General features: G+C 75.1%; 92 protein-coding genes and 1 pseudogene (2 of these 93 only partly in view). 57 read left to right on the top strand and 36 right to left on the bottom strand.

Annotated features, from left to right (window positions below; all coding sequences use genetic code 11):
* The 3 genes in view from IEX99_RS06900 to IEX99_RS06890 are tightly spaced (at most 34 nt apart) and all read left to right on the top strand, a layout consistent with a single transcriptional unit that may run on beyond the window.
* Positions 1-2,144 carry the 3' portion of a glycosyltransferase gene (locus tag IEX99_RS06900; protein ID WP_188899275.1) on the top strand. The gene continues 535 nt to the left of window position 1, outside the view, so the window shows 2,144 of its 2,679 coding nt (coding positions 536-2,679); the start codon falls outside the window, past its left edge; it ends in the stop codon at positions 2,142-2,144.
* Positions 2,137-2,781, top strand: coding sequence for a hypothetical protein (locus tag IEX99_RS06895; protein ID WP_188899274.1), 645 nt, complete (start codon positions 2,137-2,139; stop codon positions 2,779-2,781). The genes IEX99_RS06900 and IEX99_RS06895 overlap by 8 nt, the downstream gene beginning before the upstream one ends.
* Before the next feature lie 34 nt (positions 2,782-2,815).
* On the top strand, positions 2,816-5,599 hold the full coding sequence (locus tag IEX99_RS06890; protein ID WP_188899273.1) for a hypothetical protein: 2,784 nt from the start codon (positions 2,816-2,818) through the stop codon (positions 5,597-5,599).
* Positions 5,600-5,766: 167 nt separating this feature from the next.
* Here IEX99_RS06890 and IEX99_RS06885 read toward each other — a convergent pair whose 3' ends face one another.
* Positions 5,767-6,486 (bottom strand): metallophosphoesterase family protein, encoded by a 720-nt coding sequence (locus IEX99_RS06885; protein ID WP_188899272.1) that lies wholly within the window; start codon positions 6,484-6,486, stop codon positions 5,767-5,769.
* A 215-nt stretch (positions 6,487-6,701) separates the two neighbouring features.
* Between IEX99_RS06885 and IEX99_RS06880 the strand changes: the two genes are divergently transcribed.
* From IEX99_RS06880 to IEX99_RS06855, 6 genes are all read left to right on the top strand, one after another.
* On the top strand, positions 6,702-7,805 hold the full coding sequence (locus IEX99_RS06880; RefSeq protein ID WP_188899271.1) for a hypothetical protein: 1,104 nt from the start codon (positions 6,702-6,704) through the stop codon (positions 7,803-7,805).
* Positions 7,802-9,082 carry a hypothetical protein gene (locus tag IEX99_RS06875; protein WP_188899270.1) on the top strand — a complete coding sequence of 427 codons (1,281 nt, stop codon included), beginning with the start codon at positions 7,802-7,804 and terminating at the stop codon, positions 9,080-9,082. The genes IEX99_RS06880 and IEX99_RS06875 overlap by 4 nt, the downstream gene beginning before the upstream one ends.
* Before the next feature lie 67 nt (positions 9,083-9,149).
* A complete protein-coding gene (locus IEX99_RS06870; RefSeq protein WP_188899269.1) occupies positions 9,150-9,911 on the top strand; it encodes an ABC transporter ATP-binding protein in 762 nt (253 codons plus the stop codon).
* 4 nt (positions 9,912-9,915) lie between these two features.
* On the top strand, positions 9,916-10,737 hold the full coding sequence (locus IEX99_RS06865; RefSeq protein ID WP_188899268.1) for an ABC transporter permease: 822 nt from the start codon (positions 9,916-9,918) through the stop codon (positions 10,735-10,737).
* Positions 10,738-11,165: 428 nt separating this feature from the next.
* Positions 11,166-11,825 carry a histidine phosphatase family protein gene (locus tag IEX99_RS06860; protein ID WP_229677851.1) on the top strand — a complete coding sequence of 220 codons (660 nt, stop codon included), beginning with the start codon at positions 11,166-11,168 and terminating at the stop codon, positions 11,823-11,825.
* Between the two features lie 116 nt (positions 11,826-11,941).
* Positions 11,942-12,799: a lipid-binding SYLF domain-containing protein gene (locus IEX99_RS06855; protein ID WP_188899267.1), complete on the top strand. Its 858-nt coding sequence runs from the start codon at positions 11,942-11,944 to the stop codon at positions 12,797-12,799.
* An 84-nt stretch (positions 12,800-12,883) separates the two neighbouring features.
* Here the strand turns inward: IEX99_RS06855 and nth are convergent, their stop codons facing one another.
* Entirely contained in the window at positions 12,884-13,531 is a 648-nt protein-coding gene (gene nth, locus IEX99_RS06850; protein ID WP_188899266.1) for an endonuclease III, read from the bottom strand.
* A gap of 296 nt (positions 13,532-13,827) precedes the next feature.
* Here nth and IEX99_RS06845 point away from each other — a divergent pair, with 296 nt between their 5' ends.
* The 3 genes from IEX99_RS06845 to IEX99_RS06835 all read left to right on the top strand — a co-directional run bounded on the left by IEX99_RS06845 (position 13,828) and on the right by IEX99_RS06835 (position 16,539).
* Positions 13,828-14,349, top strand: a complete 522-nt coding sequence (locus tag IEX99_RS06845; RefSeq protein WP_188899265.1) for a DUF2244 domain-containing protein — start codon at positions 13,828-13,830, stop codon at positions 14,347-14,349.
* Between the two features lie 101 nt (positions 14,350-14,450).
* Entirely contained in the window at positions 14,451-15,191 is a 741-nt protein-coding gene (locus IEX99_RS06840; protein ID WP_188899264.1) for a YdcF family protein, read from the top strand.
* Positions 15,192-15,441: 250 nt separating this feature from the next.
* Positions 15,442-16,539 (top strand): LLM class flavin-dependent oxidoreductase, encoded by a 1,098-nt coding sequence (locus IEX99_RS06835; RefSeq protein WP_188899263.1) that lies wholly within the window; start codon positions 15,442-15,444, stop codon positions 16,537-16,539.
* A gap of 44 nt (positions 16,540-16,583) precedes the next feature.
* Here IEX99_RS06835 and IEX99_RS06830 read toward each other — a convergent pair whose 3' ends face one another.
* Complete coding sequence (locus IEX99_RS06830; RefSeq protein ID WP_229677850.1) at positions 16,584-17,678, bottom strand: Kelch repeat-containing protein; 1,095 nt, start codon at positions 17,676-17,678, stop codon at positions 16,584-16,586.
* 176 nt (positions 17,679-17,854) lie between these two features.
* On the opposite strand from IEX99_RS06830, the gene IEX99_RS06825 reads away from it, so the two are divergent.
* From IEX99_RS06825 to IEX99_RS06810, 4 genes are all read left to right on the top strand, one after another.
* Complete coding sequence (locus IEX99_RS06825) at positions 17,855-18,469, top strand: SRPBCC family protein (RefSeq protein ID WP_188899261.1); 615 nt, start codon at positions 17,855-17,857, stop codon at positions 18,467-18,469.
* Positions 18,470-18,471: 2 nt separating this feature from the next.
* Complete coding sequence (locus IEX99_RS06820) at positions 18,472-20,136, top strand: thiamine pyrophosphate-binding protein (protein WP_188899260.1); 1,665 nt, start codon at positions 18,472-18,474, stop codon at positions 20,134-20,136.
* A 65-nt stretch (positions 20,137-20,201) separates the two neighbouring features.
* A complete protein-coding gene (locus tag IEX99_RS06815) occupies positions 20,202-21,197 on the top strand; it encodes a DUF2891 domain-containing protein (RefSeq protein ID WP_188899259.1) in 996 nt (331 codons plus the stop codon).
* Between the two features lie 194 nt (positions 21,198-21,391).
* Positions 21,392-21,730, top strand: a complete 339-nt coding sequence (locus IEX99_RS06810; protein WP_188899258.1) for a hypothetical protein — start codon at positions 21,392-21,394, stop codon at positions 21,728-21,730.
* A gap of 301 nt (positions 21,731-22,031) precedes the next feature.
* On the opposite strand, the gene IEX99_RS06805 is transcribed toward IEX99_RS06810, so the two are convergent.
* On the bottom strand, positions 22,032-22,217 hold the full coding sequence (locus IEX99_RS06805) for a hypothetical protein (RefSeq protein ID WP_188899257.1): 186 nt from the start codon (positions 22,215-22,217) through the stop codon (positions 22,032-22,034).
* A gap of 307 nt (positions 22,218-22,524) precedes the next feature.
* Between IEX99_RS06805 and IEX99_RS06800 the strand changes: the two genes are divergently transcribed.
* The 5 genes from IEX99_RS06800 (at position 22,525) to IEX99_RS06780 (ending at position 29,207) form a co-directional block, all read left to right on the top strand.
* A complete protein-coding gene (locus IEX99_RS06800; RefSeq protein ID WP_188899256.1) occupies positions 22,525-22,767 on the top strand; it encodes a hypothetical protein in 243 nt (80 codons plus the stop codon).
* Positions 22,768-23,043: 276 nt separating this feature from the next.
* Positions 23,044-23,769 carry an ABC transporter substrate-binding protein gene (locus IEX99_RS06795; protein WP_188899255.1) on the top strand — a complete coding sequence of 242 codons (726 nt, stop codon included), beginning with the start codon at positions 23,044-23,046 and terminating at the stop codon, positions 23,767-23,769.
* A gap of 275 nt (positions 23,770-24,044) precedes the next feature.
* Positions 24,045-25,034, top strand: a complete 990-nt coding sequence (locus IEX99_RS06790) for an efflux RND transporter periplasmic adaptor subunit (protein ID WP_188899254.1) — start codon at positions 24,045-24,047, stop codon at positions 25,032-25,034.
* Positions 25,031-28,234 carry an efflux RND transporter permease subunit gene (locus tag IEX99_RS06785; RefSeq protein ID WP_188899253.1) on the top strand — a complete coding sequence of 1,068 codons (3,204 nt, stop codon included), beginning with the start codon at positions 25,031-25,033 and terminating at the stop codon, positions 28,232-28,234. Before IEX99_RS06790 ends, IEX99_RS06785 begins: the two co-directional genes overlap by 4 nt.
* 79 nt (positions 28,235-28,313) lie before the next feature.
* On the top strand, positions 28,314-29,207 hold the full coding sequence (locus IEX99_RS06780) for a YihY/virulence factor BrkB family protein (protein ID WP_188899252.1): 894 nt from the start codon (positions 28,314-28,316) through the stop codon (positions 29,205-29,207).
* Positions 29,208-29,365: 158 nt separating this feature from the next.
* Here the strand turns inward: IEX99_RS06780 and IEX99_RS06775 are convergent, their stop codons facing one another.
* A complete protein-coding gene (locus IEX99_RS06775) occupies positions 29,366-33,559 on the bottom strand; it encodes a translocation/assembly module TamB domain-containing protein (protein WP_188899251.1) in 4,194 nt (1,397 codons plus the stop codon).
* Between the two features lie 14 nt (positions 33,560-33,573).
* A complete protein-coding gene (locus IEX99_RS06770; RefSeq protein ID WP_188899250.1) occupies positions 33,574-35,352 on the bottom strand; it encodes an autotransporter assembly complex protein TamA in 1,779 nt (592 codons plus the stop codon).
* 1,177 nt (positions 35,353-36,529) lie between these two features.
* Between IEX99_RS06770 and IEX99_RS06765 the strand changes: the two genes are divergently transcribed.
* The 5 genes from IEX99_RS06765 to IEX99_RS06745 all read left to right on the top strand — a co-directional run bounded on the left by IEX99_RS06765 (position 36,530) and on the right by IEX99_RS06745 (position 42,515).
* Positions 36,530-38,089 (top strand): ATP-dependent metallopeptidase FtsH/Yme1/Tma family protein, encoded by a 1,560-nt coding sequence (locus tag IEX99_RS06765; RefSeq protein ID WP_188899249.1) that lies wholly within the window; start codon positions 36,530-36,532, stop codon positions 38,087-38,089.
* Between the two features lie 213 nt (positions 38,090-38,302).
* Positions 38,303-39,655 carry an ABC transporter substrate-binding protein gene (locus tag IEX99_RS06760; RefSeq protein ID WP_188899248.1) on the top strand — a complete coding sequence of 451 codons (1,353 nt, stop codon included), beginning with the start codon at positions 38,303-38,305 and terminating at the stop codon, positions 39,653-39,655.
* Between the two features lie 9 nt (positions 39,656-39,664).
* Positions 39,665-40,558 carry a carbohydrate ABC transporter permease gene (locus IEX99_RS06755; RefSeq protein ID WP_188899247.1) on the top strand — a complete coding sequence of 298 codons (894 nt, stop codon included), beginning with the start codon at positions 39,665-39,667 and terminating at the stop codon, positions 40,556-40,558.
* Entirely contained in the window at positions 40,555-41,421 is an 867-nt protein-coding gene (locus IEX99_RS06750) for a carbohydrate ABC transporter permease (protein WP_188899246.1), read from the top strand. Before IEX99_RS06755 ends, IEX99_RS06750 begins: the two co-directional genes overlap by 4 nt.
* The gene (locus IEX99_RS06745) at positions 41,418-42,515 is read left to right on the top strand and encodes an ABC transporter ATP-binding protein (protein ID WP_188899245.1); all 1,098 of its coding nucleotides are present in this window, start codon (positions 41,418-41,420) and stop codon (positions 42,513-42,515) included. The genes IEX99_RS06750 and IEX99_RS06745 overlap by 4 nt, the downstream gene beginning before the upstream one ends.
* A gap of 50 nt (positions 42,516-42,565) precedes the next feature.
* Here IEX99_RS06745 and IEX99_RS06740 read toward each other — a convergent pair whose 3' ends face one another.
* Both IEX99_RS06740 and IEX99_RS06735 read right to left on the bottom strand, forming a co-directional pair.
* The gene (locus tag IEX99_RS06740; protein ID WP_188899244.1) at positions 42,566-44,020 is read right to left on the bottom strand and encodes a phospholipase D family protein; all 1,455 of its coding nucleotides are present in this window, start codon (positions 44,018-44,020) and stop codon (positions 42,566-42,568) included.
* 226 nt (positions 44,021-44,246) lie between these two features.
* On the bottom strand, positions 44,247-45,167 hold the full coding sequence (locus tag IEX99_RS06735) for an endonuclease/exonuclease/phosphatase family protein (protein WP_229677849.1): 921 nt from the start codon (positions 45,165-45,167) through the stop codon (positions 44,247-44,249).
* 467 nt (positions 45,168-45,634) lie between these two features.
* On the opposite strand from IEX99_RS06735, the gene IEX99_RS06730 reads away from it, so the two are divergent.
* From IEX99_RS06730 to IEX99_RS06720, 3 genes are read left to right on the top strand one after another with little or no spacing between them, the layout of a single operon-like run.
* A complete protein-coding gene (locus tag IEX99_RS06730) occupies positions 45,635-46,789 on the top strand; it encodes an HlyD family secretion protein (RefSeq protein ID WP_188899243.1) in 1,155 nt (384 codons plus the stop codon).
* Complete coding sequence (gene rbbA, locus IEX99_RS06725; protein ID WP_188899242.1) at positions 46,786-49,563, top strand: ribosome-associated ATPase/putative transporter RbbA; 2,778 nt, start codon at positions 46,786-46,788, stop codon at positions 49,561-49,563. The genes IEX99_RS06730 and rbbA overlap by 4 nt, the downstream gene beginning before the upstream one ends.
* Positions 49,564-49,568: 5 nt before the next feature.
* Entirely contained in the window at positions 49,569-50,690 is a 1,122-nt protein-coding gene (locus tag IEX99_RS06720; protein ID WP_188899241.1) for an ABC transporter permease, read from the top strand.
* 57 nt (positions 50,691-50,747) lie between these two features.
* Here IEX99_RS06720 and IEX99_RS06715 read toward each other — a convergent pair whose 3' ends face one another.
* Positions 50,748-51,716, bottom strand: coding sequence for a Bug family tripartite tricarboxylate transporter substrate binding protein (locus IEX99_RS06715; RefSeq protein WP_188899240.1), 969 nt, complete (start codon positions 51,714-51,716; stop codon positions 50,748-50,750).
* Positions 51,717-51,857: 141 nt separating this feature from the next.
* On the opposite strand from IEX99_RS06715, the gene IEX99_RS06710 reads away from it, so the two are divergent.
* Positions 51,858-52,610: a dienelactone hydrolase family protein gene (locus tag IEX99_RS06710; protein ID WP_188899239.1), complete on the top strand. Its 753-nt coding sequence runs from the start codon at positions 51,858-51,860 to the stop codon at positions 52,608-52,610.
* Positions 52,611-52,782: 172 nt separating this feature from the next.
* Here the strand turns inward: IEX99_RS06710 and IEX99_RS06705 are convergent, their stop codons facing one another.
* The 8 genes from IEX99_RS06705 to IEX99_RS06670 all read right to left on the bottom strand — a co-directional run bounded on the left by IEX99_RS06705 (position 52,783) and on the right by IEX99_RS06670 (position 60,609).
* Positions 52,783-53,157, bottom strand: a complete 375-nt coding sequence (locus IEX99_RS06705; RefSeq protein ID WP_188899238.1) for an SPW repeat domain-containing protein — start codon at positions 53,155-53,157, stop codon at positions 52,783-52,785.
* Between the two features lie 502 nt (positions 53,158-53,659).
* On the bottom strand, positions 53,660-54,880 hold the full coding sequence (locus IEX99_RS06700) for an ABC transporter substrate-binding protein (RefSeq protein ID WP_188899237.1): 1,221 nt from the start codon (positions 54,878-54,880) through the stop codon (positions 53,660-53,662).
* A gap of 88 nt (positions 54,881-54,968) precedes the next feature.
* Positions 54,969-56,003 (bottom strand): branched-chain amino acid ABC transporter permease, encoded by a 1,035-nt coding sequence (locus IEX99_RS06695; RefSeq protein WP_188899236.1) that lies wholly within the window; start codon positions 56,001-56,003, stop codon positions 54,969-54,971.
* Positions 56,000-56,872, bottom strand: coding sequence for a branched-chain amino acid ABC transporter permease (locus IEX99_RS06690; protein ID WP_188899235.1), 873 nt, complete (start codon positions 56,870-56,872; stop codon positions 56,000-56,002). Before IEX99_RS06690 ends, IEX99_RS06695 begins: the two co-directional genes overlap by 4 nt.
* Positions 56,873-56,886: 14 nt before the next feature.
* Positions 56,887-57,600, bottom strand: a complete 714-nt coding sequence (locus IEX99_RS06685) for an ABC transporter ATP-binding protein (RefSeq protein WP_188899234.1) — start codon at positions 57,598-57,600, stop codon at positions 56,887-56,889.
* Entirely contained in the window at positions 57,584-58,396 is an 813-nt protein-coding gene (locus tag IEX99_RS06680) for an ABC transporter ATP-binding protein (RefSeq protein ID WP_188899233.1), read from the bottom strand. The genes IEX99_RS06685 and IEX99_RS06680 overlap by 17 nt, the downstream gene beginning before the upstream one ends.
* A gap of 11 nt (positions 58,397-58,407) precedes the next feature.
* Positions 58,408-59,274, bottom strand: coding sequence for an alpha/beta fold hydrolase (locus IEX99_RS06675; RefSeq protein WP_188899232.1), 867 nt, complete (start codon positions 59,272-59,274; stop codon positions 58,408-58,410).
* An 84-nt stretch (positions 59,275-59,358) separates the two neighbouring features.
* Positions 59,359-60,609 carry an amidohydrolase gene (locus tag IEX99_RS06670; RefSeq protein ID WP_188899231.1) on the bottom strand — a complete coding sequence of 417 codons (1,251 nt, stop codon included), beginning with the start codon at positions 60,607-60,609 and terminating at the stop codon, positions 59,359-59,361.
* 236 nt (positions 60,610-60,845) lie between these two features.
* Between IEX99_RS06670 and IEX99_RS06665 the strand changes: the two genes are divergently transcribed.
* Positions 60,846-62,252: an FAD-binding oxidoreductase gene (locus tag IEX99_RS06665; RefSeq protein WP_188899230.1), complete on the top strand. Its 1,407-nt coding sequence runs from the start codon at positions 60,846-60,848 to the stop codon at positions 62,250-62,252.
* 20 nt (positions 62,253-62,272) lie between these two features.
* Positions 62,273-62,842 (top strand): cupin domain-containing protein, encoded by a 570-nt coding sequence (locus IEX99_RS06660; RefSeq protein ID WP_188899229.1) that lies wholly within the window; start codon positions 62,273-62,275, stop codon positions 62,840-62,842.
* Here the strand turns inward: IEX99_RS06660 and IEX99_RS06655 are convergent, their stop codons facing one another.
* Complete coding sequence (locus tag IEX99_RS06655; protein ID WP_188899228.1) at positions 62,843-64,468, bottom strand: hydantoinase B/oxoprolinase family protein; 1,626 nt, start codon at positions 64,466-64,468, stop codon at positions 62,843-62,845. It abuts the gene before it with no gap.
* Positions 64,465-66,537 (bottom strand): hydantoinase/oxoprolinase family protein, encoded by a 2,073-nt coding sequence (locus IEX99_RS06650; RefSeq protein WP_229677848.1) that lies wholly within the window; start codon positions 66,535-66,537, stop codon positions 64,465-64,467. Before IEX99_RS06650 ends, IEX99_RS06655 begins: the two co-directional genes overlap by 4 nt.
* A gap of 367 nt (positions 66,538-66,904) precedes the next feature.
* Here IEX99_RS06650 and IEX99_RS06645 point away from each other — a divergent pair, with 367 nt between their 5' ends.
* Entirely contained in the window at positions 66,905-67,885 is a 981-nt protein-coding gene (locus IEX99_RS06645; protein WP_188899226.1) for a tripartite tricarboxylate transporter substrate binding protein, read from the top strand.
* Between the two features lie 24 nt (positions 67,886-67,909).
* Here the strand turns inward: IEX99_RS06645 and IEX99_RS06640 are convergent, their stop codons facing one another.
* From IEX99_RS06640 to IEX99_RS06630, 3 genes are read right to left on the bottom strand one after another with little or no spacing between them, the layout of a single operon-like run.
* Positions 67,910-69,406 carry a tripartite tricarboxylate transporter permease gene (locus IEX99_RS06640; protein ID WP_188899225.1) on the bottom strand — a complete coding sequence of 499 codons (1,497 nt, stop codon included), beginning with the start codon at positions 69,404-69,406 and terminating at the stop codon, positions 67,910-67,912.
* A 10-nt stretch (positions 69,407-69,416) separates the two neighbouring features.
* Positions 69,417-69,911 carry a tripartite tricarboxylate transporter TctB family protein gene (locus IEX99_RS06635; RefSeq protein ID WP_188899224.1) on the bottom strand — a complete coding sequence of 165 codons (495 nt, stop codon included), beginning with the start codon at positions 69,909-69,911 and terminating at the stop codon, positions 69,417-69,419.
* Positions 69,912-69,963: 52 nt separating this feature from the next.
* Complete coding sequence (locus IEX99_RS06630; RefSeq protein WP_188899223.1) at positions 69,964-70,914, bottom strand: S1 family peptidase; 951 nt, start codon at positions 70,912-70,914, stop codon at positions 69,964-69,966.
* 177 nt (positions 70,915-71,091) lie between these two features.
* Here IEX99_RS06630 and dnaE point away from each other — a divergent pair, with 177 nt between their 5' ends.
* From dnaE to IEX99_RS06595, 7 genes are all read left to right on the top strand, one after another.
* A complete protein-coding gene (gene dnaE, locus IEX99_RS06625) occupies positions 71,092-74,529 on the top strand; it encodes a DNA polymerase III subunit alpha (RefSeq protein ID WP_188899222.1) in 3,438 nt (1,145 codons plus the stop codon).
* 336 nt (positions 74,530-74,865) lie between these two features.
* A complete protein-coding gene (mazG, locus tag IEX99_RS06620; protein WP_188899221.1) occupies positions 74,866-75,705 on the top strand; it encodes a nucleoside triphosphate pyrophosphohydrolase in 840 nt (279 codons plus the stop codon).
* Positions 75,706-76,092: 387 nt separating this feature from the next.
* Positions 76,093-77,364, top strand: coding sequence for an ABC transporter substrate-binding protein (locus tag IEX99_RS06615; protein WP_188899220.1), 1,272 nt, complete (start codon positions 76,093-76,095; stop codon positions 77,362-77,364).
* 121 nt (positions 77,365-77,485) lie between these two features.
* Entirely contained in the window at positions 77,486-79,360 is a 1,875-nt protein-coding gene (locus tag IEX99_RS06610; RefSeq protein WP_188899219.1) for an ABC transporter permease, read from the top strand.
* Complete coding sequence (locus IEX99_RS06605; protein ID WP_188899218.1) at positions 79,357-80,124, top strand: ABC transporter ATP-binding protein; 768 nt, start codon at positions 79,357-79,359, stop codon at positions 80,122-80,124. Before IEX99_RS06610 ends, IEX99_RS06605 begins: the two co-directional genes overlap by 4 nt.
* The gene (locus IEX99_RS06600; RefSeq protein ID WP_456304521.1) at positions 80,121-80,849 is read left to right on the top strand and encodes an ABC transporter ATP-binding protein; all 729 of its coding nucleotides are present in this window, start codon (positions 80,121-80,123) and stop codon (positions 80,847-80,849) included. Before IEX99_RS06605 ends, IEX99_RS06600 begins: the two co-directional genes overlap by 4 nt.
* 142 nt (positions 80,850-80,991) lie before the next feature.
* A complete protein-coding gene (locus tag IEX99_RS06595; protein WP_188899217.1) occupies positions 80,992-81,783 on the top strand; it encodes a DsbA family oxidoreductase in 792 nt (263 codons plus the stop codon).
* A gap of 26 nt (positions 81,784-81,809) precedes the next feature.
* On the opposite strand, the gene IEX99_RS06590 is transcribed toward IEX99_RS06595, so the two are convergent.
* Positions 81,810-82,184 (bottom strand): hypothetical protein, encoded by a 375-nt coding sequence (locus tag IEX99_RS06590; protein ID WP_188899216.1) that lies wholly within the window; start codon positions 82,182-82,184, stop codon positions 81,810-81,812.
* 932 nt (positions 82,185-83,116) lie between these two features.
* Here IEX99_RS06590 and IEX99_RS06585 point away from each other — a divergent pair.
* On the top strand, positions 83,117-83,665 hold the full coding sequence (locus IEX99_RS06585) for a YcbK family protein (protein ID WP_188899215.1): 549 nt from the start codon (positions 83,117-83,119) through the stop codon (positions 83,663-83,665).
* 52 nt (positions 83,666-83,717) lie between these two features.
* Here IEX99_RS06585 and IEX99_RS06580 read toward each other — a convergent pair whose 3' ends face one another.
* On the bottom strand, positions 83,718-84,203 hold the full coding sequence (locus IEX99_RS06580; protein ID WP_188899214.1) for an STY0301 family protein: 486 nt from the start codon (positions 84,201-84,203) through the stop codon (positions 83,718-83,720).
* Between the two features lie 59 nt (positions 84,204-84,262).
* Positions 84,263-85,234 (bottom strand): mitochondrial fission ELM1 family protein, encoded by a 972-nt coding sequence (locus IEX99_RS06575; RefSeq protein WP_188899213.1) that lies wholly within the window; start codon positions 85,232-85,234, stop codon positions 84,263-84,265.
* A 51-nt stretch (positions 85,235-85,285) separates the two neighbouring features.
* Between IEX99_RS06575 and IEX99_RS06570 the strand changes: the two genes are divergently transcribed.
* Positions 85,286-86,002 carry an orotate phosphoribosyltransferase gene (locus IEX99_RS06570; protein WP_188899212.1) on the top strand — a complete coding sequence of 239 codons (717 nt, stop codon included), beginning with the start codon at positions 85,286-85,288 and terminating at the stop codon, positions 86,000-86,002.
* A gap of 149 nt (positions 86,003-86,151) precedes the next feature.
* On the top strand, positions 86,152-87,843 hold the full coding sequence (locus IEX99_RS06565) for a peptide ABC transporter substrate-binding protein (RefSeq protein ID WP_188899211.1): 1,692 nt from the start codon (positions 86,152-86,154) through the stop codon (positions 87,841-87,843).
* Positions 87,844-88,113: 270 nt separating this feature from the next.
* Here the strand turns inward: IEX99_RS06565 and mscL are convergent, their stop codons facing one another.
* Positions 88,114-88,605, bottom strand: coding sequence for a large conductance mechanosensitive channel protein MscL (gene mscL / locus IEX99_RS06560; protein WP_188899210.1), 492 nt, complete (start codon positions 88,603-88,605; stop codon positions 88,114-88,116).
* Positions 88,606-88,855: 250 nt separating this feature from the next.
* On the opposite strand from mscL, the gene IEX99_RS06555 reads away from it, so the two are divergent.
* Complete coding sequence (locus IEX99_RS06555; RefSeq protein ID WP_188899209.1) at positions 88,856-89,521, top strand: peptidoglycan-binding domain-containing protein; 666 nt, start codon at positions 88,856-88,858, stop codon at positions 89,519-89,521.
* A 111-nt stretch (positions 89,522-89,632) separates the two neighbouring features.
* Here IEX99_RS06555 and IEX99_RS06550 read toward each other — a convergent pair whose 3' ends face one another.
* The 5 genes from IEX99_RS06550 to IEX99_RS06530 form a co-directional block, all read right to left on the bottom strand.
* Positions 89,633-90,964 carry a TRAP transporter large permease gene (locus IEX99_RS06550; protein WP_188899208.1) on the bottom strand — a complete coding sequence of 444 codons (1,332 nt, stop codon included), beginning with the start codon at positions 90,962-90,964 and terminating at the stop codon, positions 89,633-89,635.
* Positions 90,964-91,512, bottom strand: coding sequence for a TRAP transporter small permease (locus tag IEX99_RS06545; protein ID WP_188899207.1), 549 nt, complete (start codon positions 91,510-91,512; stop codon positions 90,964-90,966). Before IEX99_RS06545 ends, IEX99_RS06550 begins: the two co-directional genes overlap by 1 nt.
* 133 nt (positions 91,513-91,645) lie before the next feature.
* Entirely contained in the window at positions 91,646-92,644 is a 999-nt protein-coding gene (locus IEX99_RS06540) for a TRAP transporter substrate-binding protein (RefSeq protein ID WP_188899206.1), read from the bottom strand.
* Positions 92,645-92,768: 124 nt separating this feature from the next.
* Entirely contained in the window at positions 92,769-93,206 is a 438-nt protein-coding gene (locus IEX99_RS06535) for a CBS domain-containing protein (RefSeq protein ID WP_188899205.1), read from the bottom strand.
* 164 nt (positions 93,207-93,370) lie between these two features.
* Positions 93,371-95,149, bottom strand: a complete 1,779-nt coding sequence (locus IEX99_RS06530; protein ID WP_188899204.1) for a glucan ABC transporter ATP-binding protein/ permease — start codon at positions 95,147-95,149, stop codon at positions 93,371-93,373.
* Between the two features lie 344 nt (positions 95,150-95,493).
* Here IEX99_RS06530 and IEX99_RS06525 point away from each other — a divergent pair, with 344 nt between their 5' ends.
* The 4 genes from IEX99_RS06525 (at position 95,494) to pcaG (ending at position 99,100) form a co-directional block, all read left to right on the top strand.
* Positions 95,494-96,510 (top strand): Bug family tripartite tricarboxylate transporter substrate binding protein, encoded by a 1,017-nt coding sequence (locus IEX99_RS06525; protein ID WP_188899203.1) that lies wholly within the window; start codon positions 95,494-95,496, stop codon positions 96,508-96,510.
* Between the two features lie 120 nt (positions 96,511-96,630).
* Complete coding sequence (locus IEX99_RS06520) at positions 96,631-97,644, top strand: Bug family tripartite tricarboxylate transporter substrate binding protein (RefSeq protein WP_188899202.1); 1,014 nt, start codon at positions 96,631-96,633, stop codon at positions 97,642-97,644.
* A 104-nt stretch (positions 97,645-97,748) separates the two neighbouring features.
* A complete protein-coding gene (locus tag IEX99_RS06515; protein ID WP_229677847.1) occupies positions 97,749-98,471 on the top strand; it encodes a dioxygenase family protein in 723 nt (240 codons plus the stop codon).
* Entirely contained in the window at positions 98,468-99,100 is a 633-nt protein-coding gene (pcaG, locus tag IEX99_RS06510; protein WP_188899201.1) for a protocatechuate 3,4-dioxygenase subunit alpha, read from the top strand. Before IEX99_RS06515 ends, pcaG begins: the two co-directional genes overlap by 4 nt.
* A 6-nt stretch (positions 99,101-99,106) precedes the next feature.
* On the opposite strand, the gene IEX99_RS06505 is transcribed toward pcaG, so the two are convergent.
* From IEX99_RS06505 to IEX99_RS06495, 3 genes are read right to left on the bottom strand one after another with little or no spacing between them, the layout of a single operon-like run.
* Positions 99,107-99,916, bottom strand: coding sequence for an alpha/beta hydrolase (locus IEX99_RS06505; protein ID WP_188899200.1), 810 nt, complete (start codon positions 99,914-99,916; stop codon positions 99,107-99,109).
* A gap of 48 nt (positions 99,917-99,964) precedes the next feature.
* Positions 99,965-101,602, bottom strand: coding sequence for a thiamine pyrophosphate-dependent enzyme (locus IEX99_RS06500; RefSeq protein ID WP_188899199.1), 1,638 nt, complete (start codon positions 101,600-101,602; stop codon positions 99,965-99,967).
* 56 nt (positions 101,603-101,658) lie between these two features.
* Complete coding sequence (locus IEX99_RS06495) at positions 101,659-102,468, bottom strand: SDR family NAD(P)-dependent oxidoreductase (RefSeq protein ID WP_188899198.1); 810 nt, start codon at positions 102,466-102,468, stop codon at positions 101,659-101,661.
* Positions 102,469-102,652: 184 nt separating this feature from the next.
* On the opposite strand from IEX99_RS06495, the gene IEX99_RS06490 reads away from it, so the two are divergent.
* The 9 genes and pseudogenes from IEX99_RS06490 to IEX99_RS06450 all read left to right on the top strand — a co-directional run.
* The gene (locus IEX99_RS06490; RefSeq protein ID WP_188899197.1) at positions 102,653-103,618 is read left to right on the top strand and encodes an AAA family ATPase; all 966 of its coding nucleotides are present in this window, start codon (positions 102,653-102,655) and stop codon (positions 103,616-103,618) included.
* Complete coding sequence (locus IEX99_RS06485) at positions 103,615-105,009, top strand: VWA domain-containing protein (RefSeq protein ID WP_229677846.1); 1,395 nt, start codon at positions 103,615-103,617, stop codon at positions 105,007-105,009. The genes IEX99_RS06490 and IEX99_RS06485 overlap by 4 nt, the downstream gene beginning before the upstream one ends.
* 367 nt (positions 105,010-105,376) lie before the next feature.
* Entirely contained in the window at positions 105,377-106,501 is a 1,125-nt protein-coding gene (locus IEX99_RS06480; RefSeq protein WP_188899196.1) for an ABC transporter substrate-binding protein, read from the top strand.
* A complete protein-coding gene (locus tag IEX99_RS06475) occupies positions 106,498-108,231 on the top strand; it encodes an ABC transporter permease (RefSeq protein ID WP_188899195.1) in 1,734 nt (577 codons plus the stop codon). The genes IEX99_RS06480 and IEX99_RS06475 overlap by 4 nt, the downstream gene beginning before the upstream one ends.
* On the top strand, positions 108,224-109,324 hold the full coding sequence (locus IEX99_RS06470) for an ABC transporter ATP-binding protein (RefSeq protein WP_188899194.1): 1,101 nt from the start codon (positions 108,224-108,226) through the stop codon (positions 109,322-109,324). Before IEX99_RS06475 ends, IEX99_RS06470 begins: the two co-directional genes overlap by 8 nt.
* Positions 109,308-110,549 (top strand): CaiB/BaiF CoA transferase family protein, encoded by a 1,242-nt coding sequence (locus IEX99_RS06465; RefSeq protein WP_188899193.1) that lies wholly within the window; start codon positions 109,308-109,310, stop codon positions 110,547-110,549. Before IEX99_RS06470 ends, IEX99_RS06465 begins: the two co-directional genes overlap by 17 nt.
* On the top strand, positions 110,546-111,445 hold the full coding sequence (locus tag IEX99_RS06460) for an HpcH/HpaI aldolase/citrate lyase family protein (protein ID WP_188899192.1): 900 nt from the start codon (positions 110,546-110,548) through the stop codon (positions 111,443-111,445). Before IEX99_RS06465 ends, IEX99_RS06460 begins: the two co-directional genes overlap by 4 nt.
* Positions 111,446-111,640: 195 nt before the next feature.
* The gene (locus IEX99_RS06455; protein ID WP_188899191.1) at positions 111,641-112,216 is read left to right on the top strand and encodes a transposase; all 576 of its coding nucleotides are present in this window, start codon (positions 111,641-111,643) and stop codon (positions 112,214-112,216) included.
* Between the two features lie 47 nt (positions 112,217-112,263).
* Positions 112,264-113,212 (top strand): annotated as a pseudogene (locus IEX99_RS06450) (IS3 family transposase); the annotation flags it as partial.
* Between the two features lie 606 nt (positions 113,213-113,818).
* On the opposite strand, the gene IEX99_RS06445 reads toward IEX99_RS06450, so the two are convergent.
* Together IEX99_RS06445 and IEX99_RS06440 are read right to left on the bottom strand one after the other, a co-directional pair.
* Positions 113,819-114,802, bottom strand: coding sequence for a S1C family serine protease (locus tag IEX99_RS06445; RefSeq protein ID WP_188899190.1), 984 nt, complete (start codon positions 114,800-114,802; stop codon positions 113,819-113,821).
* A gap of 53 nt (positions 114,803-114,855) precedes the next feature.
* Positions 114,856-115,343: the final stretch of a glycosyltransferase gene (locus IEX99_RS06440; protein ID WP_188899189.1), read on the bottom strand. Its footprint extends 2,053 nt past the window's final position; 488 of the gene's 2,541 nt are visible here — the last part of the coding sequence; its start codon lies beyond the right edge, outside the window; the stop codon is at positions 114,856-114,858.

Raw genomic sequence — 115,343 nt, 5'->3', positions numbered from 1 at the left:
TCGCCGAGAAGCGCGCCGGCTGGGGCGGCGCGCAGGGGCGGCTCACCGTCGTCGCGCCCTCGCGCTGGCTCGCAGGGCTGGCGGCGGAGAGCGCCATCCTCGGCGGCGCCGGCGCCCGGATCGCCGCCATCCCCAACGCCGTCGAGACCGACCGCTTCGCGCCGCGCCCCGACCGCGAGGCGCTGCGCGCCGCCTTCGGCATCGGCGCGCACGACCTCGTCCTGCTCTTCGGCAGCATGGACAGCGCCGAACGGCGCAAGGGCGCGGCGGTGCTGGAGGAGGCACTCGGGCGCGCCCTCGCGGGGGGGCGCATGGCCGCCGCGCTGCCGCCGGGCGGGCGCGTGGTGGTGCTGCTGTTCGGCCGCTCCCCTCCGCCGATCGCCCCGGTCGAGGGCCTGCTGCTGCCGCTCTCGCTCGGCCCGGTGGCGGAGGACGAGGTGCTGGCCGACGTGCTCGGCATCGCCGATCTCGCCTGCGTCGCCTCGCTCGAGGAGAACTATCCGAACGTGCTCGTCGAGGCGCTCGCCTGCGGCACGCCGGCCATCGGCTTCGCCGCCGGCGGCATCCCGGAGCTGATCGCCGACGGCCGCACCGGCGTGCTGGTGCCGGAGGTGGGCGACGCCGCGGCGCTGGCCGAGGGGCTGTTGCGCTTCGCGCGCACGCACTTCCGCGACGAGGCCATGCGCGCGGCCGCCCGCGCCCAGGTCCTGGCCGAGAACAGCCCCGCCGTCGTCGGCCGCCGGCATCGGGCGCTCTACGAGGAGGCCCTGGAGGCGGGGCGCGACGGCCGGTCGGCGCCGCGTCGCGGGGCCGCCATCGCGGCCGAGCTCCACGCGCGGGCGACGCGCGCCTTCGCCCGGGCCGCGGTGGCGCCCGACCTGCTGCCGGGGCCCGATTTCCTGCGCTACCCGACGAACCTGCTGCTGCGCGAGCGCGCCGCCGCCGGCGCGCCCGCGACGCTCGCCGCGCTCGCCGGGTGCGTCGCGGCGCCGCTGCCCGCGCCGGCGGTGCTCGGGGAAGGTGCCGCGCCGGTCCGGCGGCTGCTCGCCCTGCGCACCCATCACGCGCATCATTCGGCGCATTCCGGCCCCTACCAGTTCCTGCGCCACCTGCCCGGCTGCGCGCGGATCGCCGTCGAGGCCATGACGGTGCCGCTCGGCCATGCCCAGGCGGGGCGCTGGGCCGAGCCGCTGCGCGCCGCGGGGCGCCTGCTCGGGCTTCCCGCCTTCGGCCAGCAGGGCAACGCCTGGCTGGCCGAGGCCGAGGTGCTGGCCCGCTGCGTCTCCCCCGACGCCCCCTCCCTGGTGCACTTCATCGACGGCGAACTGGGCGGCTGGCTCGCGCCGAGCCTCGCCGCGGCGCTCGCGGCGGCGGGCGCGCGCCGGCCGCGCATGGTCGCCACCTTCCACCAGCCGCCCGCCCTGCTCGAAGGCATGATCCATCGCGGTCTGCTCGGCGCGCTCGATCGCGCCGTCGCGCTGTGCCGGCCGATGCGCGCCCTGCTCGCCCGCCACCTGCCGGATGAGCGCATCGTGGTGATCCCGCACGGCGTGGACGCCGACTTCTTCACCCCGGGACCCGGCGCCCCGGCCGGAGCGAGCGGCGCGTTCCGCCTGCTCCTGGTCGGCCACTGGCTGCGCGATTTCGACGCCGCCCTCGCCGCGCTGGCGCTGCTGCGCGCGGGCGGCCTCGACGCGCGGCTGACCGTGGTCTCGCACAACCCCCCGCGGCAGCTCGCCGGCACGGCCCTGCCCGAGGGCGTGACCCTTCGCGGGAACCTCTCCGACGCCGAGCTACGCCAGGCCTATCGCGACGCCGACTGCCTGTTCCTCCCCCTCGTCGACGCCACCGCGAACAACGCCGTGCTGGAGGCGATGGCCTGCGGGCGGCCGGTGGTCTCCACCGATGTCGGCGGCGTGGCCGAGATGACCGGCCCCGATGCCGCGCTGCTCCGCCCCGCCGGCGATGCCGCGGCGCTTGCCGAGGCGGTGCGTGCGCTCGCCGCCGATCCGGGGCGGGCGGCGGCGATGGGCCGCGCCGGCCGCGCCCGGGCCGAGGCCCTGGACTGGCCCCGGATCGCCGAGCGCCACGCCGCCCTCTACGACTCCCTGCTCGCGCCCGCGGCGGGGGCCGACCATGCCTGACGCGATCGAGCGCCACGCCTGGCAGGGCCTCGCCGATGGCAGCGGCTTCACGCTGGCGCTCGCGGCGCCCGGCGATCCGTCCCGGACCCGCTGCCTCCTCCTGGCCGAGGGCTGGGATGCGGCGACGGCGAGCGGAGCCTCCGCGCGCTGGGGCGAGGGGCCGGCGGTCCCGGAGCGGCCCTTCCTCGCCCTCGTCGAGGACCGCGCCGCCTGCATCCTGGACCGGCCGCCGCCGGGGCCCGAGGGGCCGGCGACCTCGATCGTGCTGCGCGCGCCGCTGCCGCCCGGCTCCCTCCGCCTCCTGCCGCTGCGGCGAGCCGCCGGGGAGGGGCCGTGCCCGGCCAGCGCGGCGGTGCTGCCGCGCTGCCTGCCCCCGCCGGCGCCGGCCGAACCGGGCGGCCAGGCGCCCGATCCGCCCCTGGCCGAACGCGTCGCCGCCGAGCTCGCGGCGGGCCGGCTCGCCGAGGCGCTGGCCGAATGCGCCGCCGTGCTCCTCGCCTCCGGCGAGGATCCCGCGGTCGCCGCGCCGGTCGCGGAGGCCGCCCGCGACGTCCTCGCCCATCTGGCGCGGCATCCGCTGTCGCGCGATCCGGCGCTCGGTCCGTTCCTCGGCGCGCTCCTCGCCGTCGCCGAATGAGCCGCATCCGCCAACCTCCCGAAGGCCGAACGCCTTGGCGCTCCTCCTCCTCGACCCGAACCTGACCTCCGAGCAGGGCCACCATCTCGCCTACGACCTGCGCATCGCGCGCGAGGCGGTGCGCCGCGGACAGGCCGCGACGATCATGGCCAACCGCGCCTTCGCCGGCGGGGTCGTGGACGGCGTGCGCATCCTCCCCTTCTTCACCGAGACCTGCTACGGCGCCGGCGCCGCCCAGCTCGACCCGATCGCCGGCCGCTTCGACGAGTTCCGCCATCTGAACGACGTCCTCGCCGAGGACCTCGCGCGCCTGCCCCGCACCGACCTGACCGCCGCCGACTGCGTGCTCGTGCCGACGGTGAGCGAGAACCACCTGCTCGGCTACGTCACCTGGATGCGGAGCTTCGGCGCGCTCGACGCGCCGCTCTTCGTCGTGCACCTGATGCTGCCCTCCGGCCTCGCCGTCGCCGATGCGGCCGATCCCGGCGACGTGGTGGACGCGCAGCGGGCGCTCTACTACCGCCTCGCCTTCCGCGCCGCGCGCGAGCCGGGCGGGCCGGCGATCCGCTTCTTCGCCAGCGGCCGGCAGCATGCGGCGGAGTTCACGCGCCTCGCGGGCTACGAGGTCCCGCCGCATCCGGTGCCGATCGCGCCCGCGCCCGGACCGGCGGCGGCCGAGGGGCCGCACCGCCGCCTGCTGCTCTTCGCCGGCGACGCCAAGATCGAGAAGGGGCTCGCGCTGGTGCCGGAACTCGCCCGGCGGCTCTGCGCCGCGCACCCCGACTGGACCTTCGTCGTCCACGCCAACCCGGAGATCGCCTGGGGCCCGGCGCGCGAGGCGCTGGAGGAGGTCGCCCGCATCGCCGCGCGCCTCGGCAACCTCGAGCTCGGCCTCGGCCGGCTCGAGGAGGCGCAATACCAGGCGCTGCTCGAGGGGGTGGACGCCGTGCTGTTCACCTACGATCCCGCGCACTACGGGCGGAAGTCCTCGGGCGTGCTGTGGGAGGCGATCAGCCTCGGCCGGCCGGTGATCGTGCCGGCCGACACCTGGCTCGAGGCGGAGGCGCGCGCCTGGGGGGCGGGCTACGTGCCCTACGCGCCCTACGGCGCCGCGGGCGCGGCGGCCGCCTTCGCCGCCGCGCTCCCGCGCCTCTCCGGCCTCGCCCGGGCCTCCGCCGAGGCGGGGGCGCGATGGCGGGCGGAGAACGGTGCCGGCGCGCTGTTCGACCAGTTGGGCCGGCTCTGGGCGGCGCGGCTGCTCGCCGCGGGCCTCGCCGCCCGGCCGCGCGAGGTGGCGCTCGATCTCGCCGGCATCCGCACGCCGGGCTGGCATGCCGTGGAGCGGGCCGGCGGCGCCGCGGTGCGCTGGACCGGCCAGGAGGCGGTGCTGCGCTTCGACTGGCCGCACCGCGCCGCCTGGGAGCTGGAGATCGCGGTCCGCGGCCATTTCGGCGTCGAGCAGCTGGAAGGCCTCACCGCGCGCATCGGCGGCCCCGGCACGCCGGCGGCGGAGCACCCCTCGCCGCTCGCCGTCTCGGTCCGGCACGGCGACGGCGACGGCACGGCGATCGTGACCGTCGCCGGACCGGCGGCCGCCGGCGCCGGCGGCACCGCGAGCGCCGCCGTCGGGCCGGTCGAGATCACGCTCGGTCTGCCCTTCACCCGCCGCCCGCCGGGCGAGCGGCGGGACCTCGGCATCCTGGTCGGGGGCCTCCGGCTGCGGCCGTCGCGCGGCGCCCGCGGCGCGCCCGCGATGGCGACGCGCCGGACCGGCGTCGCCGGGCATCCCCCGGCCGCCGCGGCCTGGGCGCGCGGCACGCCACTCGGCGACGGCAGCTTCGTGGTCGGCCCGGTGCTGTCGGGCGACCTGTCGGCCACCCCCGACCATCCGGTCTGGCTGAGCCTGCGCCTGCACTGTCCGGACGGCCCGGCGGCGGCGCGCCGGCTCGCACTCTGGGTCAACGGCATCCCGGTCCGGCTCGAGCTGGACCCGGGACCGCCGGGCGGCGACGCCACGACCTGGGAGGGGCTTGCGCGGATCCCCGCCGCGGTGCTGCGACGCGGCGGGGCGGTGTCCGCCTGGGACCTCTGCGATACGCGCCCGGAGGCGGAGAGCCTGGCCGGCCGCGAGGTCCGTCTGCTTGCGGTCGAGGCCCGGGCCGCCGGCGACGCGGCATTGCCGGCCTGGCCGCCGGCGGATGCCGTGGAAGGCGCCCCGGGCGACACCCCGCCGGCCGCGGCAACCCGGGACCGCGATGGGGCGGCCGAGACGCCTGCGGGGGCGGACGCGGCGGCCTCGCCCGAGGCGGTCCCCGGCGCGGCGGCGCAGGGCCGCGGCTCGCCCGCGACGGACGCCTTCGACGGCGCGGCGCCGGGCGCCACAGACCCCGGCGGCGGGCCGCCCGATCCGGCGGCGGCGCCGCCGCCTCCGCTTCGCCTGCGCTGGGACCTCAGCCGCGGCTTCGGCCCGCTCGAGGGTCCGTTCCCGGAGATCGGCCTCTCCGACCAGGTCCGCTGGATCACCGCCCGTGCCGCCGGCCTCGTCATCGAGGCGCGCGAGCCGGGCGCGGCGACGCTGCGCCTGCGCTACCGCAGCCCCATCCCTGGTCAGAGCGCCGAGGTCCTGGTCAACGCGACTCCCGGCGCGCCGCTCCGCTTCGACGGCAGCGGCCGCCTCGACCAGGCAGGCGAGGCGGCGCTGCCGCTCGACCTGCGCGCCGGACCGAACGTCGTCGCGCTCGCCTTCGCGGAGACGGTGCGCGAGCCGGGCAGCGAGCGCGAGCTGGTGCTGCTGCTGGAACGCGTCGAGCTCGACTGACCGCCGCGGCGTCGGTCGCCGGCCGACGCCGCGGCCGCGAGCGCGGCCGGCCGCCCAGGCGGCCAAGCCGGGGGCGAGCGAGAGGTGCGCGCCCGGCGCCCGCGGGGCCGGCCGATGTCTCGGACCCGACCGCTGCCGGCGCCAGGTGCGCCGGGGGCGTCCCGCGGTCAGACCGAGAGGAATCCCATCCGCCGCCCCTCCAGCATCAGGCCGGTGAGCGCGCCGCCGTAGATCGCGCCGGTGTCGATGCCGATGCGGTGCGGCAGCACCTCCGGCACCGCGCAGGGCGTGTGGCCGTGCACCACCACCAGTTCCAGTTCGCCGTCGAAGCTCAGGAACGGCTCGCGGATCCAGACCAGGTCGAACGGGTCCTGGCGGTCGAGCGGCACGCCCGGGCGCACCCCGGCGTGGACGAACAGGTAGCCGCCCGCCCGCCAGGACAGCGCGCAGCCGCGGAGGAAGTCGAGGTGCTCCCGCGGCACCCGCTCCCAGCTCCCGGCGTCCTCGATCTCGACGCCGTAGCTCGCCAGCGTCGCGGCGCCGCCGTTGTCGAGCCAGAAGCCGATCGCGCCGGGCGCCGAGCGCGGGTCGAAGGCGTCCAGCATCATGATCTCGTGGTTGCCCACGAGGTTGACCGTCTCCGCCCCGGGCAGCGGCGGCGGGCCGCGCAGCAGGCGCTCGACCACGGCGGCGCTGTCGGGGCCGCGGTCCACGTAGTCGCCGAGATGCACCAGCACGGTGCGCGCCACGGGTGGGCGGCGCGCGGCATCCCGCCGGATCGCCTCATGCAGGGCGGCGAGGCGGTCGTCGCAGCCATGCACGTCGCCCACCGCGTAGATGCGCAGCCCCGGCGGCAGCGCGGCGGGCGCTAGGGTTTCGTTCAGCATGCGCTGGCACCCTAGCCGAAGCCGCCCCGTCCCGTCCCCGATCGCGACCCCGGCCCCAACCAGGACCAATGGCATTCCCCGCTGCGGCAGCAAGATCGTCCCGGGAAGCGTCGCGCATGCCGGCGGCGGGAGGGAGATGCGGGCGGGAGACGACGGGGGTCGCGCTGAACCTGTCCGCGGCACCGGCGGGAGCGGTGCGGGCGGCGCATCGCCGCGTGGCGCGCGCGCTCCTGGCCGCGGAGGCGCGCCGCCTCGGCGGGGCGGCACGGCTGGCGGAGGAGGACGCCGCGGGCGGCGATCCGGCACTGCTCGGCGTGCCCGAGGGCGAGGCCCGGCGCGTCGCCGCGCTGCTCGAGCGCCTGTTCGGCCCCGCGGTGGCGCCGGGACTGACCGAGATCCGGCGGGAGCCCGATGGTCCGGACCTCGTGTTCCGCGCGCCCCGGCCGGACCCGGAGCCGCAGCGGCGCGCGCTCGCCGGACTCGACGGCCGGATCGCCGCGCTGCCCCTCTCCCGCGTTCTGCGGCGGGAGACGTTGCTGCGGCTGCGGCCGGGGGAGCCGCCGGCGCTCGCCGGGCTCCGCCTTGGCGTCGAGACGGAGGCGCTGGCGGCTGCGCTCGGCCCCGACGCCGCCGAGGATGCCGATCTCCTCGGCCATGCGGAGGAGAGGCTGGCGCTGCGGCTCGTCTCCGCAGTCGCCGACCCGGCGGAACGGCGGGCCCTGCTCGGCGGCGCCGAGTCGGCGGCGCCGCTGTTCCTCGCGCTGCCTCCGGACGCCGCCAGGGAGGCGGCGGCGCGTCCCGGCGGCAGCGGGCTCGGCGGCGGTCCGCCCGGCGGCATCGTGCTGATGCTGCCGCTGGCGGCCATCGCGGAGCGGGCGGGACTGCCCGCGGCCGGCCCGCTGGCGATCGCGCTCGATGGCCTCGACGCCGAGACGCTCGGCCTGATCGCGCCGGACGCCGGGGTCCTCGCCGCTGCGGACCGGCTCGCCCTGCGCTGGTCGCCGCGCCTGGCCGAGGACCGCGCCGCGGCGGCCGCGCTGCGCCGCCTCGACCCCGCACGGCTGCTGCTGCTCGGCTGCGACGGAACCGAGGCGCTGGATTGGGGCGCCGCCCAGGGCATCGAGCGCTTCGGCGGGCCGTGGGTCGGGCGGATGCTCGCCGCCGCGCGCCGCCTGGCCTGCCGCCACGCCGCCGCCTGCGTCCTGGCCGACTGCGCCGCACGGGCCTCCGCTACCGACGCGGCAGGCCGCGCGGGCTGCGCCGATCTCCGGCTGCTCGCCGCGACGCCGCTGCCGCCCGGGGGAGATCCCCCGGCGTGACGCTCGCCGCCGGCGCCGATCCGGAGAGCCCCGCGCAGCCGTTCGACGACGGCCCCCGGGTCGTCTCCGCCGTCCTCCCACCGCCTCGGCTGGAAGCGGTCGAGCTGGTCGCGCTGGTGCGCGGGGCCGTCGCCGCGGGGGTCGCGCGTCAGGCGCTTCTGCTCCGCCTCTCCGCGCTGCGCCGCGGCCGCCACGCGCCTCGCGACCGGCTGCTGCGCGAGGCGCTGGCGCCGCTGCGCCGGCATCCGCGCATCCGTGTCTGCGACCTTCCGAACGGCGATGTGGTGGCGCTCGGCGCGCTCCATGCGCCGCAACTCGAGACCGCCCATCACGTGCTGCGCACCATGCTCGACGAGGCACCGGGGCCGGACGAACCGGCGCCGGGGGCGCCACTGCTCCGCCTGCACCGGCTGCCGGAGGAGGCGGCGGCGGTCCTCGCCGCCGTCGAGGAGGGGCTCGGCCTCTCCGCGGCCGCGCCGGGCGCGGCGGACGCCGCTCTCCGCGCGGCCGCCACGGTGCCGGCGGCGCGGCGGCCGCTCGATAGCGCCACCCTGGCCGCGGCGGAGCGCGCCCTGGCCATGGTGGACCTCGCCCCCTTCCTCCGCCGCCAGACGATCTGCCGGCTCGCTCCGGACCCCGGCGCCGCGCCGGAGCCGCTCTGGGAGGAACGCCGGGTCTCGCTGCCCGAGGTCGGTGCGGCGCTCCTGCCGCGGACCGATCTCGCCGCCGCGCCGCGCCTCGCGCACCGGCTGCGCCGGGCGCTCGACCGGCGGCTCCTGACGGAGCTGGCGCGGCCGGAGGAGCTGCGCGACCTGCGGCGACCGCTGCTGCTGCCGCTCGCCCTCGAGAGCGTCACCGCGGAGGCGTTCCTCCGCTTCGACGCGCTGTTCCCCTCGGACCTGCGGGCGGGGGGCGGCCTGGCCGTCGCGCTCCCCGCCGAGGACGCGCTGCGCGACCCCCCCGGCTATGCCTTCGCGCGGGATTTCCTGCGCCTGCGCGGGCACCGGGTGGTCCTCGACCTGCCCGACCTCGCCCTCGCCGCGCTGCTGCCGCCGCCGCGCGCCCGGTTCGACCTGCTGCGCCTCGCCGCCGGGTCGGCACCGCCGGCGGCCGGGCGCGCCGCGGCGGTGCTGCGGCCGGGCGCGGCCCCGCCCATCGAGCCCGGACGGGCGGTGCTGGCCGGGGTCGAGCGTCCCTCGACCGTCGCCTGGGGATGGGAAATGGGCATCACGCTGTTCCAGGGCCGGCTGATCGAGCGCCGCCGGATCGGGCGGTAGCGCCGCAGCGTGCCGGCATCGCCGCGCGCGGCTTGGCGGGCCGGCGGGCGGGGCCTATCCCTCCGCCATGGACGGGCCCGCCCTGCTGGTCGAACACCTCACCAAGCGTTACGAGGGCGCGACCGCGCCGGCCGTGGACGGCCTCTCCTTCGCCATGCCGCGTGGCGCGACCTGGGGCCTGCTCGGGGGCAACGGCGCCGGCAAGACGACGACCATCGCCATGCTGCTCGGCATCCTGGTGCCGAGCGCGGGGCGCGTGCGCGCGCTCGGCCACGACATGGCGGGCGAGGAGCGCTTCGCGGCGCTGGCGCGGATGAACTTCTCCTCCCCCTACGTGGCGCTGCCGCAGCGCCTGAGCGTGATCGAGAACCTGCGCGTCTATGCCCACCTCTACACCGTGCCGCGCGCGGAGCGGCGCATCGCCGAGCTCGCCGATCAGCTCCAGCTCGGCGACCTCCTGCACCGGCCGGCGGGCGCGCTCTCGGCCGGGCAGAAGACGCGCGTCGCGCTGGCCAAGGCGCTGATCAACCGTCCCGAGCTGCTGCTGCTCGACGAGCCGACCGCGAGCCTCGACCCGGACACCGGCGACTGGGTGCGCGGCTGGCTCGAGCGCTACCGGGCGGAAAGCGGCGCCGCCATCCTCCTCGCCAGCCACAACATGGGCGAGGTGGAGCGGCTGTGCGGGCACGTGCTGATGCTCAAGCAGGGCCGCATCGTGGACCAGGGCAGCCCGGCGGCGCTGCTCTCGCGATACGGCCGCGACGACCTGGAAGAGGTGTTCCTCGACATCGCCCGCGACCGGCGGCGGGCGCGGGCGGCGGCGGAGTGAGCTCGTGACGGGCGGCGCGGCGCGGCGGATCTGGGGCCTCGCCTACCGGCACCTGGCGCTGTTCCGGCGCTCCTGGCCGCGGCTGCTCGAGCTGATGTACTGGCCGACGCTGGAGATGCTGGTCTGGGGCTTCGTCTCGTCCTACCTCGCCGGCGTGCATGCGGCCGGCGACGCGGGGGGCGCCGGGGCGGTCGTGGCCGGGCTGCTGCTCGGCGGCGCGCTGCTGTGGGAAGTGACGCTGCGCAGCCAGATGGGCTTCACCCTCTCCTTCATGGAGGAGATCTGGAGCCGCAACCTCGGTCACATCTTCGTCTCGCCGCTGCGGCCGCGCGAGCTTCTGGCCGGGCTGATGGCGCTCTCGGTCGCGCGCACGCTGGTCGGCGTGCTGCCGGCGGTCGGGCTCGCCTGGTGGCTCTACGGCTACGGGCTGTTCGCGGCGGGGCCGGTGGTGGTGGCGTTCTGGGCGGCGCTGATGGTGATGGGCTGGGCGGTGGCGCTCGGCGTCACGGCGCTGATCCTGCGCCACGGCGCGGGGGCGGAGGCGCTGGCCTGGTCGGTGGTGTTCGGCCTGACGCCGTTCTGCGCCGTGTTCTATCCGGTGGCCACGCTGCCCGAGTGGCTGCGGCCGGTCGCCTGGGCGCTTCCCGCGGCCCACGTCTTCGAGGGCCTGCGCGCGGCGAGCGGGGAGGGGGCGCGGATCGCCTGGGAGCACCTCGCCGCCGCCTTCGCGCTCGACCTGGCCTGGCTCGCGGCGATGGCGTGGGTGTTCCTGTGGCAGTTCCGGCGGGCGCGGGTGCGCGGCGCCCTGCTCACCATGGGGGAGTAGGGCCGGGTCCGGCGCCCACCTCCGCGCCGGGCGGGGGCGGATCCCCCGGCCCGCGCGCCGCGCCGCTTCCGGAACCCGGATTTCCCCTTCTTCGCGCGCTGCGCCGGCGCCTTCCGCGGCTGCGGCTCCCTGCGAAGGTCAGGCGGAGTTTGCGCCGGCCTCCGCCCGCCAGGGGTACCGGGCCGAACGGCTCCGTTCCGGCCGCGGCTTGGAGCCGTTTTCGCTCGGCCGTGCCCGCTGCACGGCTCCAGCTCGTGGTCCGCCAGCAGGTCCACGCTTCCGGCTGTTTCCAGCCGTCTGCGGTCTGTTCTCGGTCTGCGCGCTCGAGCCGGTCGCGCTCGCCAATGGCGCCCGGCGCGGCGGCACGCCGGCCGCGACCGAGCGGGCCGGCCCTCCCACGCCGCCCCGGAACCGAATAGAAGGCGGACGTGCCCCCCGCCATCACCCGCTTCTTCCTCGTCCGCCACGCGCTCGTGGAGCCCTCCGCGCGCGCGGTGCTGTACGGGGCGATGGACGTCGCGCTCTGCGACCTCGCGCTGCGGCAGGAGGCGGCGCTCTACCGCTGGCTCGCGGCGCGGCTGCCGCAGCCGGCGCGCTGGTTCGTCACCCACCTCTCGCGCACCCGCGCCACCGCGGCCGCGATCTTCGCCGCCGGCTACCCGGAGCAGCCGCTCGAGGAGGAACCGGACTTCGCCGAGCAGCATCTCGGCGAGTGGCAGGGAATCCCGCACGACGCGCTGCCGGCGCTGCTCACCCTGCCGCCCCACCCGTTCTGGCCCCATGCGGGCGAGGAACGGCCGCCCGGGGGGGAGAGCTTCCGCGACGTGCTCGCCCGGGTCGGCGGGGCGCTCGAGCGCATCTCGCATCTGCTCGAGGGCGAGGACGTGGTGGTGATCGCGCATGGCGGCTCGATCCGCGCCGCGCTCGCGCACGCGATCGGGCTGACGCCGCACCAGGCGCTGCACTTCTCGATCCGCAACCTGTCGCTGACGCGGCTGGAGAAGCACGGCACCGACTGGCGCGTCGCCGCGGTGAACGAGGAGCCCTGGACCATGCCGGCGGAGGGGCGCGACGGGGGCACGACCTGATGTGCCGCCGCCGCCCCCCTGCGCGCGTCGCCGGCCGATGGCCGAACCCGGTCTTGCATTCGTCGCGATCGGATTCGTATAATGATAGTTGATCAAGGGCTTGGGGGGAAAGCTTCATGCGCCGTCTGGTGATCCTGGCGGGCCTGCGCGTCGCCGCGCTCGCGACCCTCCTGCTCGCCATCCCGGCCGCCGCGCGCGCCCAGGCCGAGCAGCAGGCGCTGGTGGACCGCGCCACCCTCGCGGTGCAGGAGATCATGCAGGCGGACCGGCCGACCGAGGCGGCGAATTTCCTCCGCCGCGCCCGCGCGGTGATGGTCTGCCCGCGCGTGTTCCGCGCCGGATTCATCTTCGGCGGGGAGGGCGGGGATTGCGTGCTGCTCGCGCGCGACGGCGCCGGCTCCTGGTCCTCGCCGGCCTTCTACGGGATCGCCTCGGGCAGCTTCGGGCTGCAGATCGGCGTGCAGGACGCGCAGGTGATGATGATCATCCTCACCGAGCGGGGCCTGAATGCGCTGCTCGACAGCCAGTTCAAGATCAGCGCCGACGCCTCGGTCGCGATCGCCCACATCGGCGCAGGCATCGAAGGCGGGACGACGGCGGCGGTCGGCGCGGACATCGTGACCTTCGCGCGGGCGCGCGGCCTGTATGCGGGGCTGACGCTGGAAGGCTCGATCCTGACCCAGCGCAGCGCATGGAACCGCGCCTATTACGGGCGGGACGTCTCGCCGCGCCAGATCGTGGTCGAGATGGCCGTGCACAACCCGGGCTCGGACCCGCTGCGCGGCGTGCTGCTGCGCTTCGGCGGGGCGCAGGCGCCGATGGGCATGGCGCCGCCGTCCGGCGCGATGGGCGGCGGCCAGTTCCCCGGGGCCCCGCCACCCCATGGCGGCATGGTGGGCAGCGGCGGCCCTGCGATGCCCGGCACCGTGGAGCGCGAAAGCCTCCCGCCGCCGCCCGGCGGCGCGGTGCGCTGAGGGCGGGAACGCGGCGCGGTGTCCGCCGGCCCGGGCCGACCCCGGGCCGACGCTGCCGCGGAGGCCGGGCGCCCGACCGCCCGGTCAGCGGCCCGGCGGCAGCGGCGCCTTGTCGGGATGGTTGCAGTGCGCCCGCGCCACGCAGCGCCAGCACTCGGGCATCCGCGCCTTGCAGACGTGCCGCCCATGGAGGATCAGCCAGTGGTGCGCGTCGCGCAACAGCTCTGGGGGGCAGCGTCGGACCAACATGTCCTCGACCTCGCGCGGGGTCCGGCCGGGGGCGAGGCCGGTGCGGTTGCCGAGTCGGAAGATGTGCGTGTCCACCGCCATGGTGCTCTCGCCGAAGGCGACGTTGAGCACGACGTTGGCGGTCTTGCGCCCGACGCCCGGCAGCGCTTCCAGCGCCTCGCGGTCGCGCGGGACCTCGCCGCCGTGGCGCTCCACCAGCAGGCGCGAGAGTGCGGCGACGTTCCGCGCCTTGGCCTGCCAGAGCCCGATGCTGCGGATGTAGGGGGCGATCCCGTCCTCGCCGAGCGCCGCCATCGCCGCCGGCGTGGGGGCGGCGGCGAACAGCGCGGGGGTCGCGCGGTTGACCGCCGCGTCGGTGGTCTGCGCGGAGAGGACCACGGCGACCAGCAGCGTGAAGGGGTCGCGGTACTCGAGCTCGGTTCGCGGCGACGGGTTGGCGGCGGCGAGGGCGCGGATGAAGGCCGTCGCCTGGGCCTGGGACATTGGCGGGGCAGGGCGGAGCGCGGCTAGGCGGCGGCGCGCGACCGCTCCCGCCGCGGCGCGGGCATGGGCCCCGCCGGGCGAGGCCGCGCGTGGCGCCTCCCCGGCCGTGGCGGGCATGGCCGGTAGGGCGCCGTCCGCGGGCGGCGGGGCGGCGGCCGTCGCCGCTCCGGCGCGCCGCCGGCGGGTGGCGGGCCGGGGGCGTCGGCCTGCGGCAGGGCGGGGAGGGGACATCGGCCGTGCTGGGTGGCAGGATGGCGGGTGGCGAGACGCCAAGCCCTAACCCATCTCCGCTGGCGATGTCAGTCCCCCCGCCCCCTCGGGCCGAGCCCGTCCTGTTCGAGGCGGTCATCACGCCGGCGCGCAGCCTGGACCGCGCGTCGGCGCGGATGGTCGCGCTGCTGCTCGCCCTGCCGGTCGCGGCGACGGCGGCGATGTTCGCCTGGCTCGGCGCGTGGCCGGTGATGGGCTTCATGGGGGCGGAGCTCGGCCTGGTGCTCGGGCTCCTCGCGCGCCATCATCGCCGCAGCGCGCGGCAGATCGAGATCGTTCAGCTCGCCGCGGGACGCCTGACGGTGACGCGCCATGACGGGCGTGGCCGGCGCGAGGAGGCCGCGCTCGATCCCTACTGGTCGCGCGTGTCGCTGCGCGAGCGGGCCGGCACCGCCTGCGAGCTGCGGCTGACCGCGCCGCGCGGGCCCTCGGTCGAGATCGGGCGCTGCCTCGGCGACGCCGAGCGGCGCGAGCTGGCCGCCGCCCTCGCGGCGGCGCTGCGACGCTACCGGGAACCGCGCTTCGACAATCCCCAGCTCCGCGACTGACCGGCCGACCGCCGCTCCGCCGGGCGCCCCGCGCGTCCGCTTGCGGCGCCGCGGCCCGCGCCCCAGGATCGGCCCGCGAGGCGCGGAGGCGGGGAGAACGCATGGAGGGCGGGAATGCGGCGGCGCCGGCGGGCCGAGCGGCGCCCCGTCCCGGCGGCGGCGCGGGCGAGCCGCCCTTCCTCGGCGGCGACGGGCTGGCCACGCTACTGATCGCCTGCCTCGTGGCGCTGCTCGCGGCGGGGACCAGCCTGTTCGCCGCCTACTGGCACGTGCTGCGGGTCGCCCGTTCCGCCACGGCTGAGACGCCGCGCGCGGCGGCGCCGCGGCGCGCCATCGTGCTCGGCCTGCGGCTGCCGCGCGACGGCATGCCCTGCGCCGCCTTCCGCGCGCGGCTGGACCGCGCCGCGGCGCTGGCCCGGCGCGAGCCCGCGCTGACCGTCGTGCTGCTCGGCGGCGCCACGCGGGCGGGCGCGCCGACGGAGGCGGAGGCGGGGCGGCGCTACCTGCTGGCCGCCGGCCTCGACGCGGCGCGCATCGGCGTCGAGGCGCGCTCGCGCCATACGCTCGAGAACCTGCGCAACTTCCGCGCCGACTGGGGTGCGGGCCGGGCCGCCGCCCCCGACCTGCTGGTCACCAGCCGATACCACCTCGCGCGCGCGGCGATGATGGCGCGCGGCCTCGGCCTCGCCGTCGCGCCCTGCGCGGCGGAGGAGAGGTTCCGCGCCGCGCCCGGGGTTCTCGCGCGGATCGCGGCCGAGGCGTTCCTCGTGCACTGGTACCTGGTCGGGCGCGGCTTCGCGCGGCTGGTCAACCATCGGGGCATGCTGGCGCGGATCGGGTAGTGCCGCGGCGCCGCCGCGCCGCGAATGCGGACCGCGCGGCCGAGGCGAGGGTCCCACCCCTGCCGGGCCGGCCGCCGGCGGGCCGCGCGGAGTCCGCGGTTGAAGCCCGGGACGGCGGGCGATAGCGTGCCGGACCCGGATGGCGAGGATCGCCGTAGGCGCGCCGCCCGGCGATCCGGTCCTGCTGCGTGCCCGGTCCCGCGCCGGCCGCGCGCGGCCGGCCGAACGCAAGCGGACAGGGAGAGACGCCGTGGATGTCGGCATGATGATGTTGTTCACCAGCTACGGCTGGGAGGACTGCCCCGACGGCCGCGTCTGGGAGGAGGAGATCCGGCTGGCCCGCATCGCCGCCGACTCCGGCTTCGACTGCCTCTGGTCGGCGGAGCACCACTTCAACGACTACTCCTTCGTGCCCGACAACATGCACCTCATGGCCCACATGACGGCGCTCTGCCCCGGCATCGACGTGGGCACCGCGGCCGTCATCCTGCCCTGGCACGATCCGCTCCGCGTCGCCGAGAACGCCGCGGTGCTCGACCTGCTGAGCAAGGGCCGCTTCCGCTTCGGCATCGGGCGGGGGCTCGCGCGGCGCGAGTTCGCGGCCTTCCGGGTCAGCATGGACGAATCGCGCGAGCGCTTCGACGAGGCGGCGCCGATGATCCTCGACGCGCTGCGCACCGGCTTCATCGAGGGCAACGGCAAGTTCTACAAGCAGCCGCGCACCGAGATCCGCCCCCGGCCCCAGCACTCCTTCGAGGGACGCATCTACGCCGTGGCGTCGAGCGAGGATTCGGTCAACTCCGCCGCCAGGCTCGGCGCCCACATGGTGATGTTCGCCGACCGCCCGTGGGAGATGCGGCTGCCGGCGATCGAGCGGGGGCGGGAGCTGCACCGCATGTACCACGGCACCGAGCCGCCGCACATCATGCTGACCGAGTTCTGCGTGTGCGGCACCGACCTCGCCGAGACCGAGGAGGAGGCGCGCAGGTACCAGGGCAAGTTCGTCGAGAGCAACTTCCACCACTACGAGTTCCTCGGCGAGCACTTCAGGACGGTGAAGGGCTACGACGCCTACCAGCAGAAGGCCGAGATCGCCCGGAAGGGCGGCCTGGAGGGCGCGATCGCCGGCTTCATGCAGGCCGCGAGCTGGGGCACGCCCGACAGGATCCTGCGCGGCCTCGAGGAGCGACGGAAGATCCTCGGCGACTTCGAGCTCAACGTCGCCTTCCGCTTCGGCGGCACGCCCTACGAGGTCGCGGAGCGCGGCCTCAGGCTCTTCGCCAGGGAGGTGCTGCCGGTCCTCAAGTCTTGGGGCCCGGCCAGGGCGGGGCAGGCGGCGGCGGCGTAGCGTCCCGTCGCGGGCGGCACGGCGGCGCCCGTCGCGCGGCGGCGTCAGCCCAGGCTGAAGGCCTCGTGCACCGAGGTCTTGATGGCGCCGCCGACCACCGGCCCGCCGCCGGCGACGTGGATCCAGTCGCCGAGCACGACGGCGCCCATGCCGTGGCGCGGCGTCGGCATCGGCGCGTGATGCAGCCAGCTGTCGGAGGCGGGATCGTAGGACTCCATCTGGCCGTGCACCTGGCCCGTCAGCGTCCGGTTCTCGAACCGGCCGGTCTCGCCGCCCATGGCGAAGAGCCGGCCGCGGTAGAGGACGAGGCCGTGGCCGGAACGGGGCGTCGGCATCGGGGCGCGCGCCTCCCAGGTGTCGCGGTCCGGCAGGTACACGTGGTGCAGCGGCGTGTTGTACTCGAAGGTGTTGAAGCGGCCGCCGACGATGTGGATGCGGCCCTCGTGCACCGCGACGCCCGCGTGGTCGCGCGCGCCGGGCAGGGCCTTGCGCGTCTCGTAGCTGTCCGTCCGCGGGTCGTACACCTCGTGCCAGCCGACCGAGGCGCGCTCGGCCTCCGGGTTCGAGGCGCCGCCGATGTGGTGGATCCTGCCGTCCACCACCGCCAGCGCCCCGGCGCCGCGCGGCCGCGGCATGGGCCGCAGGCGCTCCCAGCGGTCGGCCGCCACGTCGTAGGCGAAGGCCTGGTCGTGGGCGGCGCGGTTCTGGTTCGTGAAGCCGCCGAAGGCGTAGATGCGGCCCTCGTGCGCGACCACGGCGACGTGGTTGGCGCCGAGCGGCAGGCGCGCCGCCTCGGACCAACGGTCGGTCTCCGGGTCGTAGACGTGGTGGTAGGAGTTGTCGACGCGCCCCTCCGCGTAGCCGCCGATGACGTGCAGGCGGTTGTTCCACGCCGCCGCCCAGGCCATCTCGGTGCGGGGGATCGGCAGCGGCGCGCGCGAGACCCAGCGTCCCGGCGGCCCGGCCGGCGCCGGGCTGTCCACCGCCCGCTGCGCGTACTGCGCGGGCGTCAGCGTCACCGGGCCCTGCCCGCGGAGCGGCGCCATCTGCTCCTGCGGGATCGGCAGCCCGTGGTGGGGCTGCTGGCCGCGCGCCGCACCGGCCCCGCCGAACGCGGCCAGGGTGGCCCCGAGAAACATCCTGCGTCGCATCCTTCCCTCCGCCGCTCCGGCGACCGCTCGCCGGATAGTACGGCGCGGCGTGGCGGCGATGGAAGCCGCCGTCGCCCGCAACCTTCCCGCCATGCCGGGCTTCGCCTATGCTCGCGCTCCGACCCCTTCCGCCCACGGCATCCCGGCACGAAACTCCGCACAGAATGGTCTCCATCAGTGAACGGACCGAGATTCCGGCGCCGCTGGACGAGGTCTGGCCCCTACTGAGCGATCCCGCAACCGTCGCCTCCTGCATCCCCGGCGCCCAGCTCGCGCCGGATCAAGGCGACGGCCTGTGGCGCGGCTCGATCCGCGTCAAGTTCGGGCCCACCGTCGCGGTGTTCCGCGGCGAGGCGACGCTGGACTTCGACCACGGCGCGAGGCGCTGCACCATCGAGGGGCGCGGCATCGACCAGCGCGGCGCCTCGCGCGCCCTCGCCTCGGGCGTGATCACCGCGAGCGGCGGGCCGACGACGGTGCTCGACATCGACGGCAGCTTCACCGTCACGGGCCCGCTCGAGACCTTCGCCAACGCCGGCGGCGTCCACGTGGCGCGCGCGCTGCTCGCCGAGTTCTCGGGCAACATGGCCAAGGTCGTGGCGGAGCGCCGCGGCGCGGGGCCCGCGCCCGCCGCGGCCGAGGGCGCCGGGAGGGAACCGGCCGCGCCGCCGCAGGCCCCGCCGCGCGCGCCTGCGGCCGCGGAACTCAGCGCGGCGCGCCTGCTGTGGCGGGCATTCCTGTCTTGGCTGCGCAGCCTGTTCGGCAAGGGAAGGACGTGACGATGGCGAAGTTCCAGGTCTCCGACATGCTGGCCCACGCCTTCGCCGCCGAGGGCGTGGAGAAGCTGTTCACCCTGATGGGTGACGCCAACATGTACTGGTCGGCGACGATGGCGACCCTGCCCGGCGTGCAGGTCATCCACGCGCGGCACGAGCACTGCGCCGTCGCCATGGCGGACGGCTACGCGCGCGCGACCGGCAAGGTCGGCGTCGCCTCCACCACCTGCGGCCCCGGCTTCACCCAGATCATGACCGGGCTGGCCGCGGCCGCGCGCGCGAACACGCCCATGGTGGTGTTCGCCGGCGACTCGCCGATCGCCGCCGCCTGGTACCTGCAGCAGATAGACATGGCGCCGCTCGCGCTCGGCACCGGCGCCGCCTACGTGCCGGTGCGCCACATCGACCGCCTGCTCGACAACGTGCGCGAGGCGTTCCAGATCGCGCAGGTCGAGCGCCGCCCCGTGGTCCTCAGCGTGCCGATGGACCTGCAGAAGCAGCCGTGGCCGCACCTGCGCGACTACACGCCGTCGTCCGACCTGGTGCCGGTCGCGCAGCGCCCGCTCCCCGACCCGGCGCTGGTCGAGCGGGTGGCCGACATGATCGCCGCGGCCGAGCGGCCGATCATCATCGGCGGCCGCGGCGCCGTGCGCTCCGGCGCGCGCGAGGCGCTCGAGGCGCTGGCCGAGCGCTGCGGCGCGCTGCTCGCCACCACGCTGCTCGGCAAGGGGCTGTTCGAGGGCAATCCCTACGCGCTCGACATCGCCGGCGCCTTCGCCAGCGACTTCGCGCGCGAGCGCTTCGCCGAGGCGGACTTGGTGATCGGGGTCGGCGCGGGCCTCGGCCACTACACCACCGAGAGCGGCTACCTCTACCCCGGCGCGCAGGTGGTGCAGATCGACATGAACCCGCGCGGGCTGTGGCAGGGGCTGCGCACCGCCGACCTGCACGTGCGCGCCGATGCCCGCGCCGCGGCGGAGGCGATCGTCGAGCGCCTCGACAAGCGCGGCATCACGCGCCAGGGCTTCCGCACCCCCGGCATGGCGGAGCAGATCGCGGCCGACGTCCCGGACCGCAAGGAGTACACGCCGCAGCCCGGCACCGTGGACCCGCGCAAGGCGATCCTCGAGCTCGACCGGGTGATCCCGAAGGACTGGGACATCGTGGTGGGCGGCGGCCACTACTTCAGCATCGCCATGACCCACATGCGCGGCCGCCCGGCGGACAAATACAACGTGTTCGTGGATTTCGGCGCGATCGGTTCCGGCCTCGCCGGCGCGATCGGCGTCGCCGTGGCGCGCGGCGACGGCAAGGTGCTGCTGATCGAGGGCGACGGCAGCCTGCTGATGCACTGCCAGGAACTCGAGACGATCCGCCGCCACGGCATCCGCATGGCGATCGCGATCATGAACGACGGCGGCTACGGCGCGGAATTCCACAAGTTCCGCGCGAACGGCGTGGACGAGAAGGAGGCGATTCACGGCCGCGGCGACCTCGCCGCCGTCGCTACCGGCTTCGGGCTGCGCGGCGCGACCGTCACCCAGCCTGGCCGCTTCGAGGCGCTGTTCCGCGAACACCAGTCGGCGAACACCGCGAGCCTCTGGGACGTGCACACCGACGACCGCATCGTCTCGCGCGCCTACCGCCGCATCCATTACGGCGAGGCGTGACCGGGGCGCGGCACGATGGCGGCGCCGCCGGTCGCCGCCGCGCGCCATCCCGAGGGCCGCGCGGCGTGCGGCTGACCGAGGACCTCGCCGACCGGTTCGCCCGCATCGCGCTCCGGCACGTGGATCGCGAGTATCCGAACAAGCCCGACCATGTGCTCGCGGGCCCGGAGGACCTCCGCGGCCCGCGCGCGCTGCACCCGGTCTTCTTCGGCAGCTTCGACTGGCATTCCAGCGTGCACGCCCACTGGATGCTCGCCCGCCTGCTGCGCCGCTTCCCCGGGATGCCGGCGGCCGCGGCGACGCGCGCGTGGTTCGGCGCGCAGTTCACCGACGAGAAGGTGGCGGCCGAGTGCGCCTACCTCGAACGCCCGACCGCGCGCGCCTTCGAGCGGCCCTATGGCTGGGCCTGGCTGCTGATGCTGGCGGCCGAGCTGGCCCGCCAGGAGGACCGATCCTGGGCGGCGTCGCTCGCGCCGCTGGCGCGGGCGATCGCCCGGCGCTTTCGCGAGTTCCTCCCCGCCGCGACCTATCCGGTCCGCACCGGCACGCATTCCAGCACCGCCTTCGCCCTGGCGCTCGTTGCGGAATACGCGGCTGCGGCGCGGGATGAAGGGCTGTCGTCGCTGCTCCGCGACAAGGCGGTGGCCTGGTACGGCAACGACTCCGACTGCCAGGCCTGGGAGCCCGGCGGCGAGGACTTCCTTTCCCCCGCCCTCGTCGAGGCGGAGTGCATGCGGCGCCTGCTCCCGGCCGAGGAGTTCGTGCCCTGGCTCGACCGCTTCCTCCCTCGTCTCGGTCAGGGGGAGCCGGCGGCGCTGTTCCGGCCGGCGACGGTGAGCGACCGGACCGACGGGCGGATCGTCCATCTCGACGGCCTGAACCTGAGCCGCGCCTGGTGCTGGCGTGCCCTGGCCGGGAGCTGGGCCGAGGGCGATCCGCGCCGGACGCGGGCGGAAGCGGCCGCAGCGCTCCATCTCGCCGCCGGCCTGCCGCACCTCGCCGGCGACTACGTGGGGGAGCACTGGCTGGCCACCTACGCCGTCCTGGCGCTCGAGGCATAGGGGGCGCCTGGCGGGAAGGGTCGGCTTGCATGCCGGGGGCCGCCGGGGAGGAACGCGTGGGGCCGTCATGATCGTGATGGCGCCGTCTCCTGTCCGCTGCCGCGGCGCCTCGGTAGGCTGCGGCCGGCGATCGCCCCTCGCGGCCGCGCCGTCGCGGCGGGTCGCGGGGCACTGCCGGAGAGGGGAGGCTTGTGATGGCGGCAGCCTATCTGATGGTCCGGGCGGTGCTCTCCGAGGCGGCCGACCGGCCGCGCTTCGACCGCTGGTACGAGACCGAGCACCTGCCCGAAGCGGCGGCCGCCTTCGAGGCGCGGCACGCCTGGCGGTGCTGGAGCCGGACCGACCCGACGGTCCACTTCGCCTTCTACGAGTTCGCCGACGCCGCCGAGGCCGAGGCGGCCGCCGCGTCGCCGGCGCTGCAGACGCTGGTCGCCGAGTTCGATTGCGTCTGGGGCGACCGCGTCACGCGGACGCGGGAGATCCTCGAACGGGCGGAGGAGGGCGGTCCGCCCCCCGGCGCGGGCGCGCGATGATCGCGCCCCCGCCCCGTCCGCGGCATCATCGCAGCGGCCGCCCCCCGAGATCGGCGGCAGCCCGGCACCGCCGCTGGTGCCTCGTCGCGGAACGATCCGCTGCCGTGGCGGATCGCGCGCCTTGCCGGGCCGGACAAGCCGCCACGGATCGACAGGCACCGCCTGCTGCGGCCGCACCGCGGAGGCCTGCTCCTCTTCGCCGCCTTATCCCGTGGTCCCGTAACCGCGGCTCGGCATCAGGGTCTACGCAATCCGCGGCGGGCCTGGCGTGACGCCCGGCAGGCCGGCGCCGCGGTTCCGCTCAGACCCTGAGCGCCACGGCGCAGAGCACGACGGCGAGCGTGACCAGGGCGGCGCCCACCGCCCAGGGGAGGATCCGCTCGCCGAACAACATCAGGCGCAGCACCGGATCAGTCCCCTCGAGTTCGCTCTGGCGGGGATCGACCCAGGCTTCGAGGCTGCTCAGGGTTCGCTTCCTGAGATCCATCGGCCACCTCCGCGCGGCCGGGGAGGGCTGCCGCGTGGCGAAATGAGATCTCGGAATGACGAAGGAATGAATACACAATCCTGGGAGTGAATCCTCGCCCGCAGCGGATCGGCCCGCCGGCGGCGCTCCGCGCGCGCCCTTGCCGCGGCCTGCCCCGGCATCTCCGCAGCGGGCCGCAGTTCGAGGCTCAGGCGGGAACGACCCATTCCGATCCGTTGCTGCATCGCCGGCCGTCCCTTGCCATCATGCGCGTTTTGTGGCGCGAGTGCGGCGTGCCGACCACGGTGGACGGGGGAGCGGGAAGGGCGTGTCGAGGGCGCAGAGCCGGTGGTGGATCGCGAGCTTCGCGTATGGCCGGGACGAGACGATGGGCGGGATCGGCACGCTCGATCTCTCCTATCCGCTCGCCCGGCCGTTCCCCGTCACCCACGACCATTGGCTCGACGCGGCAACGGCGGTGCGCGCCCATGCCGAGCGCGCGCACGGGGCGACGAGCGCGGTGTTGCTCGCGCTGACCCCGCTCGCCGGGCCGCGGTTGCTCGACCGGTGATGCGCTGTCGGGCGCAAGGCGCGACCCTTGACCTCGTCGCCGCCGGGGGCGCGTGGATCGCCATGCCGCGCGGAGCGGCGGGACGCTCCGCGCCGCCATCGCGGCTTGCCGGCGCCAGGCGGCCGGGATCTAATGCCCCGCTCCGGACCGTGCGCGGTGCGGCAGCCGCGGCGTGACCTCAGGACGCCCAGGCGTTGCCGGCCGGACGGCCATCGGCCGGCGGTGGTCCGGCCGCGCCCCGCGCCGCCCGGCCACGACGCGACGGAACCCGACGCCATGTCCCCTGACGTCCTTGCCCAGCTCGCCCCGACCGGGGTCCTGCGCGCCGGCATCAACCTGGGCAACTTCCTGCTGGTGACCGGCCGCAGCGCCGCCGGCGACCCCGAGGGCGTGGCGCCGGACATGGCGCGCGCGGTCGCCGAGCGGCTCGGCGTGCCGGTGCGCTACGTGCCCTATCCGCGGCCCGGCGAGCTCGCCGATGCCGTCGGCACGGGCGCCTGGGACATCGGCCTGATCGGCGCCGAGCCGCAGCGCGCGGAGAGGATCGCCTTCACCGCCGCCTATTGCGAGATCGAGGCGACCTATCTCGTGCCCGCCGGCTCGCCGATCGGCTCGATCGCCGAGGTGGACCGCCTCGGGGTGCGGATCGCCGTCACCGCCCGCTCGGCCTATGACCTCTGGCTCGAGCGCAACATCCGCCACGCGACGCTGGTGCGGACCGAGAGCCTCGATGCCGCCTTCGAGCGGTTCGTCGGCGAGGGGCTCGAGGTCCTCGCCGGGCTGCGCCCGCGTCTGCTTTCCGACGCCGGAAAGCTGCCCGGTTCGCGCCTCCTCGACGGGAAGTTCACCGCCGTCCAGCAGGCGATCGGCACGGCCCGCGCCAACGAGGCCGGCGCGGCGTTCCTGCGCGGCTTCGTCGAGGAGGCGAAGGCTTCGGGCCTGGTCGCGCGCCTGATCGAGCGCCACGGGGTGCGCGGCCTGTCCGTGGCGCCGGCGGCATAGGGCGGGACGGTCGCCGACGGCCGGAAGCATGGATCCGCCGGCGCAAGCGAGGCGCCCGGCGCCGCGCCGCCCGCTCGCCATGCGATGCCACGGCCGGTCCTGCCGGCGCCGGTCCCGGCGGATCGTGTTGCGCTGGGTCAAGGCCGCGCCCGGCTCGCGTGGATAGGAGCGGCCGCGAGGCGGGCGCGCGGCCCGCCATTCCCCACGGCAGCGCGGCCCGGCCAGGGCCGGCGGACCCTCCATGCCGACTCCCGCTGCCGCGACGGAGGCTTCGGATGCGCCATCTCCTCCACGCCGTGCTCGCGGTCTTTCTCCTCGCGCCAGCGGCGGTCCCCGCGCAGGACCGCCTCGTCGTGCGGCCCCGCCTCGTCGAGGACCGCAAGGCCGTCTTCGCCACGGTCGAGAGCGTGCGCGAGGCCGAGGCCCGTGCCCGCATCGGCGGCACGCTGCGCCGCGTCGCCGTGCGCGAGGGCGATGCCGTCGAGGCCGGCCAGGTCATCGCCGAGGTCGAGGACCCGAAGCTTGCGCTGCAGGTCGCGGCGATCGACGCGCGGCTCGACGCGCTCGCCGCCCAGCGCCGCCAGGCGGTGCTGGAGCTGGAGCGCACCCGCCAGCTCCGCGCCACTGGCGCCGCCACCCAGGCCCGGCTCGACGAGGCGCAGACCGCCCTCGACGTCGTCGAGGCCCAGGCCGCCGCCACGCGGGCGGAACGCGCCGTGATCGAGGCGCAGCGGCGCGAGGGCGAGGTGCTCGCCCCCCAGGCCGGGCGCGTGCTGCGCGTGCGCGGCGTCGCCGGCGCCGTGATCCTGCCCGGCGAGACGGTCGCCGCCATCGCCACCGACCGCTACGTGCTGCGCCTGCGCCTGCCCGAGCGCCACGCCCGCTTCCTCCGACCCGGCGACCCGGTGGAGGTCGGCGCGCGGGGCCTCGCCGAGCGGCCGGAGGCCGCGCTCGGCCGCGGCGAGATCCGCCTCGTCTACCCCGAATTGCAGGACGGCCAGGTGGTGGCCGACGCCGAGGTCGAGGGCCTCGGCGACTTCTTCGTCGGCGAGCGGGTGCGCGTGACCATCGCCGCCGACCGGCGCCCCGCCATCGTGGTGCCGGAGGAATTCGTGGTCCGCGGCGCCGGCGTGGACCTGGTGCGCCTCGCCTCCGGCGCGCTCGTGCCGGTCCAGCGAGGCCCCGCGCGGGAGTTCGAGGAAGGCGTGCCCGGCGTCGAGATCCTGTCCGGCCTGCGCGCCGGCGACGTGCTGGTGCGGCCGTGACCGCGCCGCGGCTCGGCCTCTCCGGCGCGCTGGCGCGCGCCTTCATCCGCTCGCCGCTGACGCCGCTGCTGCTGTTCGCGGCGATCGCGCTCGGGCTGCTCGCCCTCGTCGGCCTGCCGCGGGAGGAGGAGCCGCAGATCAGCGTGCCGATGGTGGACATCCACGTGCGCGCCGACGGCCTCTCCGCCGCCGACGCGGTGGAGCTGGTGACCCGGCCGCTGGAGGCGATCGTCATCGGCATCCCCGGCGTCGAGCACGTCTACAGCAACACCTACGACGACCGCGCCGTCGTCACCGCGCGCTTCCTGGTCGGCACCTCCGCGGACGAGGCGATCCTGCGCGTGCACGAGAAGGTGCGCGCCAACATGGACCGCATCCCGCTCGGCATCCCCGAGCCGCTGATCGTCGGGCGCGGCATCAACGACGTCGCCGTGGCGGTGGTGACGCTGCGGCCGGAGGATCCGGCCGACATCCGCTGGACCGACGCCGCGCTGCACGAGGTGGCGGACCGGCTGCTGTCGGAGCTGGTGAAGATCCCCGAGGTCGGGCTGACCTACATCGTCGGCGGCCGCCCGCCGCAGATCCGCGTCGAGCCGGATCCGGAGCGGCTGGCGCTGCACGGCATCACGCTGAACCAGCTCGTGGACAAGCTCGCCGGCGCCAACCGCTCCTTCCATCTCGGCGCGCTGCGCGACCGGGGCGAGACGCTTCCCGCGCATGCCGGCCAGACCCTCCGCGGCGTGCCGGACGCGGGCCTGCTGCTGCTCAGGGCGCGGGACGGCCGCCCGGTCTACCTCTCCGACGTCGCCGAGGTGGTGCCGGACGCGCGCCCGGTGGAGGCGCGGTCCTGGCGGCTGACCCGCGGCATGGAGGGCGAATGGGTGCGCGCCCCCGCCGTCTCGGTCGCCGTCGCCAAGCGCGCCGGCGCCAACGCGGTCGAGGTCACGCACGCGGTGCGCGGCGCGGTGGCGCGCCTGCACGGCGGCGTGATCCCGGCCGGCATCGCCGCCGACATCACCCGCGACTACGGCGAGACCGCGCAGGAGAAGTCCGACGAGCTGCTGTTCCATCTCGGTCTCGCCACCGTCTCGATCGTGGCGCTGGTCCTGCTCGCCATCGGCTGGCGGGAGGCGGTGGTGGTCGCGGTGGTGATCCCGGTGACCATCCTGCTCACCCTCTTCGGCGCCTGGCTGCTCGGCTACACGCTGAACCGCGTCTCGCTCTTCGCGCTGATCTTCGCCATCGGGATCCTCGTGGACGACGCCATCGTCGTGGTCGAGAACATCGACCGCCACTGGCGGATGAACGACGGGCGCGGCCGCGTCCAGGCGGCGGTGGACGCGGTGGCGGAGGTGGGCAACCCGACCATCGTCGCGACCCTCACCGTCATCGTCGCGCTGCTGCCGATGATGTTCGTCAGCGGCATGATGGGCCCCTACATGGCGCCGATCCCGGCGGTGGCCTCGGCGGCCATGCTGTTCTCCTACTTCGCGGCGATGGTGCTGACGCCGTGGCTGATGGCGGGGCTGCGCGCCATCGGCCCGGCCGCGGGGGAGGGGGCGGGCGGGGAGGGCGGCCACCACGCGCCCGGGCGGCCGGGCGCCCTCTACCTCCGCATCGCGCGGCCGCTGATCGAGCGGCGCTGGCGCGCCTGGGCCTTCCTGCTGGCGACCGGCCTCGCGACCCTCGGCTCGCTCGCGCTGTTCGCGACGCGCGACGTGACGGTGAAGCTGCTGCCCTTCGACAACAAGTCGGAGTTGGCCGTGGTGCTCGACCTGCCGGCCGGCGCCAGCCTGGAGGACACGGAGCGCGCGCTGCTCGCCGCCGCGGATCGCCTGCGCGCCCTGCCGGAGCTGCGCGCCGTCACGGTGAACGCCGGCACCGCCGCGCCCTTCAACTTCAACGGCCTGGTGCGCCACTACTTCCTGCGGCAGGAGCCGCGGCTCGGCGACCTCGAGCTCGCCCTCGCCCCGCGCGGGGAGCGCGCGCGGGCGAGCCACGACATCGCGCTCGCGGTGCGGACCCTGCTCTCCGACCTGCCGCTGCCCGAGGGCGCGCGCCTGCGGGTGGTGGAGGTGCCGCCCGGCCCGCCGGTCCTCGCCACCCTGCTCGCCGAGATCTACGGCCCGGACGCCGAGGCGCGCCGCGCCGGAGCCGCGACGGTGCGCGACGCCTTCCGCGCCGTGCCCTTCATCGTGGACGTCGACGACACGATCGGCGATCCGGGGCGGCGCCTGCGCTTCCGCCTGCTCGCCGACGAGCTCGAGTTCCACGGCGTCGAGGAGGCTGCGGTGTACGACACGCTGCGCGCCCTGGTGGGCGGCGTTCCGGTCGGCTACTCGCACCGCGGCCCCGGGCGGAACCCGGTCGAGATCGTCGTGCGCCTGCCGAAGCCGGAACTCCGCCTGTCGGAGCGGCTGCTCGCGACGCCGGTGCCGGGCCGGCGCGGCGCGGTGGAGCTCGGCGACCTCGTCCAGGTCGTCGAGGAGCGCGCCTCCCCGCCCGTGTTCCGCCGCAACGGCCGGGCCGCCGAGATGGTGATGGCCGAGCTCGCCGGCGCCTACGAGGCGCCGATCTACGGCATGTTCGCCGTGCGCGACGCCCTCGCCGAGCGTGCCGCCCGCGGTGCCCCGGTGCCGGAGATCCGCCTCGCCGGCCAGCCGGAGGACGAGAGCCGGCTCTCCCTGCTGTGGGAGGGCGAGTGGGAGGTCACGCGCATCACCTTCCGCGACATGGGCGCGGCCTTCGCCGTCGCGCTGCTCGGCATCTACGTGCTGGTGGTGGCGCAGTTCCGCAGCTTTCTCGCGCCGCTGGTGGTGCTGGTGCCGGTGCCGCTCACGCTGATCGGGGTGGTGCTCGGGCACGCGCTGACCGGCGCGCCCTTCACCGCGCCCTCGATGATCGGCTTCATCGCGCTCGCCGGCATCATCGTGCGCAATTCGATCCTGCTGGTGGACTTCGTCCGCCACGCCGACCGCGCCGGCCGCAGCGTGCGCGAGGTGGCGCTGGAGGCCGGGGCGGTGCGGTTCAAGCCGATCGTGCTGACCGCGGCGGCGGCGATGATCGGCGCCGCCTTCATCTTCGCCGACCCGATCTTCCAGGGCCTCGCGGTGTCGCTGATCTTCGGCCTCCTGTCCTCGACGGCGCTGACCGTGCTGGTGATCCCGGCGCTCTACCGGCTGTTCCGCGACCCGGCGTGACCGCGCCGCGCGGGCGCGCAACCGCACCGGCTCCTCCCCGGTTCTCCCTGCGGGCCAACCGAGGGAAACGGACGGGCGCATGCCGCTGCGCACGGCATGGCGGCTGATCGGGGACACCGTCAGCGGCTACATCGAGCACGAGGCGATGACCCGCGGCGCGGCGATCGCCTGCTACACCATGTTCTCGCTCGCCCCCCTTCTGGTCGTCGCCATCGCGATCGCCGGCCTCGGCTTCGGCGAGGAGGCGGTCCGCGCCGCCGTCGGGGCGCAGCTTCGCGCCCTGGTCGGCCGCGAGGGGGCGCTGGCGGTCGAGGCGGTCGTCCGCGGCGTCGGCGCGGGCGCGGGTGAGCAGGCCATGGCGGGCGGCGGGGGGATCCCCGCGATCGTCAGCGTCGGCGTGCTGCTGCTCACCGCCAGCGGCGTGTTCGCGGAGATCCAGTCCGCCCTCAACGTCATCTGGCAGGCGGCGCCGCGGGCGGTCACCGTCGCCCACCTGGTCCGGGTCCGGCTGCTCAGCGTCGGCCTGGTGGCGGCGACCGGATTCCTGCTGCTCGTCTCGCTCCTCGTCAGCGCCGCGCTGGCCGCGCTCGAGGCCTGGGCGGGCGGACGTCACCCGGAGATGGGGGCGCTGCTCGGGACGCTGAGCTTCCTGTTCGGCTTCGCCCTGACCGCGGTGCTGTTCGCCGCGATCTACAAGGTCCTCCCGGACCGTCGGCTGCGCTGGCGCGACGTCGCCGTCGGCGCGGTCGGCACCGCGCTCCTCTTCACCGTCGGCAAGTCGCTGATCGGCTGGTACATCGGCGGCAGCGGCCTTGCCGCGAGCTATGGCGCGGCAGGCGCGCTCCTTGTGGTGCTGCTCTGGGTCTACTACTCGGCCCAGATCTTCCTGCTCGGCGCGGAGTTCACCCGCGCCTGGGTCGGGCTCGGGGCGGTCGCGCCCGAGGCGTCGTCCGGCGAGGGCCGGCACGGGTAGGGCCGGCGGCTTCGGGGAGCGGCAAGGCCCCCCCTCGCCGCCGCGCCGAATGCCGGTTCCCTCGCCCTGGAGCGGCCACGCCGGCGGCGAGGGCCGGCAGCCCGCCGCCGGGGATCGGTGCCGGCGCGCCGCGCGGCCCGTCAGTACCCGAACTCGTATCAGTACTCGAACTCGTAGGAGAGACCCACGCGGCTGCCGCTGTCCGGACCGCTGCCGCCCGCGCCGCCACCGGTCTCGGCCTCCAGCTTCAGACGGGGACGGAGCTCGATCTCCACGGCCACGCGCGGCGCGGCGCTCGCGTCGGTGCCCTGGCGGAGGCCGAGATACACGCCTTCGGCCACGTAGCGCCCGGCCTCCAGGGTCGGTGCCGCCGGTCCGGTCTCCCGCCGCCCGATCTCGGGCTCCGCGCCGACCGCCAGGCGGTCGAGGCCGAGGCCGCGCCGCAGCCGTTCCAGGACGCCGCCCGCCGCGCCCTCGGCGGGACCGATCCCCGTCGCGCCCGCCAGCGCGTCGGCGAGCCGCACCAGCTCGAAGGGCGAGAGGCCGCCCGCGGGGCGGCCGAACAGCAGCCGTGCCGCCACCTCCTCCTCGGGCAGCTCGGGAGTGGAGGAGAAGGTCACCTGCGGCGCCTCCGCCGTTCCCTCGATCGCCACCCGGAGCGTGTCGCCCCTGACGCGGGCGCTGGCGAGGAAGTCGAGCTCCGGCGCCAGCACGCCCGGGACGAAGCGCAGGGCGCCGCGCTCGAAGGCGAGGCTCCGGGTGAGCATCAGGAAGGTCCCGCGCTGGAGCCGCAATTCGCCCTCCACCTGCGGGTCGGCGAGCGTGCCGCCGATCCCGAGCCGGCCGCCCAGCTCGGCGTCGAGGCCGCGCCCGCGCACGAAGACGGCGCGTGGCGCCTCGAGGACGAGCGCAAGCGCGATCGGTGGCGGGGCGGTCGCGGCCGCCTCCGGCACGGCGGCGCGCGCCGCCTGTTGCGCCCGCACCGTCCCGGGCGGCGGGCCGCCGCGCTCCTGCACGTCAAGCGTGCGGATGCGGGCCGGCAGCGCTTCGGGCAGGCGGATCTCCGCCCGCTCGATCCGCACCGTGCCGGCGAGCCGCGCCGCCTCGGCGAGGGCGCCGGCGAGGCCGAGCTCGGCGTCGAGCAGCACGTCGTAGCGGTCCGAGGCGAGCGGACGGGCGTTGCGCGCGCTGACCCGCGCCTCCACGGGCAGGCCGGGCTCGCCCAGGTCGAGCGTGCCGGACGCGGCGATGCGGCCGCCGCCGGGCGTCGTGCCCTGCAGGCGCTCCAGCACCAGCCGCGTGCCGTCCGCGCGCAGCGAACCGTCGAGGTTCGAGACCCGCACGCCGTAGAGCAGATTGCGGTACTCGCCGCCCGCCAGCGTCGCCCGCCCCGAGAGCCGGGGCACGCCGAGCGTCCCCTCGGCCCTCAGCTCGGCGGCGAGCCGCCCCGTCGCCCGGTCGGCGCCGGGCGCGAGCAGCGGCGCCAGCAGCTCGCCCAGTTCCGCGTTCCCCTGCAGCGTCGCGGCGAGTGGCGCATCGGCCCCGAAGCCCTGCGGCAGGCCTGCCGTCGCCGAGAGGCGCGCCGCGCCGGCGCGTGCCTCGGCGGCGAGGCGCGCCGCGCCGTCGGGGCCGAGCGTGGCCCGGGCGCGGATCTCCGCGGCGGGCAGGGTCCGCCCCCAGGGCGTGTCCGCGCGCAGCCCGGCGACGCGCAGGCTGGCGGCGACCTCCGGCTGCGCGACCGCCCCGCTCGCCCGCAGCTCGCCCGAGAGCGTGCCGACCACCGGCTGCTCCTCGCCGGTGGCCAATGCAGCGGCGAGGCCGGCCGGCACCGCGGTGAGGGTGGCGCGCAGGTCGGCCCGGTCGGGCCCCCAGGCCCCCGACGCGCGGATGCGGGCGCCGCGCGGCCCCACGAGCGCCAGGGGCGTCGCCAGCACGACCCCGCCGTCGCCGCGCAGCACCACCCGCGCCGGCCGCGCCGCTAGGCGCAGCGTCTGGCCGGCGTGACGGATCTCGAGCGAGGCGAGGTCGAGGCGACGCGCATCCTGATCGGGCAGGGCATCCAGCCGGCCCTGCGCGGCAAGCCCGATCCCCGCGGCAAGCCCCTGCAGCGCGAGCCCCATCGATTCGGGCGTGCCCTCCGCCACCAGCCGGCCCCCGGCGGCGACACCGGCGACGCGCAGCGCCTGCGCCTCCAGCCGCGTATCGAAGCCCTGCAGCGGCCGTTCCCTGCGCTCCACGCGCCGGGGCGCGAGGCGCGCCTCCAGCCGCAGGCGCCCGGCGAGCGAGGGATCGCCGATCAATTCCGCGAAGGGCGTGAGGTCCGTCGCCTCCGCCCGCACCGTGCCGTCGAACAGGCCGGAGGCGGGATCGAAGGCGCCGGCCGCCCGCGCCTGGCCGGGGCCGAGCCGCGCCTCCGCCTCGTCCAGCCGGAACCGGGCATCGGGCGCTGCCCCGCCGCGCAGGGCGATGCGCAGCGGCAGGCCGGCGAGCCGGCCGTCGAGCGCGGCGCGGAGGCGCAGGGCGGTGGCCGGGTTCTCGACCACCGCCTCCAGCCGCGGCGCCTCCAGCCGCTGCCCGGAGATCAGGAGCGGATCCTCGGCACGCGCCTCGAAACCCAGGCGCGGATCGGCCAGCGGGCCGGTTGCGGTGCCGGCGACGCGGAGCGCGCCGGCGACCTCCGGCTGCAGGGCGGCGAGGTCCGGCAGCGCCAGCGCGAAGCGCAGGTCGAGCCTGTCGCCGACCCGGCCGTCCGCCTCGAAAGCGGCCTGCGCGCCGTCCAGCCGCAGTTCCCGCACCGTCTCGGGCAGCGCGGCGGCCAGGCGCAGGCGCGGCGCCGGCCCCAGCAGGGCCGCGAGCGGGGCTGCCGCGCTGTCGAACCCCTCCGCCGCGGCCTCCAGCATCACCTCCGGCTGCCCGATCCCGCCCGTGACCCGGGCCTCGGCCCGGACCGCGCGCCAGGAGAGCGCGATCGGCAGCAGCGCGTCGAAGGGCTCCGACCCTGCCAGGGCGAACACGACGCGCAGGTCGAGCGGTGCGGCGATGCGGCCCGATCCCTCGATCCGCGCATGGTCGCCGAGGACCTCGAGCCGGTGCAGCACCTCCGGCAGCGTCGCCGCGAGACGCAGGCGCGGCGCCGGCCCGAGCGCCTCGCCCAGGCCGGGGATGCCGGGCGCGGCGAAGCCCTCCAGGGCGAGATCGAGCTCGATCTGTGGGGCGGCGAGCGGGCCCTCCAGCCGGGCCTCGCCCCGTGCGCCGCGCCAGGCGAGGTCGAGCGGCGCCAGCAGAGCGGCGAAGGGCGCCGCGCCAGCCACGGTGACGCCGAGGCGCAAGGTGGCTGTCCCGGCGACGAGGTCCACCGTCCCGGCCGCCTCTGCCTGGCCGGCGGCGGCGTCCAGGGCGAGCCGCCGCAAGGCCAGCTCCCGCGCGGCGGACAGATCGCCGTCGAGCGCGAAGCGGGTGGGGGAGGGGCCGGCGAGCAGCGGCGCCAGCGCGGGCGGCAGCAGGGGCGCGGCCGCGACCTCCCCCTCGATGGTCGCGCCCAGCGCGCCGTCGGCCTGCAGGCGCACCGTGCCCGTCGCGGCGAGCGAGACCTCGGCACCCAGCGCGGCGCGGAGGTCGAGCCGCGCCCCGGCACCGGCCGGGCCATCGAGCGAGAGCGCGATCTCCGCCGGCTGATCCGGCAGGCCGAGCGCGCGCGGCGCCAGGCCTCCCGGCGGCTCGTGCAGCCGGAGCGCCGCCTCCAGCCGGTCCGCGCGCAGGTCGAGGGCGAGGCGCAGCGCGAACTCGCCGGCCTGGTCGAGCCGGTGCGCCGCGAACGCCGCGTCGAGCGCGCCGCCGACCAGCGCGACCCGGCCTTCGAGCGCCAGGACGGCCGGGGCGCCGAGCACCGCCTCGCCCAGCTCCAGCCGCGCCGCGGCGAGGCCATCCACCCGCACGCCGATGGGGAGGTCCGGGATGCGGAGGAGCGGCCCGGCGTTCGGGGCGGGCGGCGCCGTCGGGTCGGGCGGCGGCGTCGCCGGCAGGCGCGCCAGGATGCCGCGCTCCGCCGTCAGGGCCTCGAGGTGGAGGTGGCCGCGCAGCACCGCGGCGCGGTCCAGGACGAGGCGGACCCGCTCCAGCGTCAGCCAGACGCCGTGGGCGTCGGACAGCGTCACCCGGGCGGCCTCCGGCCGCGTGAGGCTGCCGCCCAGCCCCTCGATTCCAAGCCCCGGCACCTGACGCGCGGCGAGGCGCAGCGCTCCCGCCCAGAACGGCTCGCGCGTCTGCTCCGTCTGCGCCAAGGCGGAGGCGGCAGCCAGCGCGACCAGCACGAGCAGGCCGGCCCGCCGCAGGTTCCTGCCGATCCGGCGCATCGCTCCTCCGCGCATCAGAAGGCCTGCCCGATGCCGAGATAGAAGCCGTAGCCGCGCGATTCCCCCGCTCCGCGATTGAGCGGCACCGCGACATCGGCGCGGATCGGCCCGATCACGGTCCGGTAGCGCAGCCCGACGCCGGCCCCGAAACGGAGATCGCCGAGGTCGGGCAGCAGCGGATCGCGGCCCACCGTGCCGGCATCGAGGAACAGCACGCCGCCGAGTTCGCCCCAGAGGCGCTGGCGGAGCTCGATGCTGCCCTCGACCAGGCTTGCCCCGCCGACGGGCCGGCCCGTCGCGTCGCGCGGGCCGATCGCCTGGTAGGTATAGCCTCGGACCGAGCCGCCGCCGCCGGCGTAGAAGCGCTGGTCGAGCGGCAGCCGGTCGCGCTCCGCGCCCGCGACCGAGCCGAGCGCGCCGCGCAGCGCGACCACGCTGCCGCCGTCGCCCGTCACGTCCCAGTAGGCGCTCGCCGTCAGGCGCAGCCGCGCGAAGACGATCGTCTCGTGCATCTCGTAGGCGGGCGTGGCGGTGAAGGCGACGCGCCACCCGCGCCGCGGGTCGAGCAGGCTGTCGGTACCGTCCCAGCGCACGCCGAGGGTCGCGCCGAGGAGCTGCACCGGCCGCATGTCGTCCTCGCGACCGACGCGGCCGAACTCCGCGAGCGGCCCGCCCAGGACCGCGAGCCGGTCGGTGAGCTGGCGCTCCAGCAGCAGCGAGGCGATCGCCACGTCGCGGTCATAGGCGCGCAGGCGGTCGCGCAGGGCGAAGCCGTCGGCGGTGAGGGTCAGGTCCCGGCCGTAGAGAAAGGGGCTGCGCAGACTGCCCCCGATGCGGAACCCGAAGTCGTCGGCGCCGCCCCGCCCGGTTTCGAGGCGATAGACATCGGCCTCCAGCCGCAGCCGCTCGGCGCCGCCGAGGAGGTTGCGGTGCTCCCAGTAGATTCGGCCGGTCGGGCCGAAATCGGTCTCGTAGGCGAGGGAGAAGCCGACCGCGCGCGGCGGCCGCTCCTCGACCTCGAAGGTGACCGGGAGCGTGCCCGCGGCGTCCAGGCGTTCGGCGGGGCGCGCCCGCACCGCGGCGAACACGCCGAGGGTGCGCAGGTCGCGCCGCACGCGCTCGATCCGTTCCGGGCTGTAGGGTTGCCCGGCGATGCGTCCGGCGAGGCGCTGCAGGAAGACGGCATCGGTCCGCACCTGGCCGACCACGCGCGGCGGGGCGAAGCGGGAGCGCGGTCCGGGGGCGAGGACGAATTCCACCTCCATGCCGCGGTCCCGATGGTCCACGACCACGGTCCGCTCCACGTCGGCGGGGAGGGGGTGGCCGGCGCGGCGCAGCCTGTCGAGCAGCGTCTCCCCGGCGTCGAGGACCGCGGCGGCGGTCGCGGGATCGCCCGGTGCAAGGCCGAAGGGCTCGGCGACGACCGCGGCGACGGCGGCGGCATCGGCCGGCGTGGCGGGTCGGACCGCGACCGAGGTGATCCGGTAGCGCGGACCCGGCTCGACCAGGATGCGGACGGGGACCGGGGCCTCGACCCGCGCGAGGCGTTCCGCGAGGTCGGGGGTGACGGGGAGCGGCAGCCCCGCGATCTCGATCCGCGCCCGGCCCGCATAGTAGCCCTCGGACCGCAAGGCGGCATCGAGCCGCTCGAGATCGCCCAGGGCGCGGCCGACGAGCCCGAAGGCATCGGTCGGCGCCAGCTCGCGCAGCCGCCCGAGCTGCGAGACGCCCGCGATCGCCTCGTCCAGGGCCTCGTCTCCCGTGGGGACGATCTCCAGGGAATAGGGCAGCACCCGTTCCTCGGCGGTCGGCGCCGCCCCGAGCGCCGGCGGGGGAGCCGACGGCTGGGCGGAGACGGCGAAGGGCGAGCAGAGCAGGGCGGCACCGGTGCCCGCCAGCGCGGCGCCCGACAGGAGGAAAGGCGCGCGGCGGGTCCCGCAGGACGTGAGGACGCCGGGCGCCGGACGGGATCTGGGCGTCACCGGGCGCCGGCCGGGCCGTGGTTCCTGCCGGCCTCCGGCGGTCCGCCGGCAGCGGGAGGGAGACGGTCCGGCGGCGTGGCGCGAGGCTCCGGTCCATCGCCCGGCAGCGGCTCGGTCGGCGTCTTCGCGTCCGGCTCCATGATGCCCAATCGCCCCCGGGACCGTGGCTTCCAACTCGGGACAGGCTACCTACGCGACCCTTCGGGCCCGGTTCCGGACCCGGACCAAGATCGGTCCCGGCCCGTGGTTCGGGCAGGTGGCGCGCGACCGGTCCCGCACCCTTGCCGGCCCGGTCCGGCCATCCGGGGCCGTCGTCCGCGAGGACCGCCCGGGTTGCGGCCGGCCTACGGCCGGATGGTCCACTGCCCCGATCGCGCCGTCGGCGCAAGGGTTGGTCGCATCGCGGCGCGATGGGCACCGGACGGAGGTGGCGGGGTGGTGATGGGGCTGCGATGCCCGGGCCGGTCTGGACGCACGCGGCCCGAGGGCGCCTTGCGGCGTTGCGCGAGGCCTGGGCGGGGTGATCCCACCGGGTTACAGGAATGAATATATTTTAAACATTTATTTAAAATATTTTGTGATCGCCTGACGAACAGCCGCGCAGCCCCAGCCGCTTCCCCTCCTGCCCCGGGACCCAGCCGCCCATGCCGACGCCATCCTGGCACATCGCGAAGTTCCGCCGCCTGGACCGCAGGCCGCCGGCCCCACGGCGGCTGATGCGCTTCTAGCGCCAGGCCCGTCCGTCCGGCTCCTCGCCGCAGCCGGCGTGGCGGCCGCTGCCGCCGCGCGGGGGTGGCCCTCTTCGCCCTGATGACCTTCCTCGTCGCTCCGAGGCCGCTGCCGATGAGCTTCGGCGAGTACCGCGAGGCCATCGCGGCCGGCCGCGTCGCCACGGTCCTGGTGCGCCCCGAAGGGGCGGAGGTCACGCTCAGGGGGCGACCATGGCCGCACGCCTCGTCACGTCAGCGCGCCCCTGGCCTGGCACCCGGTGGAGGCGCTGGCCGCCTCGGGCGCCGAGCTCCGCTTCGCGCCCGAGGCACCCGACCGCCTGCCTGCCGTCGCATCGCTGCTCGGCCTCGCCGCCATCCTCGCACTCGCCGCCACCTGGGCGCTGAAGTTGCGCGACCTGACCCGCACCGGCCGGCGCTTCGACGGCGCGAGCGGCGACGGGGCCCGCCGCACCACCTTCGCCGACGTCGCGGGGCAGGAGGAGGCGAAGCAGGAGCTCGGCGACATCGTCGCCTATCTGCGCGATCCGGCGCGCTTCGCGGCCGTCGGCGCCGCGCCCTGCCGCGGCGTGCTGCTCCACGGGCCGCCGGGCAACGGCAAGACGCGCCTCGCCGCGGCGCTCGCCGGCGAGGCCGGCGTGCCGTTCCTGCACGCCTCGGGCGCCGAGTTCGCCGAGATGTTCGTCGGGCTCGGCGCGCTCCGCGTGCGGCGCCTGTTCGCCGAGGCGCGCAAGGCCGCCCCCTGCATCCTCTTCCTCGACGAGATAGACGCCCTCGCGCAGACCCGGGTGGCCGGCGGCACGGGCGGGGACCGGGAGCACGCGCAGACCGTCGCCCAGCTCCTCACCTGCCTCGACGGCCTGGACGGGCGGGAGGGCGTGGTGGTGATCGCCGCGACCAACCTCGTCGAGAACCTCGACCCCGCCCTGCTGCGGCCGGGCCGCTGCGACCGCCGCGTCCTGGTCGGCCGGCCGACCCTGCTGGAGCGGGAGGCGATCCTCGCCCTCCACGCCCGCGGCAAGTCCCTCGCGCCGGAGGTGGACCTGGCGGAGCTCGCGGCGCGCACCCAGGGCATGTCCGGGGCGGACCTCGCGCACCTCGTCAACGACGCCGCCGTGCTGGCGGCGCGGGAGGGGCGCGCGCGGATCGAGCCCGCCGACCTCGACCGCGCCGTGGACCGGGCGCTGCTCGGCCCGGAGCGGCGCGGCCTGGCGCTGGTCGAGGAGGAGCGCCGCGTCGTCGCCGTGCACGAGGCCGGCCACGCCCTGGTCGCGCTGCGCACGCCGGGCGCGGAGCCGCTGCACAAGGTGACGGTGCTGGCGCGCGGCGCGGCGCTCGGCATGGCGGTGCAGCGGCCGGCCGAGGAGCGCTTCCTGCGCACCCGCCGCCAGCTCCTCGCCGAGCTCGCCGTGGCGGCGGGCGGTCGCGCGGCCGAGGAGCTGGTCTTCGGCCCGGAGGCGGTGACCACGGGCGCGGCCGGCGATCTGCGCCACGTCGCCGAGGCGGCGCGGCGGATGGTCTACGAGCTCGGCATGGGGGCGGACGGAGACGGGCCCGCGGCCTTCCTCGCCTGGCCGCAGGACCCGCGCCTCGCCGCCACGGTCTCGCCGGAGGGCCGCGCCCGGCTCGAGGCGGCGGTCGAGCGGCTCGCCCGGGGGGCGCACGAGCAGGCGCGCCGGGTGCTGGAGGCGCACCGGCCGGCGCTGCTCGCCCTGGCCGAGGCGCTGATGCGGCAGGAGACGCTGGACGGGGCGGAGGCGGAGGCCGTGGTGCGCGCCGCCGAGGCGGCGGCGGTGGCGGAGGTCGCCGCCGGGCCCTGATCCGTCCGCCCGCCCCGCAGGGACGGACGGCCTTGCCGCATCCCGGCCGGGCGCAAGGGGGCGGGCGGACCGCCGCGCCTGGCGGCAATCCGCGCCCGCGGCCGTGCCGGCGCGCCGAGCCGGTCCGGCCTTCGCACCGGATGCGCCGCTCGGTAAAAGCCTGACGAAGGGCGGGCCCACCCATCCAGCGCCTGCCCCGGGAGGGACATCCACATGGCGGAGCAGATCAGCCGGCGCGCGGCGCTCGGCTCGGCGCTGGCAGCGGCCGGTGCGCTCGCGGCGCCGGCCATAGCGCAGACGCGCGAGCGCGTCGCGCGCGTCTGGGGCGAGCCGGGCCCCTATGTCGGCGTCTTCACCAACGGGCTGAACGAGTGGGCGCAGCGCTACGCGCCGGGCCTGCGCTTCGAGGCGGAGCAGATCGCCTGGGACCAGGTCTATGTGAAGCTCACCACCGACCTCGCCGCCCGCCGCCCGCCGGCGCTGATCAGCGTGGAGAGCCCGATCGCCTACCAGCTCGCCGCCGAGGGGCTGCTCGAGCCGGTCGAGGACGTGAACCGCGCCATCCGCGCTGCCGAGCGGCTGGTGGACGGCTTCCGCATCGACGATTTCGGCACCTGGAAGGGCACGCAGTACGCGGTGCCGCTGCACCACCAGGGCTGCCTGTTCATCGCGCAGTCCGACGTGCTGGAGGAGGCCGGCCTCTCCGACCCGGCCAACTGGACCTGGCAGGACCTGCTGAACGCCGCCCGCGCGATCCAGCAGAAGCGCCCGGGCATGGCCGGCTTCACCATGGCGCTCGGGCGCAACCTCTGCGGCGACTACCACATCGGCCAGTTCATCTGGCAGGCGGGCGGCCTCACCTGGGACCCGGCACGCAATTTCGAGACTGTGTTCAACAGCCCCGCCACCATCGAGGCCTACGAGTTCATCAAGGAGCTCTACGCCTACATGCCGCGCTCGGCGGTGGAGTTCAGCTTCCTGCAGGTGGTGGACCAGCACGTCACCGGCCGCACCGCGATGAGCCTCTACTGGGGCCGCACCATGGGCCGCGCGGCGGACGAGGCGAGGCCGATCTACGAGAAGATGGAGTACTACCTGAACCCGGCCCATCCGCGCACCGGCGCACGCTGGTCCTGGACCGACATCAACGGCTGGGTCCTGCCGCGGCGCGACAACCCCTTCCTGCGCGAGGCGAAGGAGGCGCTCGCGCATGTGATGAACAGCACGGAGTGGATGGCGCGCTACTCGGCGAGCCTGTTCCCGAACGTCGGCCCGGTGTTCAAGGACCAGGCGGCGGCACCGGCGCTGCAGCAGCACCCCATCTACCAGGCGAAGAAGCGCAGCGTGGACGTGATCTTTACCGGCTTCGTGCCGCACGCCTGCAACAGCGGCTTCGAGCTGCGCAAGGGCATCAGCCCGCTCGCCGGCATCGCGCACGGCCGCAACGTCTGGTCGCAGGTCGCGCAGCGCATGCTGCTCAACAACGAGAGCGCGCGCGCCGCGGTCGAGTGGGGCCACCGGCAGTTCGAGGACATCCGGCGCGAGAACCGCCGCCTGCTGGGCTGACCGACGCCCGTGAGGTTCCGCCTCTCCGACCGGCAGGTGGGGGTGCTGTTCATGCTCCCCCTCCTCCTCGCCGTCGCGCTGTTCCTGGTCTGGCCGATCGTCGAGGCGGTCCGGCTCTCCTTCGTCCGCTACAACCCGCTCCGGCCGGACGACCAGCCCTTCGTCGGGCTCGACAACTACCTCTTCGTCCTCGAGGACCCGCTGTTCTGGGAGAGCTTCCGCCAGGCGCTGGTCTGGACCGGCGTCTCCACCGTGGCGCAGGCGGCGATCGGCGTCGGGCTGGCGCTGCTGCTGCACCAGCCGCTGCGGGGGATCAACGCCTTCCGCGGCCTCTTGCTGTTCCCCTACATCGTGCCGACCGTGGTGATCGCGCTGAACTGGCGCTGGCTGTTCAACGCCGAGATCGGCATCGTCAACCACCTGCTGCTCTCGGCCGGGATCATCTCCGAGCGCGTGGCCTGGCTCTCCACCCCTGACATGGCGATGGCGAGCGCGATCCTGCTCAACGTGTGGAAGTACACGCCCTTCGTCGTGATCGTCGTGCTGGCGCGGCTGCAGACCATCCCGACCGAGCTCTACGACGCGGCCAGGGTGGACGGCGCCGGCGCCCTCCGCCGCTTCCGCGACATCACCCTGCCGCAGCTCGCCGAGGTGCTGGCGGTGGTGGTCGTGTTCCGCACCATCTGGACCTTCAACAAGTTCGAGGAGATCTACCTGCTGACGCGCGGCGGTCCCGGCACCTCCACCTACAACCTCGCCCTCTACGCCTTCGACCAGGCGATGGCGAACCTGCGCATGGGGGTGGGGGCGGCCTCGGGGGTGATCATGCTCGCGCTGCTGCTCGCGGGCAGCCTGCTCTACATCCGCCTCACCGGCTTCGGGCGGGAGGACAGGGCGGCATGAGCCGCCTCGCCGCCGCGCTGGTCTACGCCGTGCTCGGGGCGGTGACCTTCGTGGTCTGCTTCCCGCTGCTCTGGGCGATCTCGACCAGCCTCAAGCCGAAGGAGGAGATCTTCCGCTGGCCGCCGACGCTGATCCCGGAGCGCGTCACCCTCGAGAGCTACCGCGAGCTGCTCTTCGGCGGGGCGGTGGCGAGCGCGCCCGGCGCCGGCGTGCCGCCCTCCGCCTTCTTCGTGGACTGGTTCGTCAACTCGGTGATCGTCTCGGTGGGCTCCACGGCGATCTCGATCACGGTGGCGACGCTCGCCGCCTACTCGCTGACGCGGTTCCGCTTCCGCGGCCAGCGCGCCGTGCCCTACGTGGCGATCCTCGGCTACATGATCCCGAGCGTGATCTTCGTCTTCCCGATGTTCCTCACCATGGTCGCGCTCGACCTGCCGGACACGCTGCTCTCGCTCATCCTCGGCTATGTCTGCATCACGCTGCCCTTCTGCCTCTGGCTGATGTGGGCCTTCTTCCGCGGCGTGCCGATCGAGATCGAGGAGGCGGCGCTGGTGGACGGCGCGACGCGGCTGCAGGTGTTCCGCCAGATCGTGCTGCCGATGGCGCTGCCCGGCATCATCGCGGCGAGCATCTTCTCGCTCATCGTCTCCTGGAACGACTACCTGTTCGGGCGGGTGTTCATGAACTCGATGGACAAGCTGCCGCTCACCGTCGGCGTCATGCACTTCTTCGACGGCACGCATGTGGACTGGGGGCTGATGATGGCCTCGAGCGTGCTGATGACCGTACCGATGGCGGTCCTGTTCGGCTTCATGCAGCGCCACCTGGTGGCGGGCTTCGGCGCGGGGGCGGTGAAGGGGTGACGGACGTCGCCATCCGCCGCCTGTCCAAGAGCTTCGGCGCCAACCGGGTGCTGAAGGCGCTCGACCTCACCGTGCCGAGCCGGCAGTTCGTGACCCTGCTCGGCCCCTCCGGCTGCGGCAAGACGACGCTGCTGCGGCTGATCGCAGGGCTGGAGCAGCCGAGCGAGGGCGAGATCCGCTTCGGCGAGCGCCGCGTGGACGGCCTGCCGCCGGGCGAGCGCAACATCGCCATGGTGTTCCAGTCCTACGCCCTCTACCCGACGATGGACGTGGCGCGGAACATCGGCTACGGCCTCGAGGTCCGCGGCACGCCGAAGGCGGAGCGGCGCGAGCGCGTCGGCGCCGTGGCGAGGGTGCTGGAGATCCTCCACCTCCTCGCGCGCAAGCCGCGCCAGCTCTCCGGCGGCCAGCGCCAGCGCGTCGCGCTCGGGCGCGCGATGGTGCGCAAGCCGGACATCTTCCTGATGGACGAGCCGCTCTCCAACCTCGACGCCAAGCTGCGCGCGGCGATGCGCGGCGAGCTGCGGCGCTTCCACCTCGACCTCGGCACCACCACGATCTACGTCACCCACGACCAGCTCGAGGCGATGACGATGTCCGACCTGGTCGTGGTGATGAACGAGGGCGTGGTGCTGCAGATCGGCACGCCGGAGGAGGTCTATGCGCGCCCCGCCAACCTCTTCGTCGCCGGCTTCATCGGCACGCCGCCGATGAACCTGGTCCCGGCGCGCAACGAGGGCGGGCGGGTGACGGTGGAGGGCCATCCGCTGCCCGTCGCGGCGCCGGCGGGCGCGCCGGCGGAGCTGATCCTCGGCATCCGCCCGCAGGACGTGTCCATGGCCGCGCCGGGCGAGCCCGGCACCATCCCCGGCAAGGTCTGGATGGTCGAGCTGATCGGCAGCGAGCGGCTGATCGAGGTCGAGATCGCGCCGAAGCTCCGCGTCACCGCGCAGGTGCGCGCCTCGCATCGCGCCGCGCTCGACGACGCGGTGGCGGTGCGGCTGGACCCGGCGCAGATCCACCTGTTCGATCCGGCGAGCGGCCGGGCGCTCGCGCGGGACGCGGGGCGGGAGACCGGCGCCCCGCCGGCTTGACGCTCCCGGGCCCGAGCCGCCGGGGGGCCGCGCGGTTGCCGCAGGCCCGCTCAGAGCTGCGACTCGATCGGCAGCCAGCGCACCAGCCCCGCCACCAGGCGCCGCCGCAGCGAGGCGCCGGGCTCGTGGCGCAGCACCTGGAGACGCCCGCCGGCGCCCGTCCCGGTCCATGTGAGCCGCCCGCCCTCGAGGCTGACGCGCCAGCTCCGCGAGGGATCGGCGAGGCGGTCGTGCTCCGCGCGCAGCTCGGCCGCCAGCGCGGGGTGGCTGACGAACGCGCCCATCTCCGTGTTGAGCGCGGCCGAGCGCGGGTCGAGGTTGAAGGAGCCGACGAAGACCGGCCCGTCGTCCACCACGAAGGCCTTGGTGTGCAGGCTCGCCCCGCGCGAGCCGAAGACGCTCGCCTCGTCCTCCTGGCCGCTCGGCTTCAGCTCGAACAGGGCGACGCCGGCGCGCAGCAGCCGGCGGCGGTAGCGCGCATAGCCGCCGTGCACCGCGACGACGTCGGTCGCGGCGAGCGAGTTCGTCACCACGGAGACGCGCACGCCGCGGCCGGTCAGCGCCTGCAGCAGGGCCAGGCCGGCCTCGCCGGGGACGAAGTAGGGCGAGATCAGCAGCGCCTCGCGCCGCGCCGCGCGCAGCGCGTCGGCGATCTCGGGCGCGATGCCGCCGGCGGCGCGCGCTCGGCGCCGCGCCCCGAGCCCGCGCCGCGCCTTCTCCGGCGGGTCCGCCACCACCCGCACCGCGTCGCGGCCGACGGCGACGAGGCCGTCCGCAACCTGCCCCACGGCGTCGCCGATCTCGCCGAGGTGCGCGAGGTAGCGCCGCGCCTCGGGCGCCGCGGCCGCGTCCTCGAACGCCCGCCGCAGGCGCGGCAGGCCGTCCGCGGCCTGGGCGGAGGCGCTGAGCAGGGCGGCCGGGCGGGCGAGCGGGCTGCGCCAGTAGCGCTCGAACGCCGCGACGGCACCCTCCGCCGCGGCGCCGACCAGGGCGATGTCGAGGTCGCGGAAATTGAACTCGCCGGCCCCGGCGCCGAAGTACTCGTCGCCGAGGTTCCGCCCGCCGACGATCGCCACGCGCCCATCGGCGATCCACGCCTTGTTGTGCATGCGCCGGTTCAGGTGCCAGCCGCCGAAGGCGAGTTCCAGCGCGAAGCCGAGCCGGCCGAAGGCGCGCCAGCGCGTGCCGTTGAACAGGCGCACCTCGATCGCGGGATGGGCGTCGAGCGCGGCGAGGATGCGCTCGCGCCCGAGCGCGTAGACGTCGTCGAGCAGCAGGCGCACGCGCACGCCGCGGTCGGCGGCATGGAGCACCTCGCGCGCGAGCAGGCGTCCGGTCACGTCGCCGTGCCAGATGTAGTACTGGAGGTCGAGACGGCGGGTCGCGGCGCGCGCAGTCGCCGCGCGGGCGGCGAAGGCGTCGAGCCCGTCCCGGACGAGGGACGCTCCGCCGGGCGCGCCGCCGAGCTTGCCGAGGACCGCGCCCGCCGCGTCGTCAACGGCCATGGCGGCCGTCCCGGCGGCGGAAGGGGCGCTGGCGTCGCTCATGCCGCCGGCTGCCGCGGCCTGGGTCCGCTGGTCGGCCATCCCGCTCCTCCGACGGTCGGCCCTGGCGGCCCCTCGCCGGCGCAGGCCGAACGGCCGGCAGACGCGACGGTTCTCGCCAGCCATGACGGCGGCGCCGCGGCGGGCGCGGCAGGGCGGGGGAGGGGCGCCCGGCGCTCCTCCCTCCTCAGGCCGCCGCGGCAAGGGGCGGTTCGGCCTCCGCCGCGGCATCCAACCGGACGCGGGCGATCAGGGGCAGGTGGTCGGAGGCGACGCGGGCGAGCGGGCTGTCGTGCACCGCAACCTCGCTCACCAGCCCCTGCGGCCACCCCAGGATGCGGTCGAGCGCGAGGATCGGCAGGCGCGAGGGGAAGCTCGCCGGTCCGGGGCCGATGGGCCCGAAGAGCGGCTCCAGCGCGCGCAGCGAGGAGCGCGCCCCCGGCCGCCACTCGTTGAGGTCGCCGAGCAGGAGCGTGGGCATCGGCTCGCCCTCGGCGAGCACCTGCAGGATGGCGGCCACCTGGCGCGCGCGGCAGCGGCGGAGGAGCCCGAGATGCGCGGCGACCACGCGCAGCCGCCCGGCCGGGAGGTCGAGCTCGGCGACGAGGGCGCCGCGCGGCTCCGCCCCCGGCAGCGCCAACCGGCGGAGCCGCGCCGGGGTGCCGGGCCGGACCAGCAGCGCGTTGCCGTGCCAGCCATGGCCGCCGGGAAGGTCGGAGACGGGCAGCGGGGCGAGGCCCGTCTCGCGCTCCAGCGCCGCGGCGTCGAGCAGGCCGATGCGGCGGCCGAACCGGCGGTCCGCCTCCTGCACCGCGACCAGCTCGGCGCCGAGTTCCGCGATCACGGCCGCGGAACGCACCGGGTCGAAGCGCCCGTCCGTGCCGACGCACTTGTGCAGGTTGTAGGACGCGACCCGCAGCCCCTGGCCGGGCCCCTGCGCCGGCCCCCGCCGCGCCGGCGGCTGCGGCGCGGCGCGACGGCGGAACTCGACGAGAAGGTCGCGCACCGCGCCGCCGGCGGGGCGGCGACGGAGGCGTTCGGACGGCAGGTCGTGGCGATCGGGCGCGCCCGGCTGGCGCGGCGGGGAGGACGGTCGTTGCGGGATCATGCGTCTCGTCGGAAGCCGGGGTCCGTGCGTGAGGCGCCCCGGCGGCCGGGTGCGGCGGGTGGGGAGGTGGATCCTCGGGTGGCGCGTTCCAAGGGGCGCGCCCCGGCCAAGAAAGAACGGCGTCGGGCGCCGGGCGTCAAGCGCGACCTGCGGGTCCGCCCCCTGCACGGCGTCGGCAGCGGCTTCCGTGTCGCCGCCATCTCGTGTCGCGCGCGGAATCTCGAGCGTGGCGCGCTTGACCTGGGTCAAGATGCGCCGCCCGGCCGGGGGCATAGACTTTCGACCGGACTGCGACCACCGGCGGTGCCTCGCGGAGTGGCGAGGCGAAGAGCGGGCCGCCAAGGGCCGCCGCGGCATCACCCCGGCGGTTCGCGGCCGCCTGACCGGCAGCCGGCCACGGCGGCCTTCGCGCTGCGGCGCGACCGGCCCGACCCCCTCGCCGCCCCCTCCGCGCGGAGACCCGATGCATGGCTTCCCCTCCCGATCCTGCCGCGAAGTCCGCGCCGCACCACCGGCCGGGGGACGACGCGGCCGGACGGCCGGCAGGCCGTGACCCGGGCCGGGTTCGGAGATTCCTCGTCGCCGCGCTGGTCGCCGCGGCCGCCCTCGGCGCCTACCTGGCGTGGCGGTCGCTGCAGCCGGAGGGGCTGCCGCCGGGCTTCGCGAGCGGCAACGGCCGCATCGAGGCGGTGGAGATCGACATCGCCACCAAGGCGCCGGGCCGGGTCAGGGAGATCCTGGTGAACGAGGGCGAGTTCGTCCACGCGGACCAGGTCCTCGCCCGGATGGACACCGCCGTGCTCGAGGCGCAGCTCCGCGAGGCCGAGGCCCAGTTGCGGCGCGCCCTCATCGGCATCGAGATCGCCCGCAGCCAGGTGGCGCAGCGCGAGGCGGAGCGGTCGGCGGCGCAGGCCCTGGTGGCGCAGCGCGAAGCCGAGCTGGAGGCCGCGCAGAGGCGCCTTGCGCGCACCGAGGAGCTGGCGGCGCGCGGCGCGGCCCCGCTGCAGACCCTCGACGACGACCGCGCCGGCTTCCAGCGCGCCCGGGCTGCGCTGAGCGCCGCCCGGGCCCAGGAGGCGGCGGCGGAGGCCGCCATCGGCCTCGCGCGGTCGCAGGTGATCGGGGCCGAGTCGGAGGCGGAGGCGGTGCGCGCGACCATCCAGCGCATCCGGGCCGACATCGACGACAGCGCGCTGCGCTCGCCGCGCGACGGGCGCGTCCAGTTCCGCATCGCGCAGCCGGGGGAGGTGCTGCCGGCCGGCGGCCGGGTGCTGAACCTGGTGGATCTCACCGACGTCTACATGACCTTCTTCCTGCCGACGCCGCAGGCGGGCCGCCTGGCGCTCGGGGCCGAGGTGCGGCTGGTGCTCGACGCCGCCCCCCAGTACGTCATCCCCGCGCACGTGTCGTTCGTCGCCGACGTCGCCCAGTTCACGCCTCGCACGGTGGAGACGGCGGGGGAGCGGGTGAAGCTGATGTTCCGCATCCGGGCGAGGATCCCGCCCGAGCTGCTCCGGGCGCACATCGCCCAGGTCAAGACGGGCCTGCCGGGGGTGGCCTATGTGCGCCTCGATCCGCGCCTCGAATGGCCGGACGATCTGCGGGTGCGGCTCCCGCGATGAGCGGCGGCCCGCCGGACGCCGCGGCGACGCCGCCGGTCGCGCGGCTGCGCGAGGTCGGCCTGCGCTACGGCCGGGTCCGCGCCCTCGATGCGGTGAGCCTCGACCTTCCCGCCGGCTGCATGGCTGGGCTGATCGGACCCGACGGCGTCGGCAAGTCGAGCCTGCTTGCGCTGATCGCGGGGGCGCGCGCGGTGCAGTCCGGTCGGGTCGAGGTGTTCGGTGCCGACATGGCCGATGCGCGCGACCGCCGGACGGTCGGCCCGCGCATCGCCTACATGCCGCAGGGCCTCGGCCGGAACCTCTATCCGACGCTCTCGGTGTTCGAGAACATTGACTTCTTCGGCCGGCTGTTCGGCCACGACCGCGCCGAGCGCGAGCGCCGAATCGCGGAGCTGCTGGAGAGCACGGGGCTCGCGCCCTTCGCGGACCGGGCAGCGGGCAAGCTCTCCGGCGGCATGAGGCAGAAGCTCGGCCTCTGCTGCGCGCTGATCCACGATCCCGACCTCCTGGTCCTCGACGAGCCGACCACCGGCGTGGACCCGCTGGCGCGCCGCCGGTTCTGGGAGCTGATCGCCCGCATCCGCGCCGCGCGGCCGGGGATGAGCGTGCTGGTGGCGACCGCCTACATGGAGGAGGCGGCGCGCTTCGACTGGCTGGCGGCGATGGACGCCGGGCGCGTGCTCGCCACCGGGGCGCCACGCGAGCTGCTCGCGCGCACCGGCGCCGGTTCGCTTGAGCAGGCCTTCGTCGCCCTGCTGCCCGAGGAGAAGCGCCGTGGCCACCGGCCGGTGAGGATCCCGCCGCGCCGGGCGGAGGAGGACGGCGCGCCCGTCGCCATCGAGGCGCGCGGGCTGACCAAGCGCTTCGGCGACTTCGTCGCGGTGGACCACGTGACCTTCCGCATCGCCCGTGGCGAGATCTTCGGATTCCTCGGCTCCAACGGCTCCGGCAAGACGACGACGATGAAGATGCTGACCGGCCTGCTGCCGGCCAGCGAGGGGCAGGCCTGGCTGTTCGGCCAGGAGGTGAACCCGCACGACATCGAGACCCGCCGCCGGGTCGGCTACATGTCGCAGGGCTTCTCGCTCTACGCCGAGCTGACGGTGCGGCAGAACCTGGAGCTGCACGCGCGGCTGTTCCGCCTGCCCGCCGACTCCATCCCCGGACGCGTCGAGGAGATGGCGCGGCGTTTCGACCTGGAAGGGATCATGGACGCGCTGCCGAGCGCCCTGCCGCTCGGCCAGCGCCAGCGGCTCTCGCTCGCCGTGGCGATGATCCACCGGCCGGAGATGCTGATCCTCGACGAGCCGACCTCGGGCGTGGACCCCGTGGCGCGCGACGCCTTCTGGCGGATCCTCGTGGACCTCGCGCGCCGCGAGGGGGTGACGATCTTCCTCTCGACCCACCTCATGAACGAGGCGGAGCGCTGCGACCGCATCTCCCTGATGCACGCCGGGCGCGTCCTGGTGAGCGGCGCGCCGGCCGCTCTGATCGCGGAGCGCGGCGTCGCGACGCTCGAGGACGCCTTCATCGCCTATCTCAAGGAGGCGGCGCGCGAGGCCGGGGAGGAGCCCACGACGGCAGCGGCCGGCCCGCCCGTCTCGGCCGCGGCGCCGGCGGGCGCGGGCGGCCCGGCGCGGCACCGCGGCTTCGACCTCCGGCGCATGCTGAGCTACGCCAATCTCGAGGTGCTGGAGCTGCGGCGCGATCCGATCCGCGCGACGCTCGCGCTGGTCGGCAGCATCCTCCTCCTGTTCATCATGGGCTACGGCATCAGCATGGACGTCGAGGACCTCACCGTCGCCGTGCTCGATCGCGACCAGACGACGACCAGCCGGGACTACGCGCTCAACATCGCCGGCTCGCGCTACTTCATCGAGCGGCCGCCGCTCGCCGACCACGCTGAGCTCGACCGGCGGATGAGCGCGGGCGAGCTGAGCGTGGCGATCGAGATCCCGCCGGGCTTCGGGCGCGACGTGGCGCGCGGCCGGCCGACGCAGATCGGCGCCTGGATCGACGGCGCGATGCCGATGCGCGCCGAGACCGTCCGCGGCTACGTGGAAGGCATGCACGCGCGGTGGCTGGCCGAGCGGGCGGCCCGCGCGCGCGGCGCGGCCGCCCCGCCGGCGCCTTTCACGATCGAGACGCGGTTCCGCTACAACCCGGACGTCCGCAGCCTGGTCGCCATGGTGCCGGCGATGATCCCGATCCTGCTGCTGCTGGTCCCGGCGATGCTGACCGCGCTCAGCGTGGTGCGCGAGAAGGAGCTGGGCTCGATCGTCAACTTCCACGTCACGCCGGTCACCCGCCTCGAGTTCCTGCTCGGCAAGCAGATGCCCTACCTCCTGCTGGCGATGCTGAACTTCCTGGTGCTCGCGCTGCTCGCGGTCACCGCCTTCGGCGTGCCCTTCACGGGAAGCTTCGCGACGCTGGCTGCGGCGACGCTCGTCTACGTCGCCGCGACGACGGCGATCGGCCTCCTGATCTCCTCCTTCATGCGCAGCCAGGTGGCCGCCATCTTCGGGACCGCGATCATCACCATGCTGCCGGCGACCCAGTTCTCCGGCCTGCTCGATCCCGTGTCGTCGCTCGAGGGGGCGGGCGCCCTGATCGGGCAGGTCTATCCGACGACGCACTACCTCAACATCGCGCGCGGCACCTTCTCCAAGGCGCTGGAGTTCCAGGACCTGCGGGCGGCCTTCGTCCCGCTGGCGCTCGCCGCGCCGGTGCTGATCGGACTGTCCGCAGCGCTGCTCCGGAAGCAGGAGCGCTGAGGGCGATGCGCGCCGCCAACGTCTTCCATCTCGGCGTCAAGGAGCTGCGCAGCCTCGCCCGCGACCCGATCATGCTCGCGCTGATCGCCTATGCCTTCACCCTGGCGATCTACGCCTCCTCCACCGCCCTGCCGGAGACGCTCAACCGGGCGCCGATCGCGATCGTGGACGAGGACCGCTCGCCGCTCTCGACCCGCATCGCGGGCGCGTTCTACCCGCCCTACTTCCTGCCGCCCGCGATGATCGGCCAGGCCGAGATGGACGCGCGGATGGACGCCGGGCTCGACACCTTCGCGCTGAACATCCCCCCCGGGTTCCAGCGGGACGTGCTGGCCGGGCGGAACCCGGCGATCCAGCTCAACGTGGACGCCACCCGCATGAGCCAGGCGTTCGTCGGCAGCGGCCACATCCAGGCCATCGTCTCCGACGAGGTGGCGGCGTTCGTCCGGCGTGACCGCGCACGCGAAACGCCGCCCGTGGACCTCGTACTGCGGGCACGCTTCAATCCCGAGCTGAACAAGTCCTGGTTCGGCGCCATCGTCCAGGTGATCAACAACGTCACCATGCTCTCGATCGTGCTCACCGGCGCGGCGCTGATCCGAGAGCGCGAGCACGGCACCATCGAGCACCTGCTGGTGATGCCGGTCACGCCCCTTGAGATCATGACCGGCAAGGTGTGGGCGATGGGACTGGTGGTGCTGCTCGCCGCGGCCTTCTCGCTGACCTTCGTGGTGCAGGGGCTGCTGGCGGTGCCGATCGGGGGATCGGTCGCGCTGTTCCTCGCCGGCGCCACCGTCCACCTGTTCGCCACCACCTCGATGGGCATCTTCCTCGGCACGGTCGCGCGCTCGATGCCGCAGTTCGGGCTGCTGCTGATCCTGGTGATGATCCCGCTGCAGATGCTCTCCGGCGGCTCGACGCCCCGCGAGAGCATGCCGGAGGCGGTGCAGTTCGCGATGCTCGCCGCGCCGACGACCCACTTCGTGATCCTGGCGCAGGCGATCCTCTACCGCGGCGCGGGGCTGTCGGTGGTCTGGCCGCAGTTTGTCGCGCTCGCGGTGATCGGCTCGGCGCTGTTCGCCTGCGCGCTGGCGCGGTTCCGCTCGGCCATCGGCGCGGCGGGATGAGGCCGGCCGGGGCCGGCGGTCGCCGGCGGTCCCGGACGGCGCGGGCCCGTCCGCCGTTCAGTCGGTGCGCACCCCCGAGCGCTCCGCGATGGTCCGCCACTTCTGCGCCTCGCTGCGGACGAAGGCGGCGAACTCCTCCGGCGAGGTCCAGGTCGCCTCGGCGCCCTGGGAGGCGAGGCCCTCGCGCACCTCGCGGGTCTCGGCGGCCTTGCGCACGGCCTCGGAGAGGCGGGCGACGACGGGCCGCGGCAGGCCGGCGGGGCCGACCAGGCAGTACCAGTTCTCGGCCAGCAGCTCCGGGTAGCCGAACTCGCCGGTGGTCGGCAGGTCGGGCAGGGAGGGGCTGCGCCGCGCGCTCGCCATCGCGAGCGGGGTGAGCGTCCCGCCGCGGATGTGCGGCATCAGCACCGGCAGGTCGGCGAACAGGAGCTGGATCTGCCCGGCGATCAGGTCGGTCACCGAGGGCGCGGCACCGCGATAGGGCACGACCACGACGTCGGCGCCGGTCTGCACCTTGAACAGCTCGGCCGCGAGATGCGACAGCCCGGCGGCGCCCGCCGTGCCGATGTTGAGCTTGCCGGGCTCGCGCCGCACCAGCTCCAGCAGCTCGGGCAGCGTCCGCACGCCGACCCTCGGATTCGCCACCAGCGCCTCCGGCACGCGGGTGACGACGCTGATCAGGGTGAAGTCGTCCGGCACCCGGTAGGGGACGTTGCTGCTGACATAGGGGCTGATCACGAGCGAGCCGCCGTTGGTGACGGCCAGCGTGTGGCCGTCCGGCTGCGCGCGCACGGCCGCATCCGTCCCGACCACGCCGCCCGCGCCGGTGCGGTTCTCGACCACGACGGGCTGGCCGAGCAGCGCGGAGAGCTGCGGGCCGTAGAGCCGGGCGATGATGTCGTTCGGTCCGCCGGGCGGGAAGGGCACGATCAGCCGGATCGGCCGGCTCGGCCAGTCCTGCGCCCGGGCCGGGATGGGCGCGGCGGCGAGGGCGAGGCCGGAGCGCAGCAGTCCACGACGGTTCATCGATCCTGTCCTCCCTTGGGTGGGCCCAGTGTGGCGCCCCTAGCCGCCCGCGGCAAACCGCCCGGCGGTCGGGCGGGCGCCGCCCGTATCCAATCCGCTGCCATCCTGCTACCCGACGGACATCACAGGGAGGGCGAGCCGATGATCGAGGACACGCCGGACATCGCGACCCGGGACGGCGCGATGGAGACCTTCGTCTGCCGGCCGGAGCGCGGCGGCCCGCACCCGCCGGTGCTGATGCTGATGGACGCGCCGGGCATCCGCGAGGAGCTGCGCGACATGGCGCGCCGCCTCGCGACCGTCGGCTTCTGCGTCCTCCTGCCGAACCTCTACTACCGGGCCGGACGCGACACGAAGTTCGGGCCCGGCGTGCTGGAGCACGGCCATCCCGAGCGGGAGCGCATGCGCGCCATCCGTACCCGGATGACGATTCCGCCGGTGATGGAGGACGTGGGGGCGATGCTGGCCTTCCTCGACGCGCGCCCGGAGTGGGCGCGGCCCGGCCCGGTGGGGTGCCACGGCTACTGCATGAGCGGCCCCTACGCCCTCGCCGCGGCGGCGCGCTATCCCGGCCGGATCGCGGCCGCGGCCTCGTTCTACGGCACCTGGCTGGTCAGCGACGCCGAGGAGAGCCCGCATCTCTCGCTCGGCAGGACCCGGGGCGAGCTCTACATCGCCTGCGCCGAGCACGACGAGCTCGCCCCGCTGCCGATGGTCGAGGCGCTGCGCGGCCTGTTCGGGCGCTCCGGCGCGCGGGGCGAGATCGAGGTCTATCCCGGCGTCCACCACGGCTTCGCCTTCCCCGAGCGCGCCGTCTACGACAAGCCGGCCGCGGAGCGGCACTGGGAGCGGCTGATCGCCCTCTACCGGCGCCGCCTCGAGCGCGGCGCCTGAGGCGCGCGGGCCGACCGCTCAGGCGGCGGCGTCGGGCCGGCGCGCGGCGCGTCGGGCGGCCGGGCAACGCCCCGCGTGGCGGGGAGGGGCCGCCGCCCGCACGGGGCGCCCGATGCGGCGAGCCGCCCGGCGCAGGCGGAAATCCCGCCGGGCCGGGCGGCCACGGGGAGCATCAGGGCAGGCCGCCGGCGGTCGCCCGCGCCCCCGGCACGCGCTCCGTCACGAAGCTCATCACGATCTCCAGCAGGCCGATCAGGACGTGGGGCAGCCAGACGATGTGGGCGAAGCCGAACAGCCAGGGCGAGATGACCAGCACGATGCCGCCGACCGCGTCGAGCACGAGGTGGGTCGGCATCGGGATGGACCGCATCAGCCCCAGCTCGTAGTTGGTAAAGAGGCTGTAGACGATCAGGATCGCGCCGAGCGCGACGGTCACCCACTGCGCCGCACCGCCGTTGGCGAAGCCGAGCAGCCAGGGCGCGAGGATGAGCACCACGCCGATCACGTAGTCGATGACGCCATGGGTGCGGGTTGTCACGAAGCGCATGGGAAGCCTCCTCGATATGCGCTGCGGTTGCCTGGGCGGCGCGGGGAGGGCCGCTCAACGAGGGGCGCCCGGCCCGGGCGGAGCCGCGGGCGCGCAGGCCGGCGGCCCCACGGCGGCGGCCGGGACGATGGGCCGCCCCGGGGCATCGCGGGTGGCGGAACCGGCCTGCCGCGGTCCGGCCCATGCGCGCCCCGCGGGGGTGCCGGCGGTTGGCGCGGGTGCCCTGGATGCTCCTGGTCCGACGTCGTTGGCCATGCTCCCGGCCGCTCTCATCCGAACGCCACCGATGCGGGGCACCAGGCACGCCGCGGCCCCGACCGCGCGGCGAACCCGGCTGCGTTGCGGCCGCGCCCTGCCGGCGCGGCGCCCACCCTGCTCCGCGGCGGCGATAACGGCCCGGGGAGCCCGCCGACGCGAGGGCACCGGCTGAAAATCGGGCGATTTCGCCCGCCGACGGTTCCGGCTCCCGCACGAAGGCCGATCCGCCGGCGGATCGGCGCGGTCAGACGCGCGTGCCCTCGATCACCTCGCCGAAGCGGCGCCAGGTCGTGCCGTCCCAGCGCTGGAGCTGCATCTGGCGGATCGGATGGTAGTTGTCCGGCGCCGTGTTGATCCGGATGCCCGGCAGCAGCGTCGGGATCTCCAGGTCGCGCAGGCCGGTCGCCTGGCGCATGATGTTCTGGCGCGAGAAATCCGTGCCGCACTGGCGCAGCACCTGCATCAGCGTCAGGGCGACGCCGTAGGCGTAGACGTAGTTGATGTCGGTCGTGTCGGCGCCCGGCATGTGGCGCCGCATGAAGGCGCGCCATTCGTTCATGCCGGGGTCGTTGTCCCACGCCGGGTCGGTCGGGTCCTTGTTGTAGGCCGCGGTGATGATGCCGATCCCCTTCTCCGGCCCGGCCGGCTGCATCACCGAGGCGACCGAGACCGAGACGCTGGTCAGGAAGTGCAGCGGGCGCCAGCCGATGTCGTGCACCTTGCGGATGGCCTGGGCCGCGAACTTCGGCGTCGTCGCGGTCAGCAGCGCGTCCGCGCCGCTCGCCTGGAGGCTGATGACCTGCGAGTCGACCGTGGCGTCCGTCACCTCGTGCGAGGCCGCGCGCACCACGCGGTCGAAGCGGTCGCCGAGGACGTCGCGCACGCCGGCGATGTAGTCCTTGCCGAAGTCGTCGTTCTGGTAGAGCAGCGCAAGCCTGGCGTCGGGGTTCCGGTCCAGCATGTGCTTGGCGTAGACCTGTGCCTCGGTCCGATAGCTGGGCTGCCAGCCGATGGTCCACGGCGTCTGGCGGTAGTCGCCCCATTTGTCTGCGCCGGAGGCGACGAAGAGGTGCGGCACGCGGCGCTGGTTCACGTAGCGCACGATCGCGCTGTTCGACGGCGTGCCGAGGGTGTTGAACAGAAAGGCGACGCCGTCCTGCTCGACCAGGCGGCGCACCTGCTCGACCGCACGTGGGGGGCTGTAGCCGTCGTCGTAGGAGAGGAAGACGATCTGCCGGCCGCCGATCCCGCCCTGCTCGTTCACCATGCGGAAGAACGCCGCGTGGCAGCGCGAGATCACCGCGTAGGCGGAGGCCGGGCCGCTGTATGCGTTGGTGTTGCCGATCCTGATCTCGGTTGCGGTGACGCCCGGCGTCGTGGACCGCGCCTCGGCCCGCCGCCAGGGCGAGAGCGGCGCCGCCGCGACGCCCGCGGCGGCGGCGATGAGGCTGCGTCGGTTCGGCATCTGGCGTATCCTCGTCATCCTCGCGGAGCGGCGCGTCCCCCAGCGCCGCCGAGCGGGGTCCCGGCGATCGCCGGGCCCCGCATTTATATCACCGGCCGCCGTCGCGCCGCCACAGGCGCGCCACGGCGAGTCGCCCGATTCCCGCGGCGCCGCCGGGCAGCACGAACAGCAGCAGGATCAGCAGCACCCCGTAGATCGCGCCCGGTGCCGCCTTGGAAATGCTCTCAGCGAGGTTTGGGACGAATACGATGAACAATCCGCCAACCACCGCACCGCCGATCGAGGCTGCGCCGCCCACGACCATGCCGACGAACAGCGTGATGGACAGCATGACCGTGAAACTGTCCGGCGCGACGAACTCGACCGCCACTGCGCCGAGCGCGCCGGCGAGCCCGGTCAGCGCCGCGCCCGCTGCGAAGGTCCGCGTCTTCACCGCGGCGAGGTCCATGCCCATCGCCTCGGCCGCGACCGGATGGTCGCGGATCGCCCTCATCGCCCGCCCGATCCGCCCGCGCACCAGGTTCCAGGCGGCGAGGAACAGCGCCGCCGAGATGGCCAGCGTCGTCAGGTAGAGCCACTGGTCCGCCTCGATCGGCAGGAAGGCGGGCGGGTCCGGCTTGGCGATGAAGAGGCCCTGCACCCCGCCGGTCCAGTCCTCGATCGCCCGGTGCTTGAGGATCTGCGGCACCGCGACCGCGAGCGAGAAGGTGGTCAGCGCGAGGTAGAAGCCGCCGAGGCGCAGCGCCGGGAAGCCGACCGCGTAGCCGAGTGCGCCGCTGGCCAGACCCGCGACCGGCAGCGTCGCCCAGAACGGCCAGTCGAAATGCGTCATCAGGATCGCCGTCGTATAGGCGCCGGCCGCGTAGAAGGCGCCGTGGCCGAGCGAGATCTGCCCGTTGTAGCCGGTCACCAGGTTGAGCCCGAGGATCGCCACCGCGTAGCCGGCCGCGAGGGTGAGCTGGAACAGGCGGAAGGGGCTGAGCAGGAAGGCCGACGCGATCAGCACCGCCGCGCCGGCCAGCAGCAGCGCGAACGCGATGGCGCGGCGCTGCCGGGATGCCGCCGGGGCGTCCGGCCCGGCCGCGCCGGACGCACGGGCGCTGCCGATCGGCGGTCCGCTCACACGCGGCTCTCGACCGCCCGGCCGAACAGGCCGGACGGGCGCAGCAGCAGCACGCCGACGATGATCGCAAGCGCCAGAGTCAGCTTCAGCTCGGCGCCCACCAGGTAGGCGCCGGCGAGGTTCTCGACCACCCCGACGAGGAAGCCGCCCGCGACCGCCCCCGCCGGGTTGTCTATGCCGCCGAGCAGCGCGCCGGCGAAGGCGTAGAGCAGCACGCCGAGCATCATGTTGGGCTCGAGGAACACCACCGGTGCCACCATCACCCCCGCCACCGCCCCGATCGCCGCCGCGAGCCCCCAGCCGAGCGCGAGCATCCAGCCGACGCGGATGCCGACCAGGCGCGCCGAGACCGGATTGTAGGCCGCCGCGCGCATCGCGAGCCCCAGTCCGGTGTGGCGGAAGAACGCCCAGACCAGCGCCAGCACGGCGAGCGTCACCGCTGTCGAGCCGAGCGCGTGGCCGGAGACGAGGCCGCCGAGCAGCGGCGCGCTCGTCTCGAAGGGGCTGGGGAAGGGTCTGACCGCGTAGCCGAAGATGGCGCCGGTGATGCTGTTGAAGATCAGCATCAGCCCGATGAACGCGCAGACCACGGCGAGGACGGGCGCGCTCCGCATCGGCCGCAGCAGCACCCGCTCGATCGCGACCCCGACGGCGAAGGAGGCGAAGACCGTGCCGAGCAGCGCCGCCCACCACGGCGCGCCTCCCTGCACCGCGGCCCAGGCGAGATAGGTGGAGAAGGTCGCCATCTCCCCCTGCGCGAAGTTCACGTGGTGCGTCGCCTGGTAGATCATCACGAGCGCCAGCGCGACCGAGGCGTAGATGCCCCCGGTCGCGATGCCGGCGACGAGCTGGTGCGCGAAGCCTTCCATCGCCTCTGCCCCGTTCAGCGGCCGAGATAGGCGCGCCGGACCGCCGCATCGCGCCGCAGCGCCGCGGCCTCGCCCTGCAGCACGACGCGCCCGGTCTCGAGCAGGCAGGCCCGGTCGGCGAGATCGAGGGCGAGCGCGGCGTTCTGCTCGACCAGCAGCATCGCCACCCCGGCCTCGGCGCGCAGCCGCGCGAGGGCGCCGAAGACCTCCCGCACCGCCAGCGGCGCGAGGCCGAAGGAGGGCTCGTCGAGCAGCAGGAGGCGCGGACGCAGCAGCAGGGCGCGGGCGATGGCGAGCATCTGCTGCTCGCCGCCGGAGAGGGTGCCGGCCTGCTGCCGCCACCGCTCCCGCAGGCGCGGGAAGAGGGTGAGCGCGCCCTCGAGGTCCGCCGCCACCGCCGCGCGGTCGCGCCGCGTGATGGCGCCGAGGCGGAGGTTCTCCTCCACCGTCAGCTCGGCGAAGGTGCCGCGCCCGTCCGGGACATGGGCGATGCCGCGCCGGGCGATCGCCTCGGTCGGCAGGCCGTCGATCCGCTCCCCGGCGAAGCGGACCTCGCCGCTCGCCGCGATCATGCCGCACAGCGCGCGCAGGATGGTCGTCTTGCCCGCGCCGTTGGCGCCGAGCAGCGCGGTGACGCCGCCCTCCTCGACCGCGAGCGCGACGCCGTGCAGCACCGGCGGGCCGCCGTAGCCGGCGGTGAGGGCGCGGGCCTCAAGCAGCGTCGCCATGCGCCGCCGCCCCCTCGCCGAGATAGGCGCGGATCACCGCCGGCTCGGCGCGCACCGCCTCCGGCGTGCCGTCGGCGATCTTCTCGCCGAAGTCGAGCGCGACCACGCGGTCCGACACGCTCGTCACCAGGTGCATGTGGTGCTCGACGAGCAGGATGCTGAGCTCGAATTCCCGCCGGATGCGGAAGAGCAGCCGCGCCAGGCGGTAGACCTCCTCGTGGTTCAGCCCGCCCGCCGGCTCGTCGAGCAGCAGGAGCTTCGGTCCGGCGGCGAGCGCGCGGGCCAGCTCGACCCGCTTCTGCGTGCCGAAGGGCAGGCGCCCGACCGGCGCGTCCGCCACCGCCTCGAGCGAGAGCAGCGCCAGCAGGCGCCGTGCGGTCTCCTCCGCCTCGCGCTCCTCGCGCCGCACCCGGCCGCCGAGCCGCAGCGCGTTGGCGAGGAAGCCCGAGCCGGCGAGGGGGTGCGCCCCGGCGAGCACGTTCTCGCGCACGGTAAGGCTGCGGAACAGCGCCGTGTGCTGGAAGGTGCGGCCGATGCCGAGCCTGGCGCGGGCATGGCGCGGCACGCGCGAGAGGGCGACGCCCTCGAAGCGGATCTCGCCCGCCGCCGGGCGGCAGAGGCCGCTGATGCAGTTGAACAGCGTGGTCTTGCCCGAGCCGTTCGGCCCGATCAGGCCGCGGATCTCGCGATGCCCGACCTCGAAGGAGACACCCGCGAGCGCCACCACGCCGCCGAAGCGCACGACCACTCCCTCGACCTCCAGCAGGGGCGGGGGCGTGGCGGCGGGGGCGGCCATCGGCGCCGGGATCAGGTGGCGCCGGAGACGCGCGGCAGCACCGCGTCCAGCGCCGCGTTGAACGCCTCCGCCGCCTCGTAGGCGACCCAGTGGCCGGCGCCGGGGATGACGTGGATCGCCGCCTCCGGCCGCAGCTCGCGCAGCAGCGCGAGGCGCAGGTGCAGGTTCGGCCAGGCGATCGCGTCGCGCTCCCCGTAGATCGCGGCGAGCGGCGCGGTCGCGCGCTCGATCGCCTCGCGCAGGGAAGGGGTGTGGGCGAGCGGGCGGCTGCGCAGCCGCGCATGCACCGTGTTCCACTCCTGGATCGCGAGCGCGAGGCCGTCGATCCGCGCCGGATCGGCGAACATCAGCGAGGCGAGGTTGAAGCGGTGCGCCGCGAGCCGCGCCGCGCCCTGCTTGTCCCGCACCTTCTGGAGCGGCGTGTGGCCGCGCGCGAGGCCGAGCGCGCCGGCGCCGACGATGGTCAGGCTGCGCACCCGCTCGCCCTCGGCGGCGGCGACGTGGCCGGCGATGTTGGCGCCGTAGGAGAAGCCGACGAGGTCGTAGCGGGCCTCCCCGCCGAGCAGGGCGCGCAGGCCGGCGGCAACGATCCCCGCGGTGGCGCCGGGTTCGATCGGCGGCGGCGGCATGGCGGACTCGCCGAGGCCGGGCAGGTCCGGCGCCAGCACCAGCCGCCTGCGGGCGAAATGCGCGATGTTGCGCGCCCAGTGGCGCCAGGAGCCGGAGCCGCCGTGCAGCAGCACGAGCGGCGGGCCGTCGCCCCAGGCGCGCCAGACCATGTGGCCCTCGCCGCAGGGCGTCTCGGACCGTCGCGCGGCGGCGTCGAGGCGGGCGAGGGCAGCCTCGGGCGCCTCCGCCGCCGGGGCTGGGGCGGGCATCGTTCCGGACGTGGCGGGCGCCTCCGATCGCATTCGGCCTCCGTCGTGACTCGCTGCCCCGCGCGGAAGGGGCTGCGGATGGCCTTAAGCGGACGCGCGCCCTTCGGCAATCCCGTCGCCCCCCGGCCCGCAATAGGCGCCGTCGCGCGCCACCAGCCGCCCGGCGTGGAACACGAGGCGCCGCGGCGGATGGGCGCCGATCGCGTCCGGGATGCACTGCGCGGGCAGGGTGAAGAAGGTCGCGGGGCGGCCGGGGGCGAGGCCGTGCCCGGCGATGCCGAGCGCCGCGGCGCCCTCGCTCGAGGCCATGGCGAACAGCTCCTCCAGCAGCGGGTCGTGGCGCAGGTCGGCGCGCCAGCCGATGATCGCGGCGCGCTCCAGCATGTCGCCGGTGCCGTAGGGGCTCCAGGTGTCGCGCACGTCGTCGTTGCCGCAGAACACGCGCACGCCGGCGCGGCGCAGCAGCATCAGCGGCGGCAGCGCGGCGCCGCCCGCGCCGTGCGTGACCAGCGCGACGCCGGCCTCGGCCATCATCTCCGCGGCCGCCTGCTGCCTCGATTCCGCGATGCCGCCGAGGCAGAAGCCGTGGCTCACCGTCACCCGGCCCCGCATGCCGAGCGCGGCGGCGCGCGCGCAGATCTCCTGCAGGCTGAACAGGCCGAGCTCGCCCGGCTCGTGCAGGTGGATGTCCACGCCGACGCCGCGCCGCTCGGCGATGGCGAAGATCGCGTCGAGCTGGCCCTTCGGGTCGCGGTCGATCTCGCAGGGGTCTATGCCGCCGACCAGGTCGGCGCCGGCGCGGATCGCGGCGTCGAGCAGCTCCGCGACGGCGCGCGGCCCGTGGCGCATCACGCCGGCCTGCGGGAAGGCGACGACCTGCACCGTGACCGCGCCGGCGTGGGCCTCGCGCGCGGCCAGCACGCCCTCCAGCGCGGCGAGGCCGAAGGCCGGGGTGATGTCCGCGTGGGTGCGGATGTGCGCCGTGCCGTGGGCGACGCAGCGGCGGATCAGGTGGCCGGCGCGCGCCGCGGTGGAGAGGGGCAGGGCGGGTAGCACGCGCTGGTCGGTGGCGATGCGGCTCGGCCGGTTGGGCTCGGCCGCGTGCGGCGTCCAGGGCAGGCCCATCAGGGTCTTGTCGAGGTGCATGTGCCCGTCCACGAGGCCGGGCAGCACCAGGTCGCCGGCCAGGTCGAACACCGCCGCCGCGCCGGCCCCGGGCGGCGGGCCCTCGCCCAGGGCGGCGATGCGGCCGTCGCGGATCAGGATGTGCGCGCCCTGCCGCCCGTCGGGGAGGCGGGCGTTCAGAAGCAGCAGATCGCTCGGGTCACGGGCCATGGCGCGGCGGCTCCCGGTCTGGCGCGGGGGAGGGGATTGATCCACGGCCCGCGGCCCGGGCCAAGGCCGGCCTATCCTCGGCCGCGCCGCTGCCGCGCCTCCCGGCGCGCCGCGCGCCATGGCGTCCTCCGCCATCTCCCGTGCCTCCTTGCGCCGGTGGCCGGCCGCGGCCAGCATCGCCCCGGCGCCCGCGTCCGGCAGGCGTGCTTCGCCGCGACCGGCCCGATGGAAACGAGATGAGCCCCCTCGACGACCTCAGCGCGCTCTCCGCCTGCTGCCCGGCCCTGACCGCGCCGGCCGACATCGAACCCTATGCCCGCGACTGGTCCGGGCGCTACGCTCATCCGCCCCGCGCCGTGCTGCGCCCCGGCAGCGCCGAGGAGGTCGCCGCCGCGCTGCGCGCCTGCGCCGCGGCGGGGCTCGCGGTGGTGCCCGCGGGCGGGCGCACCGGCCTCTGCGGCGGCGCGGTGCCGCGCGCGGACGGGCCGCCCGCGGTGGTGCTGAGCCTCGAGCGCATGAACCGCATCCGCGCCGTGGACGCGCGCGACTTCAGCATCACGGTGGACGCCGGCTGCACCGTGCGCGCGGTGCAGGAGGCCGCGGCGGCGGCGGGCCGGCTGTTCCCGCTCTCCTTCGGCGCCGAGGGCTCGGCGCAGATCGGCGGCGCGCTCTCGACCAACGCCGGGGGCATCCGCACCATCCGCTGGGGCAATGCGCGCGACCTGGTGCTGGGGCTGGAGGTGGTGCTGCCGGACGGACGCGTGCTGAACGACCTGCGCCGCGTGCGCAAGGACAACACGGGCTACGCGCTGCGCCACCTGTTCATCGGCGGGGAGGGGACGCTCGGCGTCATCACCGGCGCCGCGCTGAAGCTCGCCCCGGCGCTGCGCGCGCGCGAGACCGCGTTCCTCGCGGTGCCCTCGCCGGCGGCGGCGCTGGCGCTGCTCGACCGGCTGTCGTCGAACGGCGCGGAGCTGATCGGCTTCGAGCTGATCGGCCGCTGGCCGCTGGAGCTGGTGCGCCGCCACGCGCCGCGCGCGCGCCTGCCCTTCGCGCTGGAATCGCCGTGGTACGTGCTGCTCGAACTCGGCACCGCCGCCGCCGGGGCCGACCTGCGCACGCCGCTGGAGGGCGCCCTCGCCGCCGCGGTCGAGGCCGGCGAGGCGGGCGAGGCGGTGATCGCCGAGAGCGAGGAGCAGCGCGCCGCGCTCTGGTACCTGCGCGAGATCATGCCGGAGTGCAACCGCGCCGAGGCGCCGAGCGTCTCGGCCGACACCTCGGTCCCCGTCTCCGCCGTGCCGTCCTTCCTCGCCGAGGTCGAGGCGGCGCTCGCCGCGCGCTGGCCGGAGGGGAAGCTGATCGCGGTCGGCCATGCCGGCGACGGCAACGTCCACATCGCGCTCCAGGCGCCGCGCGGCACGCCGCGCGAGGCCTGGCACCGCGACGCCGAGGCGATCGAGGACACGGTGAACCGCATCGCCGTCGCGCACGGCGGCAGCTTCAGCGCCGAGCACGGCATCGGCCAGTCCAAGCGCCACGCCATGGCGGCGCTGCGCGACCCGGTGGCGCTCGACCTGATGCGGGCGATCAAGGCGGCGCTCGATCCGCGCGGCCTGATGAACCCGGGCAAGATGCTGCCCTGAGCGGGAAGGAGGCCGGCCGCATGGCGACCGGGAACGAGGGCCGCATTCGCCTCGTGCCGCCCGGCGGGGGCGAGGAGCACTGGCAGCCGCAGCCGGCGAACGGCTGGATCTCGATCCTCGCCGCGCCGGGGATGGCGGGCGCGCCGTGCGGCGCGAGCGTCGGGCTGCAGGAGCTGCCGCCGCTCGGCAAGATCCGCGAGCACGCGCACCCGGCGCAGGACGAGTACTTCTTCTTCCTCGAGGGCGAGGGTCTGGCGCGGCTCGACGGCGTGGTGCGCCGCATCCGCCGCGGCAGCTTCCTGTTCGCCGGCGCCCGTGCGCGGCACGGCTTCATCAACGACGGCGCGGGGCCGTTCCGCTTCCTGTGGATGCTCGCGCCGGCGGGGCTGGAGGAATTCTTCCGCGCCATCGGCAGGCCGCGCGGCGCGGGCCGGCCCGATCCGACGCCATATCCGCGCCCCGCCGATGTCGGCGCGATCGAGCTGGCGACGGTGTTCGAGACGCTCGACCCGCCGCCGCCGCCCCCCTGGGACGCCGCGCCGATCACCGACGCCGCCGTGCTGGAGCCGCTGCGGCGCGCCGCGGTCTGATCAGCGATAGGCCGCCTCGTCGGTGACGTAGCCCGCTGCCAGGTCCGCCGCCAGCGCCGCCGGGTCGCGCACGCGCGGGTCGCCGTGGCCGCCGCCGCCCGGCGTCGCCAGGCTCACCGTGTCGCCGTGGCACAGCACGTATTGCCGCTTCGGGTCCACCGCCTCGCCGTTGATGCGCAGCGCGCCGGTCGCGCCGGGGCGGCCGCCCTCGATGCCGAAGGCGGGGATCACGGTGCGCTCGGCGAGGAAGGAGACGGCGATCGGCGTCTCCGACCGGCTCTCGATCAGGATCTCCTGGCCGAGCCCGCCGCGGTGCCGGCCCGCGCCGCCGCTGTCCGGCCGCAGGCGCTTGTGGTGGAAGCGCAGCGGCGCGATGTGCTCGCTGAGCTCGATGCTGGTCGAGGAGACGTTGGAGGGCCAGGAGAGGCAGGTCACGCCGTCGCCGCGCGCGTTGCCGCCCATGCCGCCGTTGTAGAAGAACATGTTGGCGTAGGGCCGGCCGTTCGCGCGCACGCCCGACTGGTTCATCCCCCACATCGGCGAGCCGCAGGCCGCCATCACGCGCTCCGGCACCACCTGGCCGAGGCAGCCGAAGACCAGCATCGGCAGGTAGTGCCCGATCAGCATGCGCGAGCCGCCGGAGGCCGGGAACTGCGGGTTGACGATGCAGCCGGGCGGCGCGGTGATGGAGATCGGCCGCCAGGCGCCCTCGTTGTTCGGCAGGGCGGGGCTGGTGCAGACCTTCACCCCGTACATGGTCATCGCGTAGGTGTAGCAGAGCGCGCAGTTGATCGCCCGGTCCACCTGCGCGTCGGTGCCGGTGTAGTCCACCTCGATCGAATCGCCCTTCACCGTCAGCGCCATGCGGATGGTGATCGGGGTGTCGAGCAGGCCGTCGGTCTGCAGCTCGCTGCGGTAGGTGCCGTCCGGCAGGGCGGCGATGGCGGCGCGCATGGCGCCCTCGCAGCGGCCCTGGATCTCGGCGGCGAGGTCCGCCAGGTCGGGCAGGTCGTGCCCCGCCATCAGGCCGAGCAGGCGGTCCTCCATCAGGTCGAGCGCGACCACCTGCGCCCAGAGGTCGCCGAGCGTCTGCTCCGGCGTGCGCACGTTCTGGCGGATCATCGCCACCAGCGTCTCGTCCGCCGCGCCGCGGCGCATCAGCTTGAGCGGCGGGATCTGCAGGCCCTCCTCGAACACCTCGCGCGGCTCGGGGCTGCGGATCTTGCCGCCGATGTCGGGCGCGTGCGCGGTGGAGGCGCTGAACGCCACCAGCCGCCCGCCGCGGAAGATCGGCTTCGCCACGGTGATGTCCGGCAGGTGCCCGGTGCCGAGCCAGAGGTCGTTGGTGATCAGCACGTCGCCGGGCTCCAGCGACTCCGGCGGGAAGAAGCGCAGGAAGTGCTTCACCGTGGCGGGCAGGGTGCCGATGAAGCTCGGGATGCTCTCCGTCGCCTGCACCAGCGACTGCCCGCGGGCGTCGGTGACGATGCAGGAGAAGTCGTAGCTCTCGCGCACCAGGGTCGAGAAGGAGGTGCGCACCAGCGCCGCCGCCGCCTCGTCCACCAGCGAGATCAGGCGGCGCCAGAGCAGTTCGAGCTCGATGGGATCGAAGGTGCGGCGGGTCATGCGTCGTCCGGCATCTCGGCGAGGATGGAGCCGTCGGGCAGCACGCGGGCGCGGGCGCCGGGGCCGATGATGAAGGTGCTCTCGTCCTCCTCGAACACGGCGGGGCCGTCTATGGGCATGCCGGGCGGGAGGGCGTAGCGGTCGTAGACGGGGGTCGCGATCTCGCCGCGCGCGTCGGGAAAGAAGACGGGGCGCGTGCCCTTCCGCATCCCGGCGCCCGGCGCACGGGCGAGCCGCAGCCGCGCCTCGGCGCCCGGCATGGGGGCGCTGAGCGTGAGGCGCAGCGCGACGAACTGGATCGCGGCACCCGGCGGCGTGCGGGCGAAGAGGCCGCGGTACTCCGCCTCGAAGGCCTCGCGCACCGCGGCCTCCGCCAGCGGTTCCGGCATGGCGACGGTGATCTCGGACCCCTGGCCGATGTAGCGCATGTCGGCGAGGCGGCGCGGCACCGCGCGGGCCAGATCGGCGCCGGTCTCCGCGAGCACCCGGCGGGCCTCCTCCGCCAGCCGCGCGAACAGCGTCTCCGCCGCGGCGAAGTCGGCCTCGGCGAGCGGCGCGTTGAAGGAGGCGACGCGGTCCACCCGCGCGGGCGCCATCAGCATGCCGAAGGTGCTGCCCACCCCCGCGCCCGGCGGGCAGACCACGCGCCGCACGCCGAGCTTGCGCGCGACGTGCCAGGCGTGCACCGGCCCCGCGCCGCCGGTGGCGAGCAGCGCGTACTCGCGCGGGATGCGCCCGCGCTCGGCGATGGCGACGCGCGCCGCGCCGGCCATGTTCTCGTCCACCACGTCGTGCACGCCGACCGCGGCGCGCGCCGCGTCCACGCCGAGCGCGCCCGCCAGCCCGCCCAGCGCCCGCTCCGCCGCCGCGCGGTCGATCCGCATCGCGCCGCCAAGGAAGAAGCCGGCGTCGAGATAGCCGAGCGCGAGATCCGCGTCCGTCACCGTCGGCTCGGTCCCGCCGCGGCCGTAGCAGGCCGGGCCGGGCTGCGCGCCGGCGCTCTCCGGCCCCACCTGCAGCGTCCCGAGCTCGCCGCGCCGCGCGATGGAGCCGCCGCCGGCGCCGATCTCGATCAGCTCCACGGTCGCGATCTGGACCGGCAGGCCGGAGCCGCGCAGGAAGCGCTTCTCCCGCGCCGCCTCGAAGCCGTAGGCGACGAGCGGCTCGCCGTTGTCCACCAGGGCGAGCTTCGCCGTGGTGCCGCCCATGTCGAAGGCGAGCACGCGCTCCAGCCCCGCCGCGCGGCCGAAGAAGGCGCCGGCGAGCGCGCCCGCCGCCGGGCCGCTCTCCAGCAGCTGCACCGGCGCGCGCTTCGCCTCCGCCACATGCGTCAGGCCGCCGTTCGAGAGCATCAGGAACAGCCCGCCCGCGATCCCCTCGGCGCGCAGCGCCGCCTCCATCCGGTCGAGATAGCGCTCGGCGAGGGGGCGGACATAGGCGTTCGCCACCGTCGTGCTGGCGCGCGGATACTCGCGGATCTCCGGCGCGATGTCGGAGGAGAGCGAGAGGGAGAGGTGCGGGAAGCGCCGCGCGATCGCCTCCGCCGCCGCGCGCTCGTGCGCCGGGTTGGCGTAGGCGTGCAGGAAGACGATGGCGAGGCTCTCGACGCCCTGCGCGACCAGCGCCTCCGCCTCGCGCAGCGCGCCGTCGAGGTCGAGCGGGACCTCCACGCTGCCGTCCGGCGCCAGCCGCTCGCGCGCCTCGCGCCGCCAGGGGCGCGGCACCAGCGGCTTCGGCATGGCGATGAACAGGTCGTAGAGCTCGTACTTCCGCTCGCGCCCGATCTCCAGCACGTCGCGGAAGCCGGCGGTGGTGAGCAGGCCGGTGCGCGCGCCCTTGCGCTCGATCAGCGCGTTGGTGAAGAGCGTCGTCGCGTGCACCACGCGCGCCACCTCGCCGGCCCGCGCGCCGGCGCGCTCCAGCACGCGCCGCGTGCCCTCCAGCGCGCCGCGCGCCGGGTCGTCCGGCGTGGTGCTTTCCTTCCAGAGCACCGCGCGGCCGTCGCGCGGGTCGAGCAGGACGAGGTCGGTGAAGGTGCCGCCGATGTCTATGCCGAGCGAGAGATGCACCGGGAAGTCGTCCCTTGTCCGCGTGTCCGTGGCCTGCCGCGTCTGGTCGCGCCCGGTGCGGGCGGCCGCGGCGGCCGGGCGTGGCGGGATCGAGGCCACCTGCCGGCGCCCGACGGCCGGCCGGGGGCGGGCACCGCCCGCTGCCGGCGACCCGTCCGGGCCAGCCGCGGCATTGCCCGTGCTGCCTCTCGATCCCGCATCCGCGCATGGAGGCATGGACCGCGTCCGCGGGCAAGCCGGGCCGGCGGCGCCCGCGGCCGAGCGCGCGCGGCGCTTGCGGCCCGACTCGCCGCCGCGATAGCGTCGGCGGCATGGCCGCCCGGGCGCAAGACCCGTGGCGGGCCGGGCTCCAAGGAGGAAACCCGCGATGACCACCACGTCCCGACGCGGCCTGCTCGTGGCCGGCGCCGCCGCCGCCCTCGCGCGCCCCGCGATCGCGCAGGGGCGCTATCCGCAACGTCCCGTCACCATCATCTGCCCCTGGGGCGCCGGTGGCGGCACCGACCAGACCGCACGGATCGTCGCCGCGGTGCTCGAGAAGGACCTCGGCCAGCCCTTCAACGTGGTCAACCGCACCGGCGGCTCCGGCGTCGTCGGCCACTCGGCGATCGCGCAGGCGCCGCCGGACGGCTACACGATCGGCATCATCACGGTCGAGATCGCGATGATGCACTGGCAGGGGCTGACGCAGCTGACGCCGCGCAGCTACACGCCGCTCGCCCTGATGAACGAGGATCCGCCGGGGGTGCAGGTCAACGCCTCCTCGCCGCACCGCGACATCCGGTCGCTGGCGGACGCGATCAAGGCGAGCCGCCCCGGGCAGCTCAAGGCCTCGGGCACCGGGCAGGGGGGGATCTGGCACCTCGCCCTGGTCGGATGGCTGCAGGCGATGGGGCTGCCCGGCGACCACGTGCGCTGGGTGCCCTCGAACGGCGCGGCGCCGGCGATGCAGGATCTGGCCGCGGGCGGCGTGGACCTCGTCACCTGCTCGGTGCCGGAGGCGCGGGCGATCATCGAGGCGGGGCGGGCGCGTTCGCTCGCGGTGATGGCGCCGCAGCGCAACCCGATCTTCCCGGACGTGCCGACGCTCAAGGAGACGCTCGGCATCGACTACAGCACGGGCGCCTGGCGCGGCTTCGCCGGGCCGCTGAACCTGCCGCGGGAGATCGCGAGCACGCTGACCGCGGCGCTCGACCGGGTGTACAGGTCGAACGAGTACATCGAGTTCATGAACGCCCGGGGCTTCGGCCGCACCTGGGGCAATGCCGAGGAATTCGCGGCCTTCATGGACCGCTCCAACCGGGCCATGGGCGAGGCGATGCGCGCCGCGGGCCTCGCGCGCGGCTGACGGCGGGAGGATGCCGGGGCCGCCCTACGCGGCAGCCCCGGCCCTCCCGCGAGCGCGCAGGGCCCAGGCCACGACCGGCCAGAGCAGCGCGCCGGCGGTGATCGTCGCCAGCACCGCCGAGACCGGCCGTTCGAAGAACGGCAGCAGGCTGTTGTCCGACTTGATGAGCGAGGTGACGAAGTTCGTCTCGACCATCGAGCCCATGATGATGCCGAGCACCATCGCCGCCACCGGGAAGCCGTTGCGTTCCATCACGAAGCCCAGCACCCCGAAGGCCGCCACCACCACCACGGCGAACAGGTTGTTGCCGATCGCGAAGGCGCCCACCGCGGCGAGCAGGACGATCACCGGCAGCACCGCGGAGCGCGGGGCGCGCAGCACCAGCGTCGCCAGCCGGATCATCGCGATGCCGAGCGGGATCAGGATGACGTTGGCCATGATAAAGATGATGTAGAGCGCGTACATGCTGGAGGCGCGCTCGGTGAACAGCGTCGGCCCCGGGTTGAGCCCCTTCATGTAGAGCACCCCGATGGCGATCGCCGTGATCGTGTCGCCCGGGATGCCGAACAGCAGCGCCGGCACCCATCCGGAGGCGAGCGAGGCGTTGTTGGCCGCGCCCGACTCGACCAGGCCCTCCGGATGGCCCGTCCCGAACTTCTCCTTCTCCCTGGAGAACCGCTTGGACACGGAGTAGCTCACCCAGGCGGCCATGTCGGCCCCGGCGCCCGGCAGCACGCCGATCAGCACGCCGACGACGTTGCCGCGCCACATCTGGCCCTGGTAGCGCCTGGTCAGCGCCCACTGCCCCCTGAGGATCGAGCCGAAGCGCCTCCGCGGCAGCCGCGCCGGCTCGGGCGAGACCATCGCCCGCATCACCTCGGAGATGGCGAAGACGCCGACCAGCGCCGGGATGGGCTCGATGCCCCCGAGCAGGTCGGTGAGGCCGAAGGTGAAGCGCGGCGTCCCCGCCGGGTTCTCGATGCCGACGCAGGAGATCAGCAGGCCGATCAGCATCGCCGCGATCGCCTTCACCGGCGAGGAGCGCGCCACCAGCGTCGCGCACATCAGCCCGAGCAGGGCGAGCCAGAAATACTCGAAAGACGAGAAGCTCAGCGCGATCTCGGCGAGCGCGGGGGCCATCACCATCAGCGCGACGGTGCCGACGATGCCGCCGATCGCGCTGAACCACAGGCCGATGCCGAGCGCCATCTCCGGCCGGCCCTTGCGCGTCATCGCATACGCCTCGTCGGTGTAGGCGGCCGAGGCCGGCGTGCCCGGGATCCGCAGCAGGGCGCCCGGTATGTCCCCCGCGAAGATCGCCATCGCCGAGGCGGCGATGATCGTCGCCACCGCCGCGATCGGCGAGAGGTAGAAGGTGATCGGCACCAGCAGTGCCGTCGCCATCGTCGCCGTCAGGCCGGGCAGCGCCCCGACTACGAGTCCGTAGACCGCGGCCGCGAAGACCGCGACCAGCACGTCGGTCGCGGCGACCAGCCGGAGGCCCTCGAGAAGCTCACTCATCGGGCGGCCCCTACCATGGCGCCGGCAGCATGCCGTCCGGCAAGGGCACGCGCAGCAGCCTGGAGAACACGACGTGCACGGCAAGCGGCGCGGCCACTGCCAAGGGCAGGGCGATGCGCAGCCGCGCGCCGAGCGCGAGCGCCGTGACCAGCACGAGGACCGCCGCGGTCGGCAGGAATCCGAGCCGCTCGACGACGAGCACGTAGAGGATCAGCAGCGCCGGCGGCAGCAGCGCCCGCAGGCCACCGAAGCGGGAGGCGGGACGAGGAGGGGGAGCGCCGGGGGCGGCGCCTTCGGCGTCCGCCGGCCCGGGCGCCTCGAAGCTGCGGCCGATGCCGAATGCGACCATCGCGCCGCAGCCGATCAGGCCCGCGCCGATCACCATCGGGAACACGCTCGGTCCGACGTCCTGGCCCGGAACCCCGGGCAGCAGCGAGCCGCCATAGGCGGCGAGCGCGCCGAGGCCGGCGAGGATCGCCCCGCTCACCCGATCCGGCAGATGCATCGCCCGTCCCCTCTCGGTTTCTCGTATGGTCGGCGCGTCGGGCCGGCGCCGACTAGCGCATGCACCGCAGGAAGACCGTCGAGGGGTGCGCGATGTCGCCCACCTCGGCGGCGCTGCGCAGCGGCTCGGCGCTGTCGGCCAGCCGCGGCTCGACGCCGTGGCGCCGGAGGAACGCGATCGCCTCTCCGCCCTTCACCGCGAAGTTCACGTTCTGCGGGATGTCGCCGGTGCGCTGCGCCACGCGCTGGGCGTTGAGCTTGCCCACCACCACCCCTGCGACGTGGCCGGACATGTCGAGCAGCGGCCCGCCGGAATTGCCCGGCTGGACCGGCGCGCTGATCTGGAACTGCCGCGGATTGTCGCCGAGCCCCGCGAGCGCCGAGATCTCCCCCGTCGTCAGGGTCGGACCGGAAGAGAGCAGCCCGGCCAGCGGAAAGCCGTAGGTCACCACGCTCTCGCCGCGCCGGATCTCGGGCGCGCCCCGGAAGGCGAGCGGCGGGCCCGGATCGCCACCGCCCTGCACGGCGAGCAGCGCGAGGTCCCGCTGGCGGTCGGCGGCGATGACGAGGGCGCGCATCTCCGCGCCGCTCGCGGCGCGCGCGCGCATCTCGGCGCAGCCGTCCGCGACGTGATGGTTGGTGAGCAGGCGGCCGGGCGCGACCACGAAGCCGGTGCCGGAGGCCACCGGCCGCATGCCGTCGCGCGGTGCGCCGGGCGGGCCTGGCGGGCCCGCCGGGGCCGGCGCCGGCTTGGCGGCGGGCAGGCCGGCGACTTGCGGCGGGCGCGCGGGCGCCGCCGGCGGCGCGCCGGCCGGCCCGAGAGGGGCAGCGCCGAGCGGCGGCGGCTTCATCGCCGGTGTCGCGCCCGGCGGCGGGAACCCGCCCTGGGGCCCAGGCGCGCCCAGTGGCGGCGGCTTGGACTGCGCCAGCGCGCCGCCGCCGGCGGCGGCGCCGAGCATGACCGCGACCGCGGCGGTCGGCAGGAAGGGGAGGGCGGCGCGCATGGGCAAAGGGTGCCGGCGGCGCTGCCCGGCGGTCAACGTCCGCGAAGAGGAGCGCCGGCACGCGACCCTGCCGCCCGTCCGCCGCGCCCTGGCGGCGCGCTCCGGGCCCCGCGGGGCGGGCAGGCCCGGCCGGTCGTGCTACCGTGCACATTTCCGAATCGCAGGATCAGCCGGCGCGTGAGCGGCTTCGTCCACCTCCATGTCCATTCCGCCTATTCGCTGAGCGAGGGCGCGATCAAGGCCGACAAGCTCGCGAGCCTCGCCCGCGAGGCCGGCATGCCGGCGGTGGCGCTGACCGACACCGCCAACCTGTTCGGCGCGCTGGAATTCGCCCAGGCCTGCGCGGGAAAGGGGGTGCAGCCGATCATGGGCTGCCAGCTCTTCCTCTCGCGCAGCGCCGCCGACCCGCGCCCCGAGGCGGAGCGGCTGCCGCCCGATCCCTTGGTGGCCCTGGCGACGGATGCGCAGGGGCTCGACAACCTGCAGCGCCTCTCCTCGCTCGGCTTCCTCGCCGACGATCCCTCCGGCAGGCCCTGCCTCCGCCTCGACACCCTGGCCGAGCACGCGGCGGGGCTGATCCTGCTCACCGGCGGCACGGTCGGACCGATCGCCCGCCTGCTCGCCGAGGGCCGGCGCGAGGCGGCGGAACGGCTGCTGGCGCGGCTCCGGGAGGCCTTCCCCGACCGGCTCGCGGTCGAGCTGCACCGCCACGGCCTCGAGCTCGACCGCGCGGTGGAGCCCGGGCTGCTCGCCCTCGCCGATGCCGCCGGCCTGCCGATCGTCGCCGCCAACGACGTCTATTTCGCCGACCCCGCGATGCACGCGGCGCACGACGCGCTGCTCTGCATCGCCGAGGGCCGCGTCCTCACCGAGCCGGACCGCCGCCGCGTCACGCCGGAGCACTGGTTCAAGCCGGCGGAGAGGATGCGCGCCCTGTTCGCCGACCTGCCGGAGGCCTGCGACAACACCCTCGCCATCGCCCGCCGCTGCGCGGTCATGGTCGAGCCGCGCAAGCCCGAGCTGCCCGTCTGCCCCAAGGTCCAGCCCGGCATGACGGAGGCCGAGACGGTGCGCGACATGGCCCGCCGCGGCCTCGAGGCCCGGCTCGACGCCATGGGCGCCGACGCGGCGACGCGCGAGCGCTACCGCGCGCGGCTCGACTACGAGCTCGGCGTGATCGAGACGATGGGCTTCTCCGGCTACTTCCTGATCGTCGCCGACTTCATCCAGTGGGCGAAGGCCCGGGGCATCCCGGTCGGGCCGGGCCGCGGCTCCGGCGCCGGCTCGGTCGCCGCCTGGGCGCTGACGATCACCGACCTCGACCCGATGCGCTTCGGGCTGCTGTTCGAGCGGTTCCTGAACCCCGAGCGCGTCTCGATGCCGGACTTCGACATAGATTTCTGCCAGGACCGGCGCGACGAGGTGATCGAGTACGTGCGCCGCGAGTACGGCGCCGACCGGGTGGCGCAGATCATCACCTTCGGCAAGCTCCAGGCCAAGGCGGCGGTGCGCGACGTCGGCCGGGTGATGGGCCTGCCCTACGGCCAGGTGGACCGCATCGCCTCGCTGATCCCCTTCAACCCCGCCAAGCCGGTCACGCTCCAGCAGGCGATCGAGGCCGAGCCGCGGCTGCAGGAGATGCAGAAGGGCGACGAGACGGTGGCGCGCCTGCTCGAGATCGCGCAGCAGATCGAGGGCCTCTACCGCAACGCCTCCACCCACGCCGCGGGCGTGGTGATCGGGCGCCGGCCGCTGATCGAGATCGTGCCGCTCTACCGCGACCCGCGGAGCGAGATGCTGATCACCCAGTACTCGATGAAGCACGTCGAGCAGGCGTCGCTGGTGAAGTTCGACTTCCTCGGCCTGAAGACGCTGACGGTGATCCAGCGCACGCTGGAGATCCTGAAGGCCCAGGGGATCGCGCTCGACATCGCCCGCATCCCGCTCGACGACCCGAGGACCTACGAGATGCTGCGCCGGGGCGACGCCGCCGGGGTGTTCCAGTTCGAAGGGCAGGGGATGCGCGACTGCCTCCGGCAGATGCGCGTGGACCGGTTCGAGGACCTGATCGCCGCGGTCGCGCTCTACCGCCCCGGCCCGATGGCCAACATCCCCGCCTACTGCGCCCGCAAGCACGGCGAGCCGTGGGAGCCGCCGCACCCGAAGATCCGCCACATCCTGGAAGAGACCTACGGCATCATGGTCTACCAGGAGCAGGTGATGCAGATCGCGCAGGAGCTCGCCGGCTACTCGCTCGGCGCCGCCGACCTGCTGCGCCGGGCGATGGGCAAGAAGATCCGCTCCGAGATGGAGCAGCAGCGCAAGGTGTTCGTCGAGGGCGCGGTGGCGCGCGGGGTGGACGCCGCCAAGGCCGGCGAGATCTTCGACCTGATGGAGCGCTTCGCCGACTACGGCTTCAACAAGTCGCACGCCGCCGCCTACGCGCTGGTCAGCTACCAGACCGCCTGGCTGAAGGCGAACCACCCGGTCGCCTTCCTCGCCGCCTCGATGTCGCTCGACCTCGACAAGACGGAGAAGCTCGCGGGCCACATGCAGGAGGCGGCGCGGCTCGGCATCGCCGTGCTGCCGCCGGACGTGAACCGCTCGGCGGCGGAGTTCGCGGTGGAGGCAGGCCCGGACGGCAGGCCCGCGATCCGCTTCGCGCTCGCCGCGGTGAAGCGGGTCGGGCTCGGCGCGATGCGCGAGCTGGTGGCGGAGCGGGCGCGGGGCGGGCCCTTCGCCTCGGTCGCGGACTTCGCCGGGCGGGTGGACCCGAAGCTCCTCAACAAGATGCAGCTCGAGAACCTGGCCAAGGCCGGGGCCTTCGACTCGCTGGAGGGGAACCGCGCCCGGCTGGTCGCCGGCGCCGAGACGATCCTCCGCCGCGCCCAGGCCGCGGCCGAGGAGCGGGCGAGCGGCCAGATCGGCCTGTTCGGCGACGGCACCGCCCGCGCCGAGCCGCTCCGCCTGCCCGCCATCCCCGACTGGCCGCAGCTCGAGCGCCTCGCCCACGAGGCGGAGGCGGTGGGGTTCCATCTCTCGGCCCATCCGCTCGACACCTACGCCAAGGCGCTGAAGCGGCTCGGCGTCGTCCCCTCGGCGCGGATCGCCGAGCGGGCGAGGGCGGGAGCGGCGCGGCTGAAGCTCGCCGGCACGGTGGTCGCGACCAAGGAGCGGACGACCCGCACCGGCAGCCGGATGTGCTGGGTGACGCTCTCCGACGCCCAGGGGTCCTTCGAGGTGACGCTGTTCTCCGAAGTGCTGAACCGCTGCCGCGACCTGCTGGCCGAGGGCACCGCGGTCCTCGTCACCGCCGAGGCGCGGCTGGAGGGCGAGACGCTGCGCCTGACCGCGAGCGAGGTCGAGGCCCTGGAGAAGGCGGCGCAGGGGGTGGGCCAGGGCATCCGCCTCTGGCTCGAGCAGACCGAGGCGGTGGAGCACATCCGCGCGCTGCTGCACCGCGAGGGCCGCGGCCGCGGGCGGGTGGTGCTGGTCCCGCGCACCGGCCCGGGCCAGGAGGTGGAGATCGCGCTGCCCGGCGGCTTCCAGGTGAGCCCGCGGTTGATGCAGGCGATGAAGGTGCTGCCCGGGGTGTCGCAGGTGGAGGAGCTCTGACGCCGCGCCGGAGCCTGGCGGCCCGCGCCGTTCGCGGAACGTCCGGCGGACACGGAGCGGGCGAGGCCCCCGGCCGCGGCATTTTCCCCAGCTTATCCCCAGCGGCGCATAGTTTCCATAATACATCTTATGCGGCATTAGCCCGCTGTGGATTGCGGTCGGGCACTCCGCGCCGGCGGCCATCGCGCCCCTGCCGGCGCGGCCTCCCGTCCCGGCCCCCCTCGGGCGCGGCCGCGATCCGCGCTAGCCTCGCCGCGTCGCGCCGGCCGACCCGCGCCGGAGCGCACTCCGCGGGCGCCCGGCGCGTTCCATGCCTCGGCCAGGAAGGAGTCTCCCATGCCTCCGTCGGAGGAATCCGCGGCGACGGCGCTCGAGCGCCTGCTCCAGGTGATGGCCCGGCTGCGCGACCCGGTCGCCGGCTGCCCCTGGGACCGGATGCAGGACTTCGCGAGCATCGCGCCCTACACCATTGAAGAGGCCTACGAAGTCGAAGCCGCCATTCGCCATGGTGATGACGGCGGCCCCGACTGGGCGGCGCTCGAGGACGAGCTCGGCGACCTGCTCTTCCAGGTCGTCTATCACGCACAAATGGCCTGGGAATCCGGTCAGTTCGGCTTCGCCGCCGTCGCGGACCACATTGCTAGGAAGATGGTCAGGCGCCACCCGCACGTCTTCGGCGAGGACGAAGCGAGAACGGCCGAGGAACAGAGCCTCGCCTGGGAGGCCCAGAAGGCCGCCGAGCGCGCCGCCCGGGCCGAGACCGGCACCCTTGCCGGCGTGCCCGTCGCCCTCCCCGCCCTCACTCGCGCCGCCAAGCTCACCCGCCGCGCCGCGCGGGTCGGCTTCGACTGGCCCGACGCCCTCTCCGTCCTCGACAAGCTCGAGGAGGAGGCGGCCGAACTGCGCGCCGAGCTGCGCCCCGGCCAGCCCGCGCCCGACCGCGCCCGGCTGGCCGACGAGGTGGGCGACCTGCTCTTCGTACTGGCGAACCTGGCGCGGAAACTCGACCTTGACCCGGAGGACTGCCTGCGCGCGGCGAACGCCAAGTTCGAGCGGCGCTTCAGCGCGGTGGAGCAGGCCCTCGCCGCGGCCGGACTCGCCCCGGCCGACGCCACGCTGGAGGCGATGGAGGCCCATTGGCAGGCCGTGAAATCCGCGGAACGCGACGGGCGGTGACGGACAGGCCCTCGCCCGGTGCCGCGATCCCCTGCCGGGCCGGGCCGTCCGTCGCGGCCAGGACCGCCGCCCGGCGGCGGGCATCCGGCATTCCGCGCGCCGGCCCGGCATCGCGCCTCGCCATCGGTGGCGTCGCGGCTCCCTGCACGGTCGGTCAGCCGTCCGATCCTGCCGATCCGCGCGCCCGGCAGGGGGCGAACGAGCCGCACGCGACCTTGCGCGGGCCCGGCTTGCGGCGCCAGTCGATCCGTATTTTCCTTCCTCCCTCCCTGGCTGCGGCGGCTTCCCGCCGCGCGCGCATGGGCCAGATCACCCGCAGGCCGAGGACCCGCAGCCGAGGAGAGTCGGGCTCTCCCCGCCGCGGCCCGCCGGAAAGGAGCGACAAGAATGACGACCGGGCTGCACGCGCGCCGCTCGCTGTTGCGCCAGACCGCCGCCGCGGCGGCTGCCACGCTCGCCGCGCCCGCCCTCGTGCTCGCCCAGCAGCCGGCGCATGGCGGCGGGAACGGCGCGGCGGGACCGATCCGCATCGGCGAGATCAACAGCTACACCGCCATCCCCGCCTTCCTGCACCCCTACCGCAACGCCTGGCTGCTTGCCCAGGACGAGGTCAACGCGCAGGGCGGCATCCATGGCCGCCCGCTCGAGACCGTGTTCCGCGACGACGCCGGACGGCCCGAGGACGCGGTGCGCCACGCCGGGGAGCTGGTGAACGTCGAGCGGGTCCACCTGCTGGCCGGGGCCTTCCTCTCCAATGTCGGGCTCGCCATCTCCGACTTCGCCAACCAGCACCGGCGGCTGTTCGTCGCCTCGGAGCCGCTGACCGACGCGCTGGTCTGGTCGCGCGGCAACCGCTTCACCTTCCGGCTCCGCCCCTCCACCTACATGCAGTCGGCGATGCTGGTGGAGGAGGCGGCGAAGCTGCCTGCCCGGCGCTGGGCGATCGTCGCCCCGAATTACGAGTACGGGCAGAGCGCCGCGCGCTGGTTCAAGGAGCTGCTCACCCGCGCCAGGCCGGATGTGCAGTTCGTCGCCGAACAGTTCCCCGCCCTCGGCCGGATCGACGCCGGCGCGACGGTGCAGGCGCTGGCCGGGGCCAGGCCGGAGGCGATCTTCAACGTCACCTTCGCCCAGGACCTCACCAACTTCGTCCGCCAGGGCAACACCCGCGGCCTGTTCGAGCGCCGCCACGTCGTCTCGCTGCTGACCGGCGAGCCGGAATACCTGCTGCCGCTCGGCGACGAGGCGCCGGAGGGCTGGATCGTCACCGGCTACCCCTACGCCGACCTCGACAACCCGCGGCACAACGCCTTCCGCGAGGCCTATCGCCGGCGCTTCAACGAGGAGCCGCGCTGCGGCAGCGTGGTCGGCTACGACACCGTCACCGCCATCGCGACGATGCTGCGCAGGACCGGCGGGGCGACCGGGACCGACGCGATGATCGAGGCGATGCGCGGCCTGCGCTTCCCCACCGTGTTCGGCACCGCCGAGGTGGAGTTCCGCGCCATAGACCACCAGTCCACGCTCGGCGCCTTCGTCGGCAAGACGGCGCTGCGCGACGGGCGGGGCGTGATGGTGGACTGGCGCTACGCCGACGGCGCGAAGTACCTGCCGCCGGACGAGGCGGTGCGCCAGATGCGGCCGCAATCGGCCTCGTGAGCCCCCTGCCCCCGCCGGCGGCCGGGCCTCGCCCTGCTCCCGCGAGCCTGCGACGGGGACCGCGAACGCCGCCGGGCGGCGCGCGCCGCGGCACCCGGCTACGGCGCCCCACTCCCGCCGCATGGACGCGCTGATCCTCCAGGCGCTGAACGGCCTCGCCAGCGCCTCCTCGCTGTTCCTGGTCGCCTCGGGCCTGACGGTGATCTTCGGCGTCAGCCGCATCGTCAATTTCGCCCATGGCAGCCTCTACATGCTCGGCGCCTACATCGGCTGGACGCTGGTGACGCGCCTCGCCGGGGACGGCGCGCCGGGGCCGCTCGGCTTCTGGGGCGGGGTCCTGCTCGCCGCGCTCGCCGTCGGGCTGGTCGGCGTGGTGATCGAGGTGCTGCTGCTGCGCCGGCTCTATCGGGCGCCGGAGCTGTTCCCGCTGCTCGCGACCTTCGGGGTGGTGCTGATCGTGCAGGACCTGGCGCTCTGGATCTGGGGGCCGCAGGACCTGCTCGGCCCGCGCGCGCCGGGCCTGCGCGGCGCGGCGGAGCTGCCGCTGCTCGGCCTGCGCTTCCCCCGCTACGAGCTGTTCCTGATCGCGCTCGGCCCGGTGGTGCTCGGCCTGCTCTGGCTGCTGTTCCACCGCACCCGCTTCGGCGTGCTGGTCCGCGCCGCGACCGAGGACCGCGAGATGGTCGGCGCGCTCGGCGTGGACCAGCGGGCGCTGTTCACCGGCGTGTTCTTCCTCGGCGCCGCCCTCGCCGGCCTCGCCGGCGCGCTGCAGCTGCCGCGCGAATCGGTGAACCTGCACATGGACCTGGCGGTGATCGTCGAGGCCTTCGTGGTCGTGGTGGTGGGCGGGCTCGGCTCGCTCGGCGGCGCCTTCCTCGCCGCGCTGCTGATCGGCGAGCTGCACGCCTTCGGCATACTCATCTTTCCGCGCATCACCCTGGTGCTGGTCTTCCTGGTGATGGCGGTGGTGCTGGTGCTGCGCCCGCACGGCCTGCTCGGCGCCGCCCCGGCCGGGGCCGCGCCCGCCGCCGCCGGCGCGGCCGAGCCGGTGGTCCGCCCCGCCCCCGCCCCGGTGCGCCGGCTCGGCCTCGCGGCCCTCGCTCTCGCCTTCGCCCTGCCGCCCTTTCTCGGCGACTACGCGCTGAGCGTCCTCGCCGACCTCGCCGTGTTCGTCCTGTTCGCCACGAGCCTCCACCTCCTCATGGGCCCCGGCGGCATGGCGAGCTTCGGCCACGCCGCCTATTTCGGCATCGGCGCCTATGCGGCGGCGCTGCTGGCCCACCACCTCGCGGCGCCGATGGCCGCCGGCATCGCCCTCGCCCCGATCGCGGCGGGCCTCGCGGGGCTCGGCTTCGGCTGGTTCTGCGTGCGGCTCTCCGGGGTCTATTCGGCGATGCTCACCCTCGCCTTCGCGCAGATCGCCTGGTCGGTCGCCTTCCAGTGGGTCGAGGTCACGGGCGGCGACAACGGCATCCTCGGCGTCTGGCCCGATCCCTGGGCGCGCGACCGGCTGGTCTTCACCTATCTCGTCCTCGCCCTCTGCGCCGGCGCCGGCTTCCTGCTGCTGCGCGCGGTGCACGCGCCCTTCGGCTACGCGCTGCGCGCCCTGCGGGACAGCGGGCCGCGGGCGGCGGCGATCGGCATTCCCGCGGTGCCGGTCCGCTGGCTCGCCTTCGCCCTCGCCGCCGCCATGGCGGGCATCGCCGGCGCGCTCTTCGCCTACGGCAAGGGCAGCGTCTTCCCCACCCTGCTCGCCATCCCGCGCAGCGTGGACGCGCTGCTGATGGTGCTGCTCGGCGGGGTGCAGACCGTGACCGGGCCGATCTGGGGCGCCCTCGCCTACGCCGGGCTGTCGGAGCAGCTCGTGCGCGCGACCGGGCACTGGCGCCTGGTGCTCGGCCTCGCCATCGTGGCGCTGGTGCTGTTCTTCCCCGAGGGCCTCGCCGGCGCGGCGCGGCGGCGGTGGGAGGCGCGCATGGCCGCCGCGCGGCCATGAGCGTGGCGGCGGCCACGCCTCCCGTTCTCGAGGCGCGCGGCCTGGTGCGCAGCTTCGGCGGGGTGCGGGCGGTGGACGGCGTCTCGCTCGCCGTGCGGGCGGGCGAGCTGCTCGCCCTGATCGGCCCGAACGGCGCCGGCAAGACCACCTGCTTCAACCTGATCGGCGGCCAGCTCCGCCCGGAGGCCGGCACGGTGCGCCTCGCCGGCGCCGACATCACGGGCCTGCCGCCGCCGCGCGTCTTCCGCGCCGGGGTCGGGCGCACCTTCCAGATCACCGCGACCTTCGGCTCGATGACCGTGCGCGAGAACGTGCAGATGGCGCTGCTCTCGCACGCCCGGCGCCTGTTCGGCCTGTGGCGCCCGGCGCGCGAGCGGATGCGCCGGGAGGCCGAGGCGCTGCTCGCGCGCGTCGGCATGGCGGAGCAGGCGGAGCGGGCCTGCGGCGTGCTCGCCTACGGCGACCTCAAGCGGGTCGAGCTCGCCATCGCGCTCGCCGGCGCGCCGCGCCTGCTGCTGATGGACGAGCCGACCGCCGGCATGGCCCCGGCCGAACGCGGCGCGCTGATGGCCCTGGTCGTCCGCCTCGCGCGCGAGTCCGGCATCGCCGTGCTGTTCACCGAGCACGACATGGACGTGGTGTTCGGCCATGCCGATCGCGTGGTGGTGCTCGACCGCGGCCGGGTGCTGGCGGAGGGGACGCCGGAGGCGGTGCGCGCCGACCCGCGCGTGCGCGCCGCCTATCTCGGGTGGATCTCGGTGTGACCGGGCCTGCCGCGGCGCCCCCTCTGCTGGCGGTGGAGGGGCTGGAGGCGCGCTACGGCCGCGCCCGCATCCTGGCGGGGCTCACCTTCCACGTCGCGCGCGGCGAGGTGGTGGTCCTCCTCGGCCGCAACGGCGCGGGCAAGAGCACGACGCTCAAGGCGATCATGGGGCTGGTGCCGCCCGCCGCCGGGCGCGTGCGCCTCGAGGGGCGCGATCTCGCCGGCCAGCCGCCCTTCCGCATCGCCCGCGCCGGGCTCGGCTACGTGCCGGAGGAGCGGCGCATCTTCGCCGGGCTCACGGTGCGCGAGAATCTCGCGGTCGGGATGCGTCCGGCCCCGGCCGGGCAGCGCGGCTGGACGGAGGAGCGCCTGTTCGCGCTGTTCCCTGCCCTCGCCGCGCTGCGCGACCGCCCGGCGGGACGGATGAGCGGCGGCGAGCAGCAGATGCTCGCCATCGCCCGGACGCTGGCGGGCAATCCGCGCCTGCTGCTGCTCGACGAGCCCTCCGAGGGGCTGGCGCCGGTGGTGGTGGAGCGGCTGGCCGAGGCGGTGCGGGCGCTGCGGGCGGAGGGTCTCGGCATCCTGGTGTCGGAGCAGAACCTGCGCCTCGCCGCCGCGGTCGGCGACCGGGCGCTGATCCTGGAGACCGGCGCGATCCGCTGGGCGGGTCCGCTCGCCACGCTGCTGGCCGAGGAGGCGCTGCGGGCGCGCTACCTCGCCGTCTGATGCCGGCGGCATCGGTCGCCGGCGACGCCAGGGGCGCCGACGCGGCCCGCCGCCTGTGCGCGAAGCCGGGCAGTACGGCTTTTGCCTCTGGCGCCGCCCTTCCGGCGCCCCCACCCTCTCCGGAGCAGGAGGAGATTCGCCGATGGCCGAGCACGACCGGATCGCCGGGGACGCCGCGACGGGCGCCGCGTGCACCCCCGAAGGCTGCGGGCCCGAAGCCGCCGCCAGCGTGCGCCCGGCCGGGGGCACCCACGCCGCGGGCCAGCTCGATGTCGTCTCCGACGCCATCTGCCCCTGGTGCTGGATCGGCAAGCGCCAGATCGCCGCCGCGCTGGAGGAGCTCGCCGCCCGCGACGGCCTGCGCTTCGCGGTCCGCTGGCGCCCCTTCCAGCTCAACCCCGGCATGCCGCCGGAAGGCGTGGACCGCCAGCGCTACCGCGAGCGGAAATTCGGCAGCCTCGAGCGCTCGCGCCAGCTCGACGCCCAGGTGGCGGAGGCCGGGCGCGCCGTCGGGCTGGAGTTCCGGCACGACCGCATGGCGCGCACGCCCAGCACCGTCGAGGCGCACCGGCTGATCCGCCTGGCGGAGCCGAGCGGGCGCCAGGACGCCGTCGTGGAGGGAATCTTCCGCGCCTATTTCCAGGAGGGGCGCGACATCGGCGACCGCGCCGTCCTCGCCGCGATCGGCGCCGAGGCGGGGCTCGATGCCGCCACGCTCGACGCCTTCGCCGAGGGCTTCGCCGCGCGCGAGGAGGTGCTGGCGGAGGACCATGCCCTGCGCGGCGCCGGCCTCACCGGCGTGCCGAGCTTCATCCTGGACCGGCACCTGCTGTTCTCCGGCGCCGTGCCGGCGGCGCAGATGGCGGCGGCGCTGCGCCACGCGCACCAGGTGCTGGCCGGGCGGCGCGCGGAAGGCGGCGCGTCGGCCGGCTGACCGGGGCCGGCGGCGCGAGGCCCCGCTCAACCGCTTCCCAGCCAGAGCGCCAGCTCGACCAGGAGCCAGGCGCAGGCCAGGCCGAGCGTGAAGGCAAGCAACGCCTCCTCGATCGCGCCGCGCGCGGAACGTCGCGGCCGGCGGCAGCGCGGCGCTGGGCCGATCCGAATCGCCTGTCGCGGTGGCGGCGGGATGGCGATGGCGGGATCGAGGATCCGGGCTGTTCCGTTGCTCATGGCGCGATAGGAACAAAAAACGAACATTAAGGCAAGCGCGCCCTTCGCATCGCGCTTGTCTGCGCGCGCCCGACGCTGGACAATGATTTTCAGTTCGTTCGGAGCCGCGCCCCGCGCCATGCCCGCATCGCCACCCGATCCGCGCCTCGCGCGGCGCCTGCTCATCCTGCGCCTCGCGACGCTCGGTGCCGGCCTGTCCGCGGCCGGGGCGACGGCGCAGGGCCCGAAGGCCAACTCCGAGGCGGCACCGAAGGGCGGTGGCCCTCGCACCGGCATCTCCGACTCGGACCCTGGCGATCCGCCCGGGGCGGGCCGCGGCGGAACTCCGTCCCGACCGTGCGGCTCCGGCCTTACCGACGCCGATCCGAACGATCCGCCGGGCGATGGCCGCGGCGGCGCGGGGCGACAGGGCCGGCGCGGCGGCGTCTCCGACGCCGATCCGGATGATCCGCCAGGCCAAGGCCGGGGCGGGAGCGTCTCGGACTCCGATCCGAATGATCCTCCTGGCCGCGGGCGCGGCGGTCCGGGCTCCTCCGATTCCGATCCGGATGACCCGCCGGGGCGCGGCCGTGGCGGCCACGGCCTGTCCGATTCCGATCCCCGCGATCCCCCGGGCCGCGGCCGCGGCGGTGGCGGCGCCTCCGATGCCGATCCCAACGACCCGCCAGGCCGTGGGCGCCGGTCGGGGCTGCGCAGCACCGGCGCCTCCGACTCGGACCCGGATGATCCCCCTGGTGGCGGCCGGGGCGGCGCCGGTGCCACCGATTCCGATCCCGGCGATCCGGTCGGCCGTGGGCGTGGCGAGGCGGCCGCCAGCCGGGCGCGCGAGCGCCGCGTCACGGACAACGACCCCGACGACCCGGTCGGGCGGGGCCGGGGCTGGAACTGACGTGTCCTGCCGGGCGCCAGAGCAGGCCCGGCGGTCGCCGGTATGCGGCGGGGCGTGGGCGGCGCGGAGCCGACGGCGGTGGTCGCGCGACTGCGGCGGCCGGGGGCGACGGCGCGGCTTGCGACGCCCCGCGCATGCTGCCGCCGGTTGAGTGGCTGGAAAGAAATTCGCGTTGCCACCGGCGAAACGGTGTACCCTGCCCGGCGCCATGAGGAACCCGCCCCGACGCCAGGTGCTCGTCGCGGCCGCGGCCGGCGCGCTCGGCCTGGTCGCCCCGTCCTCCGCCCGCGCCCGCCCGATGCGGCGTCTGATCTGGGTGGTGAACCAGCGGAACGAGGAACTCGCCGCCACCTACCGGCGCGAGGATGGCGGCTACGACTTCAACGCCCTCGCCCGCCTCCAGCACCTGTTCCGCGACGTGCGGGAGAACCTGCCCGGGCCGCTGCCGCCGCAACTCATCGACCTGCTCGCGATCCTGCAGGAGAGCTTCGGCTTCGACCGGCCGCTCAGGCTGCTCTCCGGCTACCGCACGCCGCGCACCAACGCCTCGATCGGCGAGGCCGCATCGCCGCGCAGCTACCACCTGGAGGGAAAGGCGGCCGACATCGCGATGCGCGGAATCGCGCCGCTCGACCTCGCGCTCGCCGCCCATGCGGTCTCGCAGCGCCTCGGCATGATGGGCATCGGGCTCTACGGGGGGTTCGTGCACCTCGACATCGGCCCGACGGCGCGCTGGACGCGGATCGGACGCGGCTGAACCGACGCGCACGCCGGCCGGCGGCGTGCCCCGCCATTCGCGGGCGGGCGGCTCAGCGGCAGACGACAAGGAGCGTCCGGCCGCTCGGATTGTCCTCGTCGGTGCGGCGGCCGAACGGGTCGGGGCGCGCGAAGGCGGTGGCGCAGCGCCGCACCCCGTAGGGGATGGGGCGCGTCAGTGTCACGTCGGTGCCCTGGTACAGGCAGACGAGCGTGGGCGTCTCCGCGCCGGGCGTGATCGTCCACTCCGTGGTGCCGCGGGACTGGTCCACGAGCCGCCCCCGGAGGGGCCGGTTGGCCGCCGGGTCGCCTTCGAACACCTCCGCCCCGCGCAGCCAGCGCCGGGTGAGGCGCGACGCCGCGCTCCAGCCCGCCGGCGCATTGACGTCGGCGATCGGCGCGACATCCACGTAGCGCGGGCAGCCGAACTCGGCGGGCTGCCCGCGGGCGGTGCCGGGCAGGGCGAGCCCCGCCGCGGCGGCGCAGAGCGCCGCCGCCGGAGCCAGGGCGAATCGGGCGAAACGGAGGCGGCGAGGCATGATGCGGGCAGGTTGCCACCCCTGCCCGCCGCGCGCCATGCGCCGCGTGCCACCGCAGATCATCCCGGTCCCTCCAGCAGCCCGCGCGCCCGGATCGCCGCCGCCACCCGCCCGCTCTCGTCGAGCGGCGCGCGGCGGAAGGGCGCCGGCGCCGCCTCGATGGGCCGCGCCTGGCCGGCGGCGTAGAGGCTCTCGTGCAGGCGCCGCTGGCGCGCGCCGGACACGCCGAGATCGGCGATGAAGACCGGGGCCGTGCCGGCCAGCGCCTCGGAGATCATCGAGACCGAGTCGCCGCTCACCACCACCGCGTCGGCCCAGGCGAGGAAGCCGAGATAGGGATTCGGCCCCATCTCCCCCCAGCGGTAGAGGCGGTGCGGGACGGAGGAGATCGCCGCCGACAGCGCCTCGGTCGCCGCCGCGCCGGTCCGGCGGCTGGCGGTCGCCAGCACCGACCCTGCGAATCCGGCCACCCGGGCCCCGAGCGCCGCCGCGACCGCGGGGTCGAGGCCAACCGCCCGCGACGGCCCCCCGAGCAGCAGCGCGACACGGGGGCTCGGCAGGAGCGTCAGCGCCTCGGCCCATTCGGCGCGCGCCTCGGCCAGGCGGGCCGCGGTGACCCGGTGGACGGCGCCGAGGACCGGGAGGAGGTTCGGCGCCTCCCGCGGCGCGTCGTGGCGGCCGAGCACCAGCAGGTCGAACCGGGCGGCGCCGGGGCCGGGCCGCATGCAGTGCACGGTCCGCGCCCCGCGGTGGCGCTTGAGCCACAAGGCCACCGGCGCCGCGCGCCGGCCGGCGGAGATCACCAGGCGCGGCGTCGGAGCCAGCTCCCGCACCGCCCGCCGCGGCCCCGTGGCGAGGCCGGCCAGGGTCGGCCAGGGGAACGGCAGGCCGGCCAGCGCCGACCAGGCCAGCGGAATGGTCCGGAACGGCTCCCCAAGCCGCTCCGCGATGCCGAGCGCCTGCGCCGCCGTCCCCGCCCGGGGATCGGCCAGCACAAGCACGCGGTCCTGCCCGGGCGCGCGTTCCGTCATGGACGCCGCGCGGCCCGCCGATTAGGAACGGGGCAGACCGAGGGACCCCCCATGCCTGCGCACCACGCCTCCGACTGGGACCGCGACGCCGCGCTGACCACCGCGCGCATCCTGCTCGAGATCAAGGCCGTCAACTTCCGCCCGGAGGAGCCCTACACCTTCACCTCCGGCTGGAAGAGCCCCGTCTACATCGACTGCCGCAAGATCATCTACTTCCCCCGCGCCCGCAACCGCATCTGCGACCTCGGCGTGGAGAAGATCGGCCGCCACGTGGGCTACGAGACGATCGACGTGGTGGCGGGCGGCGAGACGGCGGGCATCCCCTTCGCCGCCTGGATCGCCGACCGCATGCTCGCGCCGATGGCCTATGTGCGCAAGCAGCCCAAGGGCTTCGGCCGCGGCGCCCAGATCGAGGGCGACGTGCCGGAGGGCAAGAACACGCTGCTGGTCGAGGACCTGACCACCGACGGCGCCTCCAAGATCCGCTTCGCCCAGGCGCTGCGCGACGCCGGGGCGGTCTGCGAGCACACCTTCGTCGTGTTCTTCTACGGCGTCTTCCCGGGCAGCTTCGAGACGCTGAAGAAGATGAACCTCTCGCTGCACCACCTCTGCACCTGGTGGGACGTGCTGGAGGTGTGCAAGGAGCGCCCCTACTTCGAGGAGACGGCGCTCCGCGAGGTGCGCCGGTTCCTGGAGGACCCGGTGGCGTGGTCGAAGGCGCACGGGGGCATCGGCAGCGTCGAGGAGGCGAGGCGGGCGGCGGAGTGAGGCGGAGATGGGGACGACGGTCGTCGGCCCGAGCGGCGGCCCGCGCGGCGAGGCGGCGCGGCGCGCACGGTCCGGAGGAGGCCCATCCGGCCGCCCGGCGCGCGGGAGGGCATCCCGGTGATCCTCGCTCCCGGCTCGGCGCCGCGGCCATGGACGCCGTCCGACCGCTCCTGATCCTCGCCGGCGCGTTCTGCCTCGGCAGCGCCGCCGCCGCGCAGGACGCCGCGGCGCCGTCGCGCGACGCCCTGACGATCGGCATCACCCAGTATCCCTCCACCTTCCACCCCAACATCGAGAACATGGCCGCGAAGTCCTACGTGCTGGGCTTCGTGCGCCGCCCCCTCACCGCCTGGGACGCCGACTGGCGCCTGACCTGCCTCGCCTGCGAGACCCTTCCCTCGCTCGACAACGGCCTCGCCGAGCGGGAGACGACGCCGGACGGCAAGCCCGGCATCCGGGTCACCTACCGCCTGCGCGGGGACCTGCGCTGGGGCGACGGCACCCCCGTCAGCGCCGAGGACCTGCGCTTCGCCTGGGAGGCGGGGCGCGAATTCGCCACCGGCTTCGGCCCGGCCGAGTTCTACCGCTCGGCCTACGAGCTGATCGTCGTGGACCCGCGCACCGTCACCCTGCGCTTCGACAGGGTGACCTTCGAATACGCCTCCGCCGGCGACTTCCAGCCGCTGCCGGCGCGCATCGAGCGCGCGCGGTGGGAGGCCGATCCGCGCACCTACCGCACCCGCACCGCCTACGACACCGAGACCGCGAATCCCGGCCTGTGGAACGGCCCCTACCGGATCGCGGCCGTCCAGCCGGGCGCCTCCGTGACGCTGGAGCGCAACGCCGAGTGGCGGGGCCCCGCCCCCGCCTTCCGGCGCATCACCGTCCGCACGGTCGAGAGCACGCCGGCGCTCGAGGCCCAGCTCCTCGCCGGCCAGATCGACATGGTCGCGGGCGAGCTCGGCCTGCCGATCGAGCAGGCGATCGCGCTCGAGCGCCGCACCGGCGGCCGCTTCCGCTTCGCGTACAAGCCGGGCCTGATCTACGAGCATCTCGACGTGATGCTCGACAACCCGATCCTCGCCGACCGCCGCGTCCGCCAGGCGCTGCTGATGGCGACGGACCGCGCGCAGATCACCGCGCGCCTCTTCGACAACCGCCAGCCGATCGCGCACAGCGGCGTCAGCCCGCTCGATCCGATGCACGATCCCGAGGTGCGGCAGTGGCCCTTCGATCCCGCCCGCGCCGCGGCGCTGCTCGACGAGGCGGGCTGGCGGCGCGGCCCGGACGGCATCCGCCGCAACGCCGCCGGCGAACGGCTCGCGCTGGAGCTGATGACCACCGCGGGCAACCGCTCGCGCGAGCAGGTGCAGCAGGTGCTGCAGGGCATGTGGCGCGCCGCCGGGATCGAGACGCGCATCAGGAACGAGCCGCCGCGCGTGTTCTTCGGCGAGACCCTGTCGCGCCGGCGCTTCCAGGGCCTCGCCCTGTTCGCCTGGATCAGCGCGCCGGAGGGCGTGCCGCGCTCGACCCTCCATTCGGACGAGATCCCGCGCGCGGAGCGGAACTTCTCCGGCCAGAACTACGGCGGCTTCCGCAACGCCGAGATGGACGCGCTGATCGAGGCCCTCCCGCTGGAGCTGGACCCGGAGCGGCGCCGGCCGATGTGGCGCCGGCTGCAGGCGATCTACGCCGAGGAGCTGCCGGCGCTGCCGCTCTGGTTCCGCGCCGACGCGCATGTCTGGCCGCCCTGGCTCGAGGGCGTGCGGCCGACCGGGCACCTCAACCCCTCCTCGCTCTGGGTCGAGGCGTGGCGGGTGCGCGACGCCGCGGCACGCTGAGGCGCGGCGCGGCGGGCAGCCGCAGCGCCGGCGGGTCCGGGCGCTTCCCGGTCGGGAGGAAGCGGCCCGCGCGCCTCATGCCGATCCCATCGCATCGCCGGCTTCGCCTGCGCGGGCGTAGCCCCTCGCACGCGCGCCGTCCGGCGGGACGGGATGGCCGGCACCCCAGGCCGTGTCAGGCGCGTCCGGGTGCCCGGCCGCGCCGCAGGAACGCCCTCGCGTCTCGAGGGGGGACCGCGGCCGGGGCGATCGTCGTCCCCCGACGGCGGATCAGCTTCCGGCCGGACCCGGGCCCGGCGCCGCCGCGTTCCGCGTGCGCAGCTCGTCGCGGATCTCCCGCAGCAACGCCTCGGTCGGCGTCGGCGCCGGCGGAACCGCCTCGGCGGGCTTCTCCGCCTCGCGCTGCCTGAACCGGGTGAGCCCCTTCACCAGCCAGAAGATGGCGAAGCCGACGATCAGGAACTTGATCACCGCGTTGACGAAGCTGCCGATCGCGAGCACCGCGGCACCGCCCTGGCGCGTCGCCTCCAGCGTCGGCCGACGCTCCCCGCTCAGCACGATGAAGACGTTGGAGAAGTCGATCCCGCCGACCAGCAGGCCGATGACGGGGTTGATCAGATCGTCCACGACCGAGGCCACGATCGCGGTGAAGGCGGCCCCGATGATGATTCCGACGGCGAGGTCGAGGACGTTGCCGCGCAGGATGAAGGCCTTGAATTCGCGCACCCAGGCCGGCTCGTGCGGCGTTGGCAGTAGTGCCATGGCGGGCCCTCCGGACAGAGGCAGCGCGGCGATGCCCCACGTCGCGGCGCCGTCCGCGCATCCTAGGCGGAACGATGCGATCCGACGATGCGGTGGGCGTCGCGGCATCGGTCACCATCGCGCCAGCGGGGCCACGAGCTGCGAGGGGAATACGCGGTGAACGCAACCATTCCGAGAGGGCGGCGTTGCTCGCGCAGGCTGGCCGCCGCCCGTGCCCTGCGCGGCGGCGCCCGAAGGCGCCGCGCCCGGCGTGCAGGTCCTCGCGCCAACCGGACGGCAGCCGGCGGTGCTGCGGGTGACGACACCGGAAAGGAGCCAGGTCATGAGATGGACAACGGCTGGTGCGGCGGCGCTGACACTGCTCGTCGCCGCCTGCGGCTACACGCAGGGCGAGCGCGTCTCCGGCGGGGCTGCGGCGGGCGCCGCGACCGGCGCGGGCATCGGGGCCCTGGCCGGCCCGGTGGGCGCCCTGGCCGGCGCCGGGGTCGGCGGCGTGGCCGGCGGCATCACCGGCGCGGTGACGAGCCCGGAGGAGATCCAGCTGGGGCGGCCGCCCTGGACCAATCCGGAAGCCCGGGTGCCGTCCCTCGACGACCGGCGGCGGGTCGCCGCAAGCCGGGACAACTGGGGCACCGGCGCCGGCGCGATGCGGGGCACCGCCGCGGCGAGTTCGCCCACGGTGCGGCAGGCGCAGATGGACCTGCAGTTGGCCGGATTCGATCCCGGTCCGATCGACGGCGTCTGGGGCCCGCGGACGGCGCGCGCGGTCCGGGAATTCCAGCAGGCCAACAACCTGCCGCCGACAGGCCGGCTCGACCAGCCGACGATGCAGGCCCTGGGCGCGGCGGGCGGCGGCGGAGCCGCGACCGGCACCGGCGCCCCGGGCGGCGGCAGCATGGCCCCCCAGACCCGCTGAGCCGGCGATCCCGGAGCCCGGCGGATCCGGCCGCCGGTCCTGCGGAGGCTGCCCCGCGGGTCGCCGGCCGGATCCGGATCGCGGGTCGCCGCGCCAGCGCAGCCATGGGATTCAGCGCGCCATGGCCGTCGTCGGCAGCCAGGTCACCAGGCCGGGGAAGATCGTCACCAGCGCCACCGCGGCGACCATCAGGAGGAAGAACGGCAGCGTATACCGTGCCACGGAGAGGATGTCCCTGCCCGTCAGGCCCTGCAGCACGAACAGGTTGAATCCGACCGGCGGGGTGATCTGCGCCATCTCCACCACCAGCACGATGAAGACGCCGAACCAGAGCAGGTCGAAACCGGTCTGCTGGACGATCGGCAGCACCACGGAGGCGGTGAGCACGATCATGCTGATGCCGTCGATGAAGCAGCCAAGGACGAGGTAAATCAGCGTCAGGAAGGCGATGATGACGTAGGGGCTGAAATCCTGCGCCCCGACCCACTGCGCCATCGCCGCGGGAATGCCGGAATAGGCCATCGCCTGGGTGAGGAAGGCCGCGCCGGCGAGGATCAGGTTGATCATGCAGGAGAGGCGCGTCGCGCCCATCAGGCTCGCGACGAAGCTCTCCCGCGTCAGCGTCCCGCCCCAGGCGGAGAGGGCGAGCGCGCCGACGACCCCGAACGCCGCGGCCTCGGTCGCCGTCGCCCAGCCGAAGTAGATGCTGCCCATGACGAAGCCGATCAGGGCCACCACCGGGATGAGCTGGCCGCTCTCGCGCAGCCTGCGGCGCCACGGCATCGGCGGGTCGGGCGGCGGCGTGAGCGAGGGGTTGAGCAGCGACCACACGGCGATGTAGCCGCTGAACATCAGCATCAGCATCAGGCCCGGGATCGCGCCGGCGATGAACAGCCGCACGATCGAGACCTCGGCCGCCACGCCGTAGACGATCATCACGATCGAGGGCGGGATCAGCAGGCCGAGCGTGCCCGCCCCGGCGAGGCTGCCGATCGCCATCGGCGGGTGGTAGCCGCGGGCGAACAGCGCCGGCAGCGACATCTTGCCGATCGTCACCGCGGTGGCCGCGGAACTGCCGGAGACCGCGGCGAAGATGCCGCAGCCGATCACGTTCACATGCATCAGCCGCCCCGGGAAGCGCTGCACCCAGGGCGCGAGGCCGCGGAACATGTCCTCGCTGAGGCGGGTGCGGAACAGGATCTCGCCCATCCAGATGAACAGCGGCAGGGCGGCGAGCGTCCACGAGGCCATCGCCTGCCAGATCGCGGTGCCCATCACCTTCTCGATGGGGAAGCTCGGCATTCCGGGGATCAGCAGCGGCAGCACCACGATCCCGGCCAGCGCCACCAGCATCAGCGCCAGGCCGATCCAGACGCCGAGGGCGAGGACGAGGAACAGGAAGCCGAGCAGGAGCAGCCCGGCCTCGGTCTGGGCCAGCTCCATCAGACCTCCTCGACCGCGCGTTCAACGGGCGGGGCGGCCGCCGCGGCGCGGCGGTAGCTCGGCGTGCCGCCGGCGAGGTGCACGACGAGGTCGTCGATCAGCGCGAGCGCGAGCAGCGCGGTGCCGAAGGCGACGAGCGACTGCGGCACCCAGAGCGGCCAAGCGAGGCTGCCCTGCGCCACTTCGCCGAACTCGAACGAGTCGTGGGCCAGGTCGGCCATGGCGTAGGCGAAGGCGAGCGCGACGCCGGCCGCGAGCAGCAGCGACACCGCCTCCATCACGAAGCGCGCGCGGCCGGCGAGCCGGCCCATCACCAGGTCCACCCGGATGTGCGCCCCGTGGCGGAAGGTGTAGGCGAGCGGCAGCGTGGCCGAGGCGGCGACGGTGAGGGCGGTGAGGTCGTCGGCGCCGAGCACCACCCGCCCCAGGGCGCGGCCGCCCACCTGGAGCGCGATGATCACCCCGATCGCGGCGAGCGCCACGGCGCCGAGCACGCCGCCGAACAGGTAGAGCGCGTCGAGCGCGCGGCGAAGCAGGGACGACGCCATCGGGCGGTCAGCCGGGCCGCCGCCGCGCGCAGGCCGAGCCGGAGGACACCCCCCGTGCCCGCCGCCGCGCGCGGGCGCCGCCGATCGCGCGGAGGCATCCGCGCCGTTTGGTCCGGGGCGCGACCACCGTCCGTCAGGCGGCGCGGTATGCCTCGATCAGCTTGCGCCCGTCCTCGCCGGTCCGCGCGATCCACTCGTCCACCATGGTGCGGCTGACCTGCTGGAACTGGGCGCGCAGCTCGGGCGTCACCGGGCCGATCGTCATGCCGCGCTCCGCCAGGGTCCGCTGCGTAGACTCGGTCGCCTCCTGGGAGTAGCGGTAGCCGCGCGCCTCGGCGCGTTCCGCGGCCTCGCGGATGGCCTGCTGCAGCGCGGCGGGCTGCGCCTCGAAGTCGCGGCGGCGGACGATCACGGCGTTCTTGGTCATCGAGAATCCGGCCGGCGTGAACACCTTCACGTAGTCCCAGGCGGCGGTGTCCACGCCGGTCTGCGCCGAGGTGACCATCGCCTGCACGATGCCGGTGGCGAAGGCCTGCGCCAGCTCCGCCTGCTGCACCAGCGTCGGGTTGGCGCCGACGAGCTGGGCGAAGCGGTTGGTCAGCGGGCTGAAGGTGCGGAACCGGGTGCCGCGGAGCTGCTCGAGGCTCCTCAGCGGCTCGTTGGTGTAGAAGCCGGCGGGCGGCCAGGGCACCATGTAGAGCAGCATCAGGCCCTGGCGCTGCAGCCGCGCCTCGACGTAGGGCTTCTGCAGGTCGGAGAGCTTCTTCGCCTCCTGGTAGTTGGTCACCAGGAAGGGCAGCGCGTCGGCGTCGAAGAACGGATCCTCGTTGGCGTAGGCGGTGAGCAGGATCTCGCCCATCTGCACCTGGCCGGTCTGCACGCCGCGCTTGATCTCGGGCATGCGCAGCAGGCTGGCGCCGCTGTGCACCTGCACGGCGAGCCGCCCCTCGGACGCGCGCTCGATCTCCCCGACGAACTCGCGGATGTTGCGAGTGTGGAAATTGCCGTCCGGATAGGGCGTGGCCATCTGCCAGCGCACCTGCTGCGCCGCCGCCCGGCGCGGCGGCACAAGGGCGGCAGCGGCCAGCGCAGCGCCGCCGGCGGCCAGGATATCGCGGCGTCGGATCGTCATGTCGTCCCCCCGGGGCGATGCCTCTCGTTGCGGCCGAAGATTGCCCGCGGCGCGGCCGCGCGCAAGCCGACTCTTCGCCCGGTGCGCGGCGGGCGCCGCCGGGCACCCGGCGCCGGACGCGGGCTCACCCGGCCTGGGCGACGTAGCTCCGCAGTTCTTCGGCCTCGTGCTCGATCTCGACGATCCGGTGCTTCACCAGGTCGCCGATCGAGACCATTCCGGCGAGGCTCCCATCCTCCGCCAGCACCGGCAGGTGGCGGACGCGGCGGTCGGTCATCATGCCCAGCGCCTCGACGACGGAGGTGCGCGGCGTCACGGTGTGCAGCACCTGCGTCATGAGCTGCCGCGCCTCCATGCCGAGCAGCGCCTCCCCGCCCTCGGCGAGCGCGCGCACGAAGTCGCGCTCGCTGACGATGCCGAGCACCGCGCCGGTTTCGTCGCGCACCAGCGCCGCGCCGATCCGGTGCTCCGCCAGGATGCGGGCGATGGCGGCGGCGCCGTCCCTCGGTCCGACCGAAATCACCTGGGTGCCCTTGCGCCGGAGGATCTCGGCGATGGTCATGGCGGCGCGCTCCCCTTCCTCGACGGGTGGGACGGCCCGGAAGCGCCGCGCCGCGACAGGAGGGGGGCGATCCGGGTCGGCCGGCCCTCTGTGCCAGGCGATCACGCTGCCAGCTTATCGCGGCGCAGCGCAAGCGCGCCGTGCGGCGCGCCCCGGGGCGGGTCTCACTCCGCCGCGTGGGCCGCGGCCGGCGCGCCGCCGGTGAGCTGGGTCCGCACCAGATCCGCGAAGCGGCCGCCCGCCGCGACGAGCTCGGCATAGGTGCCGCGCTCGGCGATCCTGCCGGCGTCGAACACGAGGATCTCGTCGGCCTCGCGCACGGTGGACAGGCGGTGGGCAATGACGAAGGTGGTCCGCCCCCTCATCAGCGCGCGGAGCGCCCGCTGCACCCGCGCCTCGGTCGCCGCGTCCAGCGCGCTCGTCGCCTCGTCGAGGATCAGCACCGGCGGGTCCTTGAGCAGGGCGCGCGCGATGGCGAGGCGCTGGCGCTGGCCGCCGGAGAGCGTGGCGCCACGCTCGCCGATCAGGGTGTCGTAGCCCTGCGGCTGGCGGAGGATGAAGTCGTGCGCCTCCGCCATGCGGCAGGCCTGCTCGATCTCCTCCTGCGTCGCGTCGGGGCGGCCGACCAGGAGATTGTCGCGGATCGTGCGGTTGAACAGCATGCTCTCCTGGAACACCACGCCGATGTTGCGGCGGAGCGATTCCAGGGTGAGGTCGCGCAGGTCGTAGCCGTCGAGCGTGATCCGCCCCTCCTGCGGGTCCCACATGCGCTGGAGCAGCGCCATCGCCGTGGACTTCCCGGCGCCGGTCTGGCCGACCAGGGCGACGGTGCGGCCTGGCGGGACCTCGAACGAGACGTCGTCGAGCACGCGCGGGCCGCCGGGATAGGCGAACACCACATGCTCGAAGGCGACCGCACCCTTGGCCCGCGGCAGGTCGATCGCGTCCGGTCTCTCGGGGACGGTGCTGCGGGTGTCGAGCAGCTGGAACAGTTCCCGCAGCGCCGGGACCTGCAGCACCAGCCGGGAGACGAAGCCGACCGCGCCCTCCAGCTTGCCGATCAGCAGGATGGCGAAGCCCATGAAGCTCACGATCTCGCCCACCGTCGCGAGCCCGCGCATGTGGAGCAAGGTGCCGAGGACGAAGATGGCGATGACGGTGAGGGTGCTCGCCGCCCGCGTCAGGACCGCCACCACCGCCCACCAGGTGAGCACGGGGTACTGGTGCGCCAGCACCTGGCGGACGATGTCGCCGAACAGGCGCGTCTCGGCTGCGAGGCGGGTGAAGGACTGCACCACGACGACGTTCGCCAGCGCGTCCTGCGCGCTGCCCGCGAGCCGCGTCTGGAGCGATTCGACCCGCCCCTGCGCCTCCTCGGTGCGGTTGACGACGAACGCCGTCAGCGCCCCGAACAGCACCACAAGCCCGATCAGCAGCAGGCCGAGCCGCCAGTTCAGCAGCAGCGTCATCGGCAGCAGCACGAAGATGGCGAGCAGGGTGTTGAGGTTGTCGCGGAAGAAGGAGAGCCAGAGCCAGAACAGGCTGTCGGCGCCGACCAGCATCACCTTGATCAGCCGCCCGGTCTGGGTGTGACCGTGGAAGGAGAGCGGCAGCGAGAGCACGTGCTCGAAGGTGCGGGCCATGACCGCGAGGCGGTTGCGGTGCGCCATGCGGTCCGCCAGCAGCGCGACGGCGACGTTGGCGCCGATGCCGGAGAGCCCGACCGCGGTCCACAGCGCGAGCAGGCGCAGCGATTCGGCCCAGACCTGCGCGGGATCGAGCCGGTCGGCACGGGAGAGCACGTCCACCAGCCGGCCGAACAGCACCGGCTCGAGGAACTGCAGCCCGGCCATGGCGAAGGAGGCGAAGGCGAGCGCGATCGCGACCCACCGGTCGGGCCCGAGCAGGCCGAGCACCCTGCCGTAGATCCGGAAGAACCCCATGCGCCGCCCGTCCGGCCGCCCGCCTCCCGGGCCCGCCGGCGACCGATCCGCCGGCGACCGGCCCGCGCCGGCCGCCACATCCATGGCGCGCCGACGGCGGCGAGGCAACCCGGCGTGCCGGCTGCCCTCGCGTCACGCGCCGGCGCCGACGCTCCATCGGGCGAACGCGGCCCGAGTTCCCGGGCTGCGCGCATTCCTGCGCACGCAGGCGGATGCCCGAACGGAGAGGCCGCGCGATCCGGGGGGAGCGGCGGCGCGTGCCGAAGCGCATCCGCCGCGGCGGCGGCCGGTTGACCGTTGCGCGGAAATCCGCTCAGGGGCGACCGAAGAGGAGGATCACCGCCATGCCGTTCCCCCGCCGCGCCCTGCTGCAGGGTGCCACGGGCGCCCTCGCCGGCGCCGCCGCGCTGCCCGCCGCCCGCCCCGCCGGGGCGCAGACCGCCGGCTGGCCGAGCCGCACCATCCGCCTGGTGGTCGGCTTCCCGCCCGCCGGCACCACGGACATCGCCGCGCGCATCATCGCCCCGCCCCTCAGCCAGCGGCTCGGCCAGCAGGTGGTGATCGAGAACCGTCCCGGCGCGGGCGGCAACCTCGGCGCCGACGTCGTGGCGAAGGCGGAGCCCGACGGCCACACCCTGCTGATGCAGACCATCAGCTCGGGAGCGATCAATTACGCGCTCTACAAGCAGCGCATGCCCTACCGGCCGGAGGATCTGGCGGCTGTCGGGCTGGTGGTGCGGGTGCCCAACGTGATCTTCGTGCACCCCTCGTTGCCGGTCCGCACGCTGCGCGAGCTCGTGGCCTATGCCAAGGAGCGGCCGGGCCAGCTCAACATCGGCAGCTCCGGCAGCGGCACGAGCCTGCACATGACGGGCGAGCTGCTGAAGCTCGAGGCCGGGATCGACATGACCCACGTGCCGTTCCGCGGCGCCGGGCCGATGCTGGTCGATGCGGTGGCGGGCCGCATCCATGTCGCGGTGGACAACCTGCCCTCGGCGCTCGGCCACATCCGCGACGGGCGGCTGCGCGCGCTCGCGGTCACCACCGCGGCCCGCTCGCCGGCCCTGCCCGACTGCCCGACGACGGCCGAGGAGGGGCTGCCCCGTGTCGAGGCGACGGCCTGGTTCGGCGTGCAGGCCCCGGCGCGCACGCCGCGCCCGATCGTCGAGCGGCTCGGGCGCGAGATCGACGCCATCGTGAAGGAGCCAGAGACGCGCGGGAAGCTTGCCGAGCTCGGCGGCATGCCGCCCGGGCTGACGCCGGACGGCGGCACCACGCCCGAGGCCTTCGAGGCCTTCATCCGCGCCGAGATCGCGAAGTGGGCGCAGGTGGTCGAGCGCTCCGGCGCGACGATCGACTGAGCGCGCGGGCACACCGGGGGGCGGGCGCGGCCGCGCGGCGCTGGCCGCGCCGCGCGGGCGGCGGCTAGAGTTCCTCCAGGGGGCGGCGCCGGTGCGCCGCCGAGGGAGGAAGACGGTGAAATGATCCTTGACCGCCGCACTGCCCTGCTCGGCAGCTTCGCCTTCACCGCCATCGCGACCGGCGCCGGGTCCGCCCGCGCGCAGTCCGGTGCGGGCGACTACCCGTCGCGGCCGGTCCGCATGCTGGTCGGGTTCCCGCCGGGCGGCACCACGGACATCGCCGCGCGCCTCTACGGCGAACGCCTCAGTGTCCGGCTCGGCCAGCAGATGGTGATCGAGAACCGGCCGGGCGCCACCGGCAACATCGCCGGCGAGGCGGTCGCGCGGGCCGCGCCGGACGGCTACACGCTGCTGGTCAACGCGATCTCGCCGGGGGCGATCAACTACGCGCTGTTCGGCCCGCGCATGCCCTACAGGCCGGAGGACCTCGCCGCCGTCGGGCTCTACCTGCGCGTGCCGAACGTCATCTTCGTGCATCCGTCGCTGCCGGTGCGGAGCATCGCCGAGCTGGTGGCGCTGGCGAAGGCGCGGCCGGGCGAGCTCAACTACGGCAGCGCAGGCAGCGGCGGGTCGCCGCACATGACGATGGAGTACTTCAAGCTGAAGTCCGGCGTGCAGATCACCCACGTGCCATTCCGCGGCGCCGGCCCGATGCTGGTCGAGGCGGTGGCGGGCCGCGTGCAGGTCGGCTGCGACAACATGCCCTCCTGCATCGGCCACATCCGCGAGGGGCGGCTGCGCGCGCTCGCCGTGACCAGCCATGTGCGCTCGCGCGCGCTGCCCGATGTCCCGACCCTGGCCGAGGCCGGGGTTCCCGGCTTCGAGGCGACCGCCTGGTTCGGGCTGCAGGCCCCGGCGCGCACGCCGCGCCCGATCATCGAGAAGCTCGGGGCGGCGGTGGACGCGGTGAGCAAGGAGGAGGCGGTGCGGGCCCGGCTGGCCGACCTCGGCGCCGACCCCCCGAACCTGACGCCGGACGGCGGCACTACGCCCGAGGCCTTCGAGGCCTTCATCCGTGACGAGATCACGAAGTGGGCCGAGGTCGTGCGGGTCTCCGGGGCGCGGATCGACTGAGCGGCACGACGGCGGAGCCGGGCATCGGCCGCCGCGCCGGTTGACGCGGCCCCGTGCGGCGGCCCAGTCTGGCCGGGAACCGCCAACGCGTCGGGAAGACGCCCGTGCCCGACCACCCTCTGCCAGACTGCTTCCCTCCCTATGACGAGGCCGGGCAGCCGCAGGTGCCGATCGAGGGCTACGCCGCCACGGCGCGGCGCAACCCGGCGCGCGCCCTGTTCCGCCGGCCGCATACGCGCACCGAGCTGACCGGCCCGCTCGATCCCGCGGCGAAGCTCGTGCCGGGTGAGGGCAACCTCGCCGTGCCCGGGCCGGGGCGGGTGGCGCTCGGCCAGCTCATCCACATCTCCGGCCGGGTGCTGGACGAGGACGGGCGGCCGGTGCGCGGCGCGGTCCTCGAGATCTGGCAGGCGAACGCGGCCGGCCGCTACGCCAACCCGCTCGATGCGGCGCGCGACGCGCCGCTCGACCCGAATTTCGTCGGCCACGGCCGCGTCGCGACCGACGCGGAGGGCCGCTACGGCTTCTTCACCGTCAAGCCGGGGGCCTATCCGGTGCCGGGGGGCCCCGGGCGGTGGTGGCGGCCGCCGCATGTGCACGTCTCGGTCATCGGGCCCTCCTCGCTGTCGCGCCTGGTGACGCAGATGTACTTCCCCGGCGATCCGCTGAACCCGCTCGACCGGATCCTGAACGCGCTGCCCGACCCCGCGGCGCGGGAACGGCTGATCGCGCGCCAGACCGACCCGGCCGAGGTGGAGGGCGAATGGCTGGCCTACCGCTTCACCCTCGTGCTGCGCGGCCGCCGCGCGACGCCGCCCCTGCCGTGAGCGCGACCGGGAGCCGATCCGGCGCGCCGCTGCCGCCCACGGGCTGGCAGACCCTCGGCCCGTTCTTCCCCCAGGCGCTGTTCCGCGACGGCGTGGACAACGACCTGCGCCGGCGCCGCGCCGGCGCGCCGCCGACCGCGCGCGGCGTGCCCATCCGGCTGCGCGGCCGCGTGCTGGAGGAGGGCGGCGGCCCCTGCGTCAACGCGCTGGTCGAGGCCTGGCAGGCGGACGCCGGGGGCCGGTTCCGCCATCCCCTCGACCCGGACTGGCGCGAGGCCGATCCGGACTTCCTCGGCTGGGGCCGGGCCCTCACCGACGCCGCCGGGCGCTACGAATTCCTCAGCGTCCTCCCCGGCGGATACCGCGATGCGGCGGGGCCGCGCGCGCCGCACGTCAACCTGGCGGTCCTCGCCTCGGGCGTGATGCGGCGGCTGGTCACGACGGCGTTCTTCCCCGGCTTCGCCGCGGCCAACGCGGCCGATCCGGTGCTGAGCGCCCTGCCCGACCCGGCGCTGCGCGCGCGGCTGGTGGCGAAGGACGAGGGCGAGGCGGAGGGCGCGCGCATCTTCCGCCTCGACCTGGTGCTGCGCGGCGATCCGGAGACCGAGACGCCGTTCTTCCTCGACTGACGAGGGTCAGCGCGCCGCCTCGACCTCGGCGAGGAAGGCGAGCGTCGGCGCGAGGCCGCCGCGCTCCAGCACCTCCGAGTGCCGTACCCCGGGCAGGCGCACGAATCGCTTCGGCTCCGCCGCCGCGGCAAACAGGCGCTCGGCGAGCGCGATCGGCACCACCGCGTCGCGCTCGCCGTGCAGGATCAGCACCGGGGCGCCGACCGCGCCGATGCGCGAGGCGGCGTCGAAGCGGTCGCGCATCAGCAGCCCGACGGGGACGAACCAGGCGATGCCGCGCGCGACATCCACGGCGGAGGAGAAGGGCGTCTCGAGCACGAGCCCGGCGACGCGCCGCTCCGCCGCGAGCCGCACCGCCACGCCGGCGCCGAGCGACTCGCCGTAGAGCACCAGCGGCGCCTCCGGGTGGCGCGCCGCCACGAAGTCGTGCGCGGCGCGGGCGTCGCGCGCGAACCCCTCCTCGCCCGGCGCGCCGGTCGAGCCGGCGTAGCCGCGGTAGCTGAGGATCAGCAGGCCGCGCCCCTCCGCGGTCAGCGCCGCGACCCGGGCGCGGCGATGGCGCAGCGTCCCGCCATTGCCGTGGAAGTAGAGCAGCACGGCGCGGCCTGGCGCCGGCGCACGCCACCAGGCGGCGAGGCGCTCGCCGTCCTCGGCGACGAGCCGGATCGCCTCGAAGCCGGGCGGCGGATCGCCGGGGGCGGCGCCCGGGCCGCCCTCCCAGGAACCGGGGTACATCAGCAGACGCTGCGCGAGGAACAGCAGCGCGACCATCGCCGCGTAGGCGGCAAGCGCCAGGAGGAGCAGGTCGAGGAGCATCCGCGCGGCGCGCCGCGTCGCCGCCGCCCTCCCGCGCGCGGCGCGCGCTCAGCCGCGCCTCGCCGGGCGCAGCCGCGGCAGCATGATGAACTCCCACGGGCTCGGCACCTCGCCGAGCGGCACCTCGATCAGCGTCGGGCCGCCGGCGGTGGCGAAGCCGCGCTCGATCGCGGCGCGCAGCTCCCGCGGCGTGCGGGCGCGCAGGCCCTGGGCGCCGAAGCTTTCCGCGAGGCGCACGAAGTCGGGGTTGGTGAGCCCGCTCGCGATCAGCCGGTTGCCGAAATTCTGCTTCTGGAAGGCCCGGACGTTGCCGTAGGCGCCGTCGTTGAACACCACCGCGACCACCGGGATGCGGTGGTGCACCGCCGTCGCCAGCTCCTGCACGTTGAACAGGAAGCCGCCGTCGCCGTTGACCGAGAGCACCGGCGCGGAATCGCCCAGCGCCACCTTGGCGCCGAGCGCGGCGGCGAAGCCCCAGCCCAGCGTGCCCTGCAGCCCGGTCGAGAGGAACCTGCGCGAGCCGTACACCGGCAGCGCGATGCGCGCGACGTAGCCGATCTGGGTCAGCTCGTCCACGAAGACGCCGTCCTCCGGCAGCGCCTCGCGGATCGCACGGAGGTAGGCGAACTGCGGCGCGAGGCGTTCGGCGAGGCGGCCCATCACCTCGGCCTTCACCTGCGCGACGTGCTCGGCGCGGCCGGGGCGCGCGCGATTGTGCCGCCCGATGCGGTCGGCCAGCGCGGCGAGGATCGGCGCGGCGTCGCCGTGCAGGCCGACCGCCGGCTGGCCGTGGCGCGTCATCTCCTCCGCGTCTATGTCCACCCGCACCACCTTGAGGTCGGCGTCCACCCCCCAGGCCATGAGCGGGTTCTGCGCGCGCGTGCCGACCGCCAGCACGACGTCCGCCTCGCCCCAGAAGCGGTGGCCGACGGGCAGGGTGCAGTCGAGCGGATGGCGCGAATCCATCACGCCGCGGCCCATGCGGAAGGACATGACCGGCGCCGTCAGCGCCTCGGCGAGCGCCCGCACCGCCTCGCGCGCGCCGTGCGCGCCGCCGCCGACGAGGATCAGCGGGCGCTCGGCGCCGCCGAGCAGCTTCGCCGCCTGCTCCACCGCATCCTCGTCCACAGGCGGCGGGGCGATCGCCTCGGCGGCCTGCTGCGGCGCGACCGTGGCGGCGCGCTGCCAGACATCCATCGGCACCTCGAGCCCGACCGGGCGCGGGCGGCCGGAGCGCGCCTGGCGGAGCGCCTCGGCGACCAGCGCCGGCACGTCGCCGGGCGCGCGGATCAGCGAGGACCATTTCGTGACGGTGCGCAGGATCTCCGACTGGCCGACGATCTCGTGCAGCGCCCCCGTGTTGCGCCCGATCTGGTGCAGCGGCACCTGGCCGACGACCGCCAGCACCGGCGCATTGGCCGAATGGGCGGTGGCGAGCGCCGAGGCGGCGTTGAGGAAGCCGGGCCCGGGCACGACGCACATCGCCTGCGGCCGTCCCGTCGCCATCGCGGCGCCGAGCGCCATGTAGCCCACCGCCTGCTCGTGGCGCGTGTGCACCACGCGCAGCCGCTCCCGGGCGTGGAACAGCGCGTCGAAGAAGGGGTCGTTCTGCACCCCCGGCAGGGCGTAGAGGGTGCCGATGCCGTTGGCGATCAGCCCCTCGACCAGCGCCTGGGCCGTGTTCATGCGCCTCGCCGTCTCCACCCTCGCCTCCCTCCGTCGCGCGCCGCCGGGCGCGGGGATCAGACGCCGCCCGGCGCGGCGGCGGTCAGCCCGCCGTCCACGACGATCTCGGTGCCGGTGATGTACTTCGCCTCGTCGCTCGCGAGGAACAGCACGGCGTGCGCCACGTCCCAGCCGGTGCCCATATGGCCCATCGGCACCTTGGAGTGGCGCTGGGCGATCAGCGCCTCCGCGTCCCTGGCGCCGAGCTGGCGCACGAGCCGGTGCTCGACCAGCGGCGTGTGCATCAGGCCCGGAACGACGGTGTTGCAGCGGATGCCCTTCTTCGCGTAGGCCAGCGCCACCGATTTCGTGAAGCCGATGATCCCCGCCTTGGCGGCGCTGTAGCCGACATGCGTGCGGTCGCCGCTCATGCGCAGCCCGGCGACCGACGAGATGTTGACGATCGCGCCCGCCCCTTGCGCCTCCATCACCGGCAGCACGTGCTTGCAGCCGAGGAAGGCGGTCTTGAGGTTGAAGTCGATCTGCCGGTCCCAGACCTCCTCCGGCATCGTCACCGGGTTCCCGGGATGCGAGCCACCGACGTTGTTGACCAGGATGTCGATGCGGCCGAAGCGGCGCATGCAGGCCTCGACGGCGGCCTTCACCTGCGCCGAGTCGAGCATGTCGCAGACCTGCGTGGCGCAGATCCCGCCCTCCTCCTCGATGATGCGCCGGGTCTCCTCGGCCGCGGCCTCGACGATGTCGAGCGCGAGGACCGAGGCGCCCTGGCGCGCCATCAGCACGGCCGTCGCCTTGCCGTTCCCCCAGCCCGGGCCGACCGAGCCGGCCCCCGTCACGATCGCGACCTTGCCGCTGAGGCTGAGCATGTCATCCATCCCCTCGTTGCATGGCACAGGCTAGGCTGGCGGGGCGCGGCGCTCAATCCATGCGCGGCGGGGGCGCAGGGGCTTCGGAACGGGGCGCGGCCGTGCCATAGGGACGCCGGCGCATCATGCGGCCCCGGCGGGCCGGCGGGCGCGCGCGAACGGGATCGGACGGGAACGGGATCGGATGCAGGACGGCGGCGTGCTCCAGCGGCGGGTGGCCTCGATCGAGGCGGTCGAGGCCGGGCTCGGCGCCACCGGCTACATCGCGAGCCGCCCGATCGCGACCGCGATCTACCTGGCGCAGCGGCTGCAGAAGCCGGTGCTGGTCGAGGGCCCGGCCGGCGTCGGCAAGACGGAGCTCGCCAAGGCGGTGGCGGGCTGGCTCGGCCTGCCGCTGGTGCGCATGCAGTGCTACGAGGGGCTCGACGAGTCGAAGGCGCTGTACGAGTGGAAGTACGGCAAGCAGCTCCTCTACACCCAGATCCTGAAGGACAAGCTCGCCCCCGTGCTCGGCGAGGCGACCAGCCTCGAGCAGGCGATCGAGCGGCTGCACGGCGTCGGCGACGTGTTCTTCTCGCGCCACTTCCTCGAGCCGCGGCCGCTGCTGCGCGCGCTGGAGGAGCCGGCCGGGGCGGTGCTGCTCGTGGACGAGGTGGACAAGTCCGACCAGGAGTTCGAGGCGTTCCTGCTGGAGCTGCTCTCCGACTACCAGGTCACGATCCCGGAGATCGGCACCGTGCGCGCGGCCGTGCCGCCGCTCGTGCTGCTCACCTCCAACTCGATGCGCGACCTGGGCGACGCGCTGAAGCGCCGGTGCCTCCATCTGCACATCGGCTTCCCCGACCCGAAGCTGGAGGCGCGCATCGTCGAGAGCCGCGTGCCGGAGGCGGCGGCGGGCCTCCGGCGGCAGATCGTCGGCTTCGTGCAGGGGCTGAGGAAGCTCGACCTCAAGAAGCTGCCCTCGGTCAGCGAGACCATCGACTGGGCGCGGGTCCTGGTCCTGCTGCACGCGCGCGAGCTGGACTCCGGCCTGGTGCGCGAGACGCTGAACGTGCTGCTGAAGTTCGAGAGCGACATCAGGGCCGCCGACAGCCAGATCGCGCCGCTGGTGTTCCAGCTCCGGCAGGAGACGGCCGGGGCGGCGGCGTGAGCGCGCCCCTCCCCCCGACGCTGCTCGACTTCTTCCGCGCCGCGCGCGGCGCCGGACTGCGCGTCTCGACGGCGGAGGGGCTGGATGCGGTGCGCGCGGCGGAGGTGGTCGGCTTCGACGACCGCGCCACCCTGCGCGACGCCCTCTCCCTCGTGCTCGCCAAGACGCCGGAGGAGAAGCGGCAATTCGAGGAGTGCTTCGCGCTCTTCTTCGGCCGCGACGGCTTCCGCGAGGCGGCGGCAGCGCCGGCGGACGCGCCCGCTCCCACGCCGCCCGGGCGCGCCGAGGGCGCCGGCGGGATCGGCGGCGACGGCATGGGCGGCGGGGCCGCCCCCTCCCCGCTCGGCCGCATGCTGCTGGAGGGCGACCGCGCCGGCCTCGCCGCGGCGATGGAGGAGGCGGCGGAGGCGGTCGGCCTCTCCAGCATCTCCGTCTTCACGCAGGTCAACATGTACGCCCGCCGCATCATGGAGCGGATGGGCCTCAAGGCGCTGGAGGACGAGATCGCCGCGCTGCGCCGCGACCCCGCCGGCGCCGAGCGGGCCGCGCGCCTCGACCTGGCCCGGGACTACCTGCGCGGCGAGGTGCGCGAGCTGGTGCAGCGGAACCTGCTGCTCTTCGCCCGCGGCGAGACCGAGCGCTGGCGCGAGGAGATGCTCCGGCAGGCGCGCCTCGCGGGCCTCGACCGGCGCGATGCGGAGCGCATGCGCGTGCTGGTGCGCGCCATGGCCCGGCGCCTCGCCACGCGCTACGCCCGCGTCCGGCGGCGCGACCGGCGCGGGCATCTCGACGCGCGGCGCACCCTCCGGCGCAACATGGCCTGGGGCGGCGTGCCGTTCCGCACCGTCTGGAAGCAGCGCAAGGTCGAGAAGCCGAGGCTCTTCGTGCTGTGCGACGTCAGCGGCTCGGTCGCGGCGGTGGCGCAGTTCCTGCTGCTCTTCATCTACTCGCTGCACGAGGCGCTCTCCGGCGTGCGCGCCTTCGCCTTCACCTCCGGCACGATCGAGGTGAGCGAGATCCTGGAGCGCGAGCCGATCGAGCAGGCCATCGCGCAGATCATGGGCCGGATCGGCTTCGGCTCCTCGAACTACGGCACCTCGCTCGAGGATTTCGAGAAGGGCTGGATGCAGGCGGTGGACCGCCGCACGACGGTGATCGTGCTCGGCGACGGGCGCGGCAACCGCACGGAGCCGCGCGTGGACATCCTCCAGCGGCTCGCCGGGCGCGCGAAGCAGGTGATCTGGCTCAATCCGGAGCACCCCGCCTCCTGGGGCACGGGCGATTCCGACATGCCGCGCTACGCGCCGCATTGCCGCGTGGTCGCGCAATGCGCGACGCTGCGCCAGCTCGAGCGCGTGATCAGCGACATGCTGCGCAACCACGCGGGCTGAGCGGGCCGCGCGGCGGCCATTTGCGCCCGCGCGGGGGCGGGTCCTTGCCGTCGTCCCGCCAGCGTGCGGGGCACCGCCGCGGCGGCGATCGCCCGGTCGGGGCTGGTCAGGAACAGCGCCGGCATCGGCCCGGCCGCGACGGTGCGGACCTCGCCGGGCTGAGGGCCGGCGGAGCGGGAGGCGGCGACGCGTCCCGTGACAGGGCCGGCCCGCAGCGGCGACGGCGCGGCCGGCTGTCCGTGCCGCCGCGCACGGGAAGGCGGCGGCAACGGCGCCATGGCATCTTGGTGATCGGCCGCCGGCGTGGTGAAGTGCCGCCGTCCGGGCGCGCGCCCACGCGCCCGCCGCCGAAGGAGGGACGCCAGCAATGCCCGCGATCACCCGCCGCTCCACCCTCGCCCTGCCGATGCTGGCCCTTGCCGGCGGCGCGCGCGCGCAGGGCGCGGTGAACGTGCCGCAGGGCTACCCCGCGGAGTATCGCGAGATGGCGCAGGCCGCGCAGCGCGAGGGCAGCCTGCTGATCTACTCGATCATGTCCGCAGAGAACTGGCGCCCCGTCATCCAGGGCTTCAACGCGCGCTACCCGGGCATCCGCGTCGAGACGCTCGACCTGCCGAACGCGCGCGACACCTTCGAGCGCTACCTCGCCGAGCGCGCGACGAACAGCCGCACCGGCGACCTGATCGCCACCGCCGACCCGAGCGGCTGGATGGACTTCCACGAGCGCGGCGAACTCCTCGACTACGTCTCGCCCGAGGCCTCCGCCTGGCCGGCCTGGGGAAAGCCGCTGCCGGGCCTCTACACCATCTCCGCCGATCCGCTGATCCTGATCTGGAACAACACCCTGGTCCCGGAGGCGCGCCGCCCGCACGGCTTCGAGCAGTTCGTCGAGCTGGCGAAGTCGAACGGGAGCCGCTGGCGGAACAAGCTCACCAGCTACGGCGCGCACTTCTCGACCTTCGGCTACAACGGCAACTACGCCTTCATCCGCAAGACCGGCGACAAGGGCTGGGAGTGGTTCGCCGAGCTCGCCAGGCTGCAGCCGCGCTTCGAGCGGTCCGGCGGCCCGATGACGGAGAAGGTGACCTCGGGCGAGTACGCCGCCGCCTGGTTCGTCTCCGCCATCACCTTCTGGCCGCGGCTCAACGATCCGGCGCGCGCGCGCCTGCTCGGCTGGAGCTTCATCCCCGAGGCGCAGCCGATGATGATGCGCGGCGTCGGCATCCCGAAGGGCGCGCGCAACATCAACGCGGCGAAGCTGATGCTCGACTACATCGCCTCCGCCGAGGGCCAGCGCGCCTTCGGCCTCGGCGGACTGACGCCGGCGCGGCCGGACGTGAAGCCCGGCGAGGGCATCCGCCACACCTACAGCTCGATCGTCGAGACGATCGGCGGCGACGCGAACATCTCGCTCGTGGACTACGACCGCGCCTTCGCGCGCGACTACGACAGCTTCATGGCGCGCTGGAAGCAGACCTTCGGCATCCGGTGAGCGGCGCGGCCCTCTCCGCCGCCGGCGCGCGCGAGGCGCGGCCGGCGGCGCATTCCTGGCGCGAGGCGCCGATCCAGTACGGGACGGCGCTGCTCACCGTCGTGCTGGTCGCGGCCCCGCTGCTGCCGGTGCTCTACCAGTCGGTGGTGGACCGGCCGCTCTACGACGCCGGCAAGCAGCTCACCCTCGGCAATTTCGTCCGGCTCGCGAACACCGACGGCTTCGGCCTGATCCTCTGGAACACCTTTGTCTTCGCGGCGCTGACGACGCTGATCGCGCAGGTGCTCGGCACGCTCGCCGCGGTGCTGTTCGGCCGCACCGACATGCCGGCGGCGCGGGTGCTCGGCGAGTTCTTCCTCTGGCCGATCTACCTCTCGGCGCTGGTGCTCTCCTTCGGCTGGTACACGGTCTACGGCCCGTCGGGCTACCTGACGATGCTGTGGAACGCCGTGTTCGAGGAGCCGTTCTGGGACCTCTACTCGCTGCCAGGCATGGCGGCGATCGCCGGCGTCTCGCTCGCGCCGGTGGCCTACATCTACTGCATGTCCTCGGCGACCATCACCGACCCCTCGCTCGAGGAGGCGGCGCGCGTCTCGGGGGCCGGCACCTTCCGCACCCTGCGGCGCATCACCCTGCCGCTGCTCATGCCGGCCATCGCCTACAGCGCGGTGCTCAACTTCACCGTGGCTCTGGAGCTGCTCGCGATCCCGCTCGTCTTCGGCGAGCCGGCGGGGATCACCGTGCTGACGACCTTCCTCTACACCCAGGGCGTCGCGGGGATCCGGCCGGACCACGGCCTGGCGGCGACGGCGGCTGCGCTGATGCTCGCCGTGGTCTGCCTCCTGGTCTGGCTGCAGGGAAGGCTGCTCGGCAACACGCGTCGCTTCGTCACGCTCGGCGGCAAGGCGACGCGGCCTCGGCCCTTCCGGCTCGGGCGGCTGCGCTGGCCGCTCTTCGTCGTCTGCGCGCTCTACATCGCGGCGACCGTCGTGGCGCCGATCGGCGTCCTCGTCCTGCGCGCCTTCGCGAGCTTCCTCTCGCCGATGGTGCCGCTGACGGAGGTGCTCTCCCTCGGCAACTTCGCCCAGCTCTTCGAGGAGCCGATCTACGCCCGCGCCGTCTGGAACTCCTTCCTCGTCAGCGCCGTGGGCGGCGCGCTCGCCACCGCGCTGATCGCGATGATCGCGGTCGTCGTCCACCGCTCGGAGTTCCGCTTCCGCGAGCCGCTTCACTACGCCGCGCTGTTCCCGCGCGCCGTGCCGGGCGTGGTCGCGGGCGTCGGCTTCTTCTACGCCATCGCCCTGATGCCGGGCCTCGGGGAGATCCGCAACACGATCTGGATCCTGGTGATCGCCTTCACCATGCGCTACATCCCGACGGGCTTCGGCGCGGTGGCGCCGATGCTGATGCAGGTCAGCCCCGACCTCGACCGCGCCGCGCGGGTGCAGGGGGCGGACTGGTGGACGACCTGCCGCCGCATCATCCTGCCGCTGATGCGCCCGGCCCTCGTCGCCTGCTACACGATCCTCTTCATCTCCTTCTTCAAGGAGTACACGACGGCGATCTTCCTCTTCGCCCCTGGCAGCGAGGTGATCGGCACGGCGCTGCTGCACCTCTGGATCCAGGGCGAGGCAGGGCTGGTCGCGGCGCTCGCCGCGATCCAGGTGGGCGTCATCGCGGTCTGCGTCGCCGCGGCGCGCGCCGCCTTCGGGGTGCGCCTGCATGGCTGAGCTGGCGATCGAGAACCTCACCAAGCGCTTCGGCGCGGTGGTGGCCGTGGACGCGGTCTCGATCCACGTCGCGGACGGGGAGTTCGTCACCCTGCTCGGTCCCTCCGGCTGCGGCAAGTCCACGACGCTTGCCGCCGTCGCGGGGCTGGACCGGCCGGACGGCGGGCGCATCCGCGTCGGCGGGACCGTCTATTTCGACGGGCGGAGCGGCGCCTTCCTGCCGCCCGAGGCGCGCAATTGCGGCCTCGTCTTCCAGAGCTACGCGCTCTGGCCGCACATGACGGTGTTCGACAACGTCGTCTTCCCGCTCACCCTGCGCAAGGTCCCCGCCGCCGAGCGGAAGCGGCGCGTGGCGGAGGTGCTGGCCCTGGTGGAGATGGAGGCCTACGCCGACCGCTACCCGCACCAGCTCTCCGGCGGCCAGCAGCAGCGCGTGGCGCTCGCGCGCACCCTGGTCTATCGGCCGGAGATCCTGCTGCTCGACGAGCCGCTGTCCAACCTCGACGCCAAGCTGCGCGACCGGGCGCGGACCTGGCTCGCCGAGCTGCGCACCCGGCTCGGCCTGACCACCATCTACGTCACGCACGACCAGATCGAGGCGCTTTCGCTTTCCGACCGGATCGTGGTGATGAACGCGGGCCGCATCGCGCAGATCGGCACGCCGCAGGAGATCTACGAGCGTCCCGCCGACCCCTTCGTCGCCGACTTCATCGGCACGACGAACTTCCTGCCGGGCCGCGTGGCGGAGGCCGCGGGCGAGGACGCGCTGATCGAGCTGGGCGACGGCCAGCGCGTCAGGGTGCGCGCGTCGCCGCCGCGCGGGCCCGGCACGCGCGTCATCCTCGCCTACCGGCCGGAGCAGATCCGCATCGCCGCGGAAGGGGCGGCACCCGATGGCGCCGGCTCCGTCGTCACGGCGCGCGTGGTGTCCCGCGCCTATGTCGGCGGGCGCTGGCAGGTCGCCCTCGACCTAGGCGGCGGGCCGCTGCGCCTGGAGACCGCCCGGCCGCCCGCTGGCGACCGGCTCCGGCTGTGGCTGCCGGCGGAGGGCGGCATCCTCTTCCAAGGGAGTACCGATGTCAGCCTTGTCTGAAGACCTGCCCCGCGCCGACTACCAGCCCGGGGTGCGCGGCCCGCTCTCCGGCCTGCGCGTCGTTGACCTCTCCCGCCTCGTCGCGGGCAACATCCTCACCCAGCACCTGGCGGATTTCGGCGCCGACGTGATCAAGGTGGAGCCGCGCGAGGGCGACACCCTGCGCGGCTGGAAGGTCAACGGCGTCGAGACGGCATGGAAGGTGCACTGCCGCGGCAAGCGCAGCCTGTGCGTGGACTTCCGCCACGCGGGCGCGATCCCGCTGATCCGCCGCCTCCTCCCCGGCGCCGCCGTCTTCGTCGAGAGCTTCCGCCCCGGCACGCTCGAGCAGATGGGCCTCGCGCCGGAGGAGCTGCTGCGCATCGAGCCGCGGCTCGTCATCGTGCGCATCTCCGGCTGGGGCCAGACCGGGCCCTACGCCCGGCGACCGGGCTTCGGCACGCTGGTCGAGGGCTTCGCCGGGTTCGCCGAGATGAACGGCTTCCCCGACCGCGAGCCGGTGCTGCCGCCGATGCCCCTCGCCGACGTCATCGCCGGCCTCACCGGCGCCTGCGCCGCGCTCGCCGCGGTGCGCGAGGTCGAGGTCAACGGCGGCAAGGGCCAGGTGATCGACATGCCGCTGCTCGATCCGATGTTCAACGCGCTCGGGCCGCTGGCGGCGAACTTCCGGCTCACCGGGACGAAGAAGCAACGCAGCGGCAGCGGCAGCTCCACCGCCGCGCCGCGCAACGTCTATCGCGCGAAGGACGGCGGCTATGTCTGCCTCTCCGCCTCGACCCAGGGCATGGCGATGCGGGTGCTGCGCGCGATCGGCCGGCCGGAGCTTTGCGACGACCCGCGCTTCGCCACCAACAACGCGCGCGTGCAGAATCGCGAGGAGCTCGACCGCCTGATCGGCGCGTTCGTCGCCGAGCGGACGGTGGACGAGAACGTCCGATACTTCGAGGAGGCCGAGGTGACCATCGGACCGGTCAACGACATCGAGCGGTTCATGCGCGACCCGCACGTCCGCGCCCGCGCGCTGCTCGCCGACTATCCGGACGAGGAGACGGGCCTGTTTCCGCAGCACGCCGTCACCGCCCGCCTCTCCGGCACCCCGGGCGCGATCCGCGCGCCGGCGCCGCGGCTCGGCCAGCACACGCGGGAGGTGCTGCGCGAGGCCGGCCTCGGCGAGGGCGAGATCGAGGCCGCCCTCGCCTCCGGCCTGGCGAGGGCCGCGCCATGAGCGCCGCGCGGGAGATGCCGGTCTGGCGCTCGCTTCTCTTCGTGCCGGTGAACGTGGAGCGCTTCCTCGCCAGGGCGCACGAGCGCGGCGCGGACGGGATCATCCTCGACCTCGAGGACAGCGTCTCGCCGGCGGAGAAGGAGAACGCGCGCAGGCTCCTTCCGGCGGCGGTCGAGCGGCTGAGGAAGAATGGCCGCAGCGACGTGCTCGTGCGCATCAACCAGCCGCTGGAGCTGGCGGTGCGGGACCTGGAGGCGGCGGTGCTGCCGGGCGTGGCCTCGATCCTCGTCACCAAGGCCGAAGGGGTGTCGCACCTCCGCCTGCTCGACGAGCTGGTGGCGCGGCTCGAGGAGAAGCGCGGCCTTCCTGTGGGCGGCATCCGGTTCAACGGCCTGATCGAGACGCCCGGCGCGGTCGCCAGGGCGCAGGAGATCGCGCGCGCCACGCCGCGCCTGGTCGCGCTCTCGCTCGGCGCCGAGGACTACGCCACCGCGATCGGCGGCAGGCCGACCGAGGAGGTGCTGCTGATGCCGAAGCAGCTCGTCGTCCAGGCCGCGTATTCGGCCGGGCTGATGGCGATGGGCACGATCGGCACGCTCGCCGACTTCTCCGACCTCGAGGCCTACGCGCGGATGGTGCGCCGCTCGCGCGACTTCGGCTTCGTCGGCGCCTCCTGCATCCACCCCGCCCAGGTGCCGGTGCTCAACGCCGGCTTCAGCCCGACCCCGGAGGAGATCGCCGAGGCCGAGCGCATCGTCGCCGCGGACCGCGAGGCGGCGGCGCAGGGCCGCGGTTCCTTCCAGCTCGACGGCAAGATGATCGACATCCCGATCGTGCGGCGGGCGGAGGCGGTGCTCGCGCGCGCGCGTGCGATCGCGGCGCGATCGGCGCGATAGAGCAGATCGCGGACGGCTGGAAACGGCCGGGAGCGTGGATCGGCTCGGCAAACAACGCGCTGGAGCCGTTGCAGCGAGCGCAGCCAAGCGAAACCGGCTCCAGAGCCGATTTCTGATGCCTGGAATCGGTTTGGGGATTCCGGCGCGACGCTGATCTGTAATTCGTGGGTCTCTGGCGATGAGCTGGAGGCGGCGATGGGTTGGCGTCGAGGTCAGGCTTATGGGCCGGAACTGCGCGGTCGGGTGCTGGCGGCCTGCGACGGCGGGGCGAGCGTGCGCGAGGTGGCGGAGCGGCTGATGGTCAGCCCGTTCTATGTCGTGAAGGTGCGCCAGCGCCGGGACAGGACCGGCGAGACGCAGGCGCGGCGGGGGACGGGGCGGCCGCCATCGAAGCTCGGGGCCCATCTTGAGCCGCTGCGCGAGCGTGTGGCCGCACAGCCTGATGCGACGCTGGGCGAGTTGCAGGGCTGGCTGCTCACCGAGCGCGGGGTGTCGGTTTCTCCGGTGACGGTCTGGCGGGCGCTGGCCGGGCTTGGGCTGACGCTGAAAAAATCGGTCCGAGCCGCCGAGCAGGACCGCCCGGACGTAGCCGCTGCCCGGGCTGCCTGGCGCGAGATGCAGCCCAGCCTCGATCCCGAGCGCCTGGTCTTCGTTGACGGTTCAAGGCGCCGCCTTGAACGGGCCAGCACGAACATGGCCCGTCGCATGGGGCGCAGGCCGCGCGGCGCGCGCGTGGTCCCTGCCGCCCCGCATGGTCACTGGAAGACCTGAACCGCGCCGGGTTTGCCGGAGGCTCCAACCGTTGAGAAGATGGAGCGATGGCGGTGGAGAAGACGGCGGCGAGTTACTCGCCCGAGGTTCGGGAGCGGTTGGTGCGTCTGGTGCTGGACGGCGCCGGAGAGCATGGCTCGCAATGGGCGGTGAACGGCTCGGTTGCCGATCTGCCGGGTTCTGCCGATCGCCCCGTCCACCTACCACGCCCATGCCGCGCGCCGCGCCGATCCTGCCCAGGGCCCGGCCAGGCCGCAGCGGGATGCGATGCGGCGGGCGGAGGTTCGGCGGGTCCATGCCGGGAACTTTGGCGTCTACGGGGTGCGGAAGGTCTGGCGCCGGCTCGGCCGCGAAGGCATGCCGGCGGCCCGCTGCGCGGTGGCGCGGCTGATGCGCGCGCTCGGCCTGCGCGGCGCGGTGCGCGGCAAGGAGGCCAGGACGACGGTGCCGAACAAGGCGGCGCCGTGCCCGGCCGACCGTGCGAACCGGCAGTTCCTGGCGCCACCGCCGAACCTGCTGTGGGTGTCGGACTTCACCTATGTCGCGACCTGGCAGGGGTTCGCCCATGTCGCCTTCGTCGTCGACACCTTCGCGCGGAGGATCGCCGGCTGGCGAGTGTCGCGGACCGCCCATGCCGGGCTTGTCCTCGATGCGCGTGAGCAGGCGCTGCACGACCGGCGACCTGTTCATGGCACAGGCCTCGTGCACCACGGCGATCGCGGGGTCCAATACGTGTCCATCCGCTACACCGATCGCCTGGCCGAAGCAGGGATCGAGCCCTCCGGCGGCAGCGTCGGCGACAGCTACGACAACGCGCTCGCCGAGAGCGTCATCGGCCTGTTCAAGACCGAGCTCATCCGTCGCCGCGGGCCATGGCGCAGCATCGAGGGCGCCGAGTTCGCCACCCTCGAATGGGTGGACTGGTTCAACAACCGTCGCCTCCCCGAGCCGATCGGCAGCATCCCTCCCGCCAAGGCCGAGGCGCGATACTATGCCGCACAGGAAGCCATTCCCCTCCAGCATGACTCACACCAAACAGCCTCCGGCAAACCCGGCGCGGTTCAGGGCTCGAGACCCGGGCGTCGGCGCCTGATTCGGCCTGCGCCGCAGGGCGCGGGACATCGCCGGACGGCTTGGCCGCGGCTCATGGCGAGCCGTTCACGCCCATTCGCACCGTTGGAGGCCGTGCTTCCAACCCTGGACACGGCTCCCGGCATCGGGCCGAGCCAGGCCTCGCCCGACTTCGCCCCGGCAGTGCGCCAGGCGGCTACCCTCCTCGCGCTCGATACCGCGCTGGCCGATGCGGCCTGTGACGCCGGCCACAATCGCCGTCTCTGCCGCGGAGGATGCGGAATGCGGCGTAGCGCCATCGCGCTCAGCTCGCGCAACGCCGGCCGGCGCTGGCCCAAGACGCCCCACAGGCGCGCCATGCGGCGGCCTCCCGCGCACGCTGTTCCAGTTGCGCCGGCATGCCGGGAGCGCTCGATGCCGCACACGTGGCGCCTCGGCTCGGCCCCCTGACCGCTTGCAGCGGTGCCGCGCAGGCGCGGGAGATCGTCCCGCGGATCCGCATCCACAGCCTGATGCTGCCGGGACGGTCGCTCAGTGCAGCCGCGGCGCCTTGAGGAAACGCCGCCGGTCGGAGGACTCGATCACCAGCTCGCGGCGCCGTCCGTCCCGCATCACCGCCAGCGGCACCCGCGCGCCGGCCACGCCGCAGCTCCAGACCGCGCGCCACAGCCCGCCCAGGTCCTCGATCCGGGCCTCGCCCACCGCCACCAGGCGGTCGCCCTGGCGCACGCCCGCCCGCTCCGACGGCCCGCCCGGCGCGACCGAGACCGCGACCACCCCCTCCTCGTCCTCCGTCGCGTAGAGGCCGAGCCAGGGCCGTGCCGGCCGGTTCACGCGGCCATAGGCGAGCAGGTCATCGAGGATCGGCCTCAGCCCGCTGACCGGAACCACCATGTTGAGGTCGAGCTTGCGCCCCTTCTGGTCGCGGCGCTGCAGGATCAGCGAGCCGATGCCGAGCAGCCTCCCGTCCTCGCCGATCAGCGCCGCGCCACCCCAGGAGGGGTGGGCGGGGGCGGTGTAGAAGGCGTCGTCCAGCGCGTACTCCCAGTAGCCGGCGAAGGGCTGGCGCGCCGCGATGACACAGGCGACGGTCCGCGCGCGCCCGCCGGCGGCGGCCAGCAGCGCCCGCTCTCCGGGCCTCACCCGGTCGGCGTCGCCGAGCTCCAGCGCCGCGATTCCCTCCAGGCGACCGAGCACCTGCACCAGGCCGAAGCCGCTCTCATGGTCGAAGGCGAGGGCGTGGCCCGGCACGACGCGCCCGCCGGCCGCGGTGAGCCACACGCTCTCCGCCTCCGCGACCAGGTAGCCGATGGTGAGAACGAGCCCGTCGGCGCGGATCAGCACGCCGTTGCCCTGCCGCTCGGTGCCGAGGCTGCGGGCGGTGAAGGCATCCTCCGGCACGAGCGACTTCAGCCCGACCACCGCCCCCAGAGCGCGGTCGAGCGGGAACGACCACTCCGCGGGGTCCGGCTGCAACTCGTCAGGGATTTCCCAGTCCTCGTCGCTACTCGCCATGCGCTCGTCCGTCGAAGGGAAGGGTGCGGGCGCCGGCCGGGCCCACAGCAGGATCAGCATATCGGCCCTGTGCCCTCCCCCGCCACCTCCGCCGGGCGCGGCGTGTCCCCAGGCCCGCTCCGGCACGGCCCGGCCGGCTCCCCGGCAAGGGCGCGCATCGAGCCGACGATCGCGGCAAGCGCGGCCGCGAGCGATCCGGGCGCTTCCGGCCAGCCGGGCACGGCGGGGCTCGGCGGCAGCAGGACAGCCAGGTCGTTGGCGAGCACCGGCGCGGCCTCGGCGCTGGCCGGCACGGCGAGGTCCACCAGCTTCGCCAGGGCGGCATTAGCGAAGGGGTCGCGGTCGGGCTCGACGAACCAGCCGGCGAGCGGGCCATGGAAGCGGCCGCGCAGCGGCGCCGCCCAGTCCGGGCCGTCATGCGCCCGCAGCACCCGAAGCACGATGTCGGCCTCCGGCGGCACCAGATCGGCGGCGTGGACCGCCTGCAACGTCACCCCCGCCGCCTCGAGGGTCGCCGAAGCGTGGGCCAGCGCGCGCGTCG

Origin of the sequence: Caldovatus sediminis (assembly GCF_014644455.1) — a bacterium.
GTDB classification, from domain to species: domain Bacteria; phylum Pseudomonadota; class Alphaproteobacteria; order Acetobacterales; family Acetobacteraceae; genus Caldovatus; species Caldovatus sediminis.
The sequence above is the reverse complement of the archived record's forward strand: the minus strand, read 5'-3'. Positions and strand labels throughout refer to the sequence as shown.

Coding starts and splice junctions, on each gene's coding strand:
- IEX99_RS06855 (WP_188899267.1), top strand. CDS start 11,942: ATGCGCCGTCTGGTGATCCTGGCGGGCCTGCGCGTCGCCGCGCTCGCG.
- IEX99_RS06895 (WP_188899274.1), top strand. CDS start 2,137: ATGCCTGACGCGATCGAGCGCCACGCCTGGCAGGGCCTCGCCGATGGC.
- IEX99_RS06780 (WP_188899252.1), top strand. CDS start 28,314: ATGCCGCTGCGCACGGCATGGCGGCTGATCGGGGACACCGTCAGCGGC.
- IEX99_RS06605 (WP_188899218.1), top strand. CDS start 79,357: ATGAGCGTGGCGGCGGCCACGCCTCCCGTTCTCGAGGCGCGCGGCCTG.
- IEX99_RS06535 (WP_188899205.1), bottom strand. CDS start 93,206: ATGACCATCGCCGAGATCCTCCGGCGCAAGGGCACCCAGGTGATTTCG.
- IEX99_RS06550 (WP_188899208.1), bottom strand. CDS start 90,964: ATGGAGCTGGCCCAGACCGAGGCCGGGCTGCTCCTGCTCGGCTTCCTG.
- IEX99_RS06470 (WP_188899194.1), top strand. CDS start 108,224: ATGGCTGAGCTGGCGATCGAGAACCTCACCAAGCGCTTCGGCGCGGTG.
- IEX99_RS06585 (WP_188899215.1), top strand. CDS start 83,117: ATGAGGAACCCGCCCCGACGCCAGGTGCTCGTCGCGGCCGCGGCCGGC.
- IEX99_RS06570 (WP_188899212.1), top strand. CDS start 85,286: ATGCCTGCGCACCACGCCTCCGACTGGGACCGCGACGCCGCGCTGACC.
- IEX99_RS06790 (WP_188899254.1), top strand. CDS start 24,045: ATGCGCCATCTCCTCCACGCCGTGCTCGCGGTCTTTCTCCTCGCGCCA.
- IEX99_RS06735 (WP_229677849.1), bottom strand. CDS start 45,167: ATGATCCCGCAACGACCGTCCTCCCCGCCGCGCCAGCCGGGCGCGCCC.
- IEX99_RS06760 (WP_188899248.1), top strand. CDS start 38,303: ATGGCGGAGCAGATCAGCCGGCGCGCGGCGCTCGGCTCGGCGCTGGCA.
- IEX99_RS06705 (WP_188899238.1), bottom strand. CDS start 53,157: ATGCGCTTCGTGACAACCCGCACCCATGGCGTCATCGACTACGTGATC.
- IEX99_RS06885 (WP_188899272.1), bottom strand. CDS start 6,486: ATGCTGAACGAAACCCTAGCGCCCGCCGCGCTGCCGCCGGGGCTGCGC.
- nth (WP_188899266.1), bottom strand. CDS start 13,531: ATGTCCCAGGCCCAGGCGACGGCCTTCATCCGCGCCCTCGCCGCCGCC.
- IEX99_RS06685 (WP_188899234.1), bottom strand. CDS start 57,600: ATGGCGACGCTGCTTGAGGCCCGCGCCCTCACCGCCGGCTACGGCGGC.
- rbbA (WP_188899242.1), top strand. CDS start 46,786: ATGAGCGGCGGCCCGCCGGACGCCGCGGCGACGCCGCCGGTCGCGCGG.
- IEX99_RS06545 (WP_188899207.1), bottom strand. CDS start 91,512: ATGGCGTCGTCCCTGCTTCGCCGCGCGCTCGACGCGCTCTACCTGTTC.
- IEX99_RS06660 (WP_188899229.1), top strand. CDS start 62,273: ATGGCGACCGGGAACGAGGGCCGCATTCGCCTCGTGCCGCCCGGCGGG.
- IEX99_RS06845 (WP_188899265.1), top strand. CDS start 13,828: ATGTCAGTCCCCCCGCCCCCTCGGGCCGAGCCCGTCCTGTTCGAGGCG.
- IEX99_RS06690 (WP_188899235.1), bottom strand. CDS start 56,872: ATGGAAGGCTTCGCGCACCAGCTCGTCGCCGGCATCGCGACCGGGGGC.
- IEX99_RS06665 (WP_188899230.1), top strand. CDS start 60,846: ATGAGCCCCCTCGACGACCTCAGCGCGCTCTCCGCCTGCTGCCCGGCC.
- IEX99_RS06610 (WP_188899219.1), top strand. CDS start 77,486: ATGGACGCGCTGATCCTCCAGGCGCTGAACGGCCTCGCCAGCGCCTCC.
- IEX99_RS06455 (WP_188899191.1), top strand. CDS start 111,641: ATGGGTTGGCGTCGAGGTCAGGCTTATGGGCCGGAACTGCGCGGTCGG.
- mazG (WP_188899221.1), top strand. CDS start 74,866: ATGCCTCCGTCGGAGGAATCCGCGGCGACGGCGCTCGAGCGCCTGCTC.
- IEX99_RS06575 (WP_188899213.1), bottom strand. CDS start 85,234: ATGACGGAACGCGCGCCCGGGCAGGACCGCGTGCTTGTGCTGGCCGAT.
- IEX99_RS06635 (WP_188899224.1), bottom strand. CDS start 69,911: ATGCATCTGCCGGATCGGGTGAGCGGGGCGATCCTCGCCGGCCTCGGC.
- IEX99_RS06715 (WP_188899240.1), bottom strand. CDS start 51,716: ATGAACCGTCGTGGACTGCTGCGCTCCGGCCTCGCCCTCGCCGCCGCG.
- IEX99_RS06670 (WP_188899231.1), bottom strand. CDS start 60,609: ATGGCCCGTGACCCGAGCGATCTGCTGCTTCTGAACGCCCGCCTCCCC.
- IEX99_RS06580 (WP_188899214.1), bottom strand. CDS start 84,203: ATGCCTCGCCGCCTCCGTTTCGCCCGATTCGCCCTGGCTCCGGCGGCG.
- IEX99_RS06595 (WP_188899217.1), top strand. CDS start 80,992: ATGGCCGAGCACGACCGGATCGCCGGGGACGCCGCGACGGGCGCCGCG.
- IEX99_RS06505 (WP_188899200.1), bottom strand. CDS start 99,916: ATGCTCCTCGACCTGCTCCTCCTGGCGCTTGCCGCCTACGCGGCGATG.
- mscL (WP_188899210.1), bottom strand. CDS start 88,605: ATGGCACTACTGCCAACGCCGCACGAGCCGGCCTGGGTGCGCGAATTC.
- IEX99_RS06480 (WP_188899196.1), top strand. CDS start 105,377: ATGCCCGCGATCACCCGCCGCTCCACCCTCGCCCTGCCGATGCTGGCC.
- IEX99_RS06675 (WP_188899232.1), bottom strand. CDS start 59,274: ATGCCCGCCCCAGCCCCGGCGGCGGAGGCGCCCGAGGCTGCCCTCGCC.
- IEX99_RS06795 (WP_188899255.1), top strand. CDS start 23,044: ATGTCCCCTGACGTCCTTGCCCAGCTCGCCCCGACCGGGGTCCTGCGC.
- IEX99_RS06495 (WP_188899198.1), bottom strand. CDS start 102,468: ATGCTCAGCCTCAGCGGCAAGGTCGCGATCGTGACGGGGGCCGGCTCG.
- IEX99_RS06525 (WP_188899203.1), top strand. CDS start 95,494: ATGCCGTTCCCCCGCCGCGCCCTGCTGCAGGGTGCCACGGGCGCCCTC.
- IEX99_RS06750 (WP_188899246.1), top strand. CDS start 40,555: ATGAGCCGCCTCGCCGCCGCGCTGGTCTACGCCGTGCTCGGGGCGGTG.
- IEX99_RS06870 (WP_188899269.1), top strand. CDS start 9,150: ATGGACGGGCCCGCCCTGCTGGTCGAACACCTCACCAAGCGTTACGAG.
- IEX99_RS06490 (WP_188899197.1), top strand. CDS start 102,653: ATGCAGGACGGCGGCGTGCTCCAGCGGCGGGTGGCCTCGATCGAGGCG.
- IEX99_RS06720 (WP_188899241.1), top strand. CDS start 49,569: ATGCGCGCCGCCAACGTCTTCCATCTCGGCGTCAAGGAGCTGCGCAGC.
- IEX99_RS06615 (WP_188899220.1), top strand. CDS start 76,093: ATGACGACCGGGCTGCACGCGCGCCGCTCGCTGTTGCGCCAGACCGCC.
- IEX99_RS06590 (WP_188899216.1), bottom strand. CDS start 82,184: ATGAGCAGGCGCCGCGCGAGGCGCGGATCGGGTGGCGATGCGGGCATG.
- IEX99_RS06710 (WP_188899239.1), top strand. CDS start 51,858: ATGATCGAGGACACGCCGGACATCGCGACCCGGGACGGCGCGATGGAG.
- IEX99_RS06730 (WP_188899243.1), top strand. CDS start 45,635: ATGGCTTCCCCTCCCGATCCTGCCGCGAAGTCCGCGCCGCACCACCGG.
- IEX99_RS06520 (WP_188899202.1), top strand. CDS start 96,631: ATGATCCTTGACCGCCGCACTGCCCTGCTCGGCAGCTTCGCCTTCACC.
- IEX99_RS06540 (WP_188899206.1), bottom strand. CDS start 92,644: ATGACGATCCGACGCCGCGATATCCTGGCCGCCGGCGGCGCTGCGCTG.
- IEX99_RS06805 (WP_188899257.1), bottom strand. CDS start 22,217: ATGGATCTCAGGAAGCGAACCCTGAGCAGCCTCGAAGCCTGGGTCGAT.
- IEX99_RS06445 (WP_188899190.1), bottom strand. CDS start 114,802: ATGGCGAGTAGCGACGAGGACTGGGAAATCCCTGACGAGTTGCAGCCG.
- IEX99_RS06820 (WP_188899260.1), top strand. CDS start 18,472: ATGGCGAAGTTCCAGGTCTCCGACATGCTGGCCCACGCCTTCGCCGCC.
- IEX99_RS06700 (WP_188899237.1), bottom strand. CDS start 54,880: ATGCCGAACCGACGCAGCCTCATCGCCGCCGCCGCGGGCGTCGCGGCG.
- IEX99_RS06465 (WP_188899193.1), top strand. CDS start 109,308: ATGTCAGCCTTGTCTGAAGACCTGCCCCGCGCCGACTACCAGCCCGGG.
- IEX99_RS06825 (WP_188899261.1), top strand. CDS start 17,855: ATGGTCTCCATCAGTGAACGGACCGAGATTCCGGCGCCGCTGGACGAG.
- IEX99_RS06830 (WP_229677850.1), bottom strand. CDS start 17,678: ATGTTTCTCGGGGCCACCCTGGCCGCGTTCGGCGGGGCCGGTGCGGCG.
- IEX99_RS06640 (WP_188899225.1), bottom strand. CDS start 69,406: ATGAGTGAGCTTCTCGAGGGCCTCCGGCTGGTCGCCGCGACCGACGTG.
- IEX99_RS06680 (WP_188899233.1), bottom strand. CDS start 58,396: ATGGCCGCCCCCGCCGCCACGCCCCCGCCCCTGCTGGAGGTCGAGGGA.
- IEX99_RS06500 (WP_188899199.1), bottom strand. CDS start 101,602: ATGAACACGGCCCAGGCGCTGGTCGAGGGGCTGATCGCCAACGGCATC.
- IEX99_RS06810 (WP_188899258.1), top strand. CDS start 21,392: ATGGCGGCAGCCTATCTGATGGTCCGGGCGGTGCTCTCCGAGGCGGCC.
- IEX99_RS06460 (WP_188899192.1), top strand. CDS start 110,546: ATGAGCGCCGCGCGGGAGATGCCGGTCTGGCGCTCGCTTCTCTTCGTG.
- IEX99_RS06655 (WP_188899228.1), bottom strand. CDS start 64,468: ATGACCCGCCGCACCTTCGATCCCATCGAGCTCGAACTGCTCTGGCGC.
- IEX99_RS06630 (WP_188899223.1), bottom strand. CDS start 70,914: ATGCGCGCCGCCCTCCCCTTCCTGCCGACCGCCGCGGTCGCGGTCATG.
- IEX99_RS06530 (WP_188899204.1), bottom strand. CDS start 95,149: ATGGGGTTCTTCCGGATCTACGGCAGGGTGCTCGGCCTGCTCGGGCCC.
- IEX99_RS06775 (WP_188899251.1), bottom strand. CDS start 33,559: ATGCGCCGGATCGGCAGGAACCTGCGGCGGGCCGGCCTGCTCGTGCTG.
- IEX99_RS06740 (WP_188899244.1), bottom strand. CDS start 44,020: ATGGCCGTTGACGACGCGGCGGGCGCGGTCCTCGGCAAGCTCGGCGGC.
- IEX99_RS06645 (WP_188899226.1), top strand. CDS start 66,905: ATGACCACCACGTCCCGACGCGGCCTGCTCGTGGCCGGCGCCGCCGCC.
- IEX99_RS06840 (WP_188899264.1), top strand. CDS start 14,451: ATGGAGGGCGGGAATGCGGCGGCGCCGGCGGGCCGAGCGGCGCCCCGT.
- IEX99_RS06565 (WP_188899211.1), top strand. CDS start 86,152: ATGGACGCCGTCCGACCGCTCCTGATCCTCGCCGGCGCGTTCTGCCTC.